The organism is Xanthomonas nasturtii (assembly GCF_001660815.1).
Taxonomy (GTDB): Bacteria; Pseudomonadota; Gammaproteobacteria; order Xanthomonadales; family Xanthomonadaceae; genus Xanthomonas; species Xanthomonas nasturtii.
Genome location: NZ_LYMI01000045.1, coordinates 1 through 111887, shown reverse-complemented (window position 1 = coordinate 111887; position 111887 = coordinate 1). Strand labels below are relative to the sequence as shown.

112 protein-coding genes, 5 tRNA genes and 5 pseudogenes (1 of these 122 running past the window's edge) are annotated in these 111887 nt (G+C 64.3%); 38 read left to right on the top strand and 84 right to left on the bottom strand.

Annotated elements, in window-relative coordinates; genetic code table 11:
* Positions 1–507 carry the 5' end (the start) of a sulfate ABC transporter substrate-binding protein gene (locus A7D16_RS15950; protein ID WP_064634221.1) on the bottom strand. 591 nt of this gene lie to the left of the window's left edge, so only the first 507 of its 1098 coding nucleotides appear in the window; it begins with the start codon at positions 505–507; the stop codon falls past the left edge of the window.
* Positions 508–598: 91 nt separating this feature from the next.
* Here A7D16_RS15950 and kbl point away from each other — a divergent pair, with 91 nt between their 5' ends.
* Positions 599–1807 carry a glycine C-acetyltransferase gene (gene kbl / locus A7D16_RS15945; RefSeq protein WP_064634220.1) on the top strand — a complete coding sequence of 403 codons (1209 nt, stop codon included), beginning with the start codon at positions 599–601 and terminating at the stop codon, positions 1805–1807.
* Positions 1808–1809: 2 nt separating this feature from the next.
* Entirely contained in the window at positions 1810–2199 is a 390-nt protein-coding gene (locus A7D16_RS15940) for an HNH endonuclease (RefSeq protein ID WP_064634219.1), read from the top strand.
* Here A7D16_RS15940 and A7D16_RS15935 read toward each other — a convergent pair.
* From A7D16_RS15935 to A7D16_RS15925, 3 genes are all read right to left on the bottom strand, one after another.
* Positions 2153–3013 (bottom strand): pseudouridine synthase, encoded by an 861-nt coding sequence (locus tag A7D16_RS15935; protein WP_064634218.1) that lies wholly within the window; start codon positions 3011–3013, stop codon positions 2153–2155. The two genes, A7D16_RS15940 and A7D16_RS15935, sit on opposite strands and share 47 nt — an antisense overlap.
* Before the next feature lie 19 nt (positions 3014–3032).
* Positions 3033–3545, bottom strand: coding sequence for a hypothetical protein (locus tag A7D16_RS15930; RefSeq protein WP_064634217.1), 513 nt, complete (start codon positions 3543–3545; stop codon positions 3033–3035).
* Positions 3546–3735: 190 nt separating this feature from the next.
* A complete protein-coding gene (locus A7D16_RS15925; protein ID WP_064634216.1) occupies positions 3736–4833 on the bottom strand; it encodes an OmpA family protein in 1098 nt (365 codons plus the stop codon).
* Positions 4834–5246: 413 nt separating this feature from the next.
* On the opposite strand from A7D16_RS15925, the gene A7D16_RS15920 reads away from it, so the two are divergent.
* From A7D16_RS15920 to A7D16_RS15905, 5 genes and pseudogenes are all read left to right on the top strand, one after another.
* A complete protein-coding gene (locus tag A7D16_RS15920) occupies positions 5247–6269 on the top strand; it encodes a zinc-binding alcohol dehydrogenase family protein (RefSeq protein ID WP_064634215.1) in 1023 nt (340 codons plus the stop codon).
* Between the two features lie 204 nt (positions 6270–6473).
* Positions 6474–8513, top strand: a complete 2040-nt coding sequence (locus A7D16_RS15915) for an NADPH-dependent 2,4-dienoyl-CoA reductase (RefSeq protein ID WP_064634214.1) — start codon at positions 6474–6476, stop codon at positions 8511–8513.
* 165 nt (positions 8514–8678) lie between these two features.
* Positions 8679–8825 (top strand): annotated as a pseudogene (locus A7D16_RS22605) (MFS transporter); the annotation flags it as partial.
* Between the two features lie 1262 nt (positions 8826–10087).
* On the top strand, positions 10088–10549 hold the full coding sequence (locus tag A7D16_RS15910) for a cell wall hydrolase (protein WP_064634213.1): 462 nt from the start codon (positions 10088–10090) through the stop codon (positions 10547–10549).
* Between the two features lie 419 nt (positions 10550–10968).
* Positions 10969–11592 (top strand): glutathione binding-like protein, encoded by a 624-nt coding sequence (locus tag A7D16_RS15905; protein WP_064634212.1) that lies wholly within the window; start codon positions 10969–10971, stop codon positions 11590–11592.
* 82 nt (positions 11593–11674) lie between these two features.
* Here A7D16_RS15905 and A7D16_RS15900 read toward each other — a convergent pair whose 3' ends face one another.
* Together A7D16_RS15900 and A7D16_RS15895 are read right to left on the bottom strand one after the other, a co-directional pair.
* The gene (locus tag A7D16_RS15900; protein ID WP_064634211.1) at positions 11675–12661 is read right to left on the bottom strand and encodes a malate dehydrogenase; all 987 of its coding nucleotides are present in this window, start codon (positions 12659–12661) and stop codon (positions 11675–11677) included.
* 118 nt (positions 12662–12779) lie between these two features.
* Positions 12780–13274, bottom strand: a complete 495-nt coding sequence (locus A7D16_RS15895; RefSeq protein ID WP_064634210.1) for a peptidylprolyl isomerase — start codon at positions 13272–13274, stop codon at positions 12780–12782.
* Positions 13275–13518: 244 nt separating this feature from the next.
* Between A7D16_RS15895 and typA the strand changes: the two genes are divergently transcribed.
* The 3 genes from typA (at position 13519) to A7D16_RS15880 (ending at position 17560) form a co-directional block, all read left to right on the top strand.
* On the top strand, positions 13519–15348 hold the full coding sequence (gene typA / locus A7D16_RS15890; RefSeq protein WP_064634209.1) for a translational GTPase TypA: 1830 nt from the start codon (positions 13519–13521) through the stop codon (positions 15346–15348).
* An 18-nt stretch (positions 15349–15366) separates the two neighbouring features.
* The gene (locus tag A7D16_RS15885) at positions 15367–15837 is read left to right on the top strand and encodes a DUF2127 domain-containing protein (protein WP_064634208.1); all 471 of its coding nucleotides are present in this window, start codon (positions 15367–15369) and stop codon (positions 15835–15837) included.
* 103 nt (positions 15838–15940) lie between these two features.
* Positions 15941–17560 (top strand): amidase, encoded by a 1620-nt coding sequence (locus A7D16_RS15880; protein WP_193395474.1) that lies wholly within the window; start codon positions 15941–15943, stop codon positions 17558–17560.
* 175 nt (positions 17561–17735) lie between these two features.
* On the opposite strand, the gene A7D16_RS15875 is transcribed toward A7D16_RS15880, so the two are convergent.
* Positions 17736–18863 (bottom strand): mechanosensitive ion channel family protein, encoded by a 1128-nt coding sequence (locus A7D16_RS15875; RefSeq protein WP_064634206.1) that lies wholly within the window; start codon positions 18861–18863, stop codon positions 17736–17738.
* A gap of 85 nt (positions 18864–18948) precedes the next feature.
* Complete coding sequence (locus A7D16_RS15870) at positions 18949–20346, bottom strand: class II 3-deoxy-7-phosphoheptulonate synthase (protein ID WP_064634205.1); 1398 nt, start codon at positions 20344–20346, stop codon at positions 18949–18951.
* Positions 20347–20573: 227 nt separating this feature from the next.
* Between A7D16_RS15870 and A7D16_RS15865 the strand changes: the two are divergent.
* Positions 20574–21330, top strand: a pseudogene (locus A7D16_RS15865) (TonB-dependent receptor domain-containing protein); the annotation flags it as partial.
* 176 nt (positions 21331–21506) lie between these two features.
* Here the strand turns inward: A7D16_RS15865 and A7D16_RS15860 are convergent.
* The 53 genes from A7D16_RS15860 to A7D16_RS15600 all read right to left on the bottom strand — a co-directional run bounded on the left by A7D16_RS15860 (position 21507) and on the right by A7D16_RS15600 (position 63222).
* Positions 21507–22025: a disulfide bond formation protein B gene (locus A7D16_RS15860; RefSeq protein WP_064634204.1), complete on the bottom strand. Its 519-nt coding sequence runs from the start codon at positions 22023–22025 to the stop codon at positions 21507–21509.
* Positions 22026–22452: 427 nt separating this feature from the next.
* The gene (gene rplQ, locus A7D16_RS15855; RefSeq protein WP_003486665.1) at positions 22453–22836 is read right to left on the bottom strand and encodes a 50S ribosomal protein L17; all 384 of its coding nucleotides are present in this window, start codon (positions 22834–22836) and stop codon (positions 22453–22455) included.
* 180 nt (positions 22837–23016) lie between these two features.
* Complete coding sequence (locus tag A7D16_RS15850) at positions 23017–24015, bottom strand: DNA-directed RNA polymerase subunit alpha (RefSeq protein ID WP_002811635.1); 999 nt, start codon at positions 24013–24015, stop codon at positions 23017–23019.
* A gap of 53 nt (positions 24016–24068) precedes the next feature.
* Positions 24069–24695, bottom strand: coding sequence for a 30S ribosomal protein S4 (gene rpsD, locus A7D16_RS15845; RefSeq protein WP_002811641.1), 627 nt, complete (start codon positions 24693–24695; stop codon positions 24069–24071).
* Positions 24696–24710: 15 nt separating this feature from the next.
* Positions 24711–25103, bottom strand: a complete 393-nt coding sequence (gene rpsK, locus A7D16_RS15840) for a 30S ribosomal protein S11 (protein WP_003486671.1) — start codon at positions 25101–25103, stop codon at positions 24711–24713.
* Positions 25104–25113: 10 nt separating this feature from the next.
* Positions 25114–25470: a 30S ribosomal protein S13 gene (gene rpsM, locus A7D16_RS15835; protein WP_003486672.1), complete on the bottom strand. Its 357-nt coding sequence runs from the start codon at positions 25468–25470 to the stop codon at positions 25114–25116.
* Between the two features lie 332 nt (positions 25471–25802).
* Positions 25803–27167, bottom strand: a complete 1365-nt coding sequence (gene secY, locus A7D16_RS15830; RefSeq protein WP_008571664.1) for a preprotein translocase subunit SecY — start codon at positions 27165–27167, stop codon at positions 25803–25805.
* A 7-nt stretch (positions 27168–27174) separates the two neighbouring features.
* Positions 27175–27618 (bottom strand): 50S ribosomal protein L15, encoded by a 444-nt coding sequence (gene rplO / locus A7D16_RS15825; RefSeq protein ID WP_003486676.1) that lies wholly within the window; start codon positions 27616–27618, stop codon positions 27175–27177.
* Between the two features lie 4 nt (positions 27619–27622).
* Positions 27623–27814, bottom strand: coding sequence for a 50S ribosomal protein L30 (gene rpmD / locus A7D16_RS15820; RefSeq protein ID WP_064634203.1), 192 nt, complete (start codon positions 27812–27814; stop codon positions 27623–27625).
* Positions 27807–28349: a 30S ribosomal protein S5 gene (rpsE, locus tag A7D16_RS15815; protein WP_064634202.1), complete on the bottom strand. Its 543-nt coding sequence runs from the start codon at positions 28347–28349 to the stop codon at positions 27807–27809. The genes rpmD and rpsE overlap by 8 nt, the downstream gene beginning before the upstream one ends.
* Positions 28350–28507: 158 nt before the next feature.
* Positions 28508–28867 (bottom strand): 50S ribosomal protein L18, encoded by a 360-nt coding sequence (gene rplR, locus A7D16_RS15810; RefSeq protein ID WP_010371104.1) that lies wholly within the window; start codon positions 28865–28867, stop codon positions 28508–28510.
* A 91-nt stretch (positions 28868–28958) separates the two neighbouring features.
* Positions 28959–29486 (bottom strand): 50S ribosomal protein L6, encoded by a 528-nt coding sequence (rplF, locus tag A7D16_RS15805; protein ID WP_064634201.1) that lies wholly within the window; start codon positions 29484–29486, stop codon positions 28959–28961.
* Between the two features lie 15 nt (positions 29487–29501).
* Positions 29502–29900, bottom strand: a complete 399-nt coding sequence (gene rpsH, locus A7D16_RS15800) for a 30S ribosomal protein S8 (RefSeq protein WP_064634200.1) — start codon at positions 29898–29900, stop codon at positions 29502–29504.
* 204 nt (positions 29901–30104) lie between these two features.
* Positions 30105–30410 (bottom strand): 30S ribosomal protein S14, encoded by a 306-nt coding sequence (gene rpsN, locus A7D16_RS15795; RefSeq protein WP_005917137.1) that lies wholly within the window; start codon positions 30408–30410, stop codon positions 30105–30107.
* Between the two features lie 18 nt (positions 30411–30428).
* Positions 30429–30971 (bottom strand): 50S ribosomal protein L5, encoded by a 543-nt coding sequence (rplE, locus tag A7D16_RS15790; protein WP_010371090.1) that lies wholly within the window; start codon positions 30969–30971, stop codon positions 30429–30431.
* Positions 30972–30982: 11 nt separating this feature from the next.
* Complete coding sequence (gene rplX, locus A7D16_RS15785; RefSeq protein ID WP_003486696.1) at positions 30983–31300, bottom strand: 50S ribosomal protein L24; 318 nt, start codon at positions 31298–31300, stop codon at positions 30983–30985.
* Between the two features lie 15 nt (positions 31301–31315).
* The gene (rplN, locus tag A7D16_RS15780) at positions 31316–31684 is read right to left on the bottom strand and encodes a 50S ribosomal protein L14 (protein WP_003486699.1); all 369 of its coding nucleotides are present in this window, start codon (positions 31682–31684) and stop codon (positions 31316–31318) included.
* A 14-nt stretch (positions 31685–31698) separates the two neighbouring features.
* Complete coding sequence (rpsQ, locus tag A7D16_RS15775; RefSeq protein ID WP_010371082.1) at positions 31699–31968, bottom strand: 30S ribosomal protein S17; 270 nt, start codon at positions 31966–31968, stop codon at positions 31699–31701.
* Between the two features lie 11 nt (positions 31969–31979).
* On the bottom strand, positions 31980–32165 hold the full coding sequence (gene rpmC, locus A7D16_RS15770) for a 50S ribosomal protein L29 (protein ID WP_003486703.1): 186 nt from the start codon (positions 32163–32165) through the stop codon (positions 31980–31982).
* On the bottom strand, positions 32165–32578 hold the full coding sequence (gene rplP, locus A7D16_RS15765; protein ID WP_003486706.1) for a 50S ribosomal protein L16: 414 nt from the start codon (positions 32576–32578) through the stop codon (positions 32165–32167). The genes rpmC and rplP overlap by 1 nt, the downstream gene beginning before the upstream one ends.
* A gap of 5 nt (positions 32579–32583) precedes the next feature.
* A complete protein-coding gene (gene rpsC, locus A7D16_RS15760) occupies positions 32584–33318 on the bottom strand; it encodes a 30S ribosomal protein S3 (RefSeq protein WP_064634199.1) in 735 nt (244 codons plus the stop codon).
* 17 nt (positions 33319–33335) lie between these two features.
* Positions 33336–33671 (bottom strand): 50S ribosomal protein L22, encoded by a 336-nt coding sequence (gene rplV, locus A7D16_RS15755; protein WP_002811686.1) that lies wholly within the window; start codon positions 33669–33671, stop codon positions 33336–33338.
* A gap of 12 nt (positions 33672–33683) precedes the next feature.
* Positions 33684–33953 (bottom strand): 30S ribosomal protein S19, encoded by a 270-nt coding sequence (rpsS, locus tag A7D16_RS15750; protein ID WP_005993369.1) that lies wholly within the window; start codon positions 33951–33953, stop codon positions 33684–33686.
* A 6-nt stretch (positions 33954–33959) separates the two neighbouring features.
* On the bottom strand, positions 33960–34787 hold the full coding sequence (gene rplB / locus A7D16_RS15745; protein WP_003486715.1) for a 50S ribosomal protein L2: 828 nt from the start codon (positions 34785–34787) through the stop codon (positions 33960–33962).
* A gap of 10 nt (positions 34788–34797) precedes the next feature.
* Complete coding sequence (rplW, locus tag A7D16_RS15740) at positions 34798–35097, bottom strand: 50S ribosomal protein L23 (RefSeq protein ID WP_002811694.1); 300 nt, start codon at positions 35095–35097, stop codon at positions 34798–34800.
* Positions 35094–35699, bottom strand: a complete 606-nt coding sequence (gene rplD / locus A7D16_RS15735; protein ID WP_016900669.1) for a 50S ribosomal protein L4 — start codon at positions 35697–35699, stop codon at positions 35094–35096. Before rplD ends, rplW begins: the two co-directional genes overlap by 4 nt.
* A 12-nt stretch (positions 35700–35711) precedes the next feature.
* Positions 35712–36362, bottom strand: coding sequence for a 50S ribosomal protein L3 (gene rplC, locus A7D16_RS15730; protein WP_011036123.1), 651 nt, complete (start codon positions 36360–36362; stop codon positions 35712–35714).
* A gap of 11 nt (positions 36363–36373) precedes the next feature.
* A complete protein-coding gene (gene rpsJ, locus A7D16_RS15725) occupies positions 36374–36685 on the bottom strand; it encodes a 30S ribosomal protein S10 (protein ID WP_003486723.1) in 312 nt (103 codons plus the stop codon).
* Positions 36686–37142: 457 nt separating this feature from the next.
* Positions 37143–38333, bottom strand: coding sequence for an elongation factor Tu (gene tuf, locus A7D16_RS15720; RefSeq protein WP_064634192.1), 1191 nt, complete (start codon positions 38331–38333; stop codon positions 37143–37145).
* A 49-nt stretch (positions 38334–38382) separates the two neighbouring features.
* Entirely contained in the window at positions 38383–40500 is a 2118-nt protein-coding gene (fusA, locus tag A7D16_RS15715) for an elongation factor G (protein WP_064634198.1), read from the bottom strand.
* Between the two features lie 137 nt (positions 40501–40637).
* Positions 40638–41105, bottom strand: coding sequence for a 30S ribosomal protein S7 (gene rpsG / locus A7D16_RS15710; protein WP_005993356.1), 468 nt, complete (start codon positions 41103–41105; stop codon positions 40638–40640).
* Positions 41106–41117: 12 nt separating this feature from the next.
* Positions 41118–41492 carry a 30S ribosomal protein S12 gene (gene rpsL / locus A7D16_RS15705; protein ID WP_002811712.1) on the bottom strand — a complete coding sequence of 125 codons (375 nt, stop codon included), beginning with the start codon at positions 41490–41492 and terminating at the stop codon, positions 41118–41120.
* A gap of 219 nt (positions 41493–41711) precedes the next feature.
* Positions 41712–45929: a DNA-directed RNA polymerase subunit beta' gene (gene rpoC, locus A7D16_RS15700; RefSeq protein ID WP_064634197.1), complete on the bottom strand. Its 4218-nt coding sequence runs from the start codon at positions 45927–45929 to the stop codon at positions 41712–41714.
* 154 nt (positions 45930–46083) lie between these two features.
* Positions 46084–50235, bottom strand: coding sequence for a DNA-directed RNA polymerase subunit beta (gene rpoB, locus A7D16_RS15695; RefSeq protein ID WP_064634196.1), 4152 nt, complete (start codon positions 50233–50235; stop codon positions 46084–46086).
* Positions 50236–50530: 295 nt separating this feature from the next.
* Positions 50531–50896, bottom strand: a complete 366-nt coding sequence (gene rplL, locus A7D16_RS15690; RefSeq protein WP_064634195.1) for a 50S ribosomal protein L7/L12 — start codon at positions 50894–50896, stop codon at positions 50531–50533.
* Positions 50897–50950: 54 nt separating this feature from the next.
* On the bottom strand, positions 50951–51484 hold the full coding sequence (rplJ, locus tag A7D16_RS15685; protein WP_005930748.1) for a 50S ribosomal protein L10: 534 nt from the start codon (positions 51482–51484) through the stop codon (positions 50951–50953).
* Between the two features lie 545 nt (positions 51485–52029).
* A complete protein-coding gene (gene rplA / locus A7D16_RS15680; RefSeq protein WP_064634194.1) occupies positions 52030–52728 on the bottom strand; it encodes a 50S ribosomal protein L1 in 699 nt (232 codons plus the stop codon).
* A 3-nt stretch (positions 52729–52731) separates the two neighbouring features.
* Entirely contained in the window at positions 52732–53160 is a 429-nt protein-coding gene (gene rplK, locus A7D16_RS15675; protein ID WP_008574191.1) for a 50S ribosomal protein L11, read from the bottom strand.
* Between the two features lie 196 nt (positions 53161–53356).
* Positions 53357–53914, bottom strand: a complete 558-nt coding sequence (nusG, locus tag A7D16_RS15670) for a transcription termination/antitermination protein NusG (RefSeq protein ID WP_014502148.1) — start codon at positions 53912–53914, stop codon at positions 53357–53359.
* Positions 53915–53927: 13 nt separating this feature from the next.
* Positions 53928–54338: a preprotein translocase subunit SecE gene (gene secE / locus A7D16_RS15665; protein ID WP_064634193.1), complete on the bottom strand. Its 411-nt coding sequence runs from the start codon at positions 54336–54338 to the stop codon at positions 53928–53930.
* 49 nt (positions 54339–54387) lie between these two features.
* Positions 54388–54463, bottom strand: a tRNA-Trp gene (locus A7D16_RS15660).
* 104 nt (positions 54464–54567) lie between these two features.
* Positions 54568–55758 (bottom strand): elongation factor Tu, encoded by a 1191-nt coding sequence (gene tuf / locus A7D16_RS15655; protein ID WP_064634192.1) that lies wholly within the window; start codon positions 55756–55758, stop codon positions 54568–54570.
* Between the two features lie 46 nt (positions 55759–55804).
* Positions 55805–55880: transfer RNA gene (locus tag A7D16_RS15650), tRNA-Thr, on the bottom strand.
* A 33-nt stretch (positions 55881–55913) separates the two neighbouring features.
* Positions 55914–55987 (bottom strand) — tRNA-Gly (locus A7D16_RS15645).
* Between the two features lie 29 nt (positions 55988–56016).
* A tRNA-Tyr gene (locus tag A7D16_RS15640) sits at positions 56017–56102 on the bottom strand.
* 153 nt (positions 56103–56255) lie between these two features.
* On the bottom strand, positions 56256–57347 hold the full coding sequence (gene ychF / locus A7D16_RS15635; protein WP_064634191.1) for a redox-regulated ATPase YchF: 1092 nt from the start codon (positions 57345–57347) through the stop codon (positions 56256–56258).
* A 74-nt stretch (positions 57348–57421) separates the two neighbouring features.
* Entirely contained in the window at positions 57422–58006 is a 585-nt protein-coding gene (gene pth, locus A7D16_RS15630; RefSeq protein WP_064634190.1) for an aminoacyl-tRNA hydrolase, read from the bottom strand.
* A 50-nt stretch (positions 58007–58056) separates the two neighbouring features.
* Positions 58057–58692: a 50S ribosomal protein L25/general stress protein Ctc gene (locus A7D16_RS15625; RefSeq protein ID WP_064634189.1), complete on the bottom strand. Its 636-nt coding sequence runs from the start codon at positions 58690–58692 to the stop codon at positions 58057–58059.
* A 109-nt stretch (positions 58693–58801) separates the two neighbouring features.
* Positions 58802–59761, bottom strand: a complete 960-nt coding sequence (locus tag A7D16_RS15620; protein ID WP_010367308.1) for a ribose-phosphate diphosphokinase — start codon at positions 59759–59761, stop codon at positions 58802–58804.
* 167 nt (positions 59762–59928) lie between these two features.
* Positions 59929–60005, bottom strand: a tRNA-Gln gene (locus A7D16_RS15615).
* 3 nt (positions 60006–60008) lie between these two features.
* The gene (ispE, locus tag A7D16_RS15610; protein ID WP_064634188.1) at positions 60009–60896 is read right to left on the bottom strand and encodes a 4-(cytidine 5'-diphospho)-2-C-methyl-D-erythritol kinase; all 888 of its coding nucleotides are present in this window, start codon (positions 60894–60896) and stop codon (positions 60009–60011) included.
* Entirely contained in the window at positions 60878–61537 is a 660-nt protein-coding gene (lolB, locus tag A7D16_RS15605) for a lipoprotein insertase outer membrane protein LolB (protein ID WP_064634187.1), read from the bottom strand. The genes ispE and lolB overlap by 19 nt, the downstream gene beginning before the upstream one ends.
* Complete coding sequence (locus A7D16_RS15600) at positions 61534–63222, bottom strand: tetratricopeptide repeat protein (RefSeq protein ID WP_064634186.1); 1689 nt, start codon at positions 63220–63222, stop codon at positions 61534–61536. Before A7D16_RS15600 ends, lolB begins: the two co-directional genes overlap by 4 nt.
* Before the next feature lie 65 nt (positions 63223–63287).
* Here A7D16_RS15600 and hemA point away from each other — a divergent pair, with 65 nt between their 5' ends.
* The 5 genes from hemA (at position 63288) to ppk2 (ending at position 69039) form a co-directional block, all read left to right on the top strand.
* Complete coding sequence (hemA, locus tag A7D16_RS15595) at positions 63288–64586, top strand: glutamyl-tRNA reductase (protein ID WP_064634185.1); 1299 nt, start codon at positions 63288–63290, stop codon at positions 64584–64586.
* Positions 64564–65649 (top strand): peptide chain release factor 1, encoded by a 1086-nt coding sequence (gene prfA / locus A7D16_RS15590; protein ID WP_064634184.1) that lies wholly within the window; start codon positions 64564–64566, stop codon positions 65647–65649. Before hemA ends, prfA begins: the two co-directional genes overlap by 23 nt.
* Complete coding sequence (locus tag A7D16_RS15585; protein ID WP_064634183.1) at positions 65646–67352, top strand: O-linked N-acetylglucosamine transferase, SPINDLY family protein; 1707 nt, start codon at positions 65646–65648, stop codon at positions 67350–67352. The genes prfA and A7D16_RS15585 overlap by 4 nt, the downstream gene beginning before the upstream one ends.
* Positions 67353–67707: 355 nt before the next feature.
* Positions 67708–68226 (top strand): molybdenum cofactor biosynthesis protein B, encoded by a 519-nt coding sequence (gene moaB, locus A7D16_RS15580; protein ID WP_064634182.1) that lies wholly within the window; start codon positions 67708–67710, stop codon positions 68224–68226.
* A gap of 30 nt (positions 68227–68256) precedes the next feature.
* Positions 68257–69039 carry a polyphosphate kinase 2 gene (ppk2, locus tag A7D16_RS15575; protein WP_064634181.1) on the top strand — a complete coding sequence of 261 codons (783 nt, stop codon included), beginning with the start codon at positions 68257–68259 and terminating at the stop codon, positions 69037–69039.
* Here the strand turns inward: ppk2 and A7D16_RS15570 are convergent.
* The 4 genes from A7D16_RS15570 to A7D16_RS15555 form a co-directional block, all read right to left on the bottom strand.
* The gene (locus A7D16_RS15570) at positions 69021–70250 is read right to left on the bottom strand and encodes a hypothetical protein (protein WP_064634180.1); all 1230 of its coding nucleotides are present in this window, start codon (positions 70248–70250) and stop codon (positions 69021–69023) included. The genes ppk2 and A7D16_RS15570 overlap by 19 nt on opposite strands.
* 85 nt (positions 70251–70335) lie before the next feature.
* On the bottom strand, positions 70336–70602 hold the full coding sequence (locus tag A7D16_RS15565; RefSeq protein WP_064634179.1) for an acylphosphatase: 267 nt from the start codon (positions 70600–70602) through the stop codon (positions 70336–70338).
* Positions 70602–71213, bottom strand: coding sequence for a TlpA family protein disulfide reductase (locus A7D16_RS15560; protein WP_064634178.1), 612 nt, complete (start codon positions 71211–71213; stop codon positions 70602–70604). Before A7D16_RS15560 ends, A7D16_RS15565 begins: the two co-directional genes overlap by 1 nt.
* Complete coding sequence (locus tag A7D16_RS15555) at positions 71210–72487, bottom strand: YihY family inner membrane protein (protein WP_064634177.1); 1278 nt, start codon at positions 72485–72487, stop codon at positions 71210–71212. Before A7D16_RS15555 ends, A7D16_RS15560 begins: the two co-directional genes overlap by 4 nt.
* A 113-nt stretch (positions 72488–72600) precedes the next feature.
* Here A7D16_RS15555 and wrbA point away from each other — a divergent pair, with 113 nt between their 5' ends.
* The 4 genes and pseudogenes from wrbA to A7D16_RS15535 all read left to right on the top strand — a co-directional run bounded on the left by wrbA (position 72601) and on the right by A7D16_RS15535 (position 74704).
* Positions 72601–73197 (top strand): NAD(P)H:quinone oxidoreductase, encoded by a 597-nt coding sequence (gene wrbA / locus A7D16_RS15550; RefSeq protein ID WP_064634176.1) that lies wholly within the window; start codon positions 72601–72603, stop codon positions 73195–73197.
* A complete protein-coding gene (locus A7D16_RS15545; protein WP_064634175.1) occupies positions 73194–73538 on the top strand; it encodes a DUF2069 domain-containing protein in 345 nt (114 codons plus the stop codon). The genes wrbA and A7D16_RS15545 overlap by 4 nt, the downstream gene beginning before the upstream one ends.
* A 186-nt stretch (positions 73539–73724) precedes the next feature.
* A complete protein-coding gene (locus A7D16_RS15540; RefSeq protein ID WP_039411242.1) occupies positions 73725–74210 on the top strand; it encodes an asparaginase domain-containing protein in 486 nt (161 codons plus the stop codon).
* A gap of 4 nt (positions 74211–74214) precedes the next feature.
* Positions 74215–74704 (top strand): annotated as a pseudogene (locus A7D16_RS15535) (YbaK/EbsC family protein).
* Between the two features lie 209 nt (positions 74705–74913).
* On the opposite strand, the gene A7D16_RS15530 reads toward A7D16_RS15535, so the two are convergent.
* The 5 genes from A7D16_RS15530 to sufT form a co-directional block, all read right to left on the bottom strand.
* Positions 74914–76611: a S8 family peptidase gene (locus tag A7D16_RS15530; protein WP_064634174.1), complete on the bottom strand. Its 1698-nt coding sequence runs from the start codon at positions 76609–76611 to the stop codon at positions 74914–74916.
* Between the two features lie 341 nt (positions 76612–76952).
* Complete coding sequence (locus A7D16_RS15525; RefSeq protein WP_064634173.1) at positions 76953–78362, bottom strand: S8 family peptidase; 1410 nt, start codon at positions 78360–78362, stop codon at positions 76953–76955.
* Positions 78363–78621: 259 nt separating this feature from the next.
* Positions 78622–80373: a S8 family peptidase gene (locus tag A7D16_RS15520; RefSeq protein ID WP_064634172.1), complete on the bottom strand. Its 1752-nt coding sequence runs from the start codon at positions 80371–80373 to the stop codon at positions 78622–78624.
* Positions 80374–80683: 310 nt separating this feature from the next.
* Positions 80684–81769 carry a branched-chain amino acid aminotransferase gene (locus A7D16_RS15515; protein WP_064634171.1) on the bottom strand — a complete coding sequence of 362 codons (1086 nt, stop codon included), beginning with the start codon at positions 81767–81769 and terminating at the stop codon, positions 80684–80686.
* 64 nt (positions 81770–81833) lie between these two features.
* On the bottom strand, positions 81834–82388 hold the full coding sequence (sufT, locus tag A7D16_RS15510) for a putative Fe-S cluster assembly protein SufT (RefSeq protein ID WP_064508622.1): 555 nt from the start codon (positions 82386–82388) through the stop codon (positions 81834–81836).
* A gap of 186 nt (positions 82389–82574) precedes the next feature.
* On the opposite strand from sufT, the gene A7D16_RS15505 reads away from it, so the two are divergent.
* Positions 82575–82994 (top strand): hypothetical protein, encoded by a 420-nt coding sequence (locus A7D16_RS15505; protein WP_064634170.1) that lies wholly within the window; start codon positions 82575–82577, stop codon positions 82992–82994.
* Positions 82995–83636: 642 nt separating this feature from the next.
* Here A7D16_RS15505 and A7D16_RS15500 read toward each other — a convergent pair.
* Positions 83637–85094, bottom strand: a complete 1458-nt coding sequence (locus tag A7D16_RS15500) for an NAD(P)(+) transhydrogenase (Re/Si-specific) subunit beta (protein ID WP_064634169.1) — start codon at positions 85092–85094, stop codon at positions 83637–83639.
* The gene (locus A7D16_RS15495) at positions 85091–85396 is read right to left on the bottom strand and encodes an NAD(P) transhydrogenase subunit alpha part 2 (protein ID WP_064634272.1); all 306 of its coding nucleotides are present in this window, start codon (positions 85394–85396) and stop codon (positions 85091–85093) included. The genes A7D16_RS15500 and A7D16_RS15495 overlap by 4 nt, the downstream gene beginning before the upstream one ends.
* Positions 85397–85519: 123 nt before the next feature.
* Between A7D16_RS15495 and A7D16_RS15490 the strand changes: the two genes are divergently transcribed.
* The 3 genes from A7D16_RS15490 to A7D16_RS15480 are packed head-to-tail and all read left to right on the top strand — an operon-like array spanning position 85520 to position 86927.
* Positions 85520–86083: an RNA polymerase sigma factor gene (locus tag A7D16_RS15490; RefSeq protein ID WP_064634168.1), complete on the top strand. Its 564-nt coding sequence runs from the start codon at positions 85520–85522 to the stop codon at positions 86081–86083.
* The gene (locus A7D16_RS15485; protein WP_064634167.1) at positions 86080–86430 is read left to right on the top strand and encodes a hypothetical protein; all 351 of its coding nucleotides are present in this window, start codon (positions 86080–86082) and stop codon (positions 86428–86430) included. Before A7D16_RS15490 ends, A7D16_RS15485 begins: the two co-directional genes overlap by 4 nt.
* Before the next feature lie 5 nt (positions 86431–86435).
* Positions 86436–86927 (top strand): DUF3106 domain-containing protein, encoded by a 492-nt coding sequence (locus tag A7D16_RS15480; protein WP_064634271.1) that lies wholly within the window; start codon positions 86436–86438, stop codon positions 86925–86927.
* Positions 86928–87111: 184 nt separating this feature from the next.
* Here the strand turns inward: A7D16_RS15480 and A7D16_RS15475 are convergent, their stop codons facing one another.
* On the bottom strand, positions 87112–88203 hold the full coding sequence (locus A7D16_RS15475; protein WP_064634166.1) for an NAD(P) transhydrogenase subunit alpha: 1092 nt from the start codon (positions 88201–88203) through the stop codon (positions 87112–87114).
* A 130-nt stretch (positions 88204–88333) separates the two neighbouring features.
* Complete coding sequence (locus A7D16_RS15470) at positions 88334–88933, bottom strand: TetR/AcrR family transcriptional regulator (protein ID WP_064634270.1); 600 nt, start codon at positions 88931–88933, stop codon at positions 88334–88336.
* A 123-nt stretch (positions 88934–89056) separates the two neighbouring features.
* Here A7D16_RS15470 and A7D16_RS15465 point away from each other — a divergent pair, with 123 nt between their 5' ends.
* A complete protein-coding gene (locus A7D16_RS15465) occupies positions 89057–89920 on the top strand; it encodes an alpha/beta hydrolase (RefSeq protein WP_064634165.1) in 864 nt (287 codons plus the stop codon).
* Between the two features lie 163 nt (positions 89921–90083).
* Here A7D16_RS15465 and A7D16_RS15460 read toward each other — a convergent pair whose 3' ends face one another.
* From A7D16_RS15460 to A7D16_RS23785, 4 genes and pseudogenes are all read right to left on the bottom strand, one after another.
* Positions 90084–92432 carry a DUF1631 domain-containing protein gene (locus A7D16_RS15460; protein WP_064634164.1) on the bottom strand — a complete coding sequence of 783 codons (2349 nt, stop codon included), beginning with the start codon at positions 92430–92432 and terminating at the stop codon, positions 90084–90086.
* A 221-nt stretch (positions 92433–92653) separates the two neighbouring features.
* Positions 92654–92931, bottom strand: a pseudogene (locus A7D16_RS23795) (DUF1631 family protein); the annotation flags it as partial.
* A 136-nt stretch (positions 92932–93067) separates the two neighbouring features.
* Positions 93068–93436 (bottom strand): annotated as a pseudogene (locus A7D16_RS24135) (DUF1631 family protein).
* The gene (locus A7D16_RS23785; RefSeq protein ID WP_064634162.1) at positions 93354–94322 is read right to left on the bottom strand and encodes a DUF1631 family protein; all 969 of its coding nucleotides are present in this window, start codon (positions 94320–94322) and stop codon (positions 93354–93356) included. Before A7D16_RS23785 ends, A7D16_RS24135 begins: the two are co-directional and overlap by 83 nt.
* A 133-nt stretch (positions 94323–94455) precedes the next feature.
* On the opposite strand from A7D16_RS23785, the gene A7D16_RS15440 reads away from it, so the two are divergent.
* Genes A7D16_RS15440 through A7D16_RS15425 form a run of 4 tightly spaced genes read left to right on the top strand, consistent with a single transcriptional unit; the run spans position 94456 to position 97340 of the window.
* Positions 94456–95031, top strand: a complete 576-nt coding sequence (locus tag A7D16_RS15440) for a nitroreductase family protein (RefSeq protein ID WP_064634161.1) — start codon at positions 94456–94458, stop codon at positions 95029–95031.
* Positions 95028–96014, top strand: a complete 987-nt coding sequence (locus A7D16_RS15435; RefSeq protein ID WP_064634160.1) for a 5'-3' exonuclease — start codon at positions 95028–95030, stop codon at positions 96012–96014. Before A7D16_RS15440 ends, A7D16_RS15435 begins: the two co-directional genes overlap by 4 nt.
* The gene (locus A7D16_RS15430) at positions 96011–96562 is read left to right on the top strand and encodes an NUDIX hydrolase (RefSeq protein ID WP_006451767.1); all 552 of its coding nucleotides are present in this window, start codon (positions 96011–96013) and stop codon (positions 96560–96562) included. The genes A7D16_RS15435 and A7D16_RS15430 overlap by 4 nt, the downstream gene beginning before the upstream one ends.
* Positions 96543–97340: an N-formylglutamate amidohydrolase gene (locus tag A7D16_RS15425; protein WP_064634159.1), complete on the top strand. Its 798-nt coding sequence runs from the start codon at positions 96543–96545 to the stop codon at positions 97338–97340. The genes A7D16_RS15430 and A7D16_RS15425 overlap by 20 nt, the downstream gene beginning before the upstream one ends.
* A 184-nt stretch (positions 97341–97524) precedes the next feature.
* On the opposite strand, the gene pip is transcribed toward A7D16_RS15425, so the two are convergent.
* Together pip and prmC are read right to left on the bottom strand one after the other, a co-directional pair.
* Entirely contained in the window at positions 97525–98466 is a 942-nt protein-coding gene (gene pip, locus A7D16_RS15420) for a prolyl aminopeptidase (protein WP_064634158.1), read from the bottom strand.
* Between the two features lie 232 nt (positions 98467–98698).
* On the bottom strand, positions 98699–99559 hold the full coding sequence (gene prmC, locus A7D16_RS15415) for a peptide chain release factor N(5)-glutamine methyltransferase (protein WP_064634157.1): 861 nt from the start codon (positions 99557–99559) through the stop codon (positions 98699–98701).
* A gap of 201 nt (positions 99560–99760) precedes the next feature.
* On the opposite strand from prmC, the gene ahpC reads away from it, so the two are divergent.
* The 6 genes from ahpC (at position 99761) to A7D16_RS15385 (ending at position 105970) form a co-directional block, all read left to right on the top strand.
* Entirely contained in the window at positions 99761–100324 is a 564-nt protein-coding gene (gene ahpC, locus A7D16_RS15410; protein ID WP_003488826.1) for an alkyl hydroperoxide reductase subunit C, read from the top strand.
* Positions 100325–100536: 212 nt separating this feature from the next.
* Complete coding sequence (gene ahpF / locus A7D16_RS15405; RefSeq protein WP_064634156.1) at positions 100537–102129, top strand: alkyl hydroperoxide reductase subunit F; 1593 nt, start codon at positions 100537–100539, stop codon at positions 102127–102129.
* Between the two features lie 92 nt (positions 102130–102221).
* A complete protein-coding gene (locus A7D16_RS15400) occupies positions 102222–103163 on the top strand; it encodes a LysR substrate-binding domain-containing protein (RefSeq protein ID WP_064634155.1) in 942 nt (313 codons plus the stop codon).
* A gap of 418 nt (positions 103164–103581) precedes the next feature.
* Positions 103582–104013 carry a nucleoside diphosphate kinase regulator gene (rnk, locus tag A7D16_RS15395; RefSeq protein WP_064634154.1) on the top strand — a complete coding sequence of 144 codons (432 nt, stop codon included), beginning with the start codon at positions 103582–103584 and terminating at the stop codon, positions 104011–104013.
* Positions 104014–104075: 62 nt separating this feature from the next.
* The gene (locus A7D16_RS15390) at positions 104076–105044 is read left to right on the top strand and encodes a transaldolase (protein WP_064634153.1); all 969 of its coding nucleotides are present in this window, start codon (positions 104076–104078) and stop codon (positions 105042–105044) included.
* 356 nt (positions 105045–105400) lie between these two features.
* Complete coding sequence (locus tag A7D16_RS15385) at positions 105401–105970, top strand: type 1 glutamine amidotransferase family protein (RefSeq protein ID WP_064634152.1); 570 nt, start codon at positions 105401–105403, stop codon at positions 105968–105970.
* A gap of 416 nt (positions 105971–106386) precedes the next feature.
* Here A7D16_RS15385 and msrA read toward each other — a convergent pair whose 3' ends face one another.
* Both msrA and A7D16_RS15375 read right to left on the bottom strand, forming a co-directional pair.
* A complete protein-coding gene (gene msrA / locus A7D16_RS15380; protein ID WP_064634151.1) occupies positions 106387–107037 on the bottom strand; it encodes a peptide-methionine (S)-S-oxide reductase MsrA in 651 nt (216 codons plus the stop codon).
* Between the two features lie 96 nt (positions 107038–107133).
* Positions 107134–107649, bottom strand: a complete 516-nt coding sequence (locus tag A7D16_RS15375) for an SgcJ/EcaC family oxidoreductase (protein ID WP_064634150.1) — start codon at positions 107647–107649, stop codon at positions 107134–107136.
* Positions 107650–107773: 124 nt separating this feature from the next.
* Here A7D16_RS15375 and A7D16_RS15370 point away from each other — a divergent pair, with 124 nt between their 5' ends.
* Genes A7D16_RS15370 through A7D16_RS15360 form a run of 3 tightly spaced genes read left to right on the top strand, consistent with a single transcriptional unit; the run spans position 107774 to position 110849 of the window.
* Complete coding sequence (locus tag A7D16_RS15370; RefSeq protein ID WP_064634149.1) at positions 107774–108481, top strand: helix-turn-helix transcriptional regulator; 708 nt, start codon at positions 107774–107776, stop codon at positions 108479–108481.
* Positions 108478–110388 (top strand): ATP-binding protein, encoded by a 1911-nt coding sequence (locus A7D16_RS15365; protein ID WP_064634148.1) that lies wholly within the window; start codon positions 108478–108480, stop codon positions 110386–110388. Before A7D16_RS15370 ends, A7D16_RS15365 begins: the two co-directional genes overlap by 4 nt.
* On the top strand, positions 110385–110849 hold the full coding sequence (locus tag A7D16_RS15360; RefSeq protein WP_064634147.1) for a response regulator: 465 nt from the start codon (positions 110385–110387) through the stop codon (positions 110847–110849). The genes A7D16_RS15365 and A7D16_RS15360 overlap by 4 nt, the downstream gene beginning before the upstream one ends.
* A gap of 497 nt (positions 110850–111346) precedes the next feature.
* Here the strand turns inward: A7D16_RS15360 and A7D16_RS15355 are convergent, their stop codons facing one another.
* Together A7D16_RS15355 and A7D16_RS15350 are read right to left on the bottom strand one after the other, a co-directional pair.
* Positions 111347–111577, bottom strand: a complete 231-nt coding sequence (locus A7D16_RS15355; RefSeq protein ID WP_064634146.1) for a putative signal transducing protein — start codon at positions 111575–111577, stop codon at positions 111347–111349.
* Position 111578: 1 nt separating this feature from the next.
* A partial coding sequence (locus A7D16_RS15350; RefSeq protein WP_409350103.1) for a glutathione S-transferase C-terminal domain-containing protein occupies positions 111579–111887 on the bottom strand: 309 nt, incomplete at its 5' end.

Genomic DNA, 111887 nt, shown 5'->3' with positions numbered 1-111887 from the left:
CAGCAGGTCAGGCCAGTCGTGGATGTTCTTCGGGTTGCCCTTGCGCACCAGGAACACGATGGTCGAGGTGTACGGCGCACTGTTGTCGGGCAGGCGCTTCTCCCAATCGGTGTCGATCAGCCTGGCCCTCTGCGCGATGGCATCCACGTCGTAGGCCAGCGCCAGCGTCACCACATCGGCCTCGATGCCGTCGATGACCGCGCGCGCCTGCTTGCCCGAGCCGCCATGCGAGGTTTCCACGGTCACCGTGTCCTGCGGATGCTGCCGCTTCCACTGCGCAGCAAAGGCGGTGTTGTAGTCGCGGTAGAACTCGCGGGTGGGGTCGTAGCTCACGTTGAGCAAGCCGATCTCGCGCGCGCCTGCCGGGCCGGCCAGGACCAGCAAGGTGCAAAGAAGGGAAGCAAAACGGAAACGTGGGTAGGTCACGACGATCTCCTGGCCGATTGAGCGCAGCTGAATAGCAAGCATGCCATGCTGCGCAGCGGCACGCAGGCGGTGAAATGACATCAGCGCAGCCGCTTATGCCGATTTTGCATGACGTAGTGGTATGCCACCGTGATCGTTAACATTGCGCTTCATTCCTGCCACTGCGACCGCCATGACCACCGCTCCCGCCGCGCTGACCGCCCACTACGCCGCCGAACTGGAGGCGATCCAGTCCCAGGGCCTGTTCAAGTCCGAGCGCATCATTACCGGCCCGCAGTCGGCCCAGATCACCCTGGCCGATGGCCGCCGCGTGCTGAATTTCTGCGCCAACAACTACCTGGGCCTGGCCGACCACCCGGACATCATCCAGGCCGCCAAGGACGCCCTGGACACGCATGGCTTCGGCATGGCCTCGGTGCGCTTCATCTGCGGCACCCAGGACCTGCATAAGCAGCTCGAACGCACCATCGCCGAGTTCTTCGGCACCGAAGACACCATCCTTTACGCGGCCTGCTTCGATGCCAACGGCGGTCTGTTCGAGCCACTGCTCGGCGAGCACGATGCGATTATCTCGGATGCGCTCAACCATGCTTCCATCATCGATGGCGTGCGCCTGTGCAAGGCCAAGCGTTTCCGTTACGCCAACTGCGACATGGCCGACCTGGAAGCGCAACTGCAGGCGGCCGACGCGGCAGGTTGCAAGACCAAGCTGATCACCAGCGACGGCGTGTTCTCGATGGACGGCTTCATCGCCCCGCTGGACGAAATCACCGCGCTCGCACGCAAATACAACGCGCTGGTGCACATCGACGAATGCCATGCCACCGGCTTCCTCGGCGCTACCGGCCGTGGCTCGGCCGAGGTCAAGGGCGTGCTGGAGCAGATCGACATCTTCACCGGCACGCTGGGCAAGGCCATGGGCGGCGCACTGGGCGGCTTCACCACCGCCAAGCGCGAAGTGATCGAGCTGCTGCGCCAGCGCTCGCGTCCTTACCTGTTCTCCAATTCGTTGCCGCCGCACGTGGTGGCGGCCGGCATCAAGGCGTTCGAGATGCTCGACGCCGCCGGCGATCTGCGCACCCAGTTGGTCGAAAACACCACGTACTTTCGCGAGCGCATGACCACGGCCGGTTTCGACCTCAAACCCGGCGTGCATCCGATCAGCCCGGTGATGCTGTACGACGCACCGCTGGCGCAGCGGTTCGCCGAGCGCCTGCTGGAAGAAGGCATCTACGCCATCGGCTTCTTCTTCCCGGTGGTGCCCAAGGGGCAGGCGCGCATCCGCACCCAGATCAGCGCTGCGCATACGCGCGCGCATCTGGATCAAGCGATTGAGGCCTTCATCAAGATCGGGCGCGAACTCAAGGTCATCGAGGCCTGAGCATGCGCACGGCGCTGCGCCAACGGCTGCTGCTGGCGGCGCAGACCGATGCGCAGGCGCTGCTGCTGGACGGCCATTGGGACACCCGCTGCCTGCACTGCCGTCGCCACCTGCAGATCCGCGCCGATGGCGAACCGCTCGGACACACCACGCTGGAACATGTGGTGCCGCAGGCCTGGTTCGGCCGGCGTGCGGCGGCGGCGCTGTGCGCATTGGTGGGCGACGATGCCAACGATGCGCGCAACCTCGCGCTGGCCTGTGCCGGCTGCAATCACGCCAAAGGCCGTCGTCACGATGCCAACGGCGCTGGCGACGCACGCGCCGTTGAAGTGGTGAGCGCCTTGCTCAGCGCGCGGTTGGCGCGCTGGCGGGCGCCGGTGCCAGCGCCCTGACTTCCTCGGCACTGAGCATCCGCCACGCCCCCTTGCCCAACTCACCCAGTGCCAGCGGCCCGATCGCCACCCGCAGCAATCGCAGCACACCGATCTCCAGCGCTGCCAACAAACGGCGGATCTGTCGATTGCGGCCTTCGTCCAGCACGATTTCCAGCCAGGCATTGCGCTCGCCTTCGCGCAGCACGCTGACCCGCTTTGCGCGCAACAGCACACCATCGCCAGCAGGATCCTGATCGACCACACCGGCTTGAAGCTGCGCGAGTTGCTCCGCACTCGGGCGGCAGTCGATCTGCACGTGATAGGTCTTGTCCGGACCCGTAGCCGGATCGGTCACCGTCGCCGCCCACTGCGGGTCGTTGCTGAACAGCAACAGGCCTTCGCTGGCCTTGTCCAGGCGCCCGACAGGCGCAATCCACGGCAACCCGGCGCCATCGAAACAGCGATACACCGTGTCCCTGCCCTGCTCATCGCGCGCCGTGGTGACCACGCCACGCGGTTTGTTGAGCATCAGATAGACCCGCGCAGGCCCGGCCAACGGCTGGCCATCGACGGCAATGCCGGCCTGCTGGTCGGCGCGGATCGGAAATTCCGGGTCGCGGATCACCCGCGCATCCACAGTGACCCGCCCATCGGCGATCCAGCGTGCCGCTTCGGTGCGCGAACACACGCCCAGCTTGGACAACACCCGCGCCAGCCCATGGCGTGGCGCGTCGGTGCCGGGCCCTGCAGCCGACGCACGCAACACCCGCACCTGCGCTGCAGGACCACGCTTGCGCTGCCGGGACGTTGCCGGCGGAGGCCGCCGGGTCATGCCGTCCCGACCGCGCGGCTTACTTGTTCTCGACCGGCTTGGCGTCGGCCGCCGGTACGGGCGCCGCGGCCGCCGGCGCTGCGCCGGCAACGGGGCGAGCCTTGACCACGCGCACACCGCGCGCCTTCATCCAGGCGTCGAATTCTTCTGCCGTCATGCGCTTGCCGTTCTGGCTCATGTCGAAGCGCCACGGGGTGTTGTCGAACGCAGTAGTGGCCTTGTAAGCCGCCGGATCGTTCGGGTTGACGGTGCCGCCGGGCGGAATGACCTTGGCCAGATCCTGGCAGCCTTCCACGCGCAGGCGCAGCAACACGCGGTCCACCGACTGGTCGCTGCTATACGGCTGTGCCAGCACGCCGGTCGGCATGCCCAGCTGCACGCTGCGGGTGTAGAACTCGGCAGCGGCCGGTGCAATGACGGTAGCGGGCAACGGCAGCGGCTGGGACACCGTGCTGCCGGCGCAGTTCGGAGCGGCGTAAGCAGCAGGAATCAAAGCAAGACAGAGCAAACCTGCCGTGGCGGTACGCAGCATCGGGTTCTTCCAATTATGAGTGTGGTGTTGACGCGGCGAGTGTAGGCAGCGATGAACGCTGTTTCAACCGGAACCGTGCCTGGATGGCAACACAGACAGGTTTGGCGGCGACTCGACGCACTTTTCCTGGTCCTACAAAGACAAAACCCGGCGCGAGGCCGGGTTTTGTATGTAACAGCTAGCGGTCCAATTAGTTCTGGACGTTCAGCTCGGTACGACGGTTCTTCGCACGGCCTTCCGGATTGTCGGAACCATCCGGGTTGGCGTTCGGAGCAATCGGACGGCTCTCGCCGTAGCCGATCGGGCCAACCAGACGCGACGCATCGACGCCGTTCTTGGTCAGGTAGTCGTACACGGTGGTCGCACGACGCTCGGACAGCTTCTGGTTGTACGCGTCGGTACCCTTCGAGTCGGTGTGACCGGCAACCTCGACCTTCAGGTCGGGGTAACGCTTCAGGATCTCGGTCGCTTCGCTCAGGATGGACTGTGCGTCCGGACGCAGGGTCGACTTGTTGAAGTCGAAGTTCACGCCCTTCAGGTCGATCGAGACAGGAACCGGGCAACCGTCCGGACCGATGGTCTGGCCAGGCTGCGAAGCCGGGCACTTGTCGTCGCAGTTGTTGACGCCGTCACCGTCGTCATCCAGATCTGCGCAGCTCGGAGCAACCGGAGCCGGAGCCGGCGGCGGAGCGGTCGACGGAGCCGGTCCCAACGGGATCACGACGCCGACCGAAGCCAGCACGTCGCCGAACCAGTCTTCCTGCGGAGCAGCAACGCTCTGGTCGTTGAAGTCAGCGCGATAGGCCAACTCGGCACGCACGGCGACGCGCTTGTCGAAGGTGGTCTGCAGACCGACACCAGCCTTGGCGGCAAAGTTGCCGTCTTTCTGCTGGCCCGGCGAAACCGGGTTCGGGGTGGCGTCGAATTCTTCTTCCGAACGCTGATAGCCCAGACCAAACAGCAGGTAGGGGTTCCAGCCGCGGCCTTCCTGGATGAAGTGGCGACGCAGGTCGAACGAGATGCCGTACTGGCTCCAGTTCTGGTCCTGGTTGGCATCGAAGTTCGGGTTCTGGTAGTTCAGTTCACCGTCGATCGACCAGTTGGGGCTAACGAACTTGCCCAGGCCCAGGGTCACGAACGGAGCATCATTGGTCAAACGATCGCTGTCCTGGAAGTTGAAGCCAGCGCCACCGGTCAGGTACCAACGGTCATCGAACTCCTGCGCGGATGCAGCCTGGGCAACTGCCAGACCGCCGAGCAACGCGGCAGTGAGAATTTTCTTGTTCATTTATACAGCTCCTTCTTTGGGAGATAAACCGATAGAGGCGTTGTTCTTGGTAAAGATGCTCGTCACATCCAGAGCCATCGGGGCGCAGATTAAGCCGGCTTCAGTGAAGATCACGTTAACGGTCATATAACATGTGAAAGTAATCACCAGGTCCCGCCATCCCACGCAATACTACGTATACAGTTTCATGAAGGATAGGACCGGGTGCCCAGTTCGGACATCGCACCCGCATGAACCGCAGCCCAATTAAGCCAGTTGAATACGGTTCCAGGCTGCGTGGGTCTTCCTGTCCCGAACGTGATCGAAAACCACATTGGTGAACGCCAGGCCCCGTCCGAGCTGAATTGTGGGGTCGGTGGTTGCGAACGACTCGCTCCACAACGCACCCTGAACTTCCCGCTCAGGAGCGCCCGATGAAAGCCGTCGCCCTCACCCACCATCTTCCGGTTGACGACCCCGAGTCTCTGCTTGACATGGATCTTCCAACGCCCGCAGCGCCGTTGGGATATGACGTATTGGTGCGCGTGGAAGCGATCTCGGTGAATCCGGTCGACACCAAAGTGCGCGCGCCCAAGCCGCAGACCCTGCAGGCGCCGAAGATCCTGGGCTACGACGCAGCCGGGGTGATCGAGGCGGTCGGCCCGGAGGTGACGGCCTTTGCGGTTGGCGACGAGGTCTACTACGCCGGCGATATCGGGCGGCCGGGCAGCAACGCGCAGTACCAGTTGGTGGACGCACGCATCGCCGGGTGCAAACCGACCTCGCTCAGCTTCGCGCAGGCGGCGGCGCTGCCGCTGACCACCCTGACCGCGTGGGAGCTGCTGTTCCAGCGCATGCCGTTCGCCTTCGACGGCGCACGCAACCGTGGCAGACACCTATTGATCATCGGCGGCGCCGGCGGCGTGGGCTCCATCGCGATCCAGCTGGCGCGGCATGCCGGCTTCACGGTGATTGCCACCGCCTCGCGCCCCGAGAGCATCGAGTGGGTGCGACAGATGGGCGCGCAGCATGTGATCGATCATCACCAGCCGCTGCAGCCGCAATTGCAGGCGCTAGGGCTGGACACGGTGGACGCAGCGCTCAATCTGGCCGACACCGATCGCTACTGGCAGCAGTTGGGCGAGGTGCTGGCGCCGCAAGGGCATGTGGGCTTGATCGTGGAGCCGCGTGGGCCGCTGTCGATCGGCGACCCTTACAAATCCAAATGCATCGGCATCCATTGGGAACTGATGTTCACCCGCGCGCGCTACGCGACCGACGATATGGTCGAGCAGCACCGCATCCTCAACCGCGCTGCCAGCCTGATCGATGCCGGCGAACTGCGCACCACGCATACCGAAACGCTGTCGCCGATCAATGCGCAGCAGCTGCGCGAGGCGCATCGTCGGCTGGAAAGCGGCAGCACGATCGGCAAGTTGGTGCTGGCAGGCTGGTAATCGGCTGCTTTGGCTCGGTCCGCTGATGAGGCAGGCAGTGCGCGAAGAGCTGTTGCGTAGCGGGCGCGGTTGGTGCCGGCGGGAGCAACGGCATCTTGCCGACCGGCGCTTGCAGCCTTCGGCGGCCGCGTAAACGCGTAAGGGCTTGCCGCCAAGCCCGTTTGCCTGCATCGTGCGCACTCCGTACGCCAGCGTATCCATGTTATGTCGCCCGCCACCGGCCTGTCCGCTTCGCCTTATCCGCACCTGTTCACGCCGCTCGATCTGGGCTTCACGCAACTGCGCAACCGCGTCCTGATGGGCTCGATGCATACGGGTCTGGAAGACCGTGCGCGCGATTTCCCTAAATTGGCGGCGTATTTCGCCGAGCGCGCTGCCGGTGGCGTCGGCCTGATCGTCACCGGCGGGTTTTCGCCCAATGTGGTGGGCTGGCTCAAGCCGTTCGGCGGCAAGCTGTCGTGGCCATGGGAAGTGCGCCCGCATCGCCAGGTCACCCGCGCCGTCCACGCACACGGCGCCAAGATCTGCCTGCAATTGCTGCATGCCGGGCGCTATGCCTACCACCCGCTGTCGGTGGCGCCGTCCCGACTCAAGGCACCGATCAACCCGTTCACTCCGCGCGCCCTGTCGGCCGGCGCGGTGGACCGGCAGATCGCCGCGTACGCACGTGCCGCGCGGCTGGCACGCGAGGCCGGCTACGACGGCGTCGAGGTGATGGGGTCGGAAGGCTATCTGATCAACGAATTCACCGCCGCGCGCACCAACCAGCGCAGCGATGCCTGGGGCGGCGATGCCACCAAGCGCATGCGCTTTGCGGTGGAGATCGTGCGGCGCATCCGCGAGGCCTGCGGGCCGGACTTCATCATCATCTATCGGCTGTCGCTGGTGGATCTGGTCGAAGACGGCAATCAGTGGCAGGAAATCCTGGCGCAGGCGCAGGCGATCGAAGCGGCCGACGCGACCATCATCAATTCCGGTATCGGCTGGCACGAGGCGCGCATTCCGACCATCGCTACCTCGGTGCCGCGCGCCGCCTTTGCCGGGGTCACCGCCAAACTCAAACCGCACCTGCGCATTCCGGTGGTGGCGACCAACCGCATCAACATGCCGGAAGTGGCCGAACGCATCCTGGCCGACGGTGCCGCAGACATGGTATCGCTGGCACGGCCACTACTGGCCGACCCCCAGTGGACCAACAAGGCGCGCGCCGGGCAGTCGCACACCATCAATACGTGTATCGCCTGCAACCAGGCCTGCCTGGATCACGTGTTCGACAACAAGCTGGCCACTTGCCTGGTCAACCCACGCGCCGCACACGAAACCGAACTCAACTACACGCCAACCACCACGCCCAAGCGCATTGCGGTGGTCGGCGCCGGCCCGGCGGGGCTGGCCTGCGCGACGGTGGCGGCAGAGCGTGGGCACAAGGTGACCTTGTTCGATGCAAGCGATGCGATCGGCGGGCAGTTCAATGTCGCCAGGCGCATTCCGGGCAAGGAAGAATTCAACGAAACCTTGCGCTATTTCGGCCACCGCATCGAAGCGACCGGCGTGCAGCTGCGTCTGAACACGCGGGTGCAGGCGGCCGATCTGAAGGACTTCGACGAGATCGTGCTGGCAACCGGTATCGAGCCGCGCAAGGTGGACTTCCCCGGCGCCGATCATCCGATGGTGGTGAGCTATCTCGATGTGGTGCTGGGCCGCCATGTGGCCGCCGACAAGGTGGCGATCATCGGCGCCGGCGGCATCGGGTTCGATGTGGGCGAATTTCTGGTGCACACCGGCGAATCGCCATCGCTGGACCCGCAACGCTGGATGGCCGAGTGGGGCGTGGATCCGAGCTTCGAAGCACGCGGTGCATTGGCCAAACCGCAGCCCGAGCGCCCTGCCCGCCAGGTCTGGTTGTTGCAGCGCAGCCCCGGCAAGCCCGGTACGCGCCTGGGCAAGACCACCGGCTGGATCCACCGTGCCACGCTCAAGGCCAAGGGCGTGAAGATGCTCGGTGGCGTGGAGTATCTGGGCGTGGACGATGCCGGCCTGCGCATTCGCGTGGAGGGCAGCGAGCAACTGCTCGATGTCGGCACGGTGGTGGTGTGCGCCGGGCAGGAGCCGCGCCGCGAGTTGCTGGCCGCGCTGCAGGCAAACGGCCAGCAGCCGCACCTGATCGGCGGTGCCGACGTGGCTGCCGAACTGGATGCCAAACGCGCAATCAACCAGGCGTGCCGGCTGGCAGCAACGCTGTAACGCGTGCGCAGCGATAGCGGGGTCTGCGAATCCGTCGCTGCGATTCGGATTTGCCGCACTGCTCACTTCTACGCGGCAGCTCGCAGCAAACACGCCCGCTGATGCCGTCGGGCGGCGGCACGGGCGGCGTTCTTTTACTGTCGCGCGGCTCGGCTATAACCCCGCATGTCTTCGCCACCGACCGCACTGCCCTCTGTCCTGCCGCCTGCTGCCTTGCTGGCCTACGCGGCGGCGCATTTCGGCAAGAGCCTGCTCTGGCACACCGGCGAATTGTTGCTGATTTTTGCATTCACCGAACATGTCGGGCTGTCGGACTGTTGCTGAGCGTTTGCGGCCACCGCGCCGGCGCGCACCACTATCTGACCTGGGCAATGGCGCTGGGCCCGATTGTGCGCGGTGCTACATGCCGGTTGATCGCTTGCACCGCGCACATCGTTGCACTGTCTTACAGGCCAAACGGTGCTACCGGCTCGCGGTTGACGCAGTCTTCTTGGTTGCGTTGCGAACCTGAAGTGTTGCGATTCGAATTGCCTTGGAGAACTGAAAAACGCAACCCTTGCTTGTTCGCGCTTCAGAGAAGTCAGTTGACACTTACGGGTTATACGTGGAAACGCGCATTGGTAAGGTTTGATTACCACCTCTGCGTCGCATCGGCGGCGTTCTGCGATGGGATCTAGCAACGCTATACGAATTAGCGTTTAACCACCGATGGTTTTCAGCGTGCCCGCAGAGTCCTGGCTGCAGGATATGTCGCGTTTTCTGCAACAACGACATGCAGTGCAGCTTCTCTGCGCTTGTGTACAGTGTGCGCTTTCCCGCCCCTGCACTTTTTCTACACCTTTGCACTACTGCACGCGCAAACACACTGCCAGGAAGAATCATCGCGATGCGATGCATCACCACTACGCCGCAAGATCGACATCGCTTTTAGAACATCATGCCGCGATGGTAATCACGCCATCCTCGGCAGACAGCGCTTTGATGCGCACTGCGCCAGTCGTGCAACAGACACTGCGCAAGCATTTTTGCACTTTGCAGTTCTACCATTTTTCTCTGGCTCCGCTAGCTTGTGTATCGCTCGCGCATCGAGGCGAAGCGAGGCGCTGTGGCAGCCTGCAATACACGTTGCGCAAACACGCGCAACGTGACGAGCATGTGGAGCCACACGAAAGACCCTGCAATCAAGCCGATTTCGCGCTGTACACAGATGATCGAGCCAACACCACAATGCGATAGATCTCGTGCGATTTTAAAAAAACAGCGAAACACAGCAGTCGCCGTAACGATGCGACGCGGATTCATGCTGCGTTGCGCGGCGCAATGTCGCGTAGTGCCAAGCGCCGCGGGCAATCGCATTCATCGAACCCACTCATTCAGCCACGATTGTGTGACCGGCGCCTACCTTGCGCCAACTTTTTGACCCGCCGCATTTGGTGGGCACCTTCGGCAGATGTTCTTTCGCCGGAAACTTTGGCGACCCATTGCAGGCCGCCTCCCCATGACGCCAAGCCCTCTGCACTGGCGCATCCACGTTGGATGCTCTGCGGACCGGCCCATACGGAGCAAGGAGTTCTATGAAACTTGTTTGGATACTTTGGCTGTCGCACGTATTGCCGCAGCCAGCAGCAGATTCGTTGTGTTTGAGTACCACCGTCTATCTGGAAGCGCGCGACCAGACCTTGCGTGGTCAGCAGGCCGTTGCAGAAGTTGCATTGCGTCGCCTGGACAGTGGTTTGTGGGGCGATTCGATGTGCCAGGTGGTCACCGCGCGCAAGCAGTTCGCGCCGACGATCGTGGCGCCGGGCACGCAGCTGAAGAACGACGATGCCTGGAACAAGGCGTTGGACGTGGCACTGGCTGCGCAGCGCAACTGGGCACTTCCGGTGGGCCAACGCAAAGAGATCGTGCCGGGCGCCAGTCACTTTGCCGCCAGCGCAATTGCTAGCCCGAGCTGGCGCAATGCCTACCAGGTAGCCACCATCGGCGACCACACGTTCTACCGCGTGCAATCGCTGCGCCCGCGCAACGCGTCCTGAGCGCACTGCGGCGCGGCACCATCAGAACAGATGCCGCTGCCGACACGCGTTAGCACCAAGCTACGCTGATGACGCGCCTGACCCGCGCTGAGGCGCCGACATCGCAGCAGCATGGCGAAGACGGCCTCACGTAACGATCGATCAAGCACGGCACCATCCGGATCGCATATCGCCTCCGCCGCCCGTACGCGGCGCCAGCAGCGTTGCATGGGTCAAGCTGCCTTTCTCGTAGCCGACCCGGGGCAACGCGCCCGACCGCGCTGGTATTGGCGATGTCACTGAGACTGCCACGACCACACCAGTGGCGACGGCCCCACCCGGCGGCATCGCAGTGAAGCACCCGTGGACACCCGGCGCCGTGCTCCACAGAGCCTCATCCGCCGGCTAAACTAACGGCTTCATTCCCGTGTGGATCGTCCATGAAGCTGTATACCAAGCCCGGCGCCTGTTCGCTGGCAGATCACATCGTGTTGCGCTGGTCGGGCCTGCCGTTCGAGTTGAGTGTGGTCGATGCGGCGACGATGAAATCTCCCGAGTATCTGCGCCTGAATCCAGCCGGCGCCGTGCCGTTGTTGTTGGTCGATGATTGGGCGCTGACCCAGAATGCCGCCATCCTGAATTACATTGCCGATATCGCTCCGCTGACCGGCCTGTCCGGCCTGTCCGGCGACGGCACCGCACGCAGCCGCGCCGAAATCAATCGCTGGATCGCCTTCGTCAATGCGGATGTGCACCCCGCGTTCAAGCCGATCTTCGGCAGCACCGCCTATCTGCAAGACCCCGCACTGATCGCGCGTAGCCAGGACGATGCACGCAGCAAATTGCGTACGCTGTACGAGCGCGCTGATGCGCACCTGCAAAGTCGCACCTGGATTGCCGGCGACAGTCACACCGGTGCAGATGCATATCTATTCGTCACCTTGCTGTGGGCGCAGAAGGTCGCTGTGAATCTGGATGGCTTGGACGCGCTGCAGGCGTTCATGCAACGCATGCTGGCCGATGCCGATGTGCAGGCCGCACTGAAGGCGGAAGGCCTGGCCTGACAGCGCAGGCATGCGCCAGAGGACACGCATAAAAAACGCCGGGCAGTGCCCGGCGCTTTCATGACAACAGTGAGCGCGTCACTCAGCCCAGCAGGTGCGACACGCCGCTGCGCTCTTCTTCCAGCTCGGCCAGGGTCTTGTCGATGTACTTCTGGCTGAAGTCGTCGATCGGCAGATCCTTGACGATGGTGTACTTGCCGTTTGCGGTGGTGACCGGGAAGCCGAACATCACGCCTTCCGGAATACCGTAGGAACCGTCCGACGGCACGCCCATCGTCACCCACTTGCCGTTGCTGCCCAGCACCCAGTCACGCACGTGATCGATGGCCGCATTGGCAGCCGACGCAGCCGAAGACAGGCCGCGCGCTTCGATGATCGCCGCGCCGCGCTTGCCGACGGTCGGGATGAAGGTGCCGGCGTTCCATTCCTGATCATTGATCGCATCGCCGATGGAGGCGCCGTCAGCGGTGGCGAAACGGTAGTCCGGATACATGGTCGGGCTGTGGTTGCCCCACACCACCAGCTTCTCGATGCCGCCGACCGGCTTGCCGAGCTTGGCCGAGAGCTGGCTCAACGCGCGGTTGTGGTCCAGGCGCAGCATCGCGGTGAAATTCTTCGGGTCCAGGTCCGGCGCCGACTTCATCGCGATATAGGCGTTGGTGTTGGCCGGGTTGCCGACCACCAGCACCTTCACGTCACGCTTGGCGACCTTGTTCAACGCCGCGCCCTGCGCGGTGAAGATCTCCGCATTGGCCAGCAGCAGGTCCTTGCGCTCCATGCCCGGGCCGCGCGGACGCGAACCGACCAGCAGGGCGACATCGACGTCCTTGAACGCCACTTCGGCGTCGTCGGTACCGACCATGCCGGCCAGCAGCGGGAATGCGCAGTCTTCCAGTTCCATCATCACGCCCTTGAGGGCGGCCTGGGCCTTCTCGATCGGCAGTTCAAGCAACTGCAGAATGACCGGCTGGTCCTTGCCCAGCATTTCGCCGGAGGCGATGCGGAACAGCAGGGCATAGCCGATCTGGCCGGCAGCGCCGGTCACAGCAACACGAACAGGTGCTTTCATGGGGTGTTTCCTCTGCTAAAAAGCGTTGGTGGGGGTGGCGCGCTGGCGTGGCACACGGCCTGGCGGCGCGTTTTGACAAGCGAACGGCCGCACATGGCGGCCGTTCGATGGGGTGCGATCAGGCGGCGAGGATCTTGTTCCACTCCGCAACGCGGTCGGCCTTGGCGGCCAGCACAGCGTCGGTATCGCCTTCGATGGTGAGCGTATTGATGGTGTCGCCCTGGGCAACGCTGTCCACCACGTCCAGGCCCTGGGTGACCTTGCCGAACACGGTGTGCTTGCCGTCCAGCCACGGGGTGGCGGTGTGGGTGATGAAGAACTGGCTGCCGTTGGTATTCGGGCCGGCATTGGCCATGGACAGCACGCCGCGGTCGTGGCCGACGCCGTTATTGGCTTCGTCCTCGAAGCGGTAGCCGGGGCCGCCGCGGCCGGAACCTTCCGGGCAGCCGCCCTGGATCATGAAATCGGCGATGACACGGTGGAAGCTCAGCCCGTTGTAGAAGCCGCGCTTGGCCAGGTTGACGAAGTTGGCAACGGTCAGCGGCGCCTTCTCCGGGTACAGCTCGACGACGATCGGGCCGCGGGACGTGTCGAAATTGGCGATCAGGGACATGGAAATCCTTGCAGGTTCTGGGGTGATCAACAGCCCATTAGGATACACCCGGGCGCGTAGGCGGCCGTGCAGTTACGACCATGGTCCAAGGCCGTTGCCGGCCGCCGGATCGTGGTGCCGTCACGCTGCCTGAATGGGCGATCTGAATCGACTTCAGGCAATCCGCAACGGCAGCGCAACGAAACCGCTATAATGTTGGGCTTACCTCATCTCAAGACTGGCGCCAGACAGGGGCCCTTTCCGCATGTCTATCGAAAAACTCCGCAATATCGCAATCGTCGCGCACGTTGACCATGGCAAAACCACCCTCGTCGACTGCCTGCTGAAGCAGTCCGGCACCCTGTCCGAACGCACCGTGTTGGCTGAGCGCGTGATGGACAGCAACGATCAGGAAAAGGAACGTGGCATCACGATCCTGGCCAAGAACACGGCCATCACCTGGAACGGCAACCGCATCAACATCGTCGACACCCCGGGACACGCCGACTTCGGTGGCGAAGTCGAGCGCGTGCTGTCGATGGTGGACTCGGTGCTGATCCTGGTCGACGCGATGGACGGCCCGATGCCGCAGACCCGCTTCGTGACCCAGAAGGCCTTCGCGATGGGCTTCAAGCCGATCGTGGTGGTCAACAAGATCGACCGCCCCGGCGCACGCCCGGACTGGGTGATCGACCAGGTGTTCGACCTGTTCGACAAGCTCGGCGCAACCGACGAGCAGCTGGACTTCCCGATCGTCTACACCTCCGCGTTGAACGGCTACGCCAGCCTGGATTCGGACGTGCGCGACGGCGACATGACCCCGCTGTACGAAGCGATCATGCAGCACGTATCGGCCCCGGACGTTGACCCGGACGGCCCGTTCCAGATGCGCATCAGCCAGCTGGACTACAACAACTTCGTCGGCGTGATCGGCATCGGCCGCATCCAGCGCGGCGTGCTGAAGAAGAACATGCCGGTCAGCGTGATCGACCGCGAAGGCAAGAAGCGTCAGGGCAAGGTGCTGCAGGTGCTGGGCTTCCTTGGCCTGGAACGCATCGAGCAGGACACCGCCGAAGCCGGCGACATCGTGGCCATCTCCGGCGTGGCCGAGCTGACCATTTCCGACACCGTGTGCGCGCTCGATCACCCCGAATCGCTGCCGGCGCTGACCGTGGACGAGCCCACCATCTCGATGACCTTCCAGGTCAACAACTCGCCGTTCGCCGGCAACAAGGACCTGTCCGGCGGCAAGTTCCTGACCAGCCGCCAGCTGCGCGACCGTCTGGACCGCGAAAAGGTGCACAACGTGGCACTGAAGGTCGAGGAAGGTTCCGACGCCGACAAGTTCCTGGTCTCCGGCCGTGGCGAACTGCATCTGTCGGTGCTGATCGAAAACATGCGTCGCGAAGGCTACGAGCTGGCCGTGTCGCGCCCGGAAGTCATCATCAAGGAAATCGACGGCAAGCAGATGGAGCCGATCGAACAGCTGGTGGTGGACATCGAAGAACAGCACCAGGGCGGCGTGATGGAAAAGCTGGGCACCCGTAAGGGCCAGCTGAAGAACATGGAGCCGGACGGCAAGGGCCGCGTGCGTCTGGATTACATGATCCCGGCGCGTGGCCTGATCGGGTTCCAGAACGAATTCCGCACCCTGACCCAGGGCTCGGGCCTGCTGTTCCACGTGTTCGACCATTACGGTCCGAAGGAACAGGGCGCCATCGCCAAGCGCCAGAACGGCGTGATGATTGCCAATGCACCGGGCGCAACGCCGGCCTATGCACTGGGGCCGCTGGAAGAGCGTGGCCGTCTGTTCGCCGCTGAAGGCGACAACGTGTACGAAGGCCAGCTGATCGGTATCCACTCCAAGGACAACGATCTGACCGTCAATGCGATCAAGACCAAGCCGCTGACCAACATGCGCGCGTCGGGCAAGGACGATGCGATCAAGCTGACCCCGGCAATCAAGTACACGCTGGAGCAGGCGCTGGACTTCATCGAGGACGACGAGCTGGTGGAAGTCACCCCGAAGGAAATCCGCCTGCGCAAGAAGTTCCTGACCGAAAGCGACCGTAAGCGCGCTGGCCGTTCGGGCTGAGTTGTCAGGCCGGCACGCGTGAGCGCCAGACCCTACAGCCCGGATCCGCGCGCGCATCCGGGACTGCACGTGATCGCCTTGCTTGAGGCGGTCAAGGGAGCGCTTGCGCTGTTGGCGGCGACGGGCCTGGAAATTCTGGGCCCGCTCCCGCTGCAACATGCGGTCAGTACGCTGATCCGCCGTTTCAATCTGGACCCCGACCACGGCGCACTGCCGTCGTTGCTCAAGACCATCAGCCCCGATGCGGTGCATCTGGCCGCTGCTGCGATGCTGGCCTACGGCCTGCTGCATGTGGTGGAAGCCTGGGGTCTGTGGCGTGCCAAGGCCTGGGCCTCGGTACTGGGCTGCCTGTCGGCGGCCATCTATCTGCCCTTCGATATCTACGCCATCGTGCGTCACCCCGGCTGGACCGCCTGGGGCGTGCTGGCGATCAACCTGCTGGTGGTCGGCGTGCTGGCGCGCGACCTGGTGCGACGTCGCCGTCGCTGAGCCGCCCTGCCCGTCTGCGGGCACATCATCCGTTGTCACCCCAACGCAGCGCCGTTAGCCTGCGAGTTCTCCCCGGGGACGACCATCCATGCGATCCACCACCTTGTCTTTCGCGCTGCTGCTTGCGCTGTGCGGCTGTGCGCATGCCGATGACCCGTCGCGCGCGGCGACCGGCACTCCTGCCGATTCCTCCGCCAAGCCTCTCGACCTCACCGAGGCCGACGTGGCCGGCCTGCAAGCGCGCATGAGCAGCGGCCAGAGCACTAGCCTGCAACTCACGCGCGCGTATCTGCAACGCATTGCCAGCATCGATCGCTCAGGCCCCACGCTCAACGCGGTGATCGAACTCAACCCGCAGGCCGAAGCCGACGCGCGCGCCCTGGACGCCGAACGCAGCGCCGGCCGTGTACGCGGGCCGCTGCACGGCATCCCGGTGCTGCTCAAGGACAACATCGATGCGCTGCCGATGGTCAACAGCGCCGGCTCGCTGGCCCTGGCCGAGTTCAAGCCCACACGCGATGCGTTTCTGGTGCAGCGCCTGCGCGCCGCCGGCGCGGTGATCCTGGGCAAGACCAACCTCAGCGAATGGGCCAATTTCCGCTCCACCCAGTCCAGCTCCGGCTGGAGCGGGCGCGGCGGGCTCACCCGCAATCCCTATGCGCTGGATCGCAATCCCTGCGGTTCCAGTGCCGGCACCGGTGTGGCGATCGCGGCCAGCCTGGCCGCCGTGGGCATCGGGACCGAAACCGATGGCAGCATCACCTGCCCGGCTGCGGTCAACGGCCTGGTCGGGCTCAAGCCCACCGTGGGCCTGGTCAGCCGCGACGGCATCATCCCGATTTCCGCCAGCCAGGACACCGCCGGCCCGATGACACGCAGCGTCGCCGATGCGGCCACGCTGCTGCAGGCCATCGCCGCGCCCGACCCGCAGGACCGGGCCACCGCCAGGGCGCCTGCCAGCAGCGTCGACTATCTGGCCCACCTCAAGCCCGACGGCTTGCGTGGCGCGCGCCTGGGCCTGCTACGCAACCCGCTACGCGAGGACCCGGCCATCGCCGCAACGCTCGACCGCGCGGTGCAGACGCTGCGTGCGGCGGGCGCCACCGTGATCGAGACCCACCTGGCTACCGATGGCAAGTGGGATGCCGCCGAGCAAACGGTCTTAGTGGTGGAATTCAAGGCCGGCCTGAATGCGTATTTGCGCAGCCACAACGCACCGGTAACGAGCCTGGAGCAGCTGATTGACTTCAACCGCAAACACGCGCAGCGCGAGATGGCGTACTTCGGGCAGGAACTGTTCGAACAGGCGCAGGCAGCGCCCGGCCTCGACGACGCGGGCTATCTGAGCGCACGCGCCAACGCCAAACGGCTGGCCGGGCCGGAAGGCATCGATGCGGCACTGCAGGCAGAGCGCCTGGATGCCTTGATCGTTCCCACCACCGGCGCGGCCTGGGTCACGACACTCGGCAAGGGCGACACCTTCCCCGGTGCCGGCTATGGCGCCGCCGCGGTGGCCGGCTACCCCAGCCTGAGCGTGCCGATGGGCCAGACCCAGGGCCTGCCGCTGGGCTTGCTGTTCATGGGCACGGCCTGGAGCGAGCCGCGCCTGATCGAGCTGGCGTATGCGTACGAACAACGCAGCCATGCGCGGTTTGCGCCCCGCTACGCGCCGAGCGCACTGCCGGCGACACCGGACGCATCGCAATCGAAGATGGCTGACTGAGGCACCGCAAGGCAGTACGTACGCGGTGCAAGCATCGACATGCGACGACTGCATCACCAGGATGTCGCACTGCTTGTCGCCCAGGCAACTGCGCACCGCCCTGTGTCGATACGCCGCACCGGAGAACCGGGTGGCCTCTAGCGCGCGCCGACGCGGCCAGGCGCGTCGGGCAGCGCTAGATCGATGCTGCAGGCTCGCCGTCTTCCGCGCCCGGCGAACGCACGCTCTCCGGGGAGATCGGTTCTGCGGCACGCGACACCGGCTTTTCCTGCGCGGCGATTTCGGCGCGGATCCTGGGCAGTGCATACGCATGCTCGCGGGTCAGGAAGTCGATCATGCGTTCGCGCACCAGGCAGCGCAGATCGAAGGCATCACCGGAATTGCGTGCGCTCACCAGCAGCCGCACCTGGATGGTGTTGTCGCTGGTGTCGGTGATCTGGGTCACGCACACACGGCCATCCCATAGCGGCTCGCTGTGGCAGATACGCTCCAGTTCCGCGCGTACCGCTGCAATGGGCGTGCGGTAATCCAGCCACAGGAACGCGGTGCCGAGCAGATCGGCGCTGCTGCGCGTCCAGTTCTGAAAGGGGTTTTCGATCCACCAGGTCAGCGGCACCACCATGCGCCGCTCATCCCAGATCCGCACCACCACATACGAGCTGCCGATCTCTTCGATGCGGCCCCACTCGCCTTCCACGATCACTACATCGTCCAGGCGAATCGGCTGGGTCAACGCAATCTGCAAGCCGGCGATCAAATTGCCGAACACCGGCTTGGCCGCGATACCGGCCACCAGCCCGATGATGCCGGCCGAGGCCAGCAGGGTCTTGCCGATCTGGCGCACCTGCGGAAACGTCAACAGCACTACCGAAATGCCGAGCAGGATCACCGTGCCCATCAGTACGCGGCTCAGTACCCGGGTCTGGGTCTGGATGCGCCGTGCGGTGAGGTTGTCCGAAACTTCGATCGGGTTGCTGCGCAGGATCGCCGCTTCGCCAGCGGCCACCGCGCGCACCAACAGCCAGGTGACGCAACCGACGATGCCCACATGCAGCAGGTGCTGCACCGCTGCGAGCGCCTTGCCGGCCAGCGGAGTCGCTTCGGTCGCGATGCCCAGAAAGAACAGCGGCAAGATGAAAGCCGCTGGCAAGGTAATCACGCGAATGATGCGCGCACGGCGATAGTCGCGGCCCTGCATGCGGCGAAACAGCCACAGCATCAACGACCAGGTAACGATGCCCGCCAGCAGCGAGGCACCGAGCGGAATTGCGTATTCGCGGATGACGTTCCAATCGGCAGTCAAACCGCTCCTCCTGTGTGGGGAGAGAGGGATGGCTACCAGAGCATGCCGCAAGCGGCATGAGCATCACGTCATGCGCACACGCCGTTCATGCGCCCAACGGCTGGGACGCCACCTGTTGTTGCTTGCGCACGATTGCCATCGCAATTTCCAGCGACTGTTCGTAGTTCAGGCGCGGATCCACGCTGGAGCGATACGCCCGCTCCAGATCGCGTTCGGTCAGCTCGCGTGCACCGCCGGTGCACTCGGTGACGTCTTCGCCGGTGAGCTCCAGATGCACACCACCCAGCCGTGTGCCGGCCGCTGCATGCAGGTCGAACGACAACTCCACCTCGTTGCGGATATTGTCGAAACGCCGGGTTTTATAGCCATTGCCGGTGCTTTCGGTATTGCCATGCATGGCATCGCAGACCCACAGCACGCGGCGCCCGTCGCGCTTCACCGCATCCAGTAGCGGCGGCAGTTTTTCGGCAATCTGCGCCGCGCCCATGCGGTGGATGAAGCTCAGACGCCCGGGTTCGTCCTCCGGGTTGAGCACATCGATCAGCCGCAGCAACTGGTCCGGCTGCACCGACGGCCCCACCTTGATCGCGATCGGATTGCGCACGCCACGCAGGTACTCCACGTGCGCACCATCCAGCGCAGCCGTACGCATGCCGATCCATGGGTAATGCGTGCTGAGGTTGAACCAGCCCCACTGCCGCGGTACCTGGCGGGTCAGGCCTTCTTCGTACGGCAGCAACAGCGCTTCGTGCGAGGTGTAGAAATCGATGCGGTTGAGGTTGTACACCTCCGCGCCGGACAGGGTCTCCATGAAGCGCACGGCATCGCCGATCGAGGCGACCATCTTCTGGTAGTCCGCTGCCAGTGGCGAGTACCCCACCCAATCCAGATTCCAGTATTCGGGGTGATGCAGGTCGGCGAAGCCGCCGTCGATCAAGGCGCGCACGAAGTTCATCGTCATCGCCGAACGCGAATGCGCGGTGATCATGCGGCGCGGATCGGGCACCCGCGCCGCCTCGGTGAAGGCCGGCGCATTGATCACATCGCCGCGATAGCTCGGCAAGGTCACGCCATCGCGGGTTTCGGTATCGGCCGAGCGCGGCTTGGCGTATTGCCCGGCAAAGCGGCCCACCCGCACCACCGGCAAATGCAGCCCGTGCACCAGCACCAGGCTCATTTGCAGCAGCACCTTCAAGCGGTTTGAAATGGTGCCCGATTCGCAATCGCTGAAATTTTCCGCGCAATCGCCGCCCTGCAGCAGAAAGCGCTTGCCTTCCTGCGCCTCTGCCAACTGGCGCTTGAGCGCAAAGATTTCCCACGAGGTCACCAGCGGCGGCAGCTGCCCCAGCTCGTGCATGGCAGCCTGCAGCGCGGTCTCATCCGGATATACCGGCAGCTGCAACGCAGGTTTGCCGCGCCAGCTGTCCGGCGCCCACGCAGCGGCGGCGGAATCGGAAACGGGAGTGGGGGCGGAAAGATTCATGGCAAAACTCCTGGACAGCCTGCGATGGTGGCAGAGCCAGCGCGTCAGGCAAAGCATCCGCGCGCGTCACGCCCCATCGTTTCGCTGGCGCTGTTCGCGAAAGCGGCACGCCACACCAGCGGACGCGACTGAACGGCGAGCAAAGCCCGCAACCCAAGCATGACTTTCGGCCTACGCTAGCGCCGGCCCATCAGCTTTCGGCCGGCTAGCGTTACAGCAGCGCCGCCTTCTCGCCCGACGTTGCCGGCGAGCTGATCTCCACCAGCGATATCGCACTGTACGACGGCACCACCAACCACCAATCCACCAGCGGCGGCCCGATCACGCCGCTGAGCGAACGCAGCGACTACGTCGACCTGGGCATCTCGCAGGTCGTCAGCGACCACCTCACCCTGGGCCTGGACACTTCACTACCGCAAAGCCGATTTCCTGCAGGACGAAGGTCAGTTCGGCGCCGCCTATGTCTGTTCCACCTTCAATTATCGCTACGGCCACATCCGCGGTGCCGAGTTCAGCGCCGACTACAGCAACGGTCCGGTCACCGCCTATTTCAACCTGGGCTACAGCAAGGCGATGGGCAAGCAGGTCATGACCAGCCTGTACAACTTCGACCCCGACGCACTGGCCTACACCGCGAGCAACTGGATCCACCTGGACCACGACCAGAAACTGACGTCCTCTGGCGGCATCAACCACGCCCTCGACGACAGCAGCAGAATTGGCGCCAACTACCTGTATGGCAGCGGCCTGCGCACTGATACCGACACCGTCCCCAATGGCGGCGAGCTGCCGTCGTATTTCCAGTTGAACCTCAGCGCCGGGCACGACTTCGCACTCACCACGCACCCGCTGCACGCACCACTGGCAGCGCTCAACGTGCTCGATCGCAGCTATCAGTTGCGCGACGGCGGCGGCATCGACGTGTTTGCGCCGCAATGGGCGCCCAGGCGCTTCGTGTACCGGAGCCTGCAGCAGGACTTTTGATCGCCGAGCAGGACGGCGGATGGACTGGCCAGCCGGTTCATCTGCCCGCGATTGCATTGAAAGCGCGGGCTAACGCGCTACGTCCGGGAACCTCACCGACACCACATAACCAGTCGATGCGCGCGTCCCTCGATGCCTGCGTCTTCTGCCGCGTCCGCCACAAGACGTAACCGCGCTCAGTGATGGACCGAACTACGCCGCGCCTTGAAGCCCGCGTACAGCGCCCATAGCGCCAGCCCCACGAACCACACCATGCTCCACATCGGCATGCTCAGCCCCAGGAAGCGCCAATCGATATTGCCGCAATCCCCGGTACCGGTCAGCACGGTGCGGAACACCTCGAACGGCCCCATCGTCTCGCCCAGAAAGCTCAACGGCGGCCCGCACGAAGACATCATGTCCTTGGGGCGGATCTGCACCCACACATGGCGCGCAGCGATGCCCATGCCCACACCCGCAGCGATGAAGCTCAATACGCCATAGACCTTGCGCGCGCCGGCAGCCCGTGGCCCATGCAGCGCGCCGAGCAGGAAGAACGCTGCCAGCGCCGCAAATGCGATCCGCTGGAAAATGCACAGCGGGCAAGGCTCCAGACCCAGATGCAGCTGCACATAGATCGCATAGGCCAGCACCCCTGCGCACGCAAGGAAACCCAGCAGAAACTGCGCCCGGAAACTCCAACGAAATGGATTCATCGTCACTGCTTGCCTAGGGTCGAGACGCCGATTATCAGCCATCACCGCAGCCATGACCACGCGTGCCTGAGCGACCGGTCGCACCGTGCGAAGCACCTGGCGCTGTTCTGCGACGCGGCCGGGCTGCGTTGGCAACCAGTACACCCACCTGGTGGCCGAACAGTCGAGGCCCACGATGAGAAACACCGGCGAGTGGCAACCTAAGTCCAAGAGCCGCCGTCGATTACACGGAAGGAAGCTGCAGCCGGTCAGGTCAGCGACAAATGAGCGCAGCGAACCGAAAGCGTTGACTGCGTCGCTGTGCTTGCTGTGTGACGCACCCTTGCAGGTACAGCCACCAACAGTCAAAAAAACATCCTCTTCAATCAGCCAACAAAAAGCCCGGCGTGAGCCGGGCTTTTTAAGAATTTTTGCAGAGGCGATCCGATTACTCGGCCACTTCTTCGGCAACGACCGGACGGTCGACCAGCTCGACATACGCCATCGGCGCATTGTCACCGGCACGGAAGCCGGCCTTCAGGATGCGCAGGTAGCCGCCGGGACGGGTCGCGTAACGCGGGCCCAGTTCGACGAACAGCTTGCCCACTGCTTCCTTGTCGCGCAGGCGAGCAAACGCCAGACGACGATTGGCAACGCCATCGACCTTGCCGATGGTGATCAGCGGCTCGGCGACGCGACGCAGTTCCTTGGCCTTCGGCAAGGTGGTCTTGATCAGCTCGTGCTTGAACAGCGAAGCGGCCATATTGCGGAACATGGCTTCGCGGTGGGCGCTGGTACGGTTGAACTTACGGCCGGATTTCTGGTGACGCATGAGTGTGGTTTCCTAAGGAATATTGAGACTGCTTCAGTGACCTTGTCGCCATCCTGGCGCTGTTGAATGGACTGCGGTTGGTCCGAGCCGGCCGTCCTTTGACCGGATGTCATCGCAGGCTTTGGCCCGTCGATGTAGAAAAACGAACATGGGCGCCCGAAGACGCCCATGCCTTACTACTTAACCAAGCATGCCGTGCTGGGCGACACCGGCCGGCGGCCAGTTCTCCAGCTTCATGCCCAGTGCAAGGCCGCGCTGTGCCAGCACTTCCTTGATTTCGGTCAACGACTTCTTGCCCAGATTCGGGGTCTTGAGCAGCTCCACTTCGGTCTTCTGGATCAGATCGCCGATGTAGTAGATGCTCTCGGCCTTGAGGCAATTGGCCGAACGCACGGTCAGCTCGAGGTCGTCGATCGGGCGCAGCAGCACCGGATCCACGCCGCTGGCAGCCGGCTTGGCCGCACCGCGATCGCGGTGGGTGAAATCGCCGAACACCGACAGCTGATCGCTGAGAATGTCGGCGGCAGTGCGCACGGCTTCCTCGGCATCGATCGTGCCGTTGGTTTCGATATCGATCACCAGCTTGTCGAGGTCGGTGCGCTGTTCAACACGCGCAGCTTCCACGGCATAGGCAACGCGACGCACCGGCGAGAACGACGCATCCAGCATCAAACGACCGATGGTACGGGTCTCTTCGTCCGGACGACGACGCGCAGCAGCCGGCTGATAGCCGAAGCCACGCTCGATCTTCAGGCGCATGTTCAGTGCGGTGTCTTTGGTCAGGTGGCAGATCACGTGGTCGCCGTTGATGATCTCAACGTTGTGATCGGTCCTGATGTCTGCCGCAGTGACCGTACCCGGACCCTGCTTGGACAGCGACAGCGTGGCGCTGTCGCCACTGTGCATGCGAATTGCCACGTCTTTCAGGTTCAGCAGGACGTCAAGCACGTCTTCCTGCAAACCTTCGACCGTGGTGTACTCGTGCAGCACGCCGTCGATCTCGACCTCGGTGATCGCAAAACCGGGGATCGACGACAACAACACACGACGCAGGGCATTGCCCAGCGTGTGCCCGTAACCGCGCTCCAAGGGCTCGATCACGACCTTGGCACGGTTGTCGGTAAGACGTTCGATCTGCGGACCACGGGGGCGCAGAACCTGGTTGGCGGTAACCGTCATGTTGCGGGGTCTCCTGCGAACCTCCGGCAGTGCCGGAGGTTCTCCAATGTGAATTACTTCGAATACAACTCGACGATCAGCGCTTCGTTGATATCCGAAGGCAGGTCAGCGCGATCCGGAACGGCCTTGAACACGCCGCTGAACTTCTTCGAATCGACTTCAACCCACGACGGCGTCATGTCGTGCTGCTCAGCCACGGTCAGGGCTTCCTGCACGCGGAGCTGCTTCTGTGCCTTTTCCGACAGCGTGATCGCATCGCCAGCCTTGATCTGGTACGAGGCCAGATTCACCGACTTGCCATTGACCAGCACGCCACGGTGCGACACCAGCTGGCGCGCGGCCGGACGGGTGACGGCAAAGCCCATGCGGTAGCAGACGTTGTCCAGACGGGTTTCCAACAACTGCAGCAGGTTCTCGCCGGTGTTGCCCTTCTTGGTCGAGGCCTTCTTGTAGTAGTTGCGGAACTGACGTTCCAACAGACCGTAGATACGCTTGACCTTCTGCTTTTCACGCAGCTGGGTGGCGTAGTCGGAGAGCTTGCCCTTGCGTGCCGCGCCGTGTTGGCCGGGCTTCTGCTCAAGCTTGCACTTGGAGTCCAGCGCACGCGCCGGGCTCTTGAGGGAAAGGTCGGCGCCTTCGCGGCGCGCGAGCTTACAGGTAGGACCGATATAACGAGCCATTTCTTATCGCTCCCTTTAGACGCGACGCTTCTTCGGCGGACGGCACCCGTTGTGCGGGATTGGCGTCACGTCGATGATGTTGGTGATCTTGTAGCCCACGTTGTTCAACGAACGCACGGCCGACTCACGGCCCGGACCCGGACCCTTGATACGTACTTCCAGCGACTTCACGCCGTAGTCGAGCGCAGCGCGGCCAGCCTTTTCGGCGGCAACCTGAGCAGCGAACGGGGTCGACTTACGCGAACCACGGAAACCGGCGCCGCCGGACGTAGCCCACGACAGCGCATTGCCCTGGCGATCGGTGATGGTGACGATGGTGTTGTTGAACGAAGCGTGGACATGAGCGACGCCGTCAGTGATGACGCGCTTGATCTTCTTCTTCGTTTTCTTTTCTGCTGGCTTTGCCATGATCTATCCCTTACTTCCTGATCGCCTTGCGCGGACCCTTACGGGTGCGGGCGTTGGTACGGGTGCGCTGACCACGCAGCGGGAGACCACGGCGATGCCGCAGACCGCGATAGCAGCCCAGGTCCATCAGTCGCTTGATCGCGATACCGATTTCGCGGCGCAGGTCGCCTTCGACGACATACTTGCCGACTTCGGCGCGCAGGCGCTCGATTTCGGGTTCGGACAGATCACGAATCTTCGTGGTCGAGGTAACGCCTGCGGATTCGCAGAGCTTCTTCGAACGGGTACGGCCGATGCCGTAGATGCTTTGCAACCCGACCCAGACGTGCTTCTGGGCTGGCAGGTTGACGCCTGCAATACGCGCCATGACGCGATTCTCCAACTGAGTGATGGCCCGACGGCGCCCAGGCGCCACCCGGCAGGATGGATCAAAAATGAACTCGGAATTGTAGCTAGGCCTCGGATTGCTTTGAAGCCCATGGAACCAAAGGTTCCATCGACCCGGCGTGGGGAGTGTGCCCTCGCTCCGGCGCCGGACGGTGTTGATCCAGAAAACCTCTCCGAATCGCCTGTGCTACTCCCGCACAGGACCACCCCGTCACACCCGCGCGCGAGACGTCGCGCGAGCCGCCCTTCTGATCGGAAGATCGTGGCCCGGGAACCAGGCCGTCTTCACGTAATGAAGATCTAGTGTACCACTTAACCGCGCGCCAGACCGCCGCGCGAGCCGCCCTTGAGGTTGGCCTTCTTCAGCAAGCTCTCATACTGATGCGACATCAGGTGCGCCTGAATCTGCGCGATGAAGTCCATCACCACTACCACGGCGATCAGCAGCGAGGTGCCACCGAAGTGGAACGAAGTGCCGAGCTGCGTGCGCATGATTTCCGGCAGCAGGCAGACGATCACCAGGTACAACGAGCCGGCGGCTGTCAGACGGGTCAGCACACCATCCACGTAGTCGGCGGTGGCCTTACCCGGACGAATCCCCGGAATCAGTGCACCCGACTTCTTGAGGTTGTCGGCGGTTTCCTGCGAATTGAATACCAGCGCGGTGTAGAAGAACGCAAAGCCAATGATCAGTGCCGCAAACACCAGCATATGCACCGGCTCACCAGGCCCAAGCGCATTGGCAATCTTCTGCAGCCACGAACCCACGCCACCCGATGCCGCCTGACCCGACCACATGGACAGCGTCGCCGGGAAAGCCAGGATGCTCGAAGCGAAGATCGGCGGAATCACACCGGCCATGTTGAGCTTCAGCGGCAGGAACGAGGTCTGGTTCATGTACGCATTGCGACCGCCCTGGCGGCGCGCGTAGTTGACCGTAATACGCCGTTGCCCACGCTCGACGAACACCACAAACAGGGTAAAGGCGAGGATGGTGATGACGATCAGCAAGAGCGAGATGAAGCTCAAATTGCCTTCGCGGAACGCCTCAACGGTCTGGATTGCCGCCGACGGCAAACCAGCCACAATGCCGGCGAAAATGATCAGCGACACACCGTTGCCGATACCGCGCTCGGTAACCTGCTCGCCAACCCACATCAAGAAAATAGTGCCAGCCGTCAACGCAATCACTGCGGTGAGCACGAAGCCCATGCCCGGCGCATACACCACCGGAGCGCCACCAGGCGCGGTCTGGTTCTGCAATGCGAGCGCGATACTGCCGCCCTGCACCACTGCCAGCAACACCGCTCCGATACGCGAATACTGGGTGATCTTGCGTCGGCCGGACTCGCCTTCCTTCTGCATCGCCTTGAGGGCGGGAAAGATGTGCGTGGCCAGCTGGATCACGATCGATGCCGAGATATACGGCATCACATTCAACGCAAAAATACTGAAACGGTGCAGGGCGCCGCCCGAGAACATGTTGAACATGTCCACGATGCCGCCGCCCTGCGCCTGCATCAACGAAAGCATGGCATCGGGGTTCACGCCAGGCACCGGCACGTAGCAGCCGATGCGATAAACGATCAATGCCCCGAGGACGAACAGCAACCGCTGGCGAAGTTCCGTGAACTTGCCGAGCCCGCCACCGAGGTTACCAATGCCAGCCTGCGCCATCTGCCGATTACTCCTCTACGCTGCCGCCGGCAGCTTCGATTGCTGCCTTGGCGCCTGCGGTTGCCGCAACGCCCTTCAGCACGAACTTCTTGCTCAGCTCGCCCTTCAGCACGATCTTCGCCTTCTTGGCGCGGCTCGGGACCAGATTGGCCGCACGCAGCGCTGCAAAGTCGACATCACCGGCATCCAGCTTGTCCAGCTGGTAGGACAACACTTCTGCGGTGTCGCGCGCCATCTTGGAGCGGAAACCGATCTTCGGCAGACGGCGCTGCATCGGGGTCTGGCCGCCTTCGAAACCGGCCTTGATCTTGCCGCCACCCTTGCGAGCGAACGAACCCTTGTGACCGCGACCAGCGGTCTTGCCGAGGCCAGAACCGATGCCACGACCGACGCGGGTGCGCTCGGTACGGGCGCCGTCGGCCGGCTTGAGGTCATTAAGACGCAGAGTCATGGGATTACTCCTCAACCTTGACGAGGTAGTGAACCGTGTTGATCAGACCACGCACCTGCGGGCTGTCTTTCAGTTCACGCACATCGTTGAGCTTATTCAGGCCCAACGCACGCACCGACAGGCGGTGACGCGACTGGGTTCCACGCAAGCCGCGCACCAGGCGCACCTTGACGGTCTTGTTGGTGTCATTAGCCATGGTTGAGATCCTCGACCTTCTTGCCGCGCTTGGCAGCCACGCGCGCCGGCGACTGCACTTCCGACAGACCCTTCAGGGTTGCACGGACCAGGTTGATCGGGTTACGCGAACCGACCGCCTTGGCCAGCACGTTCTTGACGCCAACCGCTTCCAACACGGCGCGCATCGCACCGCCGGCAATGACGCCGGTACCTTCGGAAGCCGGCTGCATGTACACGCGTGCGGCGCCATGGCCGGACTTGACCGCATGCCACAGGGTGCCATTGTTCAGATCGACAGTGGCCAGGTTCTTGCGCGCCTGCTCCATCGACTTCTGAATGGCGACCGGCACTTCTCGCGCCTTGCCATAACCGAAACCGACCTTGCCCAGACCATCGCCGACCACGGTCAGCGCGGTGAAGGTGAATTGGCGACCGCCCTTGACCGTCTTGCTGACGCGATTGACCGCGACCAGCTTTTCGATCATGCCATCGTCGACTTTCTCTTCGCGGTTACGGTCGCGATCACGACCCCGCGGCGCACGTTCTTCTGCCATCTTGATTCCTTGATTGATTGAGTATGTACGGCTCGAAGCCGCTTATGGTTGTGGAGTCACGCTGTGTTCCCGGCACCGTTGCAAAAGAACGGGACAGTCCGGCATCTCCCTGCCGGCGGTATCGCGGATGTGGTCGATGACCACACCCGCAGCAGTGCTTAGAACTGCAGGCCGCCTTCGCGAGCTGCATCGGCGAGCGCCTTGATGCGGCCGTGATAGCGATAGCCCGAGCGGTCGAATGCGACCTTCTCGATGCCCGCAGCCTTGGCGCGCTCGGCGATCAGCTTACCGACCTTGACGGCCGCATCGCTGTTCTTGCCGTTCTTCAGGCCGTCCTTGACGTCGGCCTGCAGGGTGTTCGCAGCAGCGATCACCTTGGAGCCGTCGGCAGTGAAGACCTGCGCGTACAGATGCTGACCGGTGCGCAGCACCGACAGACGGGCGACGCCCAGCTCACGGATGTGCGAACGGGTGGACTTGGCGCGACGCAGACGGGCGATGTTCTTGTTGATGCTCATGATATGTGTCCTACGGAAGCTGAAGGAAAACAGGCTTTTGCAATAAGAAGTCCGGCCATGGATGGCCGGGCTCCCCGCAGAGGAACCTGCCTTACGCCTTCTTGGCTTCCTTGCGAATGATGACTTCACCGGCGTACTTCACACCCTTGCCCTTATAGGGCTCCGGCGGACGGAAACCGCGAATCTTGGCGGCGACTTCACCGACGCGCTGCTTGTCTGCGCCCTGGACCACGATTTCGGTCTGGGTCGGGGTCGACAGCGTGATGCCTTCCGGCGCCACGAACACCAACGGGTGCGAGAAACCGAGCGCCAGGCTCAGGTCCTTGCCCTGCATGGCAGCACGGTAACCGACGCCGACCAGCTCGAGCTTGCGCTCGAAGCCTTCGGACACGCCCTTGACCATATTGGCCAGAATGGCGCGCACGGTGCCGGTGATGGCCAGCTGCGACGGATCGTTCGCCGACAGGGTTGCAACATCGCCGTCGATGGCGATTTCCACGCCCACCGGCTTCGGCAGGGTCAACGTGCCCTTCGGGCCCTTGACGCTGACCAGCTCAGGCTGGACGTTGAGCTCAACACCCTTCGGAAGGGACACAGGCTTCTTGGCTACACGGGACATGTTCGATTCCTTCCCTTAGGCCACGAAGCACAGGACTTCACCACCAACGCCGGCTTCGCGAGCCTGCGCATCGGTCATGATGCCCTTCGACGTGGAGATGATGGCGATACCCAGGCCACCGAGGACCTTGGGCAGCTCGGTCTTGCCGCGGTACTGACGCAGACCCGAGCGCGAGAAACGCTTCAGGGTCTCGATGACCGGACGGCCTTCGAAATACTTCAGCACGATTTCCAGCTCCGACTTGTTGTTTTCGGTGGCCGTAACGCGCAGGTCGGCGATATAACCTTCGTCCTTCAGGACTTGGGCGATCGCAACCTTGATCTTGGACGACGGCAATTTCACCGTCTGCTTACCAACCGCGGCCGCATTCTTGATGCGAACCAGCAGGTCGGCGATGGGATCAGTCATGCTCATGTGAGTACCTTTGAGTGCACCGATATCCGCTTTCGCGAAAATCTTGTGTTTTCCTGGGGACGGGCCAGGACCCTTGACGCCATGCCAGGCCCGTACGGGCAAGACAGAAGCGGAAGTATACGACAAAAGAGCCCGACTTGCGCCGGACTCCCTTGTTGAACAGGACCAACCTGCTCGAACCGGCCGCTAACGGCCGGAATGCTGTTACCAGCTTGCCTTACGCAGGCCCGGAACGTCGCCGTTCATCGTGGCCTTGCGCAGCATGTTGCGACCCAGACCGAACTTGCGGTAGACACCGCGCGGACGACCGGACAGCTCGCAACGGTTGCGGTGGCGGCTCGGCGACGAATCGCGCGGCAGCTTCTGCAACTTGGTCGATGCATCGATCTTCTCTTCGTAGGACGCATCCTGGCTGGAGAGGATCTTCTTCAGCGCATCACGCTTGCCGGCAAACTTCTTCGCCAACTTTGCACGCTTGATGTCGCGGTGGATCATGGAGGTCTTTGCCATTTCGGATTTCCTCGACGGTCAGTTACGGAACGGGAACTTGAACGCTGCCAGCAGCGCCTTCGCTTCCGCATCCGTCTTGGCGGTGGTGGTGATGGCGATATCCATACCGCGAATCGCATCGACAGCGTCGAAATCGATTTCCGGGAAGATGATCTGTTCCTTCACACCCATGTTGAAATTGCCACGACCGTCGAAGGAGCGACCGGACACACCACGGAAGTCGCGCACGCGCGGCAACGAGATGTTGATCAGGCGATCCAGGAATTCGTACATCTTGGCGCGACGCAAGGTGGTCTTGCAGCCGATCGGCCAACCGTCACGAATCTTGAAGGATGCGACCGAAACGCGCGACTTGGTGACCACCGGCTTTTGACCGGAAATCTTGGACATGTCGGCGACCGCATTTTCCAGAATCTTCTTGTTGGTAGCGGCTTCGCCCACGCCCATGTTGAGCGTGACCTTGACCAGCTTCGGCACTTCCATCGGATTGGTGTAGCCGAATTCCTTCATCAGGGCCGGCACCACGTTTTCCTTGTAAAACTTTTCGAGACGAGTGTTCATGATCTCATTCCTCAGGCGTCAAGCGCCTCACCGCTGGAGCGGAACACACGCAATTTGCGTCCATCCTCCAGCACCTTGAAGCCAACGCGCTCGCCCTTGCCCGTTGCCGGGTTGACGATATTGACGTTGGAGATATGGATCGACGCTTCACGCTCGACCACGCCGCCGGCAACGCCTGCCTGCGGGTTCGGCTTGGTGTGGCGCTTGATGACGTTGGCGTTGGAAACGATCACGCGATCGCCGTCCACGCGCACAACTTCACCCTGCTTACCCTTGTCCTTGCCGGTGTTGATGACGACCTGGTCGCCCTTCTTGATACGGTTAGCCATGTGTATGTCCTCCGCTCACAGCACTTCGGGAGCGAGCGAGACGATCTTCATGAACTTCTCGGAACGCAGCTCGCGCGTCACCGGCCCGAAGATGCGGGTCCCGATCGGCTCCTGCTTATTGTTCAACAGCACAGCGGCGTTGCCATCGAAGCGGATCAGCGAACCGTCGGGACGGCGCACACCCTTGCGGGTACGCACCACGACGGCGTCGTAGACTTCGCCTTTCTTGACCTTGCCACGCGGAATGGCGTCCTTGACGGTCACCTTGATGATGTCACCAATGTGTGCATAGCGGCGCTTCGAGCCGCCCAGCACCTTGATGCACATCACTTCCTTGGCGCCCGAATTGTCGGCGACGTCGAGGTAGCTCTGCATCTGGATCATGATTCAGATCTCCCTTATTCAGCCGAACGGGTGACGATTTCCACCACCCGCCAGTTCTTGGTCTTGGACATCGGAGCAATCTCGGTCACACGCACGACGTCGCCTTCGTTGCAGGCATTGTCGGCGTCGTGTGCGTGCAGCTTGGTCGAGCGCTTGATGTACTTGCCGTACAGAGCATGCTTGACCTGGCGCTCCACCAACACGGTGACCGTCTTGTCCATCTTGTTGCTGACGACACGGCCTTCGACCGTGCGCAGCGCTTGCTTTTCGTTGTTGTCGCTCATCGCGGCCGTCCTTACTTGGTGCTGCCGAGCAGGTGCTTGACGCGAGCAATCTCGCGGCGCACCCGGCGGGTTTCGTGGGTCTTCGGCAGCTGGCCGGTGACCTGCTGCATACGGAGCGAGAACTGCTCCTTACGCAGATCGGTCAGGTGGGCCTTCAGTTCGTCAGCCGACTTCTCGCGGAGTTGTTTGATATCCATCAGCGCACCGTCCGGGTCACGAAAGTGGTGGTCACCGAGAGCTTTGCGGCGGCAAGGCGGAACGCCTCACGTGCGGTCTCTTCGGGAATACCCTCGATTTCATAGATCATGCGGCCCGGCTGAATCTGCGCGACCCAGTACTCCACGTTGCCCTTACCGGAGCCCATGCGGACCTCGATCGGCTTCTTGGTGATCGGCTTGTCGGGGAACACACGGATCCACATCTTGCCGCCCTTTTTGACGTGGCGGCTGATCGTGCGACGTGCTGCTTCAATCTGGCGTGCGGTCAGCTGACCGTGCGCCGTGGCCTTGAGGCCGTATTCGCCGAAGCTGACGGCGTTTCCGCTCCATGCCAGGCCGTCATTGCGGCCCTTGTGCATCTTGCGATATTTGGTTCGCTTGGGTTGCAACATTGCCGTTACCTCGCTTCACGAGCCGGACGCGACGGGCGGTCACCACGGTCGCCGCGATCGTTACGATCGTTGCGCGGGCTGTCGTCCTGCTTTTCCTGGCCAACCTGGGAGAAGTCGAAAACCTCGCCCTTATAGATCCAGACCTTGATCCCGATGATGCCGTACGTCGTGGACGCTTCGGCAAAACCGTAATCAATGTCGGCACGTAGCGTATGCAGCGGCACGCGGCCTTCGCGGTACCACTCCGAACGGGCGATTTCTGCACCGTTGAGGCGGCCAGCCACATTGACCTTGATGCCCAGGGCACCCAGGCGCATCGCGTTACCGACCGAGCGCTTCATTGCACGGCGGAACATGATGCGACGCTCAAGCTGCTGCGCGATCGACTCGGCGACCAGCTGCGCATCCAGCTCCGGCTTGCGCACTTCGGTGACGTTGATGTGCGCCGGAACGCCCATCAGCTCGCTCACTTCCTTACGCAGCTTTTCGATGTCCTCGCCACGCTTGCCGATCACCACGCCCGGACGGGCGGTGTGGATCGTCACGCGGGCGGTTTTGGCAGGGCGCTCGATCAAGATCTTGCTGACACCTGCCTGCGCGAGCTTCTTGCGCAGCATTTGACGCACTTTCAGGTCGGCTGCCAGATAGGCAGCGAAATCGCCCTTGTTTGCGTACCACTTGGAGTTCCAGTCTTTGGAGATACCAAGACGGATTCCAGTCGGATGAACTTTATGACCCATGGTCTTTTCCTTTCCGCTTACTTGGCGGCGCCGACAATCACAGTGATGTGACTGGTGCGCTTGAGGATGCGGGTACCGCGGCCTTTCGCCCGCGCCATGAAACGCTTCAGGGACGGACCTTCATCAACCATGATGGTCTTGACCTTCAGCTCGTCGACATCCGCGCCCTGATTGTTTTCGGCATTGGCAATCGCCGACTCCACAACCTTTTTGATCAGGTGTGCAGCCTTTTTATCCGAGAACTTCAGCAGATTGACCGCACGCTCGGCGGACAAACCACGCACCTGGTCAGCGACCAGGCGGGCCTTCTGCGGGGAGATGCGCGCGGTGCGCAGGATTGCTTTCGCTTCCATCGTCATCTCTCCTTACCTGCTCGACTTCTTGTCGCCACCGTGACCCTTGAAGGTCCGGGTGACGGCAAATTCGCCGAGCTTGTGGCCGACCATATTCTCGTTGACGAGCACCGGAATGTGGTTCTTGCCGTTATGCACGGCGATGGTGATGCCTACCATTTCGGGCAGGATCATCGAACGGCGCGACCAGGTCTTGATCGGCTTCTTGCTACCCGCAGCGGACTCCACCTTCTTTGCAAGGTGGTGATCGACGAACGGGCCCTTCTTGAGTGAACGTGCCATGGTCGATTAGCCCCTACGATCGCGGACGATGAACTGCTGGGTGCGCTTGTTCTTGCGCGTCTTGTAACCCTTGGTCGGGACACCCCACGGGGTGACCGGATGTGGATTACCCTGACCAGCCTTCGCTTCACCACCACCGTGCGGGTGATCGACCGGGTTCATGGCCGCACCGCGAACGGTCGGGCGAACACCGCGCCAACGCTTGGCGCCGGCCTTGCCCAACTTCTCGAGGTTGTGCTCGTCGTTGCCGACTTCGCCGATGGTGGCGCGGCATTCGACCGGCACCTTGCGCATTTCGCCCGAGCGCAGACGCAGCGTGGCATAGATGCCTTCGCGAGCGACCAGCTGGACGGCTGCACCGGCAGCACGTGCGATCTGAGCGCCCTTACCCGGCTTCAGCTCGATACCGTGAACCGTCGTACCGACCGGGATGTTACGCAGCGGCAGCGTGTTACCGGTCTTGATCGGCGCGTTGGCACCGGCAATGACCTGATCGCCAGCCTTCAGACCTTTCGGGGCGATGATGTAGCGGCGCTCGCCGTCGACATAGCACAGCAGGGCGATATGAGCGGTACGGTTCGGATCGTATTCGATCCGCTCCACACGCGCCGGAATGCCTTCCTTGTTGCGCTTGAAGTCGATGATGCGGTAGTGCTGCTTGTGGCCACCACCGACGTGACGCACGGTGATGCGGCCATGGTGGTTACGGCCACCGGACTTGCTCTGCGAATCGAGCAGCGCCGCATGCGGTGCGCCCTTGTGCAGATCGGGAGTAACCACGCGCACGGCGGAACGACGGCCGGGAGAGGTGGGTTTGAACTTCATCAATGGCATGGGATGGACCTCAGGCCTTGGCCGTTACGTCGATGGACTGACCATCAACCAGGCGGACGTACGCCTTGCGCCAATTGCCACGGCTGCCAGCACGGTTACGGAAGGACTTGCTCTTGCCCTTGACGTTGACCACGTTGACTGCCTTGACCTTGACGTCGAACAGCTGCTCGACCGCGGCCTTTACATCGGCTTTGGTGGCTTCGTTCGAAACTTCGAAGACATACTGGTTGGAGATTTCCTGCAGGCGCGCGGTCTTTTCGGAGACTCGCGGAGCACGCAGCACGCTGAAGATTTTTTCGTTGCTGCTCATGCCAGCCACTCCTCGACCTTCTTGACCGCATCGGCGGTGATCACGACCGTATCGGCCCCGACCAGAGCGACCGGATCCAGACCCTGCACATCACGCACCTGCACATACGGCAGATTGCGAGCGGACAGATACAGGTGCTCGGAGGCTTCTTCGGTGACGATCAGCGGGCGCTTGCCCACGTCCAGTCCCTTGAGCTTCTCGATCAGACCCTGGGTCTTGGTGGTTTCGACGTCGAACGCATCGACGATCATCAGGCGACCCTGGCGGTTAAGCTCAGAGAAGATCGCGCAGATGGCCGCACGGTACATCTTGCGGTTGACTTTCTGCTCGAAGCTGCGCGGCTTGGCCGCGAAGGTCACGCCGCCGCCGACGAAGATCGGAGCCGTCAACGCGCCATGACGCGCGCCGCCGCCCTTCTGCTTCTTCGACTTCTTGGTCGTGCCCGCAACTTCCGAACGCGTCTTCTGTGCCTTGGTACCAGCGCGACCGGCGTTGCGATAAGCGACGACGACCTGGTGAACCAGATCTTCGCTGAATTCGCGACCGAACACGGCATCGGAGACCGAGACCTTGTTGTTGCTACCCGTGATAACGAGTTCCATCGTCATCTCTCCTTATGCCTTGCTCGCCGGACGGACGATCACGTCGCCACCAGCTGCGCCAGGCACGGCGCCGCGGATAGCAATCAGACCACGCTCGACGTCGACCTTGACCACTTCCAGGTTCTGCGTGCTTTGCTGCACGGCGCCCATGTGGCCCGACATCTTCTTGCCCGGGAAAACGCGACCCGGGGTCTGGCGCTGACCCAACGAACCCGGCGCGCGATGCGACAGCGAGTTACCGTGAGTTGCATCGCCCATACGGAAGTTGTAGCGCTTGATGGTGCCCTGGAAACCCTTACCCTTGGTGACGCCCTGGACGTCGACCTTCTGGCCGACCTCGAAGATGTCCGCCTTGATTTCGCCGCCGACGGCGAAATCGCCGAGCTGCGCATCTTCAACGCGGAATTCCCACAAGCCACGACCCGCTTCGACCTTCGCCTTGGCGAAGTGACCGGCGGCCGGCTTGTTGACCAGTGCGGCGCGACGCGCGCCAACGGTAATCTGCACGGCGCTGTAGCCGTCAACTTCGACGGTCTTGATCTGCGCGATGCGGTTCGGAGTTGCTTCGATCAGCGTGACCGGTACCGAGCGGCCGTCTTCAGTGAAGACGCGGCTCATACCAGCCTTGCGGCCCACGAAGCCCAACGAATATTTCTTCGTCATGGTCGTAGTCCTCAGGTGAGCTTGATCTGGACGTCGACGCCAGCCGCGAGTTCGAGCTTCATCAGCGCGTCCACGGTCTTGTCGTTCGGGTCGACGATATCGAGCACACGCTTGTGCGTGCGGGTTTCGTATTGGTCACGCGCATCCTTGTCGGCATGCGGGGATACGAGGATGGTGTAACGTTCGATCTTGGTCGGCAACGGGATCGGGCCACGCACTTGCGCGCCGGTCCGCTTAGCCGTTTCGACGATCTCGCTGGCCGAACGGTCGATCAAACGATGATCGAACGCCTTCAACCGAATCCGGATCTTTTGTTCCGACATGACGGAAGCTTCCTTCGTTAAAAGAGCGACGGGCAAGGCCTCTGGGATACCTGCCCCGATATTCCTGACGTTGATGAATTCGCCGTAATCCTGTCAGCGAGGGCATTTCCTCCGCCCAAAAACTGAGGCAGCCCGGTAAACCGGCCTGCCCAGACGGAAAAGTATAGTGCGCAACCAGAGCATCGTCAACAACACGTGGTTGTTGAGTGCTCCACGCAACGCGACCTTCCCGGTCTGGCGAACACGAGCGGCGTCCTGCCGTTCTTTTCGCTGTAACTCGGCGCCCTACCCAGGGACATCGAGCCGCGCATTATAGCGAGGGATTTTCGTCCTCGCAAGCAGCCAGAACAAAAAAGGCGGCAGGCGCCAGCAGCATTTCCGCTTACAAAAAAGGGCCGGCTTGCGCCGACCCTTTTGGCTGCGCCGGCAACCCAGGTTGCCGGACTGCAGGCGGGTCTTACTTGATGATCTTGGCAACCACGCCGGCGCCGACGGTACGGCCACCTTCACGGATGGCGAAGCGCAGACCTTCGTCCATCGCGACCGGGTTGATCAGGGTCACGACCATCTTCACGTTGTCGCCCGGCATCACCATTTCCACGCCTTCCGGCAACTGGCAGGCGCCAGTGATGTCGGTGGTACGGAAGTAGAACTGCGGACGGTAGCCCTTGAAGAACGGGGTATGACGGCCACCCTCGTCCTTGGACAGCACGTAGACTTCGGCTTCGAACTCGGTGTGCGGCTTGATCGAACCCGGCTTGCACAGCACCTGGCCACGCTCGACGTCGTCACGCTTGGTGCCGCGCAGCAGCAGACCGGCGTTATCGCCTGCCTGACCCTGGTCCAGCAACTTGCGGAACATTTCCACACCGGTGACGGTGGTCTTCTGCGTGTCGCGGATACCGACGATTTCGATTTCGTCGCCGACCTTGATGATGCCGCGCTCGATACGACCGGTCACCACGGTGCCACGACCCGAGATCGAGAACACGTCTTCCACCGGCATCAGGAACGGACGGTCGACGTCGCGGGTCGGATCCGGAATGAAGGTATCCAGGGCTTCGACCAGCTTCAGGATCGCCGGCACACCGATGTCGCTCTGATCGCCGTCCAGCGCCAGACGGGCCGAACCGTGGATGATCGGAGTGTCGTCGCCCGGGAAGTCGTACTTGCTCAGCAGCTCACGCACTTCCATCTCGACCAGCTCGAGCAGCTCGGCGTCGTCGACCATGTCGGCCTTGTTCAGGAACACGACGATGTGCGGCACACCGACCTGACGCGAGAGCAGGATGTGCTCACGGGTCTGCGGCATCGGACCGTCGGCAGCCGAACACACCAGGATCGCGCCGTCCATCTGCGCCGCACCGGTGATCATGTTCTTGACGTAGTCGGCGTGGCCGGGGCAGTCGACGTGCGCGTAATGGCGAACTGCGGACTCATATTCAACGTGCGCGGTCGAGATCGTGATACCACGCGCCTTCTCTTCCGGCGCTGCGTCGATCGCGTCGTACGCCTTGAACTCGCCACCGAAACGCTCGGCACCGATCTTGGTCAGCGCAGCGGTCAACGTGGTCTTGCCATGGTCGACGTGACCAATGGTGCCGACGTTAACGTGCAGCTTTTCGCGAATATATTTAGCTTTTCCCATGAATCACAACCTCTAATTGAAAAATCTTGTTTGAAGCGGCTGAGCGAACTCAGCCCTTCTTGGTGACGGCGTCGGCGATGTTGGCCGGCGCCTCTTCGTAATGGTCGAATTCCATCGAGAACGTCGCACGACCCTGGCTCATCGAGCGCAGCGACGTCGCGTAACCGAACATCTCACCCAGCGGAATCATCGCATTGATGATCTTGCCCGACGGGCTGTCGTCCTGACCCTGCAACACGCCACGACGGCGGCTCACGTCGCCCATCACGTCACCCAGGTAATCCTCCGGACTGACGATTTCGACTTTCATGATCGGCTCCAGCAACACCGGGCTGGCTTTTGCGAAGCCCTGCTTGAACGCCATCGATGCGGCCAGCTTGAACGCCATTTCCGAGGAGTCGACGTCATGGTACGAGCCGAACACCAGCTTGACCTTGACGCCCACCACCGGGAAGCCGGCGATCGGACCACTGGTGATCGTCTCGCGCAGACCCTTTTCGACCGAGGGGATGAATTCCTTCGGGATAATGCCGCCGGTGATGTCGTTGACGAACAGGAAATCGTCCTTGACGTTGTCACTCTTGCGCTCTTCCTCGGTCATCGGCGACAGCTCGATCACCACGTGACCGTACTGACCCTTACCACCGGACTGCTTGGCGTGCTTGTAGTCGGACTTGACGTCGGACTTGCGGATCGTTTCGCGGTAGGCCACCTGCGGCTTGCCGACGTTGGCCTCGACATTGAACTCGCGACGCATGCGGTCGACGATGATGTCCAGGTGCAACTCGCCCATACCCGAGATGATGGTCTGGCCGGATTCTTCGTCGGTCTTGACGCGGAACGAGGGATCTTCCTGCGCCAGACGGCCCAGGGCCATGCCCATCTTTTCCTGGTCCGACTTGGTCTTCGGCTCCACCGCCATCGAGATCACCGGCTCCGGGAACACCATGCGTTCCAGGGTGATGATCTTGTCCTGCGCACACAGCGTGTCGCCGGTGGTGACATCCTTCAGACCCACGGCAGCGGCGATGTCACCAGCGCGCACTTCCTTGATCTCTTCGCGATTGTTGGAATGCATCTGCAGGATGCGGCCCACGCGCTCTTTCTTCGACTTGACCGGGTTATAGACCTGGTCGCCGGAGTTCAGCGTGCCCGAATAGACGCGGAAGAACGTCAACGAGCCCACGAACGGGTCGGTCATGATCTTGAACGCCAACGCCGAGAACGGCGCCGTATCGCTCGCCGCGCGCGTGTCTTCCTTCTCGTCTTCGTCGATACCTGCAACCGGCGGACGGTCGGCCGGCGACGGCAACAGGTGCACGACGCCGTCAAGCATGGCCTGCACACCCTTGTTCTTGAACGCCGAGCCACAGAACACCGGCACGATTTCGACCTTCAGGGTGCGCTCGCGCAGACCGGCGATGATCTCTTCTTCGCTCAGGTCGCCTTCGTTGAGGTACTTGTCCATCAGGTCTTCGCTGGCTTCAGCAGCCGCTTCCACCATGAACGAACGTGCCTCGGTCGCGATCTCGACCAGATCGGCCGGGATATCGCGGTATTCGAAGGTGGTGCCCTGCGACGCGGTATCCCAATGGATCGCCTTCATCTTCAGCAGGTCGACCACGCCCTCGAAGCCATCTTCGGCACCGATCGGCACCTGCATCGGCACGGCATACGCACCCAGACGGGCCTTCAGCTGCTCAACGACCTTGTCGAAGTTGGCACCGGTACGGTCCATCTTGTTGACGAAGGCCATGCGCGGCACGGAATACTTGTTGGCCTGACGCCACACGGTCTCGGACTGCGGCTGCACGCCACCGACGGCACACAGCACGAACACCGCACCGTCGAGCACGCGCAAGGAGCGCTCCACTTCGATGGTGAAGTCGACGTGCCCGGGGGTGTCGATGATGTTGAAGCGATACTGCTGCATGGACTTGTCCATGCCCGACCAGAACGCAGTGGTCGCAGCGGAGGTGATGGTGATACCACGCTCCTGCTCCTGCTCCATCCAGTCCATCACTGCAGCGCCGTCATGGACTTCGCCGATCTTGTGACTCACACCGGTGTAGAACAGGATGCGCTCGGAAGTGGTGGTCTTGCCGGCATCGATGTGGGCCATGATGCCGAAGTTGCGGTAACGCTCGATAGGGGTGGTGCGGGCCACGGGGAGCCTCTCAATTTCTTGGAATTCGGATGGCCGAACGCCGCCTTTCGGCGGCCTTCGGATTTGATGCGACGCAAGATGCGTCGCAAACAGCACTCATATGGTGCTGAAGGGCCCCGTTACCAAGGCCCACGAGGTCACCAGCGGTAATGTGCGAACGCCTTGTTCGCCTCCGCCATACGGTGGGTCTCTTCGCGCTTCTTGATCGCGCCGCCACGGCTTTCCGAGGCGTCCAGCAGTTCTGCAGCCAGCTTGCGCGGCATGGTGTTCTCACCACGCTTGCGCGCGGAATCGATCAACCAGCGCATTGCCAGCGCCATGCGACGGGATGAGCGCACTTCGACGGGCACCTGATAGGTAGCACCACCAACGCGACGCGATTTAACTTCGACAGCCGGGGCCACGTTGTCCAGTGCTTTCTGCACCAGCTCGACGGCATTCGGATTCTTTTCGCCAATGACGTCCATTGCGCCATAGACAATTTTCTCAGCAACCGACTTCTTGCCACTTTGCATCACCATATTGATGAAGCGGGCAATGGTTTCGCTGCCATGCTTTGGATCTGGCAGGACGGTGCGCTGCGGAGTAGAACCTTTACGGGACATTTGAGTATTTCCTTAGCTCTTCGGGCGCTTGGCGCCGTACTTGGAACGACCTTGACGGCGCTTTGCGACGCCGGCGGCGTCCAGCGAACCACGGACGGTGTGATAACGCACACCGGGAAGATCCTTGACGCGGCCACCGCGAATCAGGACCACGGAGTGCTCCTGCAGGTTGTGGCCTTCACCACCGATGTAGCTGATGACCTCTTCCTGGTTCGTCAGACGCACCTTGGCGACTTTACGCAGGGCCGAGTTCGGCTTCTTCGGGGTGGTGGTATAGACGCGTGTGCAGACGCCACGGCGCTGCGGACACTTGTCCAGTGCCGGGGAGGCACTCTTGTAGGTGGTCGCTTGCCGAGGCTTGCGGACCAGCTGATTGATCGTCGTCATCAGTTGATTCTTCTGATTGAGAGGCCGAGGCGGCCTACACGAAAACAAAGGCAGGCCGTGACCGGCCCACCGAGACAGAGAAGTATAGCTGGCAGGACGAAACTCCGTCAACTTCACGGAATCTGAACCTGCTGGCCCATCCAAAGGCCGGAAAACGGAGGGCCTCCTGCCCTCCTTTTCGCTTGGCTTACGGCGGCCTTGCGACCGCCGTCGGAGCGCTTACTCCTCATCCGCGCCAGCGTCGGCCACAGCTGCGACCGGTTCGGCGACTGTCGGCTTACCCGACAGCGTTTCCATTTCCGAGTCGGTCAGACCCGAAGATTTGCGACGTCCGGCGTGGTACGCCAGACCGGTACCGGCCGGGATCAGGCGACCCACAATCACATTTTCCTTCAGACCGCGCAGGTTGTCGCGGGTACCGCGCACGGCAGCCTCGGTCAACACGCGAGTGGTCTCCTGGAACGATGCCGCCGAGATGAACGACTCGGTGGCAAGCGACGCCTTGGTGATACCCAGCAGCACCGGATCGTACTTGGCAGGCAGTTCGTTGCGCTTGATCAGGCGGGCATTTTCCTCGATGACGCGCTGACGCTCGACCTGCTCGCCGTTGAGGAACTTGCTGGTGCCCTGATCGACGATCTCGACCTTACGCAGCATCTGACGGGTGATCACCTCGATGTGCTTGTCGTTGATCTTCACGCCCTGCAGGCGATATACGTCCTGGATTTCCTTGACCAGATACGCGGCCAGCGGCTCGACACCCAGCAGACGCAGGATGTCCTGCGGGCTCGGCTCGCCGTCCACCACGGTCTCGCCCTTGGTCACATGCTCGCCTTCGAACACGATGATCTGGCGGTACTTGGGGATCAGCTCTTCGTGTTCCGAACCATCGGTGTCCTTGATGATCAGGCGCTGCTTGCCCTTGGTGTCCTTACCGAAGCTGATGATGCCCGAGCGCTCGGCCAGGATCGCCGGATCCTTCGGCTTGCGCGCTTCGAACAGGTCGGCAACGCGCGGCAGACCACCGGTGATGTCGCGGGTCTTGGACGCCTCCTGCGGAATCTTCGCCACCACGTCGCCCACGCCGACGGCAGCACCGTCCTGCAGGTTGACGATGGAGCGCGGCGGCAGCAGGTACTGGGCCGGCAGATCCGTATTCGGGATGGTCAGGTCGTTGCCCTTGCCGTCGACGATGCGCACGATCGGGCGCAGTTCCTTGGCATGCGCACCGCGACGCTTCGGGTCGGTGATTTCGCGCGAGGCCAGACCGGTCAGTTCGTCGGTCTTCTCGATGACGGTGACGCCGTCGACGAAGTCGATGAAGCGGATGAAACCGGCCACTTCCGACACGATCGGGTGGTTATGCGGATCCCAGTTCGCCACACCCTGCCCGGCCTTGACCGCATCGCCGTCTTTGGCGGTGATGGTGGCGCCGTACGGCAGCTTGTAGCGCTCGCGCTCGCGGCCATGGCCGTCGAGCACGGACAGTTCACCCGAACGAGAGACCGCAACCAACGCGCCGCTGGCATGCGCCACCGACTTGAGGTTGTTGAACTTCACCGAACCGGTGGTCTTGACGGTGATGTTGTCGATCGCAGCCGCACGCGATGCCGCGCCACCGATGTGGAACGTACGCATGGTCAGCTGGGTACCCGGCTCACCGATCGACTGTGCAGCGATGACGCCAACCGCTTCGCCGATGTTGACCTGGTGACCACGTGCAAGATCGCGACCGTAGCAGCGTGCGCACACGCCGAACGAGGATTCGCAGCTAATCGTCGAACGCACCTTCACCGACTGCACGCTGGCGTCTTCCAGCTTGGCAACCCAGGCTTCGTCGAGCAGCGTGTTGCGGGTGACGATCGGTTCTTCGTCGTTGCCCGGCAGGTACACGTCCTCGGCCACCACACGGCCCAGCACGCGCTCCTTCAACGGCTCCACCACGTCGCCGCCTTCCACGATCGGGGTCATGATCAACCCTTCGGTGGTGCCGCAATCGACTTCGGTGATCACCACGTCCTGCGCAACGTCGACCAGACGACGGGTCAGGTAACCCGAGTTCGCGGTCTTCAGCGCGGTATCGGCCAGACCCTTACGCGCGCCGTGAGTGGAGTTGAAGTACTCCTGCACGTTCAGGCCTTCGCGGAAGTTCGCCTTGATGGGCGTCTCGATGATCGAGCCGTCCGGACGCGCCATCAGGCCGCGCATACCGGCCAGCTGACGGATCTGCGCCTGGCTACCACGGGCACCGGAGTCGGCCATGATGTACAGCGAGTTCATCGACTTCTGGTCGATGGTCTCACCCTTGGCGTTCTCGACCTTTTCGGTACCGATGGTGTCCATCATCGCCTTGGCGATGCGCTCGCTGGTACGCGACCAGATGTCCACGACCTTGTTGTAGCGCTCGCCGGCGGTGACCAGACCCGACTGGTACTGCTCCTGGATTTCCAGCACTTCGGCTTCTGCCTCGGTGAGGATGCCCTTCTTCTCGTCCGGGATCAGCATGTCGTCGATGCCGATCGACACGCCTGCGCGGGTGGCGTAGGCATAGCCGGTGTACATCAGCTTGTCGGCGAACACGACGGTGTCCTTCAAGCCCAGCAGACGGTAGCTGGAGTTGATCAGACGCGAGATGTTCTTCTTGGTCATCTCGGTGTTGGCCAGCTGGAACGGCAGGCCTTCGGGCAGGATCTCGCTCAGCAGCGCACGACCGACCGTGGTGTCCACGATCGAGGTACCGCTGGTGCGCTTTCCATCGACCGCGTCCACGTCCACCTGGGTGATACGGACCTTGACCTTGGCGTGCAGTTCCACCACGCGGTTGTCGTAGGCGCGCTTCACTTCGCTGGTGTTGGCGAACACCATGCCCTCGCCCTTCTTGTTCTCCAGGGCGCGGCTCATGTAATACAGGCCCAACACGACGTCCTGCGACGGCACGATGATCGGCTCGCCGTTGGCCGGCGACAGGATGTTGTTGGTGGACATCATCAGCGCACGCGCTTCCAGCTGGGCTTCCAGCGAGAGCGGCACGTGGACGGCCATCTGGTCACCGTCGAAGTCGGCGTTGAACGCGGTACACACCAGCGGATGCAGCTGGATGGCCTTGCCTTCGATCAACACCGGCTCGAACGCCTGGATGCCCAGACGGTGCAGGGTCGGTGCGCGGTTCAACAGCACCGGATGCTCGCGGATCACTTCTTCCAGGATGTCCCAGACTTCGGCTTCTTCGCGCTCGACCAGCTTCTTGGCGGCCTTGATGGTGGTGGCCAGGCCACGACGCTGCAGCTTGGCGAACACGAACGGCTTGAACAGCTCCAGCGCCATCTTCTTCGGCAGGCCGCACTGGTGCAGCTTGAGGTACGGACCGACGGTGATGACCGAACGGCCGGAGTAGTCCACGCGCTTGCCGAGCAGGTTCTGACGGAACCGGCCCTGCTTGCCCTTGATCATGTCGGCCAGCGACTTCAGCGGACGCTTGTTGGTGCCGGTGATGGCACGGCCGCGACGGCCGTTGTCCAGCAGCGCATCCACCGATTCCTGCAGCATGCGCTTTTCGTTGCGCACGATGATGTCCGGCGCATTGAGCTCCAGCAGGCGACGCAGACGGTTGTTGCGGTTGATCACGCGGCGATACAGATCGTTCAGATCCGAGGTCGCGAAGCGGCCGCCATCCAGCGGCACCAGCGGACGCAGATCCGGCGGCAGCACGGGAAGCACCGTCATGACCATCCATTCCGGACGGTTACCCGATTCCAGGAAGGCTTCGATCAGCTTGATGCGCTTGGTCAGTCGCTTGAGCTTGGTTTCCGAACCGGTACTGGCGATTTCCTCGCGCAGACGGGTCATTTCCGACTGCAGGTCGATCGTGCGCAGCAGTTCGTACACGGCCTCGGCGCCCATGGCGGCGTCGAAGTCGTCGTTGTACTCCTGACGTGCGGTGAGGTACTGCTCTTCGGTCAGCAGCTGGCGGCGCTCAAGCGGGGTCAGGCCCGGCTCGGTGACGACGTAGGCTTCGAAGTACAGCACGCGCTCGATGTCACGCAGGGTCATGTCCAGCATCAAACCGATGCGCGAGGGCAGCGACTTGAGGAACCAGATGTGCGCGACCGGCGAGGCCAGGTCGATGTGCCCCATGCGCTCGCGGCGCACCTTGGCCAGGGTGACTTCGGTGCCGCACTTTTCGCAGACCACACCACGGTGCTTCATGCGCTTGTACTTGCCGCACAGGCACTCGTAATCCTTGATCGGTCCGAAGATGGCGGCGCAGAACAGGCCGTCACGCTCGGGTTTGAAGGTGCGGTAGTTGATGGTTTCGGGCTTCTTCACTTCGCCGTAGGACCACGAACGGATCAGGTCAGGCGAGGCCAGCGCGATCTTGATCGCGTCGAAATCCAGCGTCTGGCGCTGTTGATTGAAGAGGTTGAGCAGGTCTTTCATTGGATATCTCCGGGTCGGAGGAATTTCGTATCTGAGATGGAACGCGCAGAGATCTGTTCGGGACCGGGGATCCGGGACCGGGGACCCCGAAGATCAAGAGCGCTTGGCTCCTGTCCCTCCGGGGTCCCCGGTCCCCTGTCGCCGGTCCCGGCTCTTACTCTTCCAGTTCCATGTTGATCGCCAGCGAGCGGATTTCCTTCACCAACACGTTGAAGGATTCCGGCATGCCCGCGACCATCTCGTGCTCACCATCGACGATGTTCTTGTACATCTGGTTGCGGCCCTGCACGTCGTCGGACTTCACCGTCAGCATTTCCTGCAGGGTGTAGGCCGCGCCGTAGGCTTCCAGCGCCCAGACTTCCATTTCGCCGAAGCGCTGACCACCGAACTGCGCCTTGCCGCCCAGCGGCTGCTGGGTGACGAGCGAGTACGGGCCGGTCGAACGTGCATGCATCTTGTCGTCGACCAAGTGGTTCAACTTCAGGTAGTGCATGTAGCCGACCGTGGTCTTGCGATCGAACGCTTCGCCGGTACGACCGTCGTACAACTGGGTCTGACCGCTCTGCGGCAGTTCGGCCAGTTCCAGCATGCGCTTGATTTCCGCTTCGCTGGCGCCGTCGAACACCGGGGTTGCCATCGGCACGCCGTCGATCAGGTTCTTGCCCAGGTTGAGCAATTCCTCATCGCTGAACTGCGACAGATCCACACGCTGTGCATTGATCGCGTTGTCGTGGTTGTAGATGTCGTCCAGGAACTTGCGCAGCTCGCTGACCGCCGCCTGCGCTTCCAGCATGCGCTGGATCTTGCGACCCAGGCCCTTGGCAGCCCAGCCCAGATGCACTTCCAGAATCTGGCCGATGTTCATACGCGACGGCACGCCGAGCGGGTTCAGCACGATGTCGACCGGCTCGCCGGTGGCCATGTACGGCATGTCCTCGACCGGCACCACATTGGAGACCACACCCTTGTTGCCGTGGCGGCCTGCCATCTTGTCGCCCGGCTGGATGCGGCGCTTCACGGCCAGGAACACCTTGACCATCTTCAGCACGCCCGGTGCGAGGTCGTCGCCCTGGGTGATCTTGCCGCGCTTGTCGGCAAAACGTGCTTCGAATTCCTTTTCGTGCGCCTGGATCTGCTTCTGCGCGCGTTCGATGGCGTCGGCAGCGTCTTCGTCCTTCATGCGCAGCTGGAACCAATCGGACTTCTTCAGCCCGTCCAGATACGCGTCGGTGACGTTGTCGCCCTTTTTCAGGTTCGCACCGCCATTGGCAACCTTGCCCACGATCTGCGAGCGCAGACGTGCGTAGATGGCCGCTTCCAGGATGCGGAACTGGTCATCGAAGTCCTTCTTGACGCGCTTGATTTCAGACTCTTCGATCTGACGCGCACGCTTGTCCTTCTCGATACCGTCGCGGGTGAAGACCTGCACGTCGATGACGGTGCCGTCCATGCCCGGGGGCACGCGCAGCGAGCTGTCCTTCACGTCGGACGCCTTCTCACCGAAGATCGCACGCAGCAGCTTTTCTTCCGGGGTCAGCTGGCTTTCGCCCTTCGGCGTGACCTTGCCGACCATGATGTCGCCGGCGCGCACTTCCGCACCGATGTACACCACGCCGGACTCGTCCAGACGGTTCAACGCCTGCTCGGACACGTTCGGGATGTCGGCGGAAATTTCCTCCGGCCCCAGCTTGGTGTCGCGTGCAACGCAGGTCAGTTCTTCGATGTGGATCGTGGTGTAGCGATCCTCTTCCACCACGCGCTCGGAGAGCAGGATGGAGTCTTCGAAGTTGTAGCCGTTCCACGGCATGAAGGCGATCAGCATGTTCTGACCCAGCGCCAGTTCACCGATGTCGGTGGACGGGCCGTCGGCCAGCACGTCGCCGCGCGCGATCACGTCGCCCACGTTCACCAGCGGACGCTGGTTGATGCAGGTGTTCTGGTTGGAGCGGGTGTACTTGATCAGGTTGTAGATATCCACGCCGGCATCGGTGCCGCCGCCGATTTCTGCCTCGTTGACCTTGACCACGATGCGGGCCGCGTCGATCTGCTCGATCACGCCACCACGCAACGCATTCACGGTCACGCCCGAGTCGCGCGCAACCGCACGCTCGATACCGGTACCAACCAGCGGCTTCTGCGAACGCAGCGTCGGCACGGCCTGGCGCTGCATGTTGGCGCCCATCAGTGCGCGGTTCGCGTCATCGTGCTCGAGGAAGGGCACCAGCGCCGCGGCGACCGACACGGTCTGCATCGGCGAGACGTCCATGAAGTGGACTTCTGCCGGCGGCTTCAACAGCGACTCGCCCTGGAACCGGCACGGCACGAACTGCTCGGTGAGCATGTTCTTGGCGTCGGTCAGTGCGTTCGCCTGGGCGATCACGTACTCGTTTTCTTCGATCGCCGACAGGTATTCGACGTCGTCGGAGACCTTGCCGTCCAGCACCTTACGGTACGGGGTCTCAAGGAAGCCGTACTGGTTGGTGCGGGCGAACACGGCCAGCGAGTTGATCAGGCCGATGTTCGGGCCTTCCGGCGTTTCGATGGTGCAGACGCGGCCATAGTGGGTCGGATGCACGTCGCGCACTTCGAAACCTGCGCGTTCGCGGGTCAGACCGCCCGGGCCCAGTGCGGAGACGCGACGCTTGTGCGTCACTTCCGACAGCGGGTTGTTCTGGTCCATGAACTGCGACAGCTGCGAGGAGCCGAAGAATTCCTTGATCGCCGCTGCAACCGGCTTGGCGTTGATCAGTTCCTGCGGGGTCAGGCCTTCGGATTCGGCCATCGACAAGCGCTCCTTGACCGCGCGCTCGACGCGGACCAGGCCGACGCGGAACACGTTTTCGGCCATTTCGCCGACCGAACGCACACGACGGTTACCCAGGTGATCGATGTCATCGACCACGCCGCGACCGTTGCGGATTTCGGTGAGCACCTTGATCACTTCCAGGATGTCGGAGGTGTCGGTGTGCTCGGCGACCAGACGCTTGGATTCTTCGTCGTTACGCTCGGCAAAGTACTTCTTGTCGTACAGCACCGACTCGCCCAGCACTTCCTTGCGGCCGACGCGACGGTTGAACTTCATGCGGCCGACCGTCGACAGGTCGTAGCGCTCGAAGGTAAAGAACAGGTTGTGGAACAGGTTCTGCGCAGCTTCCTTGGTCGGCGGCTCGCCCGGACGCATCATGCGGTAGATTTCCACCAGCGCTTCCAGCTGCGTCTTGGTCGGATCGATGCGCAAGGTGTTGGACAGGTACGGGCCACGATCCAGATCGTTCACCCACAGGGTACCGACCGCGTCGACGCCGGCCTTGCGGAACGCAGCCAGCTGATCTTCGCTGATTTCATCGTTGGCATTGGCCAGCAGTTCGCCGGTGGAGCCATCGACCACGTCGTGCGACAGGATGCGGCCGACCAGGTAGTCGTCCGGCACGGCCAGCGCGGCAACGCCGGCAGCTTCCAGCTGCTTGACGTGACGGGCAGTGATGCGCTTGCCCGCTTCCACGATGACCTTGTCGCCATCGGCCAGGTCGAAGTTCAGCGTTTCACCACGCAGACGCTCCGGCACCAGCTCCAGCTGTACGCCTTCGTCCGGGTTGATGTGGAAGGTGTTGATCTCGAAGAACTCGGCCAACATCTCTTCGTTGTTGTAGCCGAGCGCACGCAACAGGATCGACACCGGCAGCTTGCGGCGACGGTCGATACGGGTGAACAGCGCATCCTTCGGGTCGAACTCGAAGTCCAGCCAGGAACCGCGGTACGGAATGATGCGGGCGCTGTACAGCAGCTTGCCCGAGCTGTGGGTCTTGCCACGGTCGTGGTCGAAGAACACGCCCGGCGAACGGTGCAGCTGCGAGACGATCACGCGTTCGGTGCCGTTGACGATGAAGGTACCGTTGCCGGTCATCAGCGGAATTTCGCCGAGATAGACCTCCTGCTCCTTCACGTACTTGATCGCCTTGGTCGACGACTCGCGGTCGTAGATCACCAGGCGCACGGTCACGCGCAGCGGCGCGCCATAGCTCATGCCGCGCTGACGGCATTCACGCTCGTCAAACACGGGCTGACCCAGCTTGTAGCCCACGTACTCCAGCGCAGCGTTGCCGCTGTAGCTGGAGATCGGGAACACCGACTTCAATGCCGCGTGCAGACCGAGGTCCTTACGCTTGTTCGGCTCCACGTCTTCCTGCAGGAATTCGCGGTAGGAATCTACCTGGATGGCAAGCAGGAACGGCACTTCGAGAATCGAGCGCTGCTTACCGAAATCCTTGCGGATACGCTTTTTTTCGGTGAACGAATAAGACGTCATGAGGTCTTCACCCTAGGCTGCGGGGGCCACGTCGCGGCGGCCCTGAAATAACAAAATTGTCAGTTGGAAGTCGCTGGTATTGCCGGCACCAGCACGCCTTCTCCCGCTACTTCCAACTACCAACTCGGTGACGCGGGGATTGAGGATGACGAGACTGGGGAGTAGCGAAGATTGCCTTCGAATCCCGAATGCCGACTCTCAAATCCCGGCTTTCCATCAACGGCCAAAGGCCGGGAGCTTGACGCTCCCAGCCTTTGGTGCATCACCATGAAACGCTGGCGATGCAAGGTGTTGCTTACTTGACTTCGACGGTCGCGCCGACTTCGGTCAGTTCCTTCTTGATCTTCTCGGCTTCGTCCTTGGACGCGCCTTCCTTCAGGATGCCACCGGCTTCGGTCAGATCCTTGGCTTCCTTCAGACCCAGGCCGGTCACGGCGCGGACGGCCTTAATGACGCCGACCTTGTTGGCGCCACAGTTGACCAGCACCACGTTGAATTCGGTCTGCTCTTCGACCACGGCAGCGGGGCCAGCTGCAGCAGCAGCGACCGGGGCAGCGGCGGAGACGCCGAACTTCTCTTCGATGGCCTTGACCAGCTCCATCACTTCCATCAGGGACTTCTCGGCGATGGCGTCGACGATCTGTTCGTTGGTAAGGGACATTGTGATTACCTTTAAATGATTTTCTGGATTGGGGTTCTAGCGAACGCTAGGACATCAAGCTTCGGCAGTCTCGGCGACCGGCGCGGCGGCTTCGTCGCCGCCACCCTGCTTGTCGCCAACGGCCTTGACGGCACGGGCGAACATGGCAGCCGGTTCGGACAGCACGCGGGCCAGCATGGCCAGGGCCTGGTCACGGGTCGGCAGCGATGCCAACACGTCGACGTGACCAGCCGGGAACAGCTCCCCGCCGATGGACACGACCTTGGCCTGCAGCTTGTCGTTGCTCTTGGCAAATTCCTTGATCAGGCGACCGGCTGCGCCGGGCTCCTCCATCGAAAACGCATACAGCAAAGGACCGACCAGCTTGTCAGCAGCGACAGCGAAATCAGTACCTTCAACGGCGCGCGCAGCCAGGGTGTTCTTGACAACTTTCAAGAACACGCCGGTTTCGCGGGCCTGCTTACGCATCGCGGTCATCTGGGAGACCGTGGTGCCAGCGTATTCGGCGGCGATCAGGGAGTGGGCCTTGGCGGCGATGTCTGCCAGCTCGGCGACTACTTCTTGCTTCTGGGACAGATTGAGAGCCATTGCACTCCTCCGTTAAAGCCGGGATTGGGGATTGTTGATTCGGGGTTCGTCACAGCGATCACGCCGCCGTTGCCAATCCCAAATGCCGAATCGCTCATCCCCGCTTCAAACTACTCCGCTCGCGGCTCCTGCCGGTTGCGGTCCAGGGCAGCCTCCTTCCTGGAAGCCGGGAACATCGACCGATGTTCCTTTGGTGGCCGTTCTAGACCTGGAGTGGACTCGATCCGGGATGTCCCAGACGCGCGTAAACCAGAAAGCTCCAGAAGGGCGACACCATCTACGCCGGCCGGTTCGAAACGAACCAATTAAGCGATCCCGCTACATCGACGGCGACTCCTTGCCAGTGCGAGCATCCCTGCCCGTCGTCGATCTGCGCTGACCGCGCCTGCGGTCTTTGACGGCTACCGCCGGGCATGCCGGCGATCGCCTTCAAAATGTCCGTTACCCCAAAGGAGGGAACGGACTCCCAGCACACGGTTGCCCGGGCCGGAAAAACAATGCTGTACTGCCAAACACGTCAGGCGCATGACGCCCGACGCATTCGATTACTTCAGCGACAGGCTCGACTGGTCGACCGTCACGCCCGGACCCATGGTCGAGCTGACCGAGACCTTCTGCAGGTAGGTGCCCTTCGAGGTCGCCGGCTTGGCCTTGACCAGATCCAGCAGCAGCGCCTGCAGATTCGACTTCAGCGCTTCGTCGTCGAAGCTGGCCTTGCCGATGGTGCAATGGATGATGCCGGCCTTGTCGGTGCGGTAACGCACCTGGCCCGACTTGGCGTTCTTGACCGCTTCGCCCGGATTGGCCGACACGGTGCCGACCTTCGGGTTCGGCATCAAGCCACGCGGGCCCAGCAGGGTGCCCAGCTTACCGACGACGCGCATGGCGTCCGGGGTGGCGATGACCACGTCGTAGCTCAGGTCGCCGGCCTGCATCTTCTCGGCCAGGTCGTCCATACCCACTGCCTCGGCGCCAGCAGCCAGGGCCTCGTCGGCCTTGGCGCCTGCCGGTGCGAACACTGCCACGCGCACGCTCTTGCCGGTACCGGCCGGCAGCACGGTGGAACCGCGCACCTGCTGGTCGGACTTCTTGGCGTCCACGCCCAGGCGCACGGCAACGTCGATCGACTCGACGAACTTGGCCTTGGTGGCGCTCTTCAGGATCTTGATTGCGTCTTCGAAGGCATAGGTCTTGCCCGGAACGACAGCGGCCGCAATGGCCTTAACGCGCTTGCTCTGTGCCATGTCTTAGCCCTCCACCGTCAAACCCATGCTGCGGGCAGAACCCGCAATCGTGCGAACTGCCGCTTCCAGCTCGGCTGCCGTCAAATCGGCTTCCTTGACCTTGGCGATCTCTTCCAGCTGCTTGCGCGTCACCTTGCCCACCTTGTCGGTGTTGGGACGCTTCGAGCCGGAGGTCACGCCTGCGGCCTTCTTGAGCAGCACACTTGCAGGGGTGCTCTTGGTGACGAAGGTAAAGGTACGGTCGGAGTACGCAGTGATGATCACCGGCGTCGGCAGACCCGGCTCCAGCTTCGACGTCGCAGCGTTGAACGCCTTGCAGAATTCCATGATGTTCAGACCGCGCTGACCCAGTGCAGGGCCAACCGGCGGCGCAGGATTGGCCTGCCCGGCCTTGACCTGCAGCTTGATAAAAGCAGTAATCTTCTTAGCCATTTCGATACTCTCCGGGTGCTAGCGCCTGAACTGCAGGCTCCCCATCGGACCGGGATTCACGTGTCCCGGCTTCACGTTTTTGACAACACGCAGATGGCCGCCATGCGGCAGCCATTGTTTCCCGGCGGTTCCCCAGGTGAGCGAGCCGCGCACTATAGCAGCAATTGCTACGGGTGCCTAGAAGACACCGGCCAGGTCAGCCCTTCTCGACCTGACCGAATTCGAGCTCGACCGGCGTAGAGCGGCCAAAGATGAGCACGGCGACACGCAGCCTGCTCTTCTCGTAATTGACTTCCTCGACGACGCCATTGAAGTCATTGAACGGACCTTCGGTGACACGCACCATCTGGCCCGGCTCGAACAGCACCTTCGGGCGCGGTTTCTCGACGCCATCCTGCACACGCTGCAGAATCGCATCGGCTTCTTCGTCGCGAATGGGCAGCGGACGATCGGCGGTGCCGCCAATGAAGCCCATCACCTTGGAAGTCTCCTTCACCAGGTGCCAGCTCTCATTGTCGATACGCGGAATACCGGCTTCTTCGTGCGTTTCGATCTGCACCAGCACATAGCCGGGGAAGAACTTGCGCTCGGACCGACGCTTCTGGCCGGCACGCATTTCGATGACCTCTTCGGTCGGCACCAACACGTCGCCGAAGCGATCTTCCATTTCGGTACGCGCGATGCGGTCGCGCAATGCCTGCGCAACAGATTTTTCGAAGCCTGAATAGGCGTGAACGACATACCAACGCTTCACTGCTTGATTCTCCTCAACGAGCCAGGAACCACTGCGTGAGCTTCTGGATGACGAAATCGAAGCCGCCCAACAGCAAACTCAGAATGATCACAACAACAATCACGACCCAGGTGGTACGGATGGCTTCCTGGCGCGTTGGCCAGACAACCTTGCGCAGCTCGAACCTGGATTCGGACATGAATTCGCGGGTCTCACGGCCTTTGCCGGTGCCCAGAAACACAAACACGCCTGCCACCAACCCCACGATCACAGCCAGCGCGCGCAACTGCGGCGTCCAGGCTCCAAGCTGGGTGGCGCGCTCAGGCGCAGAAAACCAGAACCACACAAATAGCCCCGCAACCACCAGGAGCGCGGAGACGACGTATTTCACAATATCAGCGCTGGCAGCAGACGCGCTTTTGGAAGGCTCGATTTTGCTATTCATCCGGCTCTAGTTACCGATCTGACCCGAATCGTTGGGCCGGAAAGAGGAGTGGCACGCCAGGAGGGACTCGAACCCCCAACCTGCGGTTTTGGAGACCGCTGCTCTGCCAATTGAGCTACTGGCGTATGTACTCGTTTACCGCAAACCTAAGACAACGAAGGCGGACCGCGGTTCAGCCGGCCCGCCATTCGCTTGAATCCAGCCGCCATAAAGCAGCTGGACGCAGGCCTTACTTGATGATCTTGGCAACCACGCCGGCGCCGACGGTACGGCCACCTTCACGGATGGCGAAGCGCAGACCTTCGTCCATCGCGACCGGGTTGATCAGGGTCACGACCATCTTCACGTTGTCGCCCGGCATCACCATTTCCACGCCTTCCGGCAACTGGCAGGCGCCAGTGATGTCGGTGGTACGGAAGTAGAACTGCGGACGGTAGCCCTTGAAGAACGGGGTATGACGGCCACCCTCGTCCTTGGACAGCACGTAGACTTCGGCTTCGAACTCGGTGTGCGGCTTGATCGAACCCGGCTTGCACAGCACCTGGCCACGCTCGACGTCGTCACGCTTGGTGCCGCGCAGCAGCAGACCGGCGTTATCGCCTGCCTGACCCTGGTCCAGCAACTTGCGGAACATTTCCACACCGGTGACGGTGGTCTTCTGCGTGTCGCGGATACCGACGATTTCGATTTCGTCGCCGACCTTGATGATGCCGCGCTCGATACGACCGGTCACCACGGTGCCACGACCCGAGATCGAGAACACGTCTTCCACCGGCATCAGGAACGGACGGTCGACGTCGCGGGTCGGATCCGGAATGAAGGTATCCAGGGCTTCGACCAGCTTCAGGATCGCCGGCACACCGATGTCGCTCTGATCGCCGTCCAGCGCCAGACGGGCCGAACCGTGGATGATCGGAGTGTCGTCGCCCGGGAAGTCGTACTTGCTCAGCAGCTCACGCACTTCCATCTCGACCAGCTCGAGCAGCTCGGCGTCGTCGACCATGTCGGCCTTGTTCAGGAACACGACGATGTGCGGCACACCGACCTGACGCGAGAGCAGGATGTGCTCACGGGTCTGCGGCATCGGACCGTCGGCAGCCGAACACACCAGGATCGCGCCGTCCATCTGCGCCGCACCGGTGATCATGTTCTTGACGTAGTCGGCGTGGCCGGGGCAGTCGACGTGCGCGTAATGGCGAACTGCGGACTCATATTCAACGTGCGCGGTCGAGATCGTGATACCACGCGCCTTCTCTTCCGGCGCTGCGTCGATCGCGTCGTACGCCTTGAACTCGCCACCGAAACGCTCGGCACCGATCTTGGTCAGCGCAGCGGTCAACGTGGTCTTGCCATGGTCGACGTGACCAATGGTGCCGACGTTAACGTGCAGCTTTTCGCGAATATATTTGGCTTTTCCCATGGGTGCGTGTCTCGGTAATCGTTTGGAGTTGAAGACGATTGAGTAATGGTGCTCACGAAAGGAATCGAACCTTCGACCTCCTCCTTACCAAGGAGGTGCTCTACCGACTGAGCTACGTGAGCGAGTTTTGCATTATGGCATGCATTTGCGTTCAATGGAGCGGGAGACGGGAATCGAACCCGCACCATCAGCTTGGAAGGCTGAGGTTCTACCGTTGAACTACTCCCGCGCCGGGAACTGCATGCCACAACGTGAAACTGGTGGAGGGAGGTGGATTCGAACCACCGAAGGCGTAAGCCAGCAGATTTACAGTCTGCCCCCGTTGGCCGCTTGGGTATCCCTCCAGCTTTTACAACCGGACCGGTGTGCCGTGAGGCGTTTCGGTTCGGGGTGAAGCAGCCCGTTATTTTGTTGTGGGACGCATGCAGTGTCAACAAAAATTTTTAGCAACTCGTCAGTGCCGAAGACGCGCGACCATCGGGGTCGCGCGCAACCGATCAGACGTTGAAGCGGAAGTGCAGCACGTCGCCTTCCTGGACGCGGTATTCCTTGCCTTCCAGGCGCAGACGACCGGCATCGCGGGCACCCGCTTCGCCGCGATACCTGATGAAGTCGTCGAAGCCGATCGTCTCGGCGCGAATGAAGCCCTTCTCGAAATCGGTATGGATGACGGCGGCTGCCTGCGGCGCCGTCGAACCGGCCCGAACCGTCCAGGCACGTACTTCCTTGACGCCTGCGGTGAAGTAGGTCTGCAGGCCCAGCAGCGTGTAGGCCGCACGGATGACGCGATTCAAGCCCGGCTCGGCCAGGCCGAGATCGGCCAGGAAGGTGTCGCGGTCTTCGTCGTCGAGCTGAGACAGCTCTTCTTCGATGGCTGCGGACACTGGCACCACTTCCGCACCTTCGGTCAGCGCATGCGCGCGCACCGCATCCAGGTACGGGTTGTTTTCGAAACCATCCTCAAGCACGTTGGCGATGTACATCACCGGCTTGAGCGTCAGCAGGAACAGATCGCGTACCAGCGCCTTTTCCTCTTCGTCCAGACCGGCGGCACGGCCTGCCTTGCCGTCGGCCAGCGCGGCCTGCAACTTGGCCAGCACCGGCTTGCGCGCTGCCGCATCCTTGTCGCCACCCTTGGCGCTGCGTTCGGCACGGTTGAGCGCCTTTTCCACGCTATCCAGATCGGCCAGCGCCAGCTCGGTATCGATGGTTTCGATATCGGCGATCGGGTCGACCTTGTTGTTGACGTGGATCACGTCGTCGTTGTCAAAGCAACGCACCACATGGGTGATCGCATCGACCTCGCGGATGTGCGCCAGGAACTTGTTGCCCAGGCCTTCGCCGCTCGCCGCACCAGCGACCAGGCCGGCGATGTCGACGAACTCGACCGCAGTAGGAATCAGCTTCTGCGGCTTGACGATGTCAGCCAGCTGATTGAGGCGCGGATCCGGCACCGGCACGATGCCGACATTCGGCTCGATGGTGCAGAACGGGAAATTGGCCGCAGCGATGCCGGCCTTGGTCAGCGCATTGAACAGGGTCGACTTGCCGACGTTGGGCAGGCCGACGATGCCGCATTTGATACCCATGGGTCACATCCGGGATTTGGGATTCGGGATTGGAGATTCGGCATGCCACATGGCCACGAATCCCCAATCCCCAATCACGCATCCCTGCTGGTGTGCAGGCGCTTCATTGCTTCGTTGAAATTACCCTCCATCGCCAGCGGCAACACGTCGATGGCAGCGTCTATTGCCATACCGATCGCTGCATCGTCGTCGCGCCCTGCCCGTCCCAGCACCCAGGGCACCACGCGGTCCTTGTGACCGGGATGGCCGATGCCGACGCGCAGACGGTGAAATTTGCCATGCCCGAGCAGGCGAATGGTGTCGCGCAAGCCGTTCTGTCCGCCGTGACCGCCGTCGAACTTGAGTCGCGCCGTTCCGGGCGCCAGATCCAGTTCGTCGTGGGCGACGAGCAACTGTTCCGGCTCGACCTTCCAGAACCGCAGCGCGGCGGTGATCGACTTGCCGCTGAGATTCATGAAGGTGGCCGGCTTGAGCAGCCAGACCGGCTGTCCTGCGATATCGACCCTGGCGGTCTCGCCGAACAACTTGCTGTCCAATGCCCAGCGGGCGCCACTGCGCTCGATGAGGGCATCGACGAAACGAAACCCGGCGTTGTGCCGGGTTTGCGCGTGTTCCGAGCCCGGATTCCCAAGCCCGACAATCAGTCGAGGTGCAGACATGCCAGTGGCCGTCGCCGATTCCCCGCCTATGCGAGGAATCGGCCAACGGATTACTTGGTCTCTGCGCCTTCGCTGCCTTCTTCGCCGGCAGCGTCTTCTTCTTCGATGCGCACGTGCTTGGCAGCAACCACTGCCACGTCGTGCTCCTTGCCCAGCTTCAGCTCCGGAATTTCAACACCGGCCGGCAGCTTGATCTCGGACAAGTGGATCACGTTGCCCACTTCCAGTTCGCCGAGGTCCACTTCGATGAACTCCGGCAGATCCTTCGGCAGGCAGACCACCTGAACTTCGTTGAGTTCGTGGGTGACGACCACTTCGCTGGACTTACCGGCCGGCGAGGTTGCTTCGTTGATGAAGTGCAGCGGCACGGCAGCACTGAGCTTCTCGTTGGCGCTGACGCGCTGGAAGTCGATGTGCATGATCAGCTGCTTGAACGGATGGCGCTGCATGTCACGCAGCAGCACCTGCTGCACGTCGCCATTGAGGTTCAGGTCCAGGATCGACGAGTAGAACCACTCGTTCTGCTGGGCGAGCCAGATCTGCTCGTGGTTGAGCTGGATGCTGACCGGCTCGAGTTCGCCACCGTACACGATGGCCGGAATGACGCCAGCGTGACGCAGGCGGCGGCTCGCACCCTTCCCCTCGTCAGCGCGGCGCTCGACCTTGATTTCATGAGTCTTTGCCATTGGATTTCACTACCTAGTTTAGAACACCGCCTCGCGGCGATGAAGCGTCTCACCCGCGACCAGGTGAGACGTGTGGCGGCGCCCGGGACTCCGGGCACCGAATGGGGCGTCAGTCGACGTAGAGCGAGCTGACCGATTCGCCGAAGGCGATACGGCGGATGGTCTCGGCCAGCAGTTCGGCCACGCTCAGCTGACGAATCTTGGCGCAGGTGCGCGCGGCTTCGTTCAACGGAATCGTGTCGGTGACCACCAGCTCGTCGAGCTGCGAATTGTTGATGTTGTCCACCGCCGGGCCGGACAGCACCGGGTGGGTGATGTAGGCCACGACCTTGAGCGCGCCGCGCTGCTTCAGCGCTGCGGCGGCGGCGCACAAGGTGCCGGCGGTGTCGACCAGATCGTCGACCAGCACGCAGGTCTTGCCCTGCACGTCGCCGATGATGTTCATCACGGTGGCGACGTTGGCGCGCGGACGGCGCTTGTCGATGATGGCCAGATCGGCATCGTCCAGGCGCTTGGCGACGGCGCGTGCACGCACCACGCCGCCCACGTCCGGCGACACCACGATCAGGTTATCGGTGCCGTAGGCGCGCCAGATGTCGGCCAGCAGCAGCGGCGAGGCGTAGACGTTGTCGACCGGCACATCGAAGAAACCCTGGATCTGGTCGGCGTGCAGGTCGACCGTCAACACGCGGTCGGCTTCCATCGCGCAGATCATCTTGGCGGCCACCTTGGCAGTGATCGGCACGCGCGAAGAACGCATGCGGCGATCCTGACGCGAATAACCGAAATACGGGATCACCGCGGTGACCGACTGGGCGCTGGCGCGCTTGAGCGCGTCGATCAGCACCAGCAGCTCCATCAGGTTTTCGGCGCTCGGCGCGCAGGTCGGCTGGATGACGAACACTTCCTGCCGGCGCACGCTTTCTTCGATCTCGACCTGCACTTCGCCATCGGAAAAGCGCGTGACCAACGCCTTGCCCATGCGAACGCCCAGTTCCTTGCAGATGCTCTGGGCAAGCGGCTTGTTGGCATTGCCGGAGAACACCAGCAGATTACGTTGGTCTTGCATGAGATCTCTCGGGGCGGCGGCGAAGAGCGTGCGGGTCGATGGTGGAGCAGGACAAAGCCGAACCAATGCCGGGCTTTTCGTTCAATTCCCGCGCAAGGATGCGCGAGATGTTGCAGAAGGATCTGCAGTTGAAACTCTTGCAGGTGGACCTGCCTTTCTCGACGAACTGGCAGGGGCGGTAGGATTCGAACCTACGAATGCCAGGATCAAAACCTGGTGCCTTGGGCCTCTTGGCGACGCCCCTGCATCAAAACTTCATCGCATCCAGTGCGTCGAGCAACGGCGAGTGCGCTGCACCCTCCACCACCCACGCCCGCAGGTTGCCCGGCAACCGCGCCAGCGCCTGCTCTGCAGCAGCGCGCGTGGCGAACTCGACGAAACACCCACTCCCCGACCCGGTCAGCCGCGCTGAACCGACCCTGGAAAGCGCCTGGAACACTGCCTCGACAGCGGGTTCGCGGCGCCGCAGAACCGGCTCGAACGCATTGTCGAGCAGAGAACCGGAAGCGAAGTCCGCTATTTTCGCGGGCGCAGCATCCCGCGTCAATTCCTGTGATCGAAATAACGCCGGTGTCGGCACGTGAACACCCGGATCGACCAGCAGATAGGCCGCTTCCGGCAGGGCGATCGGGGTCAATTGTTCGCCCACCCCTTCGGCCCAGGCATTGCGGCCACGCACGAACACCGGCACATCAGCACCCAACTGCAGACCCAATTCGGCCAGGGTATCGGTGGCCAGACCCAGGCCCCACAAGGCATCGAGCGCCACCAGCACGGTCGCCGCGTCCGAGGAACCGCCACCGAAGCCGCCGCCGGCCGGGATGCGCTTGTCGACCCGGATCTCTGCGCCCACCCGGGTGCCGGCTGCCGATTGCAGCAGGCGCGCGGCGCGGATCACCAGGTCATCGTCTTCGGCCACACCGGGCAAACTCTCGCCGATGCGCCGGATCTGGCCGTCGCTGCGCACACGAAGATGAATGGTGTCCCCCCAATCCAGCAGCCGGAACACGGTCTGCAACAGGTGGTAGCCATCGGCGCGGCGCCCGGTGATCTGCAGAAACAGGTTGAGCTTGGCCGGCGCTGGCCACGCCGACCAATCGCTCCCCGGCGTGTCCATCAGGGCGACACCGTCCACTGGTCGACCAGCAGGCGCACCTTGGCCTCGCCCTGACGGGCTTCGATCCGCTGCGGCAGCTCGGGCTGGCCGCCGCTGGCTGGCGTCCAGGCCAGGAATTCGATGGTCCAGCCGTCCTGCTGCACGGTGCGCGGGCGACCGGCGGCGTCCAGATCGACCCGTGCGGCACCGGCATTGGCATCGGCGATGCGCAGCGCGCGCACCCAGTCCGGCATCTGGTTGACCGGGATGGTCCAGCCGGTGGCCTCCAGCAACACCTGCTCGGCATCGGGGCCACTGCGCGGGCCGCCCTCCAGCCCTTCCAGCTGACCAGCGCCGCTGGTGGTGTCACCGGTAAGCACCCAGCTCTGCCGGGTGACCGGGGCGCTGAGTTGCACGCGGTAGCGCGGGCCGTCCTGCTGCCAGTCGATACGGCCACTGCCGCCATTGCGGTCCTTGCTGATCGCCACCCGGCCCTGGAACGACCAGTCGGGGTGCGCCTGCAGCCATTCTTGGCGCGCCGCTTCGGCCTGGCGGGCGCTGTCGGAGACCTGCTCGACCACCGCTGCGCCACCGCCCTGCCCGCGCGGCACGCTGACGCACGCCGACAGCCCGACCAGCACCAGCCCGCTCAGGGCCAGTGTTCGGATCGACCCGGTCATAGCCCGAACTTTTCCACGGCGCGCTGCAGCGCGCGGTTATCGGGATCGATGCGGCGCGCCTCGTCGAAATAGCGCCGAGCCTCGTCCTGCTTGCCGCTGACCCACAACACCTCGCCAACGTGCGCGGCGATTTCCGGGTCTTTGACCAAGGCCCAGGCGCGACGCAGCTGCACCAGGGCTTCCTTGGTGCGGCCCATGCGGTAGAGCGCCCAGCCATAGCTGTCGACAATGGCCGGGTTGTCCGGGTCGGCGGTGCGGGCGCGGTCGATCAGCGCCAGCGCCTCCTTGTAGCGGGTGGTGCGGTCGGCCAGGGTGTAGCCCAGCGCGTTCAGGGCCGCGACATTTTCCGGTTCGGCCACCAGGATCTTGCGCAGGTCGGCTTCGGCACGCGGCACATCGTCGCGCCGCTCCCAGGCCAGCCCGCGGGCGTACAGCAGCGCGCTGTCGTCCGGGTAAGCCGCCAGACCACGTTCGAACGCATCCAGCTCGCCCGGCGCATCCTCGGCGCGCTGATGCAGCTCGGCTTCGAGCACGTAGGCGTCGCGGCGGGCGTCGTCATCGGCACTGGCATCGCCCTGCAAGGCCCGCGCCTCGGCAAGCGCTTCGGGCTTGCGGCCCAGTTCGTACAGCGCGCTGGCGGCGCGTAGCCGCGCCTCGCTGAGCTGCGGGCCACCCGGCACGCCGCGATACCACTCCACCGCCTCGTCGTAACGCTTGAGGAACTCGGCGATCTTGCCCAGCAGCAGGCGGCGGTCCGGGTCGGGCTTGGTGGCGTTGCTCTTGAGCTCGGCGTACAGCGCTTCCAGCGCACTGCGGTCTTTTTCCTTGGCCAGCATCGAGGCACGCAAGCCGTAGGTCGGGGTGTCCTGCGGCCCGGTCGAGAGCACGCGCGCGGCGGCCTCGGTCTGGCCCATGGCGTCATAGGCGAAGGCCAGCGCGCCACGCAACTCGGAGTCTTTGACTGCCTGCGGCTCGACGTTCTTCAGCAGCGCCAGCGCCTCGTCGCTCTTACCCTCCTGCTGCAGCTGGGTGGCGTGCAGCAAGGCCACACGCGGTTCTTCGGGGAAGCGGCGCACTACTTCGTCGACGATGCGCTTGGCCAGCGCCGGGCGCTCCATGCGCAGCGCGAGGCGGCCGAATTCCTGCCAGACTTCGATCTGATTGGGAATGGCGCCGGCCTTGACCAGGTCTTCGAGCACGTCGGCCGAGGCTTCCGGCTCGCGGCCGCCGTTGGCCAGGGCGATCAACGCAAAGCGCCAGCCGCGCGGGTCGGGCTCCTTGAGCAGGCCGAGCAAATCGCGGCGGGCGGTGCGCAGGTCGTTGCGGCGCAAGGCCAGCGAGGCCTCGGTACTGCGCATGGACATCGACGAGGGCGCGCGCGCACGCCACAGCGCCAGCGCTTCGATCGCGCGCGGGTCGTCGTTGGCCAGCATGGCGATGCGGGCCGCGCGCTCGGCCAGCCCGGCGTCGCCGGCTTCGGCCTTGGCGGCGTCCAGATAGGCGCGGGCGGCATCGTCCAATTGCCCGGCCTGCAAGGCAAACTCGCCAGCAAGCACAGGTTCCAGCGAGGTCGTGCCGGCAGCCTTGGCAGGCGGCGCGGGCGGTGCTTTCTTGGGTGCTGCGGTGGCACTGGCGGAGACTGCTACCAGCAAAAGAACACACAGGATGCGAATCGGTACAGGCATCGGGGGCAACCGGGCCGTAAAATGGGGCCCTGAATGGCCGCCAGCTTATCGCAAGCAACTGAACAATGACGTTGTGGGTGCTCGGACTGAATCACCAGACCGCACCTGTGGACCTGCGCGAACGCGCGGCGTTCGCAGGTGATGCGCTGCCGCGCGCGCTCGAATCGTTGCGCGCGCTGCCGCAGGTAAGCGAGGCCGCGCTGCTGTCCACCTGCAACCGCACCGAGTTGTATGCGATGGCCGACGACGCGAAGGCGCTGGCAGGCTGGCTGGACGCGCATGCGCCGGGACTGAGTGGCTATCTGTACCAGCATCAGGATGCCGACGCGGTGCGTCACCTGTTCCGCGTCGCCACCGGGCTGGATTCGATGGTGCTGGGAGAGCCGCAGATTCTGGGCCAGGTGAAGGACGCCTGGGCGGTGGCGCGCGCGCATGGTGCGCTGGGCAGCGGGCTGGACCGGTTATTCCAGCAGACCTTCTCGGTGGCCAAGCGCGCGCGGACCGACACCCGGGTCGGCGCCAATCCGATCTCGGTCGCCTCCACCGCGGTGCGGCTGGCGCAGGAATCCTTCGCACGGCTCAACGAATCCACGGTCTTGCTGATCGGCGCCGGCGAGACCATCGAGCTGGCTGCCAAGCATCTGAGCGAAGGTCGCGTGCGGCGACTGTTGATCGCCAACCGCACCCTCGCCCACGCACAGACGCTGGCCAGCCAGCACGGCGGCTACGCGTTGCCGCTGAGCGATCTGGAACGGCACCTGGCCGAGGCCGATGTGGTGTTTTCGGCCACCGCTGCGCGCGAGCCGCTGGTGACCCGCGTGCAGGTGGAACAGGCCTTGCGCGCGCGCAAACGCAAACCGATGCTGCTGTTCGACCTGGCGGTGCCACGCGATATCGAGGCCTCGGTGGCCGAGTTGAGCGATGCCTACCTGTACACGGTGGACGATCTGGAACGCGCGGTCGAAGACAACCGCCGCGGCCGACGCGAAGCCGCCGACCAGGCCGAAGCCATCATCGACCTGCAGGTGGCGCGCTATGTGGAAACCCTGCAGGCCAACGCGCGCCAGGCACCGCTCAAGCGGCTGCGCGCCTTCGGCGACACCACCCGCGACGAGCTGTTGGCCAAGGCACGCCAGCAGTTGCACAACGGCAAACCGGCCGACGAAGTGCTGGAGCAGCTGGCGCATGCGCTGACCAACCGCTTGCTGCACCCGCCCACCGCCGCGCTGCGCGATGCCGCGCTCACCAACGACCTGGAATTGACCAACGCAGCCGACCGGCTGTTTCCGGAAAAACCGGGTTATCAACATCCCCCTGTAGCTACCCCGATCGTGAGGACTGATGACGCCGACCCTGCGCCGTAAGCTCGAAGCGCTGGCCGAGCGCCGCGAAGAACTGCAGCACCTGCTCTCGGACCCCGACGTGGTCAACAACAACGACAAGTTCCGCAGCTTGTCGCGCGAACTGTCGCAGCTGGAGCCGGTGGCCGTGGCACTGGAAGACGAAGCACGTGCCAAGGCAGATCTGAGCGCGGCCGAAGCCATGCGCAACGACCCGGAAATGCGCGAGCTGGCCGACGAGGAAATCGCTGCCGCGCAGGCGCGCCTGGAAGAGCTGGATGCGCAGCTGGCCTTGCTGCTGGTACCGCGCGACCCGCGCGACGAGTGCAACCTGTTCCTGGAAGTGCGCGCCGGCACCGGCGGCGACGAAGCGGCGATCTTCGCCGGCGACCTGTTCCGCATGTACGCACGCTACGCCGAGCGCCAGGGCTGGAAAGTGGAAATCGAATCCGACAGCCCCGGCGAACACGGCGGCTACAAGGAAGTGGTGGCGCGCGTGGTCGGGCGCGGTGCGTATTCGCGCCTGAAGTTCGAATCCGGCACCCATCGCGTGCAACGCGTGCCGGCGACCGAATCGCAGGGCCGTATCCATACCTCGGCCGCGACGGTGGCGATCATTCCGGAAGCCGATGATGTGGAAGAGATCGTCATCAATCCGGCCGATCTGAAAGTGGATACGTTTCGTTCCTCCGGCGCCGGCGGCCAGCACGTCAACAAGACCGAATCGGCAATCCGCATCACCCATGTGCCCAGCGGCGTGGTGGTGGAATGCCAGACCGAGCGCAGCCAGCACGCCAATCGCGACAAGGCGATGAAGCGGCTGAAAGCGCAACTGGTGGAAGCCGAGCGCAGCAAGGCCGCAGCTGCCGAAGCGCAGACGCGCAAATTGCAGGTTGGCAGTGGCGATCGTAGCCAGCGCATCCGCACCTATAGTTTTCCGCAAGGCCGCATCACCGATCATCGCGTCGAAGGGCTGACCTTGTACGACCTGCCCAACATCATCGAAGGCGATCTGGACGCATTGATCGCGCGGCTGCTGCACGAGCATCAGGCCGACGAACTGGCACGGTTGAGCGAGAGCCCGTGAATGCGCAGGTCCCGCGCGAGCTGCTGCAGCTGCGCGAGGCGGTACGACGCCAGCCCGGCGATTTCGTCGCCTGGTTGATGCTGGCCGATGCCGAGCTGGGCATGGGCGCAACCGCTGCCGGCGAGGCAGCCGTGCAGCGCGCGCTGGTGCTGCACCCGGGCCATCCCGAAGCGGTGGCGCGGCTGGGCCGGGTGCGCTGGGCGCAGCAACGCCATGCAGAAGCCGCCACCTTGCTGAGGCAGGCCTCGGACCTGGTGCCGCAGCATCCGGGTATTGCGCTGTGGCTTGGGCATGCATTGGAAGATGCCGGCCAACCGGAGCAGGCGGCGGCCGCCTATACGCGTGCGCATCAGCTGTTGCCCGACGAGCCCTATATCACCGCGCAATTGCTCAATTGGCGACGTCGCCTGTGCGATTGGCGCGAACTGGAATCGCTGGCTGCGCAAGTCCGTACCGCCGTGGCGCGGGGCGAGGCGGCAGTGGAGCCGTTCGCGTTTCTGAGCGAAGACGCCAGCGCGGCCGAGCAACTGGCGTGCGCCCGCACCCGTGCGCAGGCGATTGCCTGGTCTGTGCGCCCGCTACCAGCGGCGACGGTACGCAGCCGCGGCGCACTACGGCTCGGCTTCGTTTCCAATGGCTTTGGCGCGCACCCCACCGGCTTGCTGACCGTGGCCTTGTTCGAAGCGCTGCAGCGACGTCAGCCGGACATGCAGGCGCACCTGTTCGCGACCAGCCATGACGATGGCAGCGAGATCCGTGAGCGCCTGGCGCAGGCGACGCGCCTGCACGACGTCACCGCACTGGGACACCTGGCGACCGCACAACACATCCGCGAGCAGGGCATCGATCTGTTGTTCGATCTGCGCGGCTGGGGCGGTGGCGGACGTCCGGAAGTGTTCGCGCTGCGGCCCGCACCGGTGCAGCTCAATTGGCTAGCGTATCCGGGCACCTCGGGTGCGCCTTGGATGGACTATGTCCTGGGCGATGCAGTTGCCTTGCCGCCGTCGCTGGAGCCGTTTTACAGCGAACAGGTGCTGCGCCTGCCGCGCGTGTTTCAACCGTCTGACACCAGGCGCACGGTTGCCGAACCGCCACCGCGTGCGGAGTGCGGCTTGCCCGAGCAGGGTATGGTGCTGTGCTGCTTCAACAACACTTACAAGCTCAATCCACGCAGCATGGCGCGCATGCTGGCGGTGTTGCGCGCGGTGCAGGACAGCGTGCTGTGGCTACTGTCCGGCCCGGGCCAGGCCGATGCACGATTGCGCGCGGTGGCGCAGGCGCAGGGCGTGGATCCGCAGCGCCTGGTGTTCATGCCCAAGTTGCCGCATCCGCAGTATCTGGCGCGCTATCTGCATGCGGATCTGTTTCTGGACACGCATCCCTACAACGCGCACACCACGGCCTCCGATGCGTTATGGGCGGGCTGCCCGGTATTGACCACGCCGGGGGAGACGTTTGCGGCGCGCGTGGCTGGCAGCCTGAATCGGCATCTGGGGCTGGATGAGATGAATGTTGCCGATGACGCTGCGTTTGTCGCCAAAGCAATCGCGTTGGTCAGCGACGCGGAGGCCTTGCGTGGCGTGCGCGCCCGATTGGCGGAACAACGCCTGCGCAGTGGCGTTTTCGATATGGACGGGTTTGCCGATGATCTGGCCGCGCTGCTGCGTGGCATTGCGCAGCGCAGTGGGTGGCTGGGGGTTTAGCGGTTGGTGTCGGAGGTTAGTTGTTGGAGGTTGCGAGCTGGCCCTCGCTACCGTGTGCGAGCGTGAGATGGTATCGCTGGAGGCGTTGCCGAGAGCTACGTATAAGTACGGATGCTCTATTGCCTTCTCCCATCGGGACATTGTCCCCCTCCATGGGGGGGAGAAGGTGGCGCGTAGCGACGGATGAGAGTGCGACTACTGCAATATTCCCGGCCACCGTACCCTCGCCCCAACCCCGCTCCCGGCGGGAGAGGGGCTCAGAGCAATGCGTCGGCTCACGCCGGTAGTTGGGCGCTACATGCCACTTCACACCACAACGCTGTACCCGGCCGTCCAGGCTCGCTAGGCTGCGCGCATGCCTTCCAATCTCGATTTCATACCCCTGCGCCTGTGCGTGCTGACCGTGTCCGACAGCCGCACCCTGGCCGATGACCGCTCCGGCGATTACCTGGCCGATGCCCTCACCCGCGAAGGCCACGTGCTGCACGAACGTGCGCTGTGCCCGGACGACCGTTACCGCATGCGCGCGATCGTGTCCGGCTGGATCGCCGATGCACAGGTCGACGGCATCCTGATCACCGGCGGCACCGGTTTTACGGGCCGCGACAGCACACCGGAGGCGATCACCCCGCTGCTGGACAAGGTCATGCCTGGCTTCGGCGAGATGTTCCGCGCGATCAGCGTGGCAGAAATCGGCACTTCCTCGCTGCAATCGCGCGCATTCGCCGGGCTTGCCAATCACAGCTTCGTGTTCTGCCTGCCCGGCTCCACCTCGGCCTGCCGCACGGCGTGGGAAAAGATCGTGCGCGCGCAGCTGGATGCGCGCACCAAGCCCTGCAATCTGGCGACATTGCGTCCACGCCTGGGCGAATAGCCTGCGTTTTCTATCGCTGTGGGAACGCGCATGTCGCACCTGAAACGCAAGGCCTACAAAAAGTTGCTGGCGCCGCTGCAATTAGAGCTGGTCGACATGGCGCGCTGGCTGCGTTACACCAACCAGCGTGCCCTGGTGCTGGTGGAAGGCCGCGATACTGCCGGCAAGGGCGGTGTGATCCAGGCCATCGCCAGCCATCTCAACCCGCGCCAGTGCCGCGTGGTGGCGCTGCCCAAACCCAACGACCGCGAAAGCACGCAGTGGTATTTCCAGCGTTACGTGACGCATCTGCCGGCGGCCGGCGAATTGGTGCTGATGGACCGTAGTTGGTACAACCGCGCCGGCGTCGAGCGCGTGATGGACTATTGCACCGACGCGCAATACACCGCGTTTCTGCAGCAGACACCGCAGTTTGAACAGATGCTGGTCGACGACGGCATCCTGTTGTTCAAGTACTGGTTGTGCGTGGACCAGGCCGAGCAGGAAAAGCGCTTTGCCGAACGCCGCGAGGACCCGCTGAAGGGCTGGAAGCTGTCGCCGGTGGACCTGCAGTCACGCGCCAAATACGACGATTACACCGCCGCCCGCGAACGCATGCTGGAAGCGACGCATACGCCCGATGCACCGTGGACGCTGGTCGATTTCAACGACCAGAAACGTGGCCGCCTGAGCCTGATCCGCGATCTGTTGCACCGGCTGCCGGACACCGCGGTGCCCGACGACATGGTGCAGCTGCCACCCTTGCCAGGCAAGCCGCACAAGGAACGCTACAGCGTGCTGGAACCCATCGACGATTACGCCGGCCAGTCCTGAGAGACTTCGTCGCTGGCCGCAGTGGCACGCGGCAACGGATTCAGGCCGGCCTGACGTTCGGCCTGCTCGGCCTGCAGCACCAACTGGCTCAGGCGCTGACTGAACAACTGCATGAAACCGCGATGCAGCGGGCGCATCGCTTCCATGTAGTCCACGTCGTCGGCCTGCGCGCCGAGCGGGCTGCACGAGGACAGCAGCACTTCGTCCAGACGCAGCGCGCTGTCGGGCAGGCGCACCAGGGCGGCGCGGCGGAGCCAGTCGCGCATGCCTTCGCGGTATTCGGCAGCCAGGATGTAGGCCACTTCGACCTGGTCCAGGTCCACATCCGGGTTCCATGCCAGCACCTGGATCACCTGCGAACGCTCATCCAGCACGCGGCCTTCGGCCACCAGCGCGTGCAGCTGTTGCAGCAAGCGCCATTGCACGCCGGCGGCTTCGCGCTGGGCGGTCGGCATCGCTTCGATGGCCAGCGCCAGACGCCGTGCAAACAACGCCGGCACTTCGGACAGCACGATCGGGCCAGCATCGGCGCCGAGCAGAAAACGTTCGGTGCGCAGCGCGGCGGTGTCGGGCAGGTAGCCGTCCTGCAGCGGACGCATCACGCCGTGGTCGAGCAGCGACAGCACCACGTCCAGCCAGTAACGGCGTTCCTGCTGCAGCGTGCGGTTGGCGGCGGCGTTCTGCCAGGCCTGGCGCACATCATCGAGGCGGACGATGCAGGACTGCGCGTCCAGCCCGTCCCACGGCGCGCGGGTGGCGTCGTTGGGGTCGAAGGTTTCGGCGCTGAGCATGCCGCCACCAAAGCGATGCCAAGCTGCACCGCGCTGGGCCCCGGCCGGGTCCGGTCTGTGGGTAACAACCGCCGCTGCGGTGGCCGGGCGCAGCAGTGCGGCATAGGCATCGGTCCACGAATCAGGCAGACGCGCCGACAGCGGGTAGCTTGCCGAAGGCTGAGCCAGTCCCTGGCGCGCCAGCCGCAGGCTCCATACCACCGCACCGATCACGATTCCGCCGAAGGTCCACGCCAGCAACCAGCTGGTGGCCGCCTGTTCGGGCTGCAGCACGCGGGTATGCGGTTGCAGAAACAGCAGCCAGCCGCTGCCCAGCAGGACACCGAGATACAGCCACGGCGCCAGCTGCGCCACATGGCGGTTGCGGCGATGCGCGGGCAGGTCGTGCCCGTCGTTGCGATCTTGAGATGGAGCGGCCATTACATTCCCCGTGCACGCCTGATCGCGTTGACAAGGTTATCGGCGAGGCAATCCAACTCTGTTGCCCTGCTTCAGTGGCGCACGCTCAACCAGTTACAAAGTCTTCAGTCGCCGGAACTGCGCAAGGCGTGCGCGTCACGGAGGCGACGATGGCCGCTGGCGGGCCTTGCTGCAGCCATGCCTGCAATGCGTCCAGGGCTGCTTCGCTGCCGGCGGCGACCACTTCCACGCTGCCGTCCGCCTGATTGCGCGCATGCCCGACCAGGCCGAGCGCAACGGCGCGTTCGCGGGTGGAGGCGCGATACCACACGCCCTGCACCACGCCGCTGACGAGAAAGCGCGCCGCCTGCATCAGCCGGCCTTGCCGGTGATGCCGACCGCGGTTTCGATATCGCGCGCAGTCACCGGGCCGAGAAATTGCTTGGCGACCTTGCCGTCCGGGCCGATCAGGTAGGTCATCGGCAGGCCGCGCGGGGTGGCGAAGTCCTGTGGCGGCTGGTACGGGTCGAGGATTGCGATCGGGTACGAGACCGGGTGGTCCTTCAGGAACGACTGCATGTCCGCGCTGGTGATGTCTTCATAGGCCAGCCCCACCACTTCGATGGTGTCGCGCATGGTGTGCAGCGCCGACAACTCGGGCATTTCCTTCAGACACGGGGCGCACCAGGTGGCCCAGAAATTCACCACCACCCATTTGCCGCGGTGCGCCGCAAGGTCGTAGGTCTCGCCGGTCACGGTCGGCAGCGAGAGCTTGGGCATTTCGGCGGTCTGCTGCACCACCGCGCTGTTGGGCGTTGCGGCCGGGTCGGCAGCTGCGGCCGGCGCAGTCGGCGTCTGGGGGGCGCTGGCAGGCACGGCGCCAGTGCCGGTGGAGGGTGTGCCCTCGCTGGCGGGTTTGCAGGCGGTCAGCAGCAACAACGGCAACAGCAGCGCACAGGCGCCGCGCACAAGACGCACGGTCATGGAGGATCTCCGGGAAGGTGGGTGTAGAGGTCGCCGACCGGTTGCGCCAGCACGCTGCGCAACGGTTGGCGCAGCTGTTCCAGCGCCGCGGCGGCGGCCTGACCGAATGCATCGTCGCGACATGGCAACGGGCGGTCTTCGATCGGTATGCGCAGCTGGCAGTTTTCGTAGAGCTCGGCCAGCGTCACCACGTCCAGATCGCGTGCCAGCAGCCATTGGCCGCGCTCGTCGCGCCGCAGCAGGCGAATGCGCTTGAGTTCGCACAGTAGCTCCTGCATCAAGGTGTCGGTGAGCATCGGCTCCAGCGCAAGAATGCGGTCTTCGTCCAGCCCGTTGCCGTGGATGCGCGCCTGCCGGAAACGCCCCAGCAGGCGCAGCAGGCCGTAGATTTCGAAGCCCGGCGGCAATCGCATCGCCTTGGGCTGGTAACGGAACGCGGACATCGACGAGGCCAGCGAGGCGCCCAGCAGCACCGACACCCAGCTCAGATAGATCCACAACAACAGGATCGGCAATGCCGACAGCGCGCCGTAGATGCGCTGATAGGTCTGGAAATTGCCCAGATAGAAGCCAAACCCCCACTTGACGATTTCCATCAGGATCACCGCCAGCAGCGCGCCCGGCAGTGCATGCCGCAGCCGCACCACATGCTGCGGCACCACGCGGTAGATCAGCACGATGCAGACGAACTCCACCGCCATCGGCGCCAGCCGCCAGGCGAATTCGGCCAGCCATTGGCCCTCGGTTGTGCGGAACAGCGGTAGCGCGAACACGTAGGCGGCCATCGCCATCGAGGCAGCAGCCAGCATCGTGCCCAGCGTCAGCACCGTCCAATAGATCAGGAATCGTGTCACCTTGGGCCGCGCGGCGGCGACCCGCCAGATGCTGTTGAAGGTCTGTTCGATGCTGTGCAGGGTGATCAGCAGCGAAGCCACCAGCGCGACCATACCGGCCACGGTGAACTTGCCCAGGTCTTCCAGCGAACGGTTGAGGTAGTTCTGCACCGAGCGCGCGGCACCGGGCACGAAATTATTGAAGATGAAGTCGGTGAGCGCGTCCTTCCACTCGTTGAAGGCCGGAAACGCCGACAACACACCGAACACCACGATGGCCAGCGGCACCAGCGCAAATACCGTGGTGTAGGCCAGCGAGGCGGCCGCCTGAAACAGCCGGTCATCGAGGAAGCGGCGCCACAGAAAGCGCCCGAAGCTCACCGTCCGCGCGCGGTCGCGCAGACGTTCTTTCCATTGGTGGAGTTTGTTCACACGCGACATTGCGCAAGGGTACCCGATGCGCCGTCATCGCGGCCTTGTCGCACCTGCGACGTGCAGCAAGCCGGCCGCTTGGCCGATACTGCGGCAACTCACACACAGACGGTAGATGCGCGATGGCGGAGATTCTGGTGCTGTATTACAGCCGTGGCGGCTCGGTGGCGCGGCTGGCGCGGCAGATCGCGCGCGGCATCGGCGAAGTTCCCGGCATGAGCGCGCGGCTGCGCACGGTGCCGCCGGTCGCCGCGGTCACCCAGACCAGTGCCCCGCCGGTGCCGGACGAAGGCGCGCCCTACGTGGACCGTGCCGATCTGGCCGACTGCAGCGGCCTGGTGCTGGGCAGCCCCACCCGCTTCGGCAACATGGCCGCACCGATGAAGCACTTTCTCGACAGCCTGGGCGCCGAATGGGCCAGCGGTACCCTGGCCGGCAAACCGGCAGGCGTGTTCACCTCCACCGCCTCGATGCATGGCGGGCAGGAATCCACGCTGTTGTCCATGCACCTGCCGTTGCTGCATCACGGCTGCCTGATCGTGGGCATCCCGTTCACTGAAGCCGCGCTCAGCCACACCACCAGCGGCGGTACGCCGTATGGCGCCAGCCATGTGTCCGGCGCCGGTGGCGACCCGCAACCCAGCGAGGACGAAACGCTGCTGGCGCGCGCGTTGGGCCGCCGGGTGGCCGATGTTGCGCGGCGGCTGGCAACCCCGTGAGCGTGCGCGCCATGCACTGGCTGCTGAGTGCGGCGCTGCTGGCGCTGGCGGCGTTGTTCGCGGTCTGGTTCCACGACGACCCGCGCCCGCTCGCCGCGCTCATCGTGTTCGTACTGCCGGCCGCGCTGACCGGCGTACTGGCGGTGCGCAGCGCGCGTGCGCGCTTCTGGGCCGGCGTGTTTGCGCTGGGCTGGTTCAGCCACGGCGTCATGGCCGCCTGGAGCCAGCCGCAGGCACGCGCACTGGCATGGCTGGAACTGCTGCTTGCGCTGGCGGTCGTGGGCCTGGTGGGTGGCCCCGGCATGGCCGCGCGCTTCGGCGGCAAGCGCAAGGCACGCTGACCGGCCACCGTCCAGCCGCAGGCCCTCTGCGCCGCGGCGCGCTCCGCCGATCGCCACGCGTAAGCGCACGTTTTCGACATCCCTGCTGCTTGCCGCAGGGTCTGCGCTGCCAGCATCTTGGGTGGGCAGTATCATGGCGGCCCCGCGCGCGGCCTGCACCGCGTTGGCCCTACAGGATTGGCAGCAATGGAAGACCTTCTGATCGTCACCACCGGTGGCACGATCGACAAGATCTACTTCGACGATAAATCCGATTACCAGATCGGCGACCCGCAGATCGGCCAGATTCTCAAGGAACTGGGCGTGACCTTCCGCTTTTCGGTGATTCCGATCATCCGCAAGGATTCGCTGCACATCACCGAGGCCGACCGCGAACTGATCCGCGCCACCATCGCCGCCCAGCCGACCCGCCACGTGCTGATCACCCACGGCACCGATTCGATGGTGGAAACCGGCAAGGTGCTGCAGACGATCGCCGACAAGACCATCGTGATGACCGGTGCGTTGAACCCGGCGCGCTTCCGCGGCTCGGACGCGGAATTCAATATCGGTTGCGCGGTCGGCGCAGTGCAGTCGCTGCCGGCTGGCGTCTACATCGCCATGAACGGCCGCATCTGGAATCCGGAAAAGGTGCGCAAGAACGTGGCCGCCAACCGTTTCGAATCGATCTGACACGATGAGCAGGGCCACCCGCGCCACCAAGGCATTGGACGCTGCCGGCATGGGCTACGTATTGCACGCTTATGACTATCAGGCCGATGCCGATGCGAAGGGATTGCAAGCCGCACGTGCGCTGGGGCTGCAGCCGCTCACCGTGTTGAAGACGCTGATGGCGTTGGTCGACGACAAGGCGGTGTGCGTGGTGATTCCGTGCGACCGCCGGGTGTCGTCGAAGAAACTCGCCAGCGCGCACGGCGGCAAGTCGGCAAGTCGGCAAGTCGGCAAGCATGATGGAGGTGGCCGATGCCGAACGGCGCACCGGCTACAAGGTCGGCGGCATCAGCCCGCTCGGTCAGCAACGGCAGGCGCCGGTGCTGGTCGAAATCACCGCACTGGATGCACCCGCGCTATGGATCAACGCCGGGCAGCGCGGCTTGCTGCTGGAATTGCCCGGCGCCCAGTTGCTACAGGCGCTCGCCGCACGTGCCTGTGCGCTGTGCGAGTAGACGCGTCACCGCGCCGCCGCGTGCACCGGTTGGGTATGCGTTTGCCTGGCTCAGCATCCTGCTTACGCGGGACATCTCAGCCCGACATCGATGTCGGCTTCAACCTTCAACCGATGTCACGCCACGCTGTGCGCAGCCACTGACGACTGCCCACGGCACCACGCTCGTCAGCGCTTTCGGGCGCGGCAGCAACGCCGCGCCGGTACTCCTCAATACGCCGCAGTCACGCTGACCGCAGAGAAGCCCAACGTGGCCTTCAAACGGACGTAATAGACGCCCGCCGCGGGCGCTGCCAGCGTGCAGCTGTCGCCATTGCCCGGCAGCATGCTGCGGCAGCTGTATGCGGCATCGGTCGGTAACGCACCGGCCCGCAGCGAGAGATCGGCGTTGCCGCTGCCACCGGCAAGCGTGACCTTGAGCGTGCGCGTGCCGGCCGGCACGTTGACCTGGTAATACAGCGAATCGGAGAGCGCTGCGCTCAGCCCCGTGCGTGCCACATTCCTGCTCAAGATGGTCGATGCGATCACCGCCGCCACCGCACCATCGGCATTGACCAGACCCGCACCGCAGCCCTGCGCGCAGGCAACCGGCAGCGGCCGGGCGCTGCTCTTGAGCAAGGCCTTTACCGTTGCAGGGGTGAGCGGATTCAAGGCCACTGACTGCATCAGCGCCACCACGCCGGCCACATGCGGCGCCGCCATCGAGGTGCCGCTGTAGATCGCATAGGCGGCATTGCCCGGTACCGTGGTTCCGGTATTGAGCGTGGACACGATCGACTGCCCGGGCGCTGCGATATCCACACCCTTGCCGAAGTTGGAGAAGCTGGCCTTGGCGCCGGCCGAGGTGGTGGCCGCCACCGCGATCACGTTCGGGCAATTGGCCGGCACGCTGGTGGAGACATCCATATTGCTGTTGCCGGCCGCCACCACCACCGCGCTGCCACGCGTCACCGCAGCGGTGATGGCGTTGCTCAGGGTTGTCGAACAACTGCCGTAGCCGCCGAGCGACAGATTGATCACCGTGGCCGGATTCGGGTTGGCTGGCACGCCATTGACCTTGCCGCCTGACGCCCAGACGATCGCATCGGCGATGTCGGACATGTAGCCGCCGCAGCGTCCCAACACCCGCAACGGCAGGATCCTGGCGTTGAAGGCGGTGCCGACCACGCCCACTGCATTGTTGCCGACCGCCGCAACGATGCCGGCCACATGCGTGCCATGCCAACTGGAATTGGACGCCGACGCACCGGGCCCGCATCCGTTGGCGGCGGTCCAGTCGCCCTGGTCGGTGGCGGTGGCATCACGCGCATTGCCGTCGCGCGCGGTGGCCGGGTCGATGATGAAGTCGTAACCGGGCAGCACGTTCGCTGCCAGATCCGGATGGTTGGTGATGCCGGTGTCGATCACCGCCACCACGATGCCCTTGCCGGTGGAACGGTCCCAGGCCGGACGCACATTGAGGCTGGCGGCGGTGGCGCCCATCGCCCATTGCTGCGGCACGCCCGGATCGTTGGGCACCAGCAATGGCCGCATCAGGATGTCTACTTCCACACGCTTGACGGCCGGGTCTGCGGCCAGGCGCCGCATCAGGCTTTCCGAATCCACGCGGTCCAGCTTGCGGTCGGCCACCAGCAACATCGGGCCGCTACTGAGCCGGCGCGTGACCGACAGGCCCAACGCGCGTCCGCGCGCTTCCGGCACCGCGCGCGCAATGTCGCGCCAGGGTGCAGACAAGCCGGTCGCCCGGCTGCTGCCGACGCGGTCCTTGTAGCTGACGATGAAGCGCTGATGGGTGCTGCTGGAGTTCAAGCCTTGCAGGCTGACCTCGCCAGCGGCGGCATGAAACGTGCATGACAGCGCACAGACGAATGCGACGCGGCGCAGTACGGCAGCTGAGTGATACGGCATGAATCCATCCCTCCCCAAGGAACTGGCAACCCGGATGGCAACGCGCTAGCACCACCGCACTGCGCTTTGCCTAATGCGTGGGCATGCATACCTCCGTGCCTCACGTGGGCTGGCTATCGGCGTGCCGCAGGCGACGCTGAAGCGGCCAATCTTCGCTGGCGAGCGCTTCATTCAGCCGGCGCGGCCGGCGCTGTCTCGCAGTCCAGCAATTGCCGCTGCCCAGACGCACACTGCCCCGCCGAAGCGGGGCAGTGCAGGTTTCAAGACACCGACAGCTGCGTCGGGGTTGGCCCGACGTCGATGCCGGCAAGAGCGCCGGCATCCAGTGTGTCAGCGCAGCCTTACGGGGTCTGGCTGACCGCGCCGGCCGCGTTGACGATGCCGGCACCGCAGCCGCCCGAGCAGGCGCCTGGCAATGGGCGTGCGGTGGTCTTCAACAGGGTTTCCACTGCCGCCGGGGTCAGCGGACGGCTGGCCACCGACTGCACCAGCGCGACCACGCCGGCCACGTGCGGTGCCGCCATCGAGGTGCCGTTGTAGGACGCGTAGCTGGCGCTGCCCGGCGTGGTGGTGCCGCTGTTCAAGGTCGACAGGATCGCCGAGCCCGGGCCGGAGATATCGATGGTGCTGCCGAAGTTGGAGAAGCTCGAACGCGCGCCGGACGAGGTGATCGACGCCACCGAGATGACATTGGCGCAGCTGGCCGGGGTGAAGTTGGCCACGTTGACATTGCTGTTGCCGGCCGCCACCACCACCGTGGTGCCGCGCGACACCGCACCGTTGATGGCGTTCTGGTAGGTGGCCGAACAGGTGCCGTTGCCGCCCAGCGACATGTTGATGACTTCGGCCGGGTTGGCGTTGGCCGGTACGCCGGACACGCTGCCGCCGGAGGCCCACACAATGGCGTCGGCAATATCGGAGGTGGCGCCACCGCACAGGCCCAGGGCTCGGATCGGTACAACGCGCGCATTGAACGCCGTACCGGCCACGCCGCTGTTGTTGTTGGTCACCGCCGCGATGGTGCCGGCCACGTGGGTGCCGTGCCAGCTGGAGTTGGCGGCCGTAACGCCGGAACCGCACTGATTGGCCGCGCGCCAGTCGCCCTGGTCGGCCGGGTTGTTGTCACGCCCGTTGTTGTCGCGCGCGCGCGCCGCATCGCTGATGAAGTCGTAACCCGGCAGCACGTTTGCATTGAGGTCCGGGTGGCTGGTGATGCCGGTGTCGATCACTGCCACCACCACGCCGGTGCCGGTGGCGGTGTCCCAGGCCGGGCGCACGTTGATGCTCGACGCGGTGGTGCCGAAGCCCCATTGCTCGGACAGACGGGTGTCGTTCGGGGTCAGCACCGGGTACATGATCTGGTCGATTTCCACGTAGTCCACGCTGGGGTCGGCGGCGATGCGGCGCATCAGCGTTTCGGCTTCGGCACGGTCCAGGCTACGGTCGGTCTTGAGCACTTCCGAACCCAGCGCCGTGCGGCGCACATGGTTCAGGCCCAGCGCACGGCCGGCGCGTGCCGGCACCGCGCCGGCAACGGAGTTGAGCGATGCGCGCATCGAGGTCGGGCTCACCGCCGGGCTGCTACCGTCCTTGTATTTGACGATGAAGCGGTCCAGCGTTGGCTGCGAATCCAGCCCGGAAAGATTGACCTGACCGGCGAACGCCGGCACGGCCAGCAGGCAGGTCAGTGCGGTAACACCAGGGACTACCAGCGCGCGCGTGGGCACACGACGTTGCGAGACATTGGACATCGATCATTCCTTATTGGAGAGGTGCCGCAGCTGCGGCGAGAGGGCCGAGCCTTCGCCGCGCGCTGCGGATCAGGGTCGGAAACTGCACGGGCGCCAGGCCCGTCGAACGACTGACCGGTGTCCATCCCGGCCGAGCGGCAACAGCTCGCCTGCGCCTGCCGAAACGGCAGACCCAAGCGGGACATCGCAGATGGGGTTACAGCGAGGAGACGGCGTTCCCTGGCGGCATGGCCAGGGAACGCAGCCAACGATTGAGCGACTAGTAGCTGGCGCTCAAGGTCACGCCGGAGAACGTGCTGTAGGCCTTGACCCGCACGTAATAGATTCCCGACGGCGCGGTGATGCTGCAGGTTTCGGCATTACCGCTGCGGTACGGACGGCAGGTGTAAACGGTGTCGGTGGGCGCACTGCCGGCCCGCACGTACAGATCCGCATCGCCGCTACCGCCGCTGGTGGCCACCGTCAGCGTGCCGCTGCCGGCCGGCACGGTGATGGTGTAATTCAGCTCCGCACCGGTGGCCGCGCCGAGACCGGTGACCGGGGTACCGTTGGTCAGGGTGTTGCCGGTCCCGCCACCACCGCCACCGCTGTTGCCCGCAATGGCCGCCGTCACCGCCGCATCGGCATTGACGATGCCCGCACCGCAACCGCCCGAGCAGGCGCCCGGCAATGCGCGGGCGGTGTTCTTCAGCAGCGTTTCCATCGCAGCCGGCGTCAAGGCGCTCGGCGCGACCGACTGCACCAGCGCAACCACGCCGGCCACATGCGGCGAAGCCATCGAGGTGCCGTTGTACGAGGCGTAGCTGGCGTTGCCCGGCGTGGTGGTACCGCTGTTGAGCGTGGACAGGATCGCCGAACCGGGCGCGGAGACATCGATACCGGCGCCGAAGTTGGAATAACTGGCCTTGGCGCCGGTCGAGGTGGTGGCCGCCACCGCGATCACGTTGGCGCAGTTGGCCGGCAACGAGCCGGACACGTTGGCCGCGCTGTTGCCGGCCGCCACCACCACCGTGGTGCCACGCGAGACCGCACCGTTGATCGCGTTCTGCATGGTGGACGAACAGGCGCCGCCGCCGCCCAGCGACATGTTGATGACTTCGGCTGCGTTCGCCGACGACAGCGTCGGCACTCCCGAAACGGTGCCGCCCGAAGCCCAGATGATGGCATCGGAGATATCCGACAGCGAACCGCCGCACTTGCCGAGCACGCGCACCGGGATCACCTCGGCGCCATAGGCAGTACCGGCCACGCCGTTGGCGTTGTTGGTCACTGCGGCAACCGTGCCGGCGACGTGGGTCCCGTGCCAGCTGGAGGTCGCCGCCGGAATGCCGGTGCCGCACTCGTTGGCGGCATACCAATCGCCCTCGTCGGCGGGATTGCTGTCGCGCCCGTTGCCATCGCGCGCGGTTGCCGAGTCGCTGATGAAATCGTAGCCGGACAGGACGTTGGCGTTGAGGTCGGGGTGGCTGACGATGCCGGTGTCAATGACCGCCACGCGCACGCCAGCACCGGTGGATTTATCCCACGCCGAGCGGATATTGAGGCCGGCATTGGTGGTGCCAAAAGCCCACTGCTCGGACAGGCGGGTGTCGTTGGGGGTCAGCGTGGCGTGCAGCATCTGGTCCACTTCCACGCTCTGCACGTTGGGGTCGGCGGCCAGCTGGCGCATCAGGATTTCGGCTTCGGCGCGGTCCAGCGCGCGGTCGGCCCGGATCAGTTCCGGCCCCACCGCCAGGCGGCGCACGCTATTCAGGCCCAGCGGCTTACCGGCCCTGGCCGGCAGCGCACGCGCCGCGTTGCGCAAGGAACTGCTCAACACGCTCGGGCTGCTCAGGGCGCTGCTGCCGTCCTTGTAGGTCACGATGAACTTCTGGTGGGTCTGCGCGGTGGCCAGGCCTCCCAGGTAGACATCACCGGCGAATGCCGGGGTTGCCAGCAACAGCGAGATGAGTGCCGATGCACCCAGGATACAGAGCGCACGGTTGCGCGGACGAAACGACGCATTGGACATCGAATTCCCTTCCAGTCAAGAGAACCGCCGAAGCGGTAGTTCCGAAACCGCCGCAATAGCGAACGCCCCGGAGTCCCGGATCGCCCCTGTTATCGATCCGTTCAGCGAAGCTATCTCAAATAAACCGGACTGGACAATACGTAGTTAGTAATTTTCGAAATCAAATTTCATTTATGTGACAAGAATCACACCTGATTCATGCTGAATTCGACTCATTTCTGATCGAAAAATGCGCTTTTTGCTGTTTCGCACACAAAAAAAAGCCCCCGTGCTGACACACGGAGGCCCTTGTTTGACGATTTATGTCGACTCAGGACAAACGCACCAGCCATCCGTGACGGTCCGGGACACGTCCGTACTGAATGTCGGTCAGCTCCTGGCGCAGCGACATGGTGACCTCGCCCGCCGGTGCGGCCAGATCGCCTACCGCGAAACCGTCGCCTTTGAGCTCGCCGATCGGCGTGACCACCGCTGCGGTGCCGCAAGCGAACACCTCGGTGATCTCGCCGGAGGCCACGCCCTGCTTCCACTCGTCGATGGCCACCTTGCGCTCGATCACGCGCATGCCGCGGTCGCGGGCCAGTTGCAGGATGCTGTCGCGGGTAATGCCTTCCAGGATGCTGCCGGACAATTCCGGGGTCACCAGGCTGCCGTCCTTGTAGACCAGGAACACGTTCATGCCGCCCAGCTCTTCGATGTACTTGCCTTCCACCGGGTCCAGGAACAGCACCTGCGAGCAACCCTGCGCGTAGGCTTTTTGCTGCGGCAGCAGCGAAGCGGCGTAGTTGCCGCCGCACTTGGCCGCACCGGTGCCGCCCTTGGCCGCACGCGCGTACTCGGTGGACAACCAGATCGACACCGGCGCCACGCCCTTGGCGAAGTACGGGCCGGCCGGGCTGGCGATCACGTAGTACGAGGCCTTGTGCGCCGCGCGTACGCCCAGAAAGGCCTCATCGGCGATCATGAAGGGGCGGAAATACAGGCTGGTTTCCGGTGCCGAAGGCACCCAGCCGCCATCCACGGCCACCAGCTGGCGCAGCGATTCGACGAACAGGTCCACCGGCAATTCCGGCAGCGCCAGGCGCCGCGCCGAACGCTGCAGGCGCTCGCCGTTGGCCTGCGGGCGGAAGGTCCAGATCGAGCCATCGGCATGCCGGTAGGCCTTGATGCCTTCGAAGATCTCCTGGCCGTAATGCAGCACCGACGCCGCCGGATCCAGCTGCAGCGGGCCGTACGCGCGCACTTGCGCGTCATGCCAGCCCTGCTCGTTATTCCAGGAAATGGCGACCATGTGGTCGGTGAAATGCAGCCCGAAACCGGGCGCGGCCAGGATCACGGACAATTCGTCGGCGCTGCGCGGCGACGGAGAACGGGTGGAAGCGAAGGACACGGACACCGGGAGATTCCTGTATGGCGGGCGAAAGGACGCGGCGCCACATCGTGGACATGGCGCGTGACGATCAGAGCATGCCGGTCTCGAGACGGGCCGCTTCGGACATCATATGCCGGCCCCACGGCGGGTCGAACACCAGCTCGACATCGGCCTCGGCGATGGTCGGAATCATCTCGACCTTGCTGCGCACGTCGTCGACCAGGATCTCGCCCATGCCGCAACCGGGCGCGGTGAGGGTCATCTTGACGTCCACCCGGCGCTGGTTGTCTTCTTCGCGATGGCTGACCACCGCCTCGTAAACCAGCCCCAGATCGACGATATTGAACGGAATTTCCGGGTCGAAACAGGTGCGCAGCTGCTGCCACACCAGCGCTTCGACCTCTTCGTCGCTGGCGTTGTCGGGCAGTTCCAGGCCCGGCGGGGCCTCCTTGCCGATCGCATCGCCATCCTTGCCGGCAATGCGGAACAGATTGCCTTCGACAAAGACGGTGTAGCTGCCACCCAGGGCCTGGGTGATATAGCCGTAACTGCCTGCGGGCAGGGTCACCGAATCGCCCTGCGGCACCATGACGGCATCGCAATCGCGTTCGAACTGGACGGGTTCGCTGCTACGGGAGTACATGGGCTGGATATGGGGCCGCGCCGGACGCGCGCAAGTCGGCCATTCTAGCCGACCGCGACGGCGTCGCCGCCGCACGCAGCACCCGTCAGCGACGACGCTGCATTCCATCCGCCGCACCGTGGTGGCGTGGCGTGCATCGCAAAGGCCGGCCCGCGTTCTATCATGTGCGCACTGTCAGGAGCTCCAATGCCGTCCACCACCGCGTCCGCCAGAACCGCCCATTGGCTCTGGCCCCCGCTCCTGCTGCTGGGATGCGTCACCGCCCTCATCGCCTGGCTGCTCATCGCACTCGCGCTCGGCAATCAGGCAGGCTGGATGGCGGTGGTCGCAGCGCTGGAGATCGCCTGGATGCTGCGCCTTGGCACCTTGCACGCCGGCCGGCTGCGCATCGGCGTCGCCGTCGTCACGACGGCGCTGATCATCGTCGGCGCCAACTGGGGGATCGCCTCGGCCCAACTGGGCGGACCGCTCGGCCTGGACCCGTGGACCTCGGCACAGAAGATGGGCACCGGCCTGGCCTGGACCCTGCTGCAGCTGGCCAACAACGGCTTCGACCTGCTGTGCTACGTCGCCGCACTGTTGGTGGCCTGGTGGGCAGCGCGCTGAATCGGGGCGCGTTTGGCGTAGAGATGGTTGGTAAGCAGAGTTTTCAACAAGGCCCACAATCAACGCGCTGGCGCGTTGTCCTCGCTCTTCAGTGAAACCACCAGCAAACTCTCTGTTGCGGTGTCCTCATCGCGCCCTCGATGTCGTTGCGTTTGCTGCAGGGCCCTTGCCCGCCCACCATCGCGGGACACGCCGTGAATCCGTCCCTGGAGGCTCTGGCGCGGCATCCATGCCGCTCAAGGTCCCGCGACGGTGGGCGGGCAAGGACCAGTGGAGATGGTCGGTGTGCATGGTTTTCAACAAAGCAACCGGCAAGCAGCGACGCGCTGCCTTCGTTCTTCAATGAAACCACCAGCCAACTGTCTGGCGCGGTGCCCTCACCGATTGCGGGACCGTTGGCGGCATGGATGCCGCCAACGGTCCCCCATGGACGGGTTGACGGCGTGTCCCGCGAGCGGTGAGGGCACCGCGCACTCGACGGTGGTCGGTGCGTAAAGCTTTCCAAAAGCAATCAGCGACGTGATGCCTTCGCTCTTAAAAAAACAACCAACTCTGCGGCGCAGTGATTTCGTCATCGCGCCCGAACACACCCGTCCTCACCAACCAGTGTCAAGAGAGGCCCGGCTGACAAGACCCACGCCCTCAATGCCCGCCGCCATCCAGCGCCTTCAACTCGCTGACCAGCGCGCCAGCCGCTTCTGCCCCATCGCCGTACAGCATGCGCGTGCTGTCGGCGTAGAACAGCGCATTCTCGATCCCGGCAAACCCCGTCCCCTTGCCGCGCTTGATCACCACCGTGTTCTTCGAATTGACCACATCCAGGATCGGCATCCCGTAGATCGGGCTGGCCGGATCGGTCTTTGCGACCGGATTGACCACGTCGTTGGCGCCGATCACCAGCGACACATCGGTGCTGGCGAATTCCGGATTGATATCGTCCATGTCGGCGATCAGGTCATAGGGCACGCCGGCTTCGGCCAGCAGCACGTTCATGTGCCCGGGCATGCGCCCGGCGACCGGGTGGATCGCGAACTTCACCTTGACCCCGCGCGCGATCAGCCGCTGCGCCAGCTCCCAGATCTTGTGCTGCGCCTGCGCCACCGCCATGCCGTAACCGGGCACGATCACCACCCGCTCGGCGAAGGCCATCATCGCGGCCACATCGCCGGCCTCGATCGGCTTCTGCGCACCGCTGATCTCCTGCGCCTGCCCGCCGCCGCCAAAGTTGGAAAACAGCACACCGCTGATCGGCCGATTCATCGCCTTGGCCATCAAGCGCGTCAGCAAGATCCCGGCCGCGCCCACCATCATGCCGGCGATGATCAATGCCTCGTTGCCCAGCACATACCCTTCGAATGCCACCGCCAGGCCGGTAAACGCGTTGTAGAGCGAAATCACCACCGGCATGTCGGCACCGCCGATCGGCAGTGTCATCAGCACGCCCAGGGCCAGCGCCACCACGAAGAAGGCGATGATCGCCAGCGGCTGCAGACTGCTTGCCGCCCAGATGCCGAACACCAGCACCGCCACTGCCACCAGCAGGTTGAAGACCTGTTGGCCGGGGAAGGTCACCCGCCGGTCGAGCCGGCCGTCGAGCTTGGCCCAGGCGATGATCGAGCCGGATAACGACACCGCGCCGATCGCCGCGCCAATCACCGCCAGCACCACCGTGGTGGTGTCCGGCCGCCGCGCCGCCAGTTCCGCAATTGCCTGCGCGCTCCAGTTTGCGGTGTCGCGGTTGGCGAAGAACGAAAACCGCAGCAACTCCACCGCACCGACCGCCGCCGCCGACCCACCGCCCATGCCGTTGTACAGCGCCACCATCTGCGGCATGTCGGTGATGGCCACCTTCCTGGCCGACCACCACGCCACCCCGGTGCCGATCGCCAATGCCGCCAGGATCAGCGGCACGTTGTGCAGTTCGGGAAGGAAGAATGTGGCCACCGTGGCGATCAGCATGCCCAGCCCGGCCCAGCGGATGCCGCTGCGCGCGGTCAAGGGCGAGGCCATGCGCTGCAGGCCGAGCAGAAACAGCGTGGCGGCGATCAGATAGCTGGACTTGACCAGCCAATCCAGCAAGTCGGGCGTGGAAACGTTCATGGCGCATCACCGCCCGGTGGCTTACGGCTGGACTTGAACATCTCCAGCATCCGCTCGGTCACCACATAGCCGCCGGCCGCATTGCCCGCACCCAGCGCCACGGCGACGAATCCCAGCGCCTTTTCCAGCGTGGTATCGGCATGGCCCAGTACCACCATCGCGCCGATCAGCACGATGCCGTGGATGAAGTTGGAACCGGACATCAGCGGCGTGTGCAGGATCACCGGCACCCGCGAGATGATCACGTGGCCGGCGATGGCCGCCAGCATGAAGATGTACAGCGCTACGAATCCGTCGCTCATCGTCTTTCGCTCCACTGGCCGGTGCGGCCCGCCGATCATACCCAGGCCACGCGCGTGCAGCCGCCTGTCAACCGAATCCGCGCTCGCCCGTTGACGTCGTATCGTCTCCGCGGAAGCTACGCTGTGCTGGTGGGAACCCCTTTCGATCCGCAACCTGCCGCACCGGCCGCGACCGCGCCGGCTTCGCTGGACGCATTTCTGGCCGGCATCGGCCCGCGTGCGTTCCGTTTCGCCGAGGCCGGCCTGCGGCACCGCGAAGATGCCCTGGACGCCGTGCAGGACGCCATGGTGAAACTGCTGGGCTACCGTGAGCGGCCGGCCGAAGAATGGACCCCGCTGTTCTGGAGCATCCTGCGCAGCCGCATCATCGACCTGCAGCGTCGCCGCACGTTTCGCCTGAAGTTCTGGGCGCCGGCCGAGCGTGCCGACGACGAAGGCCCCATCGACTGGGCCGACCCCGGCGCCGGGCCGGTCGAGGAACAACAGCATCAACAGGCCTACCAACGGCTGGTCGATGCCCTGCGCAGGCTGCCGGCGCGCCAGCGCGAAGCCTTCACCCTGCGCGTGCTCGAAGACCTGGACGTCGCCACCACCGCCAAGGCGATGGGCTGCTCCGAAGGCTCGGTCAAAACCCACCTGTCGCGTGCGCGCGACGCGTTGCAAAAACAGTTCGAGGATTTCCTGTGAACCGCTCCCACGACACGGCCCAGCTCGATGCGCAGCTGCGCCAGTTGCACGCCACCGCGCTCACCAGCCTGGCACCGCAGACCTTGGCGCGCCTGCGTCAGGCCCGCCATGGCGCCGCCACCACACGCAGCCGGCGCGGCTACTGGTTGCTGGCGACCGCGTGCTCGGGCCTGCTGGCGATCGGCATCGGCCTGCAATTGCGCCCGAGCGAGCGCGCCCCATCGGGTGCCGCGCCGACCCAGGCGCTTGCCAGCAGCGACGCGACCACCGATACCGACGACCTGCTGACCCAGAACCCGGACCTCTACGTCTGGCTCGGGTCCGACACCGCCCTGGCCATGGAATGAGCACGATGACCCGCACCACCCGCCTGTTGTTGACCCTGCTGCTGTGCGCCGCGCCTTGCGCGTCCCTGCTGGCCCAGGCCCATTCCCCCGGACCGCCGGGAACGCCACCGCCGGATGGCCCCGGCCCGCGAGGACCCGGACCGCGCGAGGCAGACACGCCGATGCCCGAGTGGGACAAGCTCACCCAGCAGCAGCGGCAGGTGCTGATCGATGCGCTGCGCGAGCGCTGGAACGACGTGCCCGAAGAACGCCCGCGCATGTATCGGCACGCCCGCCGCTGGTTGGACATGACGCCCGAGCAGCGCAAGCAGGCCAAGGCCGGCATGGACCGCTTCCGCAACATGAGTCCGGAGCAACGCCGCGAAGCCAAGGCCTTGTTCGACCGCATGCGCACGCTCAACCAGCAACAACGCAGTGAGCTGCAGCAACGCTGGCAGAAAATGGGCCCGGCCGAACGCAGCACCTGGCTGCGCGAGCATCCGACCACCGACGATTGACGGCAGTGCCGCCGCGGCAAGTGCGACACGCCATCGCATTGATGCATCCCGCTCGCACGAGCACATGCGCGCGGCCGCTGTAGGAGCGCGCTGGCGCGCGATGAAGCGTTCCCGATGAAGCTCCATCGCGCGCCGCGCTCCTACCCAGAACGCCAGTGCGCAAGGTGCCTGGGACTCGGCGCGGCTATGCTGCCGGTGTCGCCGACCAACGTGTCTTGGCCAGCAACTCATCGTCCCAGTCGAACGACAGCGCACCGTCGTTGATCAACAGCGCAGCAAATGCGTAGACGTTGCGCGCGAACATCTCGCTGGCATGCACTGCGCCCTGGCTGGCCAGATTGAGCGGGCCGGCGATGATCACGCCATCGAGATCATAGGTTTCGCCCGGGCGGGTGGCGGCGCAATTGCCGCCGGTTTCCGCCGCCAGATCCACAATCACGCTGCCGGCGCGCATGCCGCGCGCCATGTCCACAGTCACGATCTTCGGCGCCGGACGGCCCGGTACGGCCGCTGTGCAGACGACCACGTCCACGCCTTTGAGATGCTCGGCCAGACGGCGCTGCTGTTCGGCGCGCTCGTCGTCGGTAAGCTGGCGCGCGTAGCCGCCTTCGCCGGCAGCGCTCACGCCCAGATCCAGAAAGCGCGCGCCCAGCGAGGCGATCTGCTCGCGCGTTTCCGGGCGCACATCGAAGCCTTCCACCTGCGCGCCCAGCCGCCTGGCGGTGGCGATCGCCTGCAGGCCGGCCACACCCGCGCCGATCACCAGCACCTTGCACGGGCGCATGGTGCCGGCAGCGGTGGTCAGCATCGGGAAAAAGCGCGGCGCCAGTTGCGCGGCGGTCAGCACCGCCTTGTAGCCGGCCATGCCGGCCTGCGAACTCAACACATCCATCGACTGCGCACGCGTGGTGCGCGGCAAACGCTCCAGTGGAAAGGCGATCAATTCGCGCGCGGCAAACGCCTGCGCACGCGCCGGATCTGCGTCCGGCGACAGCATGCCGATCAGCACCGTGTGCGGTTTGCATTGCAGCAGCACAGCGGCCGGCGGCGCCTGCACGCACACCACAACATCGGCCTGTGCAAGCGTCCGTGCGCCGGCCAGCTGCGCACCGGCCTGCAGATAGGCCGCATCGCCCATGCTGCTGGCACGGCCGGCATCCGGCTCGATCCACACGCTGGCGCCAAGCGCGACCAGCTTCTTGACCGTTTCCGGCGTTGCGGCCACGCGGCGTTCGCCATCGGCCCGTTCTTTCAGCACCAGCACCTGCACAGCCATGCGTTGCTCCGGTCTTGCGCCCAGTGGCGGCGATGCTAGCAGAGCGGCATACCGCCACCGGCCGCGCACCGGCCGAGCGGTCAGGCAGGCCACGCCGGAGCACGCCGCGCCCGATCAGCGACGGCGTGCCTCAGGGTTCGAGCACGGCGTGCAGCAGCGGCGCGAACACCACCTCCGGCGCATGGGCCAACAGCGCCATGTGCTTACGGTCGATCGCCAACGAGGCATAGCCATGCACCGCGCTCCAGGCCAGCAGCGTGCGTTGCTGCAGCACCTCCGTGGCCGGGGCATGGCAGTGACGGGCCATCCACTGTGTCCGCACCGTCTCGCGCAGGCTCGCCATCGCCGCGTCGCTGGCCTGCACCAGCCGCGGCAGGCTGCGTGAACCCACCTCCAGCCCCAGCATCAGCCGGAACTGCTGCGGGTAGTCGAGTGCGAACCGCACATAGCCCAGGCCACAGCCCAGCAAGGGGTCGGCCAGTTCCTGCTGGGCGGCAAGGATGCAGGCGAGCATGCGTTCGTAGCCGTCGGCCGCCAGTTCCGCCAGCAAGCCGTCCAGCGAACCGAAATGATGCGCCGGCGCCGCGTGCGAGACGCCGGCGCGCCGCGCACAGGCGCGCAAGGTCAGCCCACGCACGCCGGATTCGCCGAGCAGTTCCCAGCCGGCACGCCGCAACGCGGCCGGCAGGTCGCCGTGGTGATAGGCAGCAGGGGCATCGGTACGCGACATGGCGGCTTCGTTTTTCGGGATTTCAGTGGAGCAGACAATCTTGACGCTGACAAGATCCAATCGCACACTTGCTGAATCTTGTCATCGACAAGATGTAACCCTCCCCCTCCAAGGATCCTGCCCATGAGCGCATCCATTGCCAAACTGCGTCTACGCATACTTCGCAGTGTGCTGGCCGGCGCCAGCCGCCTGGCCCCCGGCCGGACCGGCAGCTATCTGGCGCGCCGTTTCGTGACGCCTGCCAGCGCAGGGCGGCGGCAGGCGGCCGCCACCGCGGCGACCTTGAGCGACATGCAGCGCCACACGCTGCGCATCGACCGATTCGACATCGCGGTGTACCAGTGGGGCGACCTGAACCAGCAGCCGTACGTGCTGCTGTCGCATGGCTGGTCCAGTTACGGGCTGCGCTTTGCCGCATGGGTGCCGCAGCTGCGCGCGCTCGGCTATGCAGTGCTGGCGTTCGATCAGGCCGCGCACGGTTTGAGCAGCGGCAAGATCAGCAACATGCCGCATTTCGTGCAGGTGCTGGGCCAGATCGGCAGCCGTTTCGGTCGTCCTGCTGCCTTCATCGGGCACTCGATCGGCGCGGCAGCGGCGGTATTTTCCAACGATCCGGCATGGCGGCCCGAGCGCTACGTGCTGATCGCGCCGCTGGTCGAACCCGGTGCCAGTGCGCATCGTCAGTTCCGCGCCTCCAGGATCGCACCGGCCGCATTCGCACCGTTCGAAAACTGGCTCTTCCAGCTCACCGGCCTGCGTTTTGCCGATCTGGACGCAAGCCCGCATCTGCCACAGTTTGATCGCCCGGCACTGGTCATCCACGACCGCCGCGACCGCGAGACGCCGTGGGACGAGGGCGCGCGCTTTGCCGCCCTGTGGCCGGGCGCACAGCTGTTCAGCACCGAAGGCCTGGGCCATAACCGCCTGGTCGATCATGCCTCGGTGATGACGCGGGCATTGGAGTTCATCGGCCCGGCAGCGCGATAACGGCGCGCAGGCGCCACCGCAGCCAGTTGCTGCGGTGGCGCGATGACCGTGCTGATCGTGCACCGATGACGTGCTTAGGCGCATCGCGCTGCCCTGCATGCAGCACGCGCGCGCGTGCCTGTATCGATCAACCGCGCTGCCGTTGCAGCGCAGTGACCTCCGCTCAGTGCACCGTGCTGTTGTGCAGCGGGTCCAGCCGGTCGATCACGCCCTGCATCGCGCTGTCGAAGGCGCCGTCGTTGATGTGCTCGCGCAGCCGGCCCAGGCGCACCATCACCGCCAGCTCTTCCGGCGAGGCGACGCAGAAACGCACGCCGCGCCGATTGACGAACAGCAAGCGCTGCGAAATCGGGCTGACCCACGACAATTTGCCGGCCTGCACCTTGCCGTCCTTGTCGACGAAATCCAGCCAGGTGCCGATATCCATCGCGCGGAAACGTTCGGCGTCGGCGCTGTCGATGCTCTGCGCGACCGCTTCGGCACCCAGCACCACGCTGACGCTTTCGGCGGCCGGTGGGGGCAGATTGACCTGCGGCAATTCCGGCAGGGCTTTTTCCAGTTCCGGGCGCGCTTCGGCAATCGCCAGCAGGGTGTCGTGCAGCGCAGTGATCGCCACCACCACCGCGTCGCCGTACAACCCCACGCTGGCGAACACGCGGTGCAGCGCCGGCTGCCAGACCTGCAGCCACGGCTTGCCAACAATATGGCGGCGCGCCTCACTCAGTTCTTCCAGCACGCCATCGGCCAGCACCAGCGCCTCGAGGGTGCCGGGACCTTCGTCGCCGTCGCGCAGGATCGCCATGGTCAGGTGGTGCAGCCACGGCTGGCGCAGGAAATCTTCCACCGCCTTGGGCAATGGCGCGCTGGCCAGCACGCGCTGCTCCAGTTCGGCCAGCGCGCGGGTGCGTGCCAGTTCAAGCTTTTCCTGCCCACGCTGGGTTTCGGTGGCGCGGCGCTCGGCAATTTCCACACGGCGCCGATGTTGCGACAGGAAGTCGCGGAACTCTTCTTCCAGGGTCAGGAAGATCGCCAGGTTTTCGTTGAACTCGGCCACCAGGCGGTCGACGATTTCTTCGACCTTGCCCATCAGCACACGCTCGGCCGCGCTGTCGCCGTTGTTGCCTTCGCAGGCTTCGGCCAGCGAGTTGAGCAGACGCCGCGCCGGGTGGGTCTTCTGCACGAACATCTTGCGATCCAGCAACGCCACCTTGACGAACGGCACCACCAGACGGCCGATCATTTCGCGCGACCGATTTTCCAGGTCGCGCTCGTCCAGCATCACATCGAACAGCATGCCGACCAGGTCGATGGCATCTTCATCCATCGGGTCGAGTTTTGCGGTGGCCGGGTCCACGCCCAGCCGCGTGGCGCTGGACAACACCTCGTTCTTCAGCCGTTGCGCGAGCGACTCGTCGTCGTCGCCGATTGCCGCTTGCAGCGTTGCGCTGGGCGTGGCCTGCAGCAGCGACAGCACCGACATCATTTCGCGCTGGCTCAACGGGCGTTGCTGGCCCACCGCCACCGACGCAGCCGAGGCCGTGCTGTCGCGCACGCTACGGGTCTGCTGCAACAACTCATGCAGGGCATCCAGCAGCATGCCCTGGCTACCGCCCGGATGATCGGCCTCGCCTTCCATGCCGCCACCTCCATCGGCATGGCCGCGTTGCGCGGCGGCCTGCATGCGCCCGCGGCTGTGCGCCCAGCGGTCCAGGAAGCGATTGGCCCAGGCTGGCGCGTATTGATCGTTCTGATCGTCGCCGCCCATCTCGGCACTGCCGCCGCGGGCGTCGGCCTGCGCGCGCTCTTCGGGTGTGTCGCCACGAGGCTGCGTGCGCGGCGGCGGGCGCTTGGGCTGCGAAATTTCCGGCATCACGCCGGCCTTGGCCAGGGTTTCGTCCAGACGCGCATACAACTTGCCGATCGGCTCGGCCAGGTCGCGCTCGCACAGCTTGATCAGCACCAGCCGCACTTCCGGCGCCAGGTCGCAGGTGGCGAAGGCTTCGTGGATCGCCACGCCCAGATGTTCCGGGCCGATCGGGTTGGTGTCGGCCACCAACTCAAGGCCGCCGGCAACCCAGCCCAGGCGGCGGTCGACACGCGCCAGCACCTGCTTGAAGTCGCGCAGCAGCACGGTGGCAAGGTTGCGCACCGCCAACCGCGATTCGAGCACGTGCTCGGGCACCAGACTCAGCGGGCCGGTGCCCATGTCGCCGGCCAGCACCACCTCGGCCGACAACGGTGTTCCAAGCAACAGCGCCTGCCAGCCGTCGTCCAGCTGTTGGCGGAATTGGCTGGCGACGTCTTCGCGCTTGCGGCGCAATTCGCGCATGCCATCGAGAAACAGCAACTGCGACGCGCCTGCGGATTCGGCACGGTCGAACAGCACATCGTCGAAATGCGCAACTGCAGCAGCGAATACCTGCGCGAGCGCGGGCACGAACGCGTCGTACGCCTGTTCGAGCAAGCGTTGGTCACGGCCCGGGTGTCCCGACGGACTGGGCTGAAAAGTCATGCGCAAAGGCTCCCCGCCTCTGCAGGCGTGAAAATTTTCGAACGAGAAAAAACAGACGCGGCCCCAAATTCCGCCTTCGCATGGTAGGCGGTTCGCTCGTTTGTTAAGCGTGACGCAATACTCACTTTACTCGTGACCGCCCAGGGTTTGCGTTCAAGCGGCCATCCTAGCTCGCAACGCCGCGGTGGAGCTTGCCAGACGGCATTATCGGCCTGCAGGGGTTAAGCCTTCAGCTTGGCGGGCGCGTCCAGACCGGCCACCACACCCTGCATCGCGCTGCAAAAAGCGTCGTCGTCGCGATGCAGGCGCAGCCGGTCCAGCCAGACCATCATCGCGAGTCCGTCCGGCGAGGAAATGCACAACCGCCCGCCGCGCCGGTTGACGAACATCAAACGCCCGGAGATCGGGCTGATCCACGACAGTTTGCCGGCTGCACGCGGCCCTGGCGGTCGATGAAATCCGGGCTGGTGCCAATCGCCATGACCCGGAAAAAATCTGCGGTGATGCGCGCTATCGCTGCACGCGGGAGTGCATTGCAGCAGCACTGCATCGCCGAGCGCCAACACTGCATCCAACGTCGGGCCGGCGCCGTCCGCGCAACGCGGCCTGCTGGACGCAGGGGTGCCATACGCGGCTCAGGAAGTGTTCCACCACCGGCGGCAACGGCCCGCGCGCCAAGCGCTCGGACAGCGCCTGCGCTCGATGCCGCGCGCACGCTCGCGGCGTTCTTCGGCGCGCTGCAATTCGTTGGCACGCCGCTCGGCAATCTCGACCCGGCGCCGGTACTGCTCATAGCTGGCGCCAAACTCGGGTTCCAGCGCCAAAAATACTGAACGTTGCTCATCGAACTCGCGCACCACGGTGTCCACAGCTGCCGCGACCTGGGCCAGCAGGACCTATTCGGCAGCGATTTCGCCGCCGTTACCGTCGCAGGCGTCGACCAGCAGGTTGAGCAGGCGCCGCGCCGGATGGCCGTCGCGCACGAACAGATAGCCGTCGAGCATCGCCAGCTTGGCCATCGACACCCGCAACTGGCCGAGCAGGCTGCGTTTGCAGGCCGGCCGGCAGCACCTCGCGGTCGCTGCGCAGATGCAGGCCGATGACCTGCACACCCGCCAATGTCCCCTGCCCGCCCGACCAGTCGGCGAAGAAGCGCGCGATCCAGTCCGGCGCCTCGGTGCTGTGGTCGCTTGCGGCGTCGTCCTGGCACGGAATGCCGCGTTGACGCTGGCGTGCCTGTGGCAGCTCGCGCAGCCGTGCGAGCTGGGCCAGCGCCTGTTCCAGCTCGCCATAGCGCTGCCCCACACGCGCCATCAGCTGCTGCTCGCAGACCTTGATCACCGCCAGATACACCTTGGGGGCCAGGATCACGCCCTGGAACGCCTCGTACAGCGCCACGCCCAGATGCTCCGGCCCGAACGGATTGCTGTCGCCGTCGATGCGCAGCCCACCGGCGATGAAACCCAGATATCGGTTGAGCCGCATCAGCTCCGGCCGCCATTGATGCTGCAGGGCGCCGGCCAGATTGCGCACCGCCAGGCGCACGTCCAGGTCCTGCTCCGGTAGCAGGGTCAGGCCGGCGGCACCGCGTGCCAGGGTGCGCTCGGCCGACAGCGGGCGCGCGGATTCCAGCCCCTGCCACGCCTTGGCCAGATGCCCGCGAAAGCGCGCAGTGATCGGCTCGCGCTGCTGGCGCAAGGCCTGGATCGCTTCCATGAAAGCGTTCTGCCCCACGCCGGCATCGGCCGCCAGCCGGAACAACGCCTCGGCCAGCGCGTCCTGCACACCGATGAAGGCATCGGCCAGCGGCACCAGCACCACTTCGCGGACCTGATCGAGCAGGTCCGGGTTGCGGCCGGGCAGCGCTTCGGTGGCAACGAACTGGGTCATCGGACAACGCTGAAAGAGCGGGCAGGAAGGGGCGAGGCCACAACTGCAGGCATCGCGGGGCCGGCCACCATGCGGCCGGCGTTGGGAAGGGCCCGTCTATAATTGGCGCATTCGTTGCCCAGAACCGCAAACTATGCACGCACCGTATTCGCTCCAGGCGCTGGACGCGCGCCGCTCGGTCCCCTCCAAACAGCTCGGCGAGCCCGGCCCGGATGAAGACACCCTGTTGCGCATGCTCACCTCGGCGGTGCGCGTGCCCGACCACGGCAAGCTGGTGCCGTTCCGCTTTCTGCGTATCAGCGGCGATGCACGCCAGGCGTTGGGAGATTTCCTCGCCGAACGCACCCAGGCCGCCGACCCGCTGGCATCGCCGGCGGCCATTGCCAAGGAACGTGGACGCTTCAGCGACGCGCCGGTGGCGATCGTGGTGATCGCCTCGCTACGCCCGGAGCACAAGGTGCCCGTGCAGGAGCAACTGCTGACCGCCGGCTGCGTGTGCTTTGCATTGCTGCAGGCAGCGCAGGCGCATGGCTTCGGTGCGCAGTGGTTGAGCGCATGGATGGCCTACGACCCGGCCGTCACCGGCTATCTGGGCCTGGAAGAAAACGAGCGCATCGCCGGCTTCATCCATATCGGCACGCCGCGCATGCAGGTGCCCGAACGCGAGCGCCCGGACCCGCGTGCGTTGCTGCGCGACTGGACTCCGTGAGCACGCTGCCGGGCGCCATTGCCGCGGCATTGCCGGGCGGTCCGCGCCCGGAGCCGCTGTATCTGATCGATGCCAGCCTGTACGTGTTCCGTGCCTGGCATTCCATCCCGGACGAGTTTCAGGACGCGCAAGGCTGGCCGACCAACGCGGTGCACGGCTTTGCGCGGTTTCTGCTGGACCTGCTGGAACGCGAGCGCCCGCAGCACATCACCATTGCCTTCGACGAAGCCCTGGATAGCTGTTTCCGGCATGCGATCTACCCCGCTTACAAGGGCAACCGCGAGCCGGCGCCGGATGCGCTGCGGCGCCAGTTTGCGCATTGCAAGGCGCTCTGCGCAGCGCTGGGCCTGAGCGTGCTGGCCCACCGCGAGTACGAGGCCGACGATCTCATAGGCAGCGCCTTGCACAGCGTGCGCGCGCAAGGCTTGCGCGGGGTCATCGTGTCGGCCGACAAGGACCTGTCGCAGCTGCTGCTCGAACACGACGAACAGTGGGATTACGCGCGCAACCTGCGCTGGGGCATGGATGGCGTGAAGGCCCGCCACGGCGTACATGCGCATCAGATCGCTGACTACCTGGCGCTGTGCGGCGATGCGATCGACAACATTCCCGGCATCACCGGCATCGGTGCCAAATCGGCGGCCGTACTGCTGGCGCATTTCGGCAGCCTGGATGCGCTGCTGGAACGCATCGACGAGATCCCGTTCCTGCGCTTGCGCGGCGCCGCGCAAATGGCCGTGCGGCTGCGCGAACAACGCGACCATGCGCTGCTGTGGCGCCAGCTCACCACCATCGCACTGGATGCACCGCTGGGCTTGACCGACGCCGGCTTCACGCGCGTGCAGGCAGATGCGGACATGCTGATCGGCTTGTGCGACAGCCTGCGCTTCGGGCCACTCACACGCCGGCGCCTGCTGGCCGTGTGCGACGGCGCCGCGCTGCCACCACCTCCCGCTTCCCTGTCTCAAGGCACCTACCCATGAACCGACACGACACCCCGCCCACCGTGGTCTACGAAGGCAAGTATCAGCGCATGGTCGTGCGTGGCACCTGGGAATATTCCGAGCGTGTGCATGCCGGCGGCCTGGCCGCGATCATCGTGGCGGTGACACCGGACGATGCGATGTTGTTCGTCGAACAGTTCCGCGTCCCGCTGCAGGCGCGCACCATCGAAATGCCGGCCGGGCTGGTGGGCGATGTGCATGCGGACGAGTCGATCGAGCTGTCGGCCATCCGCGAACTGGAAGAAGAAACCGGCTGGACCGCCGAGCATGCCGAAGTGCTGATGATCGGCCCCACCTCGGCCGGTGCCAGCAGCGAGAAGATCGCCTTCGTGCGCGCCACCGGCCTGCGCAAGGTCGGCGAAGGCGGCGGCGATGCCAGCGAAGACATCACCGTGCACGAGATCCCGCGCGCGCAGGTCGGCGCCTGGCTGGTGCAGAAGATGGCAGAGGGCTATCAGATGGACCCCAAGCTGTGGGCCGGCCTGTACCTGGTCGATCACGCACTGGATGGCACCCCGCGTGGCTGACGCTGTCGTCGCCCCCTTGCTTGGCCCCGAAGATCCGGCACCGTTCACGGTGCACAACGCGCAGGCGGCCTCGCCATGGCTGTTGATCGCCGACCATGCCGGTCAACGCGTGCCAGCACGGCTGGCCAACCTGGGCCTGCCGCAGGCTGAGCTGGACCGCCATATCGGCTGGGATATCGGCATTGCGCAGCTCACCCGGCTGTTAGCCGATGCGCTGGACGCCATTGCCATCGCGCAGACCTATTCGCGGCTAGTGGTCGACTGCAACCGCCCGCATGATTCCGCCACCCTGATGCCGGAGGTGAGCGACGGCACAGCGATTCCCGGCAACCTGCAACTGTCTGCCGACGCGCGGCGGCAGCGCATCGAGGCGATCTTCGCGCCGTACCACGCGCGCATCGCGGCAGAGCTGGATGTACGTGCGCAGCGCAGGCAACCGACCTTGCTGGTGTCGATGCACAGCTTCACCCCAACCATGGCCGGCCATGCACGTCCCTGGCATGCAGGCGTGCTGTACAACCGCGATACGCGGCTGGCGCACCGGTTACTGCAGGCCCTGCGCAGCGAGCCGGATCTGGTGGTGGGCGACAACCAGCCGTACGCGGTCAGCGATACCAGCGACTACGCGATTCCGGTGTATGGCGAAGGCCGCGGCCTGCTGCATGTGGAACTGGAAATCCGCCAGGACCTGATTGCCGATGCGGCCGGACAACACACCTGGGCAGCGCGACTGGCGCGCATTTTGCCGCCGCTGGCCCGGGCACTGCTGCCGCACTGAAACCGGCAATCACCGTAGATACAAGGAGCGCGCTGGCGCGCGATTGGGCGTTCTCGGTAACGCTCCATCGCGCGCCAGCGCGCTCTTACGGGTGACGAGGCTTTAGCGGTAATGCCTCATCGCGCGCAAGCGCGTTCCTCCGGGTCATGCACGCGCATGACCCTGCTGCGCCTGACGCGATCGCTCAGGCAAACCCATCGGTCGCACGCACCAGCGCATCGACATTTTCCGGCTCGAATGCCGAATGCCCGGAGGCCGGGCTGATCTGCAACTGCGCCTTCGGCCACACCTTGTGCAGGTCCCAGGCGCTTTGCAGCGGGCACACCACGTCGTAGCGGCCGTGCACGATCACCCCGGGGATATCGGCAATGCGGTGCGCGTCGCGCAGCAGCTGGTCTTCCACTTCGAAGAAACCGCCGTTGACGAAATAGTGGTTCTCGATGCGCGCGAACGCCAATGCGAAATGCGCGTCCTGGTGCCCGGTGACGAAGTCGTCGTCCACATGCAAAAAGCTGGTGGCGCCTTCCCACACGCTCCAGGCCTTGGCTGCGGCCAGACGCGTGGCTTCGTCATCGCTGGTCAGACGACGATGGAAGGCGGACATCAGATCGGCGCGTTCCACCGGCGGAATCGCGTTGACGTAATGCTCCCACGCATCCGGGAACAACCGGCTGGCGCCTTGCTGATAGAACCATTCCAGCTCGAAGCGACGCAGTAAAAAAATGCCGCGCAGCACCAGCTCGGTGACCTGTTGCGGATGGGTCTGCGCATACGCCAGCGCCAGCGTGGAGCCCCAGCTGCCGCCAAACACCTGCCAACGGTCGATGCCCAGATGCGTGCGCAGACGCTCGATATCGGCCACCAGATCCCAGGTGGTGTTGTCGACAAGATCGGCATGCGGCGTGGAGCGGCCGGAACCGCGCTGATCGAACAGCACGATGCGGTACTTGGCCGGGTCGTGGAAGCGCCGCATCTTGTCGTTGCAGCCGCCGCCCGGGCCGCCATGCAACATCACCACCGGCTTACCCTGCGGATTGCCGCACTGCTCGAAATACAGCGTGTGGCGGTCGTCGACCTTCAGGCTGCCCTGCTCGTAGGGCGTGATCTCGGGATAGAGCGTGCGCATGCGTCGGTCCTGCGGGAAACCGCTAGTGTATCGGCAGCCGGCGCACGCACCCAGGCGCCCCTTTGCGTTCGAAAGCGCAGCTGCAGAGGCATGGGCGAAGATTGGAAGCAACGAAGCTTTTGCGCTTGGCGCCAGGGCGCGCGATCAGTCAGTGTCATCGGCAGAGCGAACGCGCGTACTCCAGCGCGGAGCCCGGGGTCCGTTTACCGGGACAACCACGCGCTACGTTGTGTCAGCCGCGCTGGCCCGCAGCTGGCGACCAGCAACCCAACGTCACCCGGTCGCGCTGCTCCAGATCCTGATGCGTGGCCACTGCGGCGAAACCGCGCGCAGCCAGCAGTTCGGCCACGGCGACGCCCTGGTCCCAGCCGTGCTCCAGCAGCAGCCAGCCGCCCGGCAGCAGATGCGCAGGCGCATCGGCCACGATCAGGCGGATATCGTCCAGCCCGTCGCTGCCCGATGCCAGTGCGCTGGCCGGTTCGTAGCGCAGATCGCCCTGGTGCAGATGCGGGTCGTGCGCAGCGATATACGGCGGGTTGCTGACGATCAGGTCGAACGCCTCGGCGGCCAACGGCGCGAACCAGCTACCCAGCCGACAGTCGACATTGCCTAACCCATGGCTGTGGGCATTGCGTTGGGCCATCGCCAGCGCCGCGGCGCTGGCATCGGTGGCGATCACCTGCGCCTGCCGGCGTTCGCTGGCGATGGCCAGCGCAATCGCGCCGCTGCCGGTGCCCAGATCGGCGGCGCGACGGCCCGGCACGCTGTCGAAGCGTTCCAGAGCAAGCTCGACCAGCAGCTCGGTGTCGGCACGCGGGATCAGCGTGGCCGGCGAAACCGCCAGATCCAGCGTCCAGAAGCCGCGCGAGCCGGTCAGATAGGCCACCGGCTCGCCCGCCTCGCGCCGCTGAACCAGAGACTCGAACGCCTGCGCCACCGATAGAGGCAGCGGATCGCGCCCGTGCATGAACAACCAGGCGCGATCGCGCCCCAATGCATGCAGCAGCAGTGGCTCCGCATCGCAGCGCTCGATCCGCTCGGTGGCCCGCCGCAGCAACTGATCGGCGGGAATGGCGGCGAGATCGTCGGACATACGGGCTGTTCACTCCTGCGCAACATCGGCTGACCATTATCGGCGATGACGTTGCCGCGGTTGCGCTAGACATCGTCTACAAAATTGATAGCCTAAGCCTATCTATACAATTCCATCAATCGATTTGAGGAATCTATCGATCCTGCCTACCATGGCGACTGTTCCATCCCCCGCCCCCCTTTCATTGCACGAGGAAACTCAATGTCTCTCATCAACACCCAGGTCCAGCCGTTCAAGGCGAATGCGTACCACAACGGCAACTTCATCGAAGTCACCGAGGCCAGCCTGAAGGGCAAGTGGTCGGTACTGATCTTCATGCCGGCCGCCTTCACCTTCAATTGCCCGACCGAAGTGGAAGACGCCGCCGACAACTATGCCGCGTTCCAGAAGGCTGGCGCCGAGGTGTACATCGTCACCACCGACACGCACTTCTCGCACAAGGTGTGGCACGAAACCTCGCCGGCCGTGGGCAAGGCGCAATTCCCGCTGATCGGCGACCCGACCCACAAGCTGACCCGCGCCTTCGGCGTGCACATTGAAGAAGAAGGCCTGGCCCTGCGCGGCACCTTCATCATCAATCCGGAAGGCGTGATCAAGACCCTGGAAATCCACGACAACTCGATCGCCCGCGACGTCACCGAGACGCTGCGCAAGCTCACTGCCGCGCAGTTCGTGGCCAACAACCCTGGCCAGGTCTGCCCGGCCAAGTGGAAGGAAGGCGCCAAGACCCTGGCTCCGTCGCTGGACCTGGTCGGCAAGATCTAAGCTGGCTGTCATCTCCGACCTGTCGCCAGGTCGGAGCATCTCCGGCCCGCACGGGCCGGGGGTGAACCGGAGCCGGTGCCGGGCTGCCCGCCAGCCATCGCCAGCACGCACCCCGACCTCGCGCCGGCTGCGGTTCACTCCCTTCCTCCCCGGCGACCTGCCCCAAGGCAGCCACGCCACGCCCTCCCCTTGCCCATTCCCAGGAGTTTTCCATGTTGGATGCCAATCTCAAGACCCAGCTGACCGCCTACCTGGAACGGGTGACGCGCCCGATCCAGATCCATGCTTCGATCGACGACAGCACCGGCTCGCGCGAAATGCTCGACCTGCTCGAAGATCTGGTGCTGCTCTCGGACAAGATCAGCCTGGACATCCACCGCGACGACAACCAGCGCAAGCCCTCGTTCGCGCTGACCTCGCCCGGCCAGGACATCTCGCTGCGCTTTGCCGGCCTGCCGATGGGCCACGAGTTCACCTCGCTGGTGCTGGCACTGCTGCAGGTCGGCGGCCACCCGTCCAAGGCCACTGCCGAGCTGATCGAGCAGGTGCAGCACCTGGATGGCGACTACCAGTTCGAAACCTACTTCTCGCTGTCGTGCCAGAACTGCCCGGACGTGGTGCAGGCGCTGAACCTGGCTGCCGTGCTCAACCCGCGCATCAAGCATGTCGCCATCGACGGCGCCTGGTTCCAGGACGAAGTGGAAACCCGCCAGATCATGTCGGTGCCCACCGTGTACTTGAATGGTGAGCTGTTCGACCAGGGCCGCATGACGCTGGAGCAGATTGTCGCCAAGCTCGACACCAACGCCGCCAAGCGCGATGCCGCAAAAATCGCCGCCAAAGACGCCTTCGACGTGCTGGTGGTAGGCGGTGGCCCGGCCGGTTCGGCAGCGGCGGTCTATGCCGCACGCAAGGGCATCCGCACCGGTGTGGCCGCCGAACGTTTCGGTGGGCAGGTGCTGGACACCATGTCGATCGAAAACTTCATCTCCGTGCCGGAAACCGAAGGCCCGAAGATGGCTGCGGCGCTCGAACAGCACGTGCGCCAGTACGACGTGGACATCATGAACCTGCAGCGTGCCGAGCAGCTGATCCCGGCCGGTGCCGATGGCCTGATCGAAATCAAGCTGGCCAATGGCGCCTCGCTCAAGAGCAAGACCGTGATCCTGTCCACCGGTGCGCGCTGGAGGCAGATGAACGTGCCCGGCGAAGACCAGTACAAGAACAAGGGCGTGGCCTATTGCCCGCATTGCGACGGCCCGCTGTTCAAGGGCAAGCGCGTGGCGGTGATCGGCGGCGGCAATTCAGGCGTGGAAGCGGCGATCGACCTGGCCGGCATCGTGGCGCATGTCACGCTGGTGGAATTCGACGACAAGCTGCGCGCCGACGAAGTGCTGCAGCGCAAGCTGCGCAGCCTGCACAACGTGCGCATCATCACCAGCGCGCAGACCACCGAAGTGCTCGGCGACGGGCAGAAGGTCACCGGCCTGGTCTACAAGGACCGCACCGGCGGCGACATCCAGCACGTCGACCTGGAAGGTGTGTTCGTGCAGATCGGCCTGCTGCCCAACACCGAGTTCCTGCGCGGCACGGTGGCGTTGTCGCCGCGCGGCGAGATCATCGTCGACGACCGTGGCCAGACCGATGTAGCGGGCGTGTTCGCCGCAGGCGACGCCACCACCGTGCCGTACAAGCAGATCGTGATCGCGATGGGCGAAGGTTCCAAGGCAGCCCTGAGCGCCTTCGATCACCTGATCCGCTCCAGCGCACCGGCCAGTGCCGAGGCCGTGGCACAGGCCGCATAAGCCAGCGCTTTGCAAGCGCCCGGCCAGCCCGGGCGCTAAGCTCGCACCACGCTCCAGCAAGTTCCCCGTCACCGCAATGAAGGCTGCTGCATATGAATCTGCGTGACCTGAAATATCTGGTAGCCCTGGCCGACCACAAGCACTTCGGCCGTGCTGCGACGGCGTGTTTTGTCAGTCAGCCAACGCTATCCACACAGATCAAGAAACTCGAAGACGAGCTCGGCGTGTCGCTGGTGGAACGGGCGCCGCGCAAGGTCATGCTGACCCCGGCCGGCCGCGAAGCTGCCGTGCGTGCGCGCAGCATCGTGGCCGAAGTGGAACAGATGAAGGAAGCTGCACGCCGCAGCCAGGACCCGGAAGCCGGCACCGTGCGTTTAGGCATCTTCCCTACCCTGGCACCATATCTGTTGCCGCATGTGGTGCCACGCATCCGCGAACGCTTCCCGCGTCTGGAACTGCTGTTGATCGAAGAGAAGAGCGACCAGCTGGTGCACCAGCTGCGCGAAGGCCGCCTGGATGCCGCACTGCTGGCGCTGCCATTGCAGGACGACCAACTGCATGCCGAATTTCTGTTTGAAGAGCCCTTCGTGCTGGCGGTACCGGAAGGCCACCCGCTCTCGCGCCACGACAGCATGACGCTGGACGATCTGTCCGAGCAGCGTTTGCTGCTGCTGGAAGACGGCCACTGCCTGCGCGAGCAGGCACTGGATGTCTGTCATCTGGCCGGTGCACTGGAAAAATCCGAATTTCAGGCGACCAGCCTGGAAACGCTGCGCCAGATGGTGGCCGCCAATGTCGGCGTCACCTTGTTGCCACTGCTTGCGGTCAAGCCGCCGGTTGCGCGTTCGGAGAACATCCGCTTGATTCGCTTCCGCGAAGACAAGCAGCCCAGCCGCCGTATCGCGATGGCCTGGCGTCGTAGCTCGGCGATGACGGCGTTCCTGGAGCAACTGTCGCAATTGTTCAAGGAATTGCCGGACAGCTTGTTTACGCTGGATCAGCCTGCGACAGGACCGAAGGCGGTTGCGGCCTGAGGCCTGAGGCCGGGAATCGGGAATCGGGAATCGGGAATCGGAAGAGCATGTCGCGGCTGCGGTCGCTTTGAGTCGCGTTTGTAGGTTTGGCCTTGAGCGGCGCGCGAGCGCCGCTTTTGTCTGGCTGCGTGCAGTACACCTGCTGAGATCCGACGCCATAGCAAGGCCGCCGCTGAACGCAATGCCGCTGAGCGCAATGGTTTGTTCGCTGCTCTAAAAGTACCTGTTGTGGCCTGTTTCTGCGGCTGTGCCATCCCCAGCGCTTACCCCCGCACTTGGAATCCATCACGCCTGCCGTGGCGCACTCGGCAGTGGCCTGCGATCTCGGCACGGCCACGCATTGCGATCGAGCGCCGGCGCCCTCATCTCCTCAGTGTCGCTTGCCGCGTTGGCAAGCCATATTCGTCAGGAGACTGCCATGACTTCGCAACACCACAGCGGCTTGCCGCCATCCATTCTGGTATCCAGCCACGACCTTGCCCGGCTTGAGGCATTGCTCGATTCGCCGACCTTCAACAAGCATCCCGCCGCCACTGCGCTGAGCGATGAACTGGGCCGCGCCCGCGTGCTGCCGCCCGACCAGATTCCCGGCGATGTCGTCACCATGCACGCGCGCATCGAATGCGAAGACCAGCTGCATGGCGAACGGCATACGCTCACCCTTGTGTATCCGCATGAGGCCGATGTACAGCAAGGCCGCATCTCGGTGCTTGCGCCGGTCGGCAGCGCGCTGCTCGGCCTGTCGGTTGGTCAGAGCATCGATTGGCGCACGCCTGACGGGCGCGACCTGCGCCTGCGTGTGACGGCCGTGTACGACCAACCCGCAGTCGCGAGCGACTTCCAGCGCTGAGCGCGCTAACGTAGCGCGCTGCGTCTATCCCCCGACCCGTTCCACGATTCGAGAGAACCCGCATGACCGCATCCCCCTCCAAGCTCGCCCAGCTGCGTGAACTGTCCGTTGTCGTTGCCGATACCGGCGACTACGACGCCATCAAGCGCCTGCAGCCAGTCGACTGCACCACCAATCCCACCCTGGTCAAAAAAGCGCTGGACCTGCCGGTCTATTCCGATCTGCTCGAGCGCGAACTGGCCTGGGGCCGCGCGCACGGCGGCGACGATCGCACCACCACCGTCAACGAAGTGGCCGACCGCCTCACCGTCGGCGTGGGCGTCAAGTTGTCCGAACTGGTGCCCGGCCGCGTCTCCACCGAGGTCGACGCCGATCTGGCGCACGACACCCAGGCCACCATCGCCAAGGCGCGCAAGTTCGTTGCGATGTACGCCGAGCGCGGCGTCTCCAAGGACAAGATCCTGATCAAGATCGCAGCGACCTGGGAAGGCATCGAAGCCGCCCGTCAGCTGCAGCTGGATGGCATCGATTGCAACCTCACCTTGATCTTCAACCGCTCGCAAGCGCTGGCCTGCGCCGAGGCCGGCGTGTTCCTGATCTCGCCGTTCGTGGGCCGCATCCTGGATTACTACGTGGCCCAGGGGCAGACCCCCGCCAGCATCGATGAAGACCCGGGCGTGGTGTTCGTGCGCACCGTCTACAACGCGTTCAAGCAGCGCGGCTCGTCCACGGTGGTGATGGGCGCCTCGTTCCGCTCCACCGCGCAGATCGAAGCATTGGCCGGTTGCGACCGCCTGACCATCTCGCCGGATCTGCTGGAAAAACTCGACGCCGAGTACGGCGAACTGCCGCGCAAGCTCTCGCCGGCCAAGGCCGACAACGCCCAGATCACTCCGATCGACAGCGACAGCTTCGCCTCTGGCCTGGCCGCCGATGCGATGGCTACCGAGAAACTGGCCAGCGGCATCGACACCTTCGCCAAGGACTTGCACGCACTGCGCAAGACCATCGCCGACAAGCTCGCCGGCTGATCGAGGCAGGTTGCTTCTGCGACACCGACGCCTGCAGCCCGATGGCTGCGGGCGTTGTCGTTTGTGGAGGTGGCAGCGCCATTGCCTGCCACCGAGGCACCAGCGATGGACGCGATACCATGGCGCCCTGCATCGCCGACCGCCTGCCATCTTTCGTGCAGGCCTAACGCCCGGTATCGGCATTACCACGATCGCTGCAAGCTCGGGCGCTCGGGCACCGCACACGCCCTGCCCCGCTGCGTAATGCGCCACACATGGCCGACCAGCACGCCCCGCCACCCCTCTCCACACTCCGCTTACACCCGCCACGCGCGCACTGCCTAGAATCCGGATTCGCTCAACTGGCGTAACGGACAATGGCAAACATTGCAGTGGTGATGGTCGACGGCGTAGCCGACTGGGAAATCGGCGTGGTGCTGCCGGCGGCGCGCGAGTGGTTCGGCGACCAGGTCGCCATCGCCAGCATCGACGGGCAGCCGGTACAGTCCCTCGGCGGCCTGCGCATCACGCCGGAATTTGCGCTGTGCGATCTGGCGCCACTTGAGGCTGATCTGTGGATTTTGCCCGGCAGCGAACGCTGGCAAGCCGGTGAGATTCCCGGCCTGAGCGGCCTGCTGGTCGAGCGCGTGCAGCAGCAGCGCCCGGTTGCGGCAATCTGCGGCGCCACCCTCGCCTTCGCGTACGCAGGCCTGCTCGATGAGCGCGCGCACACCAGCAACGCGCTGGCGTTTCTGCAGGAACATGTCGTGCCATATGCGGGCGCTGCGCACTACCGTCATGAAAAAGTCGTCAGCGCCGATGGCGTCATCACCGCCCCCGGCACCAGCCCGGTGGGTTTCGCCCTGGCTTGCATGCGGCTGCTGCATCCGGATCGCACCGACACGTTGGCACAGTTGCGCGGCATGTTTGCTGGCGAATTCGTCTGATCCAGCGGACTCAGGCGCGCACAGCTGGTGCTCGGCACCGACGCGCCGTGCTGATGCCCTGAACTAGGTTTGCGCACCGTTGGCCGCAGTGATTCGCCAGCAGTGATTCGCCACCGAGTCGCTGCGGCGAGTGCGTCAGCTTTCTGCATCGCTCGCCGCAGCACTCACCAACACTGATTGCGACACAGCTTCGCCAAGCCGGTTCGCCGTGCGTGCGCACGGCGCCACCGCCAACCTGTCGTGTGGACACCATCCAAAAAAAGATGGCCACGTCGTCTCCGACGCAGCCATTCAAGTTGCCTGGCATGCACTCCCATGCGCTGCCTGATCGTGATAACGCTGCCGGTCACTGTTGGCCATCGGCACGCTGCCACGATCATGTGGATGACAGCGTTTCAATCCGGCCCGCCTTTCCGTCAGGCATCCAGCCCGATCGGGCAGCTCACTCCCGTGCCGCCAAGCCCGCAATAGCCATTGGGATGCTTGGCGAGATATTGCTGGTGATCGTCTTCGGCGTAGTAGAACGTGGGCGCCGGGAAACGGATCTCCGTGGTGATTGCGCCATACCCGGCGGCATCCAGTTGCTGCTGGTACGCATCGCGGCTGGCAAGCGCGGCGTCGTACTGCGCCTGCGTGGTGCAGTAAATCGCCGAGCGGTATTGCGTGCCCACATCGTTACCCTGCTGCATGCCCTGGGTCGGGTCGTGGCTTTCCCAGAAGGTGCGCAGCAACTGCGTGAACGACACGGCCTGCTCGTCGAACACCACCAGCACCGCCTCGGTGTGGCCGGTCTGCCCGGAACACACTTCCGGGTAGGTCGCATTCGGCGTCTGACCGCCGGCGTAACCCACCGCCGTGGTGTACACCCCTGGCACGTTCCAGAACTTGCGTTCTGCGCCCCAGAAGCAGCCAAGCCCGAAGTGCACCTGGGCCAGGCCGGTGAACTCCCCGCGCAACGGATGGCCGTTGACCAGGTGCGTGTTGTGTAACGGCAGCGCTTGCTCGCGGCCCGGCAGTGCGTCGCCTGGACGTGGCATGCGTTGTTTGAAGGCGCCGATTCCCAGCATGGTGCAACTCCGCAATCGTGAGGATTGCCTGCTGGATGGCGCCGGCCGCGGCGGCTTTCAAGCCTGCACGGCCGGCGCACGGTCGCTGGACATCACTTACTTGGTCTTGGCAACCGCCGAGCGCGTATCCACTTCCGGCATCGCCGAGCTGTGGTGGTTGATGATCAGCCACTTGCCGTCGCGCTTTTCGTACACGAAGGTGTAGCGCGCCTGCACGTTGCTCTTCTTGCCCTCTTTATCGGTCAGGGTGAAGGTATAGACGCCGGCATCCACTGCACTGTCGTCATCGAGCACACGCACGGTGCGGTAATTGATCACGCCCTGCGGCTTCTTGGTCAGGAACATCTCGAAGTACTTTTCGATCTGCTCGCGCGAGGCGCGCACTTCGTTGGAGACCGTCGGCAGCAGCACGCCGTCCGGTGCATACAGATCGGCCACCTTGTCGGGGTTGCCAGTGGCCAGTGCGGCGTTCCAGGTATCGAACAGCGCGGCGACTTCGCGCTCCTCGCCGCCGGCCGGCAGCTTGGCCTTGTCGGTGTAATGCATCACGCCGCCAGCCAGCGCCGGGGTGGCAGCCAGAGCCAGAACCAGAGAGAAGAGAGTGCGACGCATTGGGAATCTCCGTGTGGTTGATGGGGGTGCCTCATCGGGCAAGCTCAGTATCGAAATCAGGCAGCCCCAAAAATTCTGCCGAATGGCATATACTCAAATATGCTGATCGGCCTAAAGCGAAATCATGGAAAACCCCACCAACGCTGGCGATTGGCGCCTGACCTTACGCCGCGAAGCCTCAGATAGCGCGCGTTGGCAGGCGCTGTGGGAGGCCGCTGTGGTGCTGCGCCAGGCGCACAGCCCCGAACAGGCCTGCGACGCCGTGCTGGGGCGGGTGCTGGCGCTGCTTGGCCTGGAGCACGGCGCGGTGCTGGCGCAACGCGGCCCGCGCACGCAGGTGTTGGCCAGCCGCGGCCGCGCACTGCCGCCCGGAGCCAGCGCCGCCGGTGACGGCCACGAAGCGGCGTGGCTGATGCCGCCGCGCCCGTCCGACATCCGCGAAGCCAGGGTGCCGATCCATGCGCTGGGGACCACCCACGGCATGGTCTGCGTAGCCTGGAACGAGGGCCGCCCGGCACCCGGCAACGACGATGTGCAGGCGCTGCAGGCATTCGCGCTGCTGCTGCCGGCGATGGTGGCCGAACCGGCCAAGCCGCTCACCACGCGGCGGCGCAAACCGGTGCAGGACGATCGCCTCGGCGCGCTGAGCAAACGCGAAAAGCAGGTGTTGTCGTTGCTCCCGCGCGGACTCACTAACGCGACCCTCGCAGCTGAACTGGGGATTTCTCCCGGCACGGTGAAAGTGCATGTGGAGCGAATCCTGCAGAAACTTGAGGTAAAAGATCGCACCCAGGCCGCGGTGTACGCGGTTCAATCCGGACTTGCGCTATGAATGCATTGGCAGTGCGTTGGAACGATTGGCCGATTACCCGCAAAAGCCTGGCGGTCGTCACTTTGCCGTTGCTGTTGCTGGCCGTCGCATTGATGGCGATCTACAGCGTGGAGCGGCAGAACATCGCCGCCGAAAACGACGTGCGGCAGACCCTGGAAGTGCTGAGCGACCTGTACGAAGCGCATGCGCTGCTGGCCGAAACTGCAGCCGGTGTGCGCGGATATCGGCTGGTGCGGCGCGATGAATTCCTTACCCCGTATCGCGATGCCGAGCCGCGCCTGCAGCGTGTGGCCGAGCGTCTGTCGCAACGCATTACCGACCCGGGCCAGGCCCGGCGGTTTGCGCGCATCAAGCCACTTTTTGCCGAAAAAATGCAGGGTTGGCGCCGCTTGCTGGCACCGGATCTGAGCCGCGAGGAAGAGATCCGCCAGCTCTGGGATGGCAAGTACAAGCTCGACATCCTGCGTGCGGAACTGCGCGAGCTGCGCAACTATGAAACCGCGCAATTGCAGGTGCGTACCGCCAAGGCGCAAGGGCTGCGTCAACGCAACCTCATCATCACCTTGAGTGCAGCGATGCTGGGCGGCCTGGGCGCGGTATTTGCGGTGGCATGGTTCGCCTCGGCATTGTCGGGGCGCCTGCGTACGCTGGCCGCCAACGCCGACCGCCTGGGCGAAGGCTTGCCGCTGGCAGCGCAGCCGCGCGCCGGCGATGAGTTGGGCCAGGTCGGTCAGCGATTGGCACAGGCCAGCGAGCTGCTGGCCGCACGTGCAGCCGAAGCGCAGTTGGCGCGGCGCGAGGCGGAGACCGCCAACCGCGCAAAGACCGAATTCCTTTCGCGCAGTAGCCACGAACTGCGGACCCCGCTCAATGCCATCCTGGGCTATGCGCAGGTGCTGGAAATGGACCTGCCCGAGCCCGGTCATCGCCGCCATCTGCAGCACATCCTGGGTGCTGGCCGGCATTTGCTCGGGTTGATCACCGAGCTGCTGGACATCGCGCGGATCGAAGCCGATCAGCTGGATCTGAGCCCGGAGCCGATCTCGGTGCGCGCCGCCGTGCACGAGGCGCTGGGCCTGATCGCACCGGATGCGGACAAGCACGGCATCGCGCTGCAACCTTCGTCCATCGACGGGCCGTGGACGGTGCGCGCCGATGCGCAGCGGCTGCGCCAGGTGCTGCTCAATCTGTTGTCGAATGCGGTCAAGTTCAATCGCACCGGTGGGCAGGTGCAGGTGAGTACACAGGTTGATGGCGAGCAGGTGCGCATCACCGTTGCCGACCAGGGCGCGGGGCTGACGCCGGCGCAGATCGAGCGTTTGTTCACGCCGTTCGAACGGCTGGGCGCCGAGCGCTCGGCAGTGGAAGGCACCGGCCTGGGGCTGGCGTTGAGCAAGCGCTTGATCGAGGCAATGGGCGGGCGCATCGGCGTGGACAGCAGCCGCGATGGCGCGCGCTTCTGGATTTCATTGCCGCAAGGCGAGCATCAGCATAGCGAACCGGCACGCAGCCTGTTGCCGCCGAGCAACGCGGGCAGCGGCGTGTGCCGGCTGTTGAGCATCGAAGACAACCCGTCCAACCAGGCCTTGATCCGCACGCTCACCGAACGTCGCCCGCAATGGCAACTGCTCGAAGCCGCCAGCCTGGCGCAGGCACGTGAGCTGTTGAAGCAGGGCGCGCCGGATCTGATCCTGCTGGATCTGCATCTGAGCGATGGCAACGGCGAAGAGCTGCTGCGCGAACTGCAGGCGCAGCCGGCAATGGCGGCCATCCCGGTGGTGGTGATCAGTGCCGATGCCACGACCGCCACGCTGGCGCGGGTGGGGAATCAAGGCGTGCGCGCCTACCTGACCAAGCCGCTCGATGTGGCGGAATTTTTCTCTGTGATCGACAGGTTGCTGGCATGACACGCGATGAAATCCTCGGCTCCCGCATCCTCATCGTCGACGACGAGCCGGCCAATGTGCGGCTGCTGGAAGACTTGCTGCAACGCGAAGGCTTTCAGCAAGTGATCGCCACCACCGATCCGCTGCGGGTCATGGGGCTGGTGTCGGCATTCGCGCCGGACCTGATCCTGCTGGATCTGAAGATGCCGGAACTGGACGGTTATGCGCTGCTGGAGCAGCTGGCGCGGCTGTCCGACCCCGGCCACTTTCTGCCGGTGATCGTGCTCACCGCCGACCCCAGCCGCAGCGCGCGCCACCGTGCATTGGGCCTGGGGGCAAAGGATTTTTTGACCAAACCGCTGGACACCTTCGAAGTCGCCTTGCGGGTCTGGAACGTGGCCGAAACCACCGTTTTGTTCAAACGCCTGCGCGCGCTGGCTGCCCCGGAGGCAGCGCCACCGGGGTGGCGTCAGCAGAGTTGAGTTGGAGGGTGGATGCTGTGCGAGCTGAAGGCTTTTACTCGCCCACCTTCACGCAAGCGGGTGATGTGTGGCTACGCTGCAGGGCCCTTGCCCGCCCACCATCGCAGGACACGCTGCAAGTACGTCCATGTAGCTCTGGCGCGGCATCCATGCCGCTCAAGGTCCCGCGACGGTGGGCGGGCAAGGACCAGTCGAGTTAGTCGGTGTGCACAGGTTTCAACAAGCGATCAGCAAACTGGTGACGCTGTGGCTTCGCTCTTCAACAAACCACCCGCCAACGGTCTGGCGCGGTGCCCTCACCGATAGCGCGACCGTTGGCGGCATGGGTGCCGCCAACAAGCCCCCATGGACGGGTTAACGGCGTGCCCCTCCAGCGGTGACGGCATCGCGCACTCGGCCGACTCCGCACCAGCCAACTACCTGGTGCGGCGGCGCCGTCCAACTAAACTTTTGATCTAGACCGGCTGGCCACATGACCACGCAGCAATTCAACAATCTCACACCGCGCGCGTGACGTGTCCGCACAAACCGATTTCCGCCAGCACTGCCTGGGCCTGGCTCAGATGCATGTCGGCCACGCAGACTTGCAGCACGCCGAAGGCCGGCAATTCGCCGGCACCGCCCAATAGCGACTCGCCGAACACGAATGCGGTGATGCCGGCATCTTCCAGTGCGTGCTTGGCCAGATGCGCGTCGATGATGTGGCTGGCGCGATACGCGATCTGCATGTCAGCCGCGCTCCAGGCGTTCGCGCTCGGCGCCCTGTTTCCACTCGCGCAGTGCCGGCAGTGCATCCAGTGCCGCCAGGTAATCGCCGGCGGCTTCGAACAGCGGCACGCCGTAGCTGGCAAAGCGCAGCGCCACCGGTGCGAACATCGCATCGACAATGCCGAAGTCGCCGCACAGGAACTGCCCGGCATGGCCATGTTCGGCGCGCAGGGTGGCCCACAGCGCCTGGATGCGGGTGATATCGCGTTCGGCGGCCGCATCCCACTGCGCGCCGAACATGGCCATGCCGGGCAGTTCCTGTGCGGCGAC

What these genes read in the sequence shown, in the direction of transcription:
- A7D16_RS15480 (WP_064634271.1), top strand. Translation starts at nt 86,436, where the DNA reads ATGACCCGCACCACCCGCCTGTTGTTGACCCTGCTGCTGTGCGCCGCG.
- A7D16_RS15925 (WP_064634216.1), bottom strand. Translation starts at nt 4,833, where the DNA reads ATGAACAAGAAAATTCTCACTGCCGCGTTGCTCGGCGGTCTGGCAGTT.
- A7D16_RS15425 (WP_064634159.1), top strand. Translation starts at nt 96,543, where the DNA reads ATGGCACCCCGCGTGGCTGACGCTGTCGTCGCCCCCTTGCTTGGCCCC.
- A7D16_RS15500 (WP_064634169.1), bottom strand. Translation starts at nt 85,094, where the DNA reads ATGAACGTTTCCACGCCCGACTTGCTGGATTGGCTGGTCAAGTCCAGC.
- A7D16_RS15625 (WP_064634189.1), bottom strand. Translation starts at nt 58,692, where the DNA reads ATGGCAAAGACTCATGAAATCAAGGTCGAGCGCCGCGCTGACGAGGGG.
- A7D16_RS15465 (WP_064634165.1), top strand. Translation starts at nt 89,057, where the DNA reads ATGAGCGCATCCATTGCCAAACTGCGTCTACGCATACTTCGCAGTGTG.
- A7D16_RS15385 (WP_064634152.1), top strand. Translation starts at nt 105,401, where the DNA reads ATGGCAAACATTGCAGTGGTGATGGTCGACGGCGTAGCCGACTGGGAA.
- rplO (WP_003486676.1), bottom strand. Translation starts at nt 27,618, where the DNA reads ATGACTCTGCGTCTTAATGACCTCAAGCCGGCCGACGGCGCCCGTACC.
- kbl (WP_064634220.1), top strand. Translation starts at nt 599, where the DNA reads ATGACCACCGCTCCCGCCGCGCTGACCGCCCACTACGCCGCCGAACTG.
- secE (WP_064634193.1), bottom strand. Translation starts at nt 54,338, where the DNA reads ATGAATAGCAAAATCGAGCCTTCCAAAAGCGCGTCTGCTGCCAGCGCT.
- secY (WP_008571664.1), bottom strand. Translation starts at nt 27,167, where the DNA reads ATGGCGCAGGCTGGCATTGGTAACCTCGGTGGCGGGCTCGGCAAGTTC.
- rplD (WP_016900669.1), bottom strand. Translation starts at nt 35,699, where the DNA reads ATGGAACTCGTTATCACGGGTAGCAACAACAAGGTCTCGGTCTCCGAT.
- A7D16_RS15560 (WP_064634178.1), bottom strand. Translation starts at nt 71,213, where the DNA reads ATGACCGTGCGTCTTGTGCGCGGCGCCTGTGCGCTGCTGTTGCCGTTG.
- rpsS (WP_005993369.1), bottom strand. Translation starts at nt 33,953, where the DNA reads ATGGCACGTTCACTCAAGAAGGGCCCGTTCGTCGATCACCACCTTGCA.
- A7D16_RS15365 (WP_064634148.1), top strand. Translation starts at nt 108,478, where the DNA reads ATGAATGCATTGGCAGTGCGTTGGAACGATTGGCCGATTACCCGCAAA.
- pip (WP_064634158.1), bottom strand. Translation starts at nt 98,466, where the DNA reads ATGCGCACGCTCTATCCCGAGATCACGCCCTACGAGCAGGGCAGCCTG.
- A7D16_RS15530 (WP_064634174.1), bottom strand. Translation starts at nt 76,611, where the DNA reads ATGCCGTATCACTCAGCTGCCGTACTGCGCCGCGTCGCATTCGTCTGT.
- A7D16_RS15860 (WP_064634204.1), bottom strand. Translation starts at nt 22,025, where the DNA reads ATGAATCCATTTCGTTGGAGTTTCCGGGCGCAGTTTCTGCTGGGTTTC.
- A7D16_RS15930 (WP_064634217.1), bottom strand. Translation starts at nt 3,545, where the DNA reads ATGCTGCGTACCGCCACGGCAGGTTTGCTCTGTCTTGCTTTGATTCCT.
- rplN (WP_003486699.1), bottom strand. Translation starts at nt 31,684, where the DNA reads ATGATCCAGATGCAGAGCTACCTCGACGTCGCCGACAATTCGGGCGCC.
- pth (WP_064634190.1), bottom strand. Translation starts at nt 58,006, where the DNA reads ATGTCTGCACCTCGACTGATTGTCGGGCTTGGGAATCCGGGCTCGGAA.
- rpsE (WP_064634202.1), bottom strand. Translation starts at nt 28,349, where the DNA reads ATGGCAGAAGAACGTGCGCCGCGGGGTCGTGATCGCGACCGTAACCGC.
- A7D16_RS15870 (WP_064634205.1), bottom strand. Translation starts at nt 20,346, where the DNA reads ATGAATCTTTCCGCCCCCACTCCCGTTTCCGATTCCGCCGCCGCTGCG.
- tuf (WP_064634192.1), bottom strand. Translation starts at nt 55,758, where the DNA reads ATGGGAAAAGCCAAATATATTCGCGAAAAGCTGCACGTTAACGTCGGC.
- rplX (WP_003486696.1), bottom strand. Translation starts at nt 31,300, where the DNA reads ATGGCTAACCGTATCAAGAAGGGCGACCAGGTCGTCATCAACACCGGC.
- A7D16_RS15390 (WP_064634153.1), top strand. Translation starts at nt 104,076, where the DNA reads ATGACCGCATCCCCCTCCAAGCTCGCCCAGCTGCGTGAACTGTCCGTT.
- A7D16_RS15460 (WP_064634164.1), bottom strand. Translation starts at nt 92,432, where the DNA reads ATGACTTTTCAGCCCAGTCCGTCGGGACACCCGGGCCGTGACCAACGC.
- lolB (WP_064634187.1), bottom strand. Translation starts at nt 61,537, where the DNA reads ATGACCGGGTCGATCCGAACACTGGCCCTGAGCGGGCTGGTGCTGGTC.
- rplR (WP_010371104.1), bottom strand. Translation starts at nt 28,867, where the DNA reads ATGAGCATCAACAAGAACATCGCCCGTCTGCGTCGCGCCAAGTCCACC.
- rpsC (WP_064634199.1), bottom strand. Translation starts at nt 33,318, where the DNA reads ATGGGTCATAAAGTTCATCCGACTGGAATCCGTCTTGGTATCTCCAAA.
- rpsJ (WP_003486723.1), bottom strand. Translation starts at nt 36,685, where the DNA reads ATGTCGGAACAAAAGATCCGGATTCGGTTGAAGGCGTTCGATCATCGT.
- rplF (WP_064634201.1), bottom strand. Translation starts at nt 29,486, where the DNA reads ATGTCCCGTGTAGCCAAGAAGCCTGTGTCCCTTCCGAAGGGTGTTGAG.
- rpsH (WP_064634200.1), bottom strand. Translation starts at nt 29,900, where the DNA reads ATGAGCATGACTGATCCCATCGCCGACCTGCTGGTTCGCATCAAGAAT.
- A7D16_RS23785 (WP_064634162.1), bottom strand. Translation starts at nt 94,322, where the DNA reads ATGACCCAGTTCGTTGCCACCGAAGCGCTGCCCGGCCGCAACCCGGAC.
- A7D16_RS15555 (WP_064634177.1), bottom strand. Translation starts at nt 72,487, where the DNA reads ATGTCGCGTGTGAACAAACTCCACCAATGGAAAGAACGTCTGCGCGAC.
- A7D16_RS15920 (WP_064634215.1), top strand. Translation starts at nt 5,247, where the DNA reads ATGAAAGCCGTCGCCCTCACCCACCATCTTCCGGTTGACGACCCCGAG.
- moaB (WP_064634182.1), top strand. Translation starts at nt 67,708, where the DNA reads ATGCCTTCCAATCTCGATTTCATACCCCTGCGCCTGTGCGTGCTGACC.
- msrA (WP_064634151.1), bottom strand. Translation starts at nt 107,037, where the DNA reads ATGCTGGGAATCGGCGCCTTCAAACAACGCATGCCACGTCCAGGCGAC.
- rpsM (WP_003486672.1), bottom strand. Translation starts at nt 25,470, where the DNA reads ATGGCGCGTATTGCAGGCGTCAACCTGCCAGCCCAGAAGCACGTCTGG.
- rplB (WP_003486715.1), bottom strand. Translation starts at nt 34,787, where the DNA reads ATGCCATTGATGAAGTTCAAACCCACCTCTCCCGGCCGTCGTTCCGCC.
- A7D16_RS15495 (WP_064634272.1), bottom strand. Translation starts at nt 85,396, where the DNA reads ATGAGCGACGGATTCGTAGCGCTGTACATCTTCATGCTGGCGGCCATC.
- rpoC (WP_064634197.1), bottom strand. Translation starts at nt 45,929, where the DNA reads ATGAAAGACCTGCTCAACCTCTTCAATCAACAGCGCCAGACGCTGGAT.
- prmC (WP_064634157.1), bottom strand. Translation starts at nt 99,559, where the DNA reads ATGTCCGACGATCTCGCCGCCATTCCCGCCGATCAGTTGCTGCGGCGG.
- A7D16_RS15940 (WP_064634219.1), top strand. Translation starts at nt 1,810, where the DNA reads ATGCGCACGGCGCTGCGCCAACGGCTGCTGCTGGCGGCGCAGACCGAT.
- rplW (WP_002811694.1), bottom strand. Translation starts at nt 35,097, where the DNA reads ATGAGCAGCAACGAAAAAATCTTCAGCGTGCTGCGTGCTCCGCGAGTC.
- A7D16_RS15540 (WP_039411242.1), top strand. Translation starts at nt 73,725, where the DNA reads ATGGAAGACCTTCTGATCGTCACCACCGGTGGCACGATCGACAAGATC.
- rpsD (WP_002811641.1), bottom strand. Translation starts at nt 24,695, where the DNA reads ATGGCTCGTTATATCGGTCCTACCTGTAAGCTCGCGCGCCGCGAAGGC.
- A7D16_RS15360 (WP_064634147.1), top strand. Translation starts at nt 110,385, where the DNA reads ATGACACGCGATGAAATCCTCGGCTCCCGCATCCTCATCGTCGACGAC.
- A7D16_RS15905 (WP_064634212.1), top strand. Translation starts at nt 10,969, where the DNA reads ATGAAGCTGTATACCAAGCCCGGCGCCTGTTCGCTGGCAGATCACATC.
- rpsG (WP_005993356.1), bottom strand. Translation starts at nt 41,105, where the DNA reads ATGTCCCGTAAAGGTTCTACTCCGCAGCGCACCGTCCTGCCAGATCCA.
- rplP (WP_003486706.1), bottom strand. Translation starts at nt 32,578, where the DNA reads ATGTTGCAACCCAAGCGAACCAAATATCGCAAGATGCACAAGGGCCGC.
- A7D16_RS15570 (WP_064634180.1), bottom strand. Translation starts at nt 70,250, where the DNA reads ATGGCCGCTCCATCTCAAGATCGCAACGACGGGCACGACCTGCCCGCG.
- A7D16_RS15370 (WP_064634149.1), top strand. Translation starts at nt 107,774, where the DNA reads ATGGAAAACCCCACCAACGCTGGCGATTGGCGCCTGACCTTACGCCGC.
- sufT (WP_064508622.1), bottom strand. Translation starts at nt 82,388, where the DNA reads ATGTACTCCCGTAGCAGCGAACCCGTCCAGTTCGAACGCGATTGCGAT.
- A7D16_RS15525 (WP_064634173.1), bottom strand. Translation starts at nt 78,362, where the DNA reads ATGTCCAATGTCTCGCAACGTCGTGTGCCCACGCGCGCGCTGGTAGTC.
- rpsK (WP_003486671.1), bottom strand. Translation starts at nt 25,103, where the DNA reads ATGGCAAAGCCAGCAGAAAAGAAAACGAAGAAGAAGATCAAGCGCGTC.
- rpoB (WP_064634196.1), bottom strand. Translation starts at nt 50,235, where the DNA reads ATGACGTCTTATTCGTTCACCGAAAAAAAGCGTATCCGCAAGGATTTC.
- A7D16_RS15475 (WP_064634166.1), bottom strand. Translation starts at nt 88,203, where the DNA reads ATGGCTGTGCAGGTGCTGGTGCTGAAAGAACGGGCCGATGGCGAACGC.
- A7D16_RS15600 (WP_064634186.1), bottom strand. Translation starts at nt 63,222, where the DNA reads ATGCCTGTACCGATTCGCATCCTGTGTGTTCTTTTGCTGGTAGCAGTC.
- A7D16_RS15565 (WP_064634179.1), bottom strand. Translation starts at nt 70,602, where the DNA reads ATGCAGGCGGCGCGCTTTCTCGTCAGCGGCGTGGTGCAGGGCGTGTGG.
- A7D16_RS15910 (WP_064634213.1), top strand. Translation starts at nt 10,088, where the DNA reads ATGAAACTTGTTTGGATACTTTGGCTGTCGCACGTATTGCCGCAGCCA.
- A7D16_RS15470 (WP_064634270.1), bottom strand. Translation starts at nt 88,933, where the DNA reads ATGTCGCGTACCGATGCCCCTGCTGCCTATCACCACGGCGACCTGCCG.
- rnk (WP_064634154.1), top strand. Translation starts at nt 103,582, where the DNA reads ATGACTTCGCAACACCACAGCGGCTTGCCGCCATCCATTCTGGTATCC.
- A7D16_RS15900 (WP_064634211.1), bottom strand. Translation starts at nt 12,661, where the DNA reads ATGAAAGCACCTGTTCGTGTTGCTGTGACCGGCGCTGCCGGCCAGATC.
- A7D16_RS15440 (WP_064634161.1), top strand. Translation starts at nt 94,456, where the DNA reads ATGCACGCACCGTATTCGCTCCAGGCGCTGGACGCGCGCCGCTCGGTC.
- rpmC (WP_003486703.1), bottom strand. Translation starts at nt 32,165, where the DNA reads ATGGATATCAAACAACTCCGCGAGAAGTCGGCTGACGAACTGAAGGCC.
- rplV (WP_002811686.1), bottom strand. Translation starts at nt 33,671, where the DNA reads ATGGAAGCGAAAGCAATCCTGCGCACCGCGCGCATCTCCCCGCAGAAG.
- ahpC (WP_003488826.1), top strand. Translation starts at nt 99,761, where the DNA reads ATGTCTCTCATCAACACCCAGGTCCAGCCGTTCAAGGCGAATGCGTAC.
- rplQ (WP_003486665.1), bottom strand. Translation starts at nt 22,836, where the DNA reads ATGCGTCACCAGAAATCCGGCCGTAAGTTCAACCGTACCAGCGCCCAC.
- A7D16_RS15375 (WP_064634150.1), bottom strand. Translation starts at nt 107,649, where the DNA reads ATGCGTCGCACTCTCTTCTCTCTGGTTCTGGCTCTGGCTGCCACCCCG.
- A7D16_RS15895 (WP_064634210.1), bottom strand. Translation starts at nt 13,274, where the DNA reads ATGTCCCTGATCGCCAATTTCGACACGTCCCGCGGCCCGATCGTCGTC.
- rplL (WP_064634195.1), bottom strand. Translation starts at nt 50,896, where the DNA reads ATGTCCCTTACCAACGAACAGATCGTCGACGCCATCGCCGAGAAGTCC.
- A7D16_RS15620 (WP_010367308.1), bottom strand. Translation starts at nt 59,761, where the DNA reads ATGCAAGACCAACGTAATCTGCTGGTGTTCTCCGGCAATGCCAACAAG.
- rpsQ (WP_010371082.1), bottom strand. Translation starts at nt 31,968, where the DNA reads ATGAGCGACAACAACGAAAAGCAAGCGCTGCGCACGGTCGAAGGCCGT.
- ychF (WP_064634191.1), bottom strand. Translation starts at nt 57,347, where the DNA reads ATGGGTATCAAATGCGGCATCGTCGGCCTGCCCAACGTCGGCAAGTCG.
- A7D16_RS15850 (WP_002811635.1), bottom strand. Translation starts at nt 24,015, where the DNA reads ATGACGGTTACCGCCAACCAGGTTCTGCGCCCCCGTGGTCCGCAGATC.
- rpmD (WP_064634203.1), bottom strand. Translation starts at nt 27,814, where the DNA reads ATGGCTAATGACACCAACAAGACCGTCAAGGTGCGCCTGGTGCGCGGC.
- A7D16_RS15355 (WP_064634146.1), bottom strand. Translation starts at nt 111,577, where the DNA reads ATGCAGATCGCGTATCGCGCCAGCCACATCATCGACGCGCATCTGGCC.
- tuf (WP_064634192.1), bottom strand. Translation starts at nt 38,333, where the DNA reads ATGGGAAAAGCTAAATATATTCGCGAAAAGCTGCACGTTAACGTCGGC.
- prfA (WP_064634184.1), top strand. Translation starts at nt 64,564, where the DNA reads ATGACGCCGACCCTGCGCCGTAAGCTCGAAGCGCTGGCCGAGCGCCGC.
- rplK (WP_008574191.1), bottom strand. Translation starts at nt 53,160, where the DNA reads ATGGCTAAGAAGATTACTGCTTTTATCAAGCTGCAGGTCAAGGCCGGG.
- hemA (WP_064634185.1), top strand. Translation starts at nt 63,288, where the DNA reads ATGACGTTGTGGGTGCTCGGACTGAATCACCAGACCGCACCTGTGGAC.
- rpsL (WP_002811712.1), bottom strand. Translation starts at nt 41,492, where the DNA reads ATGACGACGATCAATCAGCTGGTCCGCAAGCCTCGGCAAGCGACCACC.
- A7D16_RS15915 (WP_064634214.1), top strand. Translation starts at nt 6,474, where the DNA reads ATGTCGCCCGCCACCGGCCTGTCCGCTTCGCCTTATCCGCACCTGTTC.
- rplA (WP_064634194.1), bottom strand. Translation starts at nt 52,728, where the DNA reads ATGGCACAGAGCAAGCGCGTTAAGGCCATTGCGGCCGCTGTCGTTCCG.
- ahpF (WP_064634156.1), top strand. Translation starts at nt 100,537, where the DNA reads ATGTTGGATGCCAATCTCAAGACCCAGCTGACCGCCTACCTGGAACGG.
- A7D16_RS15430 (WP_006451767.1), top strand. Translation starts at nt 96,011, where the DNA reads ATGAACCGACACGACACCCCGCCCACCGTGGTCTACGAAGGCAAGTAT.
- rplE (WP_010371090.1), bottom strand. Translation starts at nt 30,971, where the DNA reads ATGAACACTCGTCTCGAAAAGTTTTACAAGGAAAACGTGGTGCCGGCC.
- A7D16_RS15935 (WP_064634218.1), bottom strand. Translation starts at nt 3,013, where the DNA reads ATGACCCGGCGGCCTCCGCCGGCAACGTCCCGGCAGCGCAAGCGTGGT.
- ppk2 (WP_064634181.1), top strand. Translation starts at nt 68,257, where the DNA reads ATGTCGCACCTGAAACGCAAGGCCTACAAAAAGTTGCTGGCGCCGCTG.
- rpsN (WP_005917137.1), bottom strand. Translation starts at nt 30,410, where the DNA reads ATGGCAAAGACCTCCATGATCCACCGCGACATCAAGCGTGCAAAGTTG.
- A7D16_RS15505 (WP_064634170.1), top strand. Translation starts at nt 82,575, where the DNA reads ATGCCGTCCACCACCGCGTCCGCCAGAACCGCCCATTGGCTCTGGCCC.
- A7D16_RS15400 (WP_064634155.1), top strand. Translation starts at nt 102,222, where the DNA reads ATGAATCTGCGTGACCTGAAATATCTGGTAGCCCTGGCCGACCACAAG.
- A7D16_RS15520 (WP_064634172.1), bottom strand. Translation starts at nt 80,373, where the DNA reads ATGTCCAATGCGTCGTTTCGTCCGCGCAACCGTGCGCTCTGTATCCTG.
- rplJ (WP_005930748.1), bottom strand. Translation starts at nt 51,484, where the DNA reads ATGGCTCTCAATCTGTCCCAGAAGCAAGAAGTAGTCGCCGAGCTGGCA.
- rplC (WP_011036123.1), bottom strand. Translation starts at nt 36,362, where the DNA reads ATGACGAAGAAATATTCGTTGGGCTTCGTGGGCCGCAAGGCTGGTATG.
- wrbA (WP_064634176.1), top strand. Translation starts at nt 72,601, where the DNA reads ATGGCGGAGATTCTGGTGCTGTATTACAGCCGTGGCGGCTCGGTGGCG.
- typA (WP_064634209.1), top strand. Translation starts at nt 13,519, where the DNA reads ATGTCTATCGAAAAACTCCGCAATATCGCAATCGTCGCGCACGTTGAC.